The 115343-nt window shown below is 38.5% G+C and carries 83 protein-coding genes (2 of these 83 running past the window's edge); 55 read left to right on the top strand and 28 right to left on the bottom strand.

Features of this window, described 5'->3' with window-relative positions; genetic code table 11:
• Window positions 1-1907, bottom strand: partial view of a KUP/HAK/KT family potassium transporter gene (locus AC6CH7_RS09680; protein WP_498262501.1) — the 5' portion only. 31 nt of this gene lie to the left of the window's left edge; 1907 of the gene's 1938 nt are visible here — the first part of the coding sequence; it begins with the start codon at window positions 1905-1907; its stop codon lies off the left edge, out of view.
• Window positions 1908-2038: 131 nt separating this feature from the next.
• The gene (locus AC6CH7_RS09685; protein ID WP_498262502.1) at window positions 2039-3886 is read right to left on the bottom strand and encodes a glycoside hydrolase family 2 protein; all 1848 of its coding nucleotides are present in this window, start codon (window positions 3884-3886) and stop codon (window positions 2039-2041) included.
• A 196-nt stretch (window positions 3887-4082) separates the two neighbouring features.
• On the opposite strand from AC6CH7_RS09685, the gene AC6CH7_RS09690 reads away from it, so the two are divergent.
• From AC6CH7_RS09690 to AC6CH7_RS09790, 21 genes are all read left to right on the top strand, one after another.
• Window positions 4083-8087 (top strand): two-component regulator propeller domain-containing protein, encoded by a 4005-nt coding sequence (locus AC6CH7_RS09690; protein ID WP_498262503.1) that lies wholly within the window; start codon window positions 4083-4085, stop codon window positions 8085-8087.
• Between the two features lie 8 nt (window positions 8088-8095).
• A complete protein-coding gene (locus AC6CH7_RS09695) occupies window positions 8096-9133 on the top strand; it encodes an adenylate/guanylate cyclase domain-containing protein (RefSeq protein WP_498262504.1) in 1038 nt (345 codons plus the stop codon).
• Window positions 9134-9147: 14 nt separating this feature from the next.
• On the top strand, window positions 9148-10332 hold the full coding sequence (pncB, locus tag AC6CH7_RS09700) for a nicotinate phosphoribosyltransferase (protein ID WP_498262505.1): 1185 nt from the start codon (window positions 9148-9150) through the stop codon (window positions 10330-10332).
• Between the two features lie 89 nt (window positions 10333-10421).
• Window positions 10422-11213 (top strand): NIPSNAP family protein, encoded by a 792-nt coding sequence (locus AC6CH7_RS09705; RefSeq protein WP_498262506.1) that lies wholly within the window; start codon window positions 10422-10424, stop codon window positions 11211-11213.
• Window positions 11214-11218: 5 nt separating this feature from the next.
• Entirely contained in the window at window positions 11219-12487 is a 1269-nt protein-coding gene (locus tag AC6CH7_RS09710; RefSeq protein WP_498262507.1) for a glycoside hydrolase family 99 protein, read from the top strand.
• 39 nt (window positions 12488-12526) lie between these two features.
• Entirely contained in the window at window positions 12527-13771 is a 1245-nt protein-coding gene (locus AC6CH7_RS09715; protein WP_498262508.1) for a DUF2264 domain-containing protein, read from the top strand.
• A 66-nt stretch (window positions 13772-13837) separates the two neighbouring features.
• The gene (idi, locus tag AC6CH7_RS09720; RefSeq protein WP_498262509.1) at window positions 13838-14368 is read left to right on the top strand and encodes an isopentenyl-diphosphate Delta-isomerase; all 531 of its coding nucleotides are present in this window, start codon (window positions 13838-13840) and stop codon (window positions 14366-14368) included.
• The gene (gene fabV / locus AC6CH7_RS09725) at window positions 14365-15558 is read left to right on the top strand and encodes an enoyl-ACP reductase FabV (RefSeq protein ID WP_498262510.1); all 1194 of its coding nucleotides are present in this window, start codon (window positions 14365-14367) and stop codon (window positions 15556-15558) included. Before idi ends, fabV begins: the two co-directional genes overlap by 4 nt.
• 260 nt (window positions 15559-15818) lie before the next feature.
• Entirely contained in the window at window positions 15819-18053 is a 2235-nt protein-coding gene (locus AC6CH7_RS09730) for a beta-N-acetylhexosaminidase (protein ID WP_498262511.1), read from the top strand.
• 9 nt (window positions 18054-18062) lie between these two features.
• Window positions 18063-18860 carry a HipA family kinase gene (locus AC6CH7_RS09735; RefSeq protein ID WP_498262512.1) on the top strand — a complete coding sequence of 266 codons (798 nt, stop codon included), beginning with the start codon at window positions 18063-18065 and terminating at the stop codon, window positions 18858-18860.
• Window positions 18838-19224, top strand: a complete 387-nt coding sequence (locus AC6CH7_RS09740; protein ID WP_172663067.1) for a DUF3037 domain-containing protein — start codon at window positions 18838-18840, stop codon at window positions 19222-19224. The genes AC6CH7_RS09735 and AC6CH7_RS09740 overlap by 23 nt, the downstream gene beginning before the upstream one ends.
• Entirely contained in the window at window positions 19224-21131 is a 1908-nt protein-coding gene (locus AC6CH7_RS09745) for an AAA domain-containing protein (protein ID WP_498262513.1), read from the top strand. The genes AC6CH7_RS09740 and AC6CH7_RS09745 overlap by 1 nt, the downstream gene beginning before the upstream one ends.
• Window positions 21132-21206: 75 nt before the next feature.
• Window positions 21207-22016 (top strand): serine O-acetyltransferase EpsC, encoded by an 810-nt coding sequence (epsC, locus tag AC6CH7_RS09750; protein WP_498262514.1) that lies wholly within the window; start codon window positions 21207-21209, stop codon window positions 22014-22016.
• Window positions 22017-22066: 50 nt separating this feature from the next.
• The gene (cysM, locus tag AC6CH7_RS09755) at window positions 22067-22939 is read left to right on the top strand and encodes a cysteine synthase CysM (protein ID WP_498262515.1); all 873 of its coding nucleotides are present in this window, start codon (window positions 22067-22069) and stop codon (window positions 22937-22939) included.
• 133 nt (window positions 22940-23072) lie between these two features.
• A complete protein-coding gene (locus AC6CH7_RS09760) occupies window positions 23073-24569 on the top strand; it encodes a tagaturonate reductase (protein WP_498262516.1) in 1497 nt (498 codons plus the stop codon).
• Window positions 24570-24604: 35 nt separating this feature from the next.
• The gene (locus AC6CH7_RS09765; protein ID WP_498262517.1) at window positions 24605-25978 is read left to right on the top strand and encodes an MFS transporter; all 1374 of its coding nucleotides are present in this window, start codon (window positions 24605-24607) and stop codon (window positions 25976-25978) included.
• A 34-nt stretch (window positions 25979-26012) separates the two neighbouring features.
• The gene (locus AC6CH7_RS09770) at window positions 26013-27638 is read left to right on the top strand and encodes an NADP-dependent glyceraldehyde-3-phosphate dehydrogenase (protein ID WP_498262518.1); all 1626 of its coding nucleotides are present in this window, start codon (window positions 26013-26015) and stop codon (window positions 27636-27638) included.
• Window positions 27639-27829: 191 nt separating this feature from the next.
• A complete protein-coding gene (locus AC6CH7_RS09775) occupies window positions 27830-29164 on the top strand; it encodes an alpha-L-fucosidase (RefSeq protein WP_498262519.1) in 1335 nt (444 codons plus the stop codon).
• 8 nt (window positions 29165-29172) lie between these two features.
• A complete protein-coding gene (locus AC6CH7_RS09780; protein WP_498262520.1) occupies window positions 29173-30357 on the top strand; it encodes an SGNH/GDSL hydrolase family protein in 1185 nt (394 codons plus the stop codon).
• 8 nt (window positions 30358-30365) lie between these two features.
• Entirely contained in the window at window positions 30366-32414 is a 2049-nt protein-coding gene (locus AC6CH7_RS09785) for an alpha-amylase family protein (RefSeq protein ID WP_498262521.1), read from the top strand.
• Window positions 32415-32472: 58 nt separating this feature from the next.
• Window positions 32473-35118 carry an outer membrane beta-barrel protein gene (locus tag AC6CH7_RS09790; protein WP_498262522.1) on the top strand — a complete coding sequence of 882 codons (2646 nt, stop codon included), beginning with the start codon at window positions 32473-32475 and terminating at the stop codon, window positions 35116-35118.
• A 14-nt stretch (window positions 35119-35132) separates the two neighbouring features.
• Here AC6CH7_RS09790 and AC6CH7_RS09795 read toward each other — a convergent pair whose 3' ends face one another.
• Together AC6CH7_RS09795 and AC6CH7_RS09800 are read right to left on the bottom strand one after the other, a co-directional pair.
• The gene (locus AC6CH7_RS09795) at window positions 35133-36161 is read right to left on the bottom strand and encodes a phosphotransferase enzyme family protein (RefSeq protein ID WP_498262523.1); all 1029 of its coding nucleotides are present in this window, start codon (window positions 36159-36161) and stop codon (window positions 35133-35135) included.
• A gap of 81 nt (window positions 36162-36242) precedes the next feature.
• Window positions 36243-37262 carry a LacI family DNA-binding transcriptional regulator gene (locus tag AC6CH7_RS09800; protein ID WP_172663055.1) on the bottom strand — a complete coding sequence of 340 codons (1020 nt, stop codon included), beginning with the start codon at window positions 37260-37262 and terminating at the stop codon, window positions 36243-36245.
• Between the two features lie 445 nt (window positions 37263-37707).
• Between AC6CH7_RS09800 and AC6CH7_RS09805 the strand changes: the two genes are divergently transcribed.
• The 3 genes from AC6CH7_RS09805 to AC6CH7_RS09815 all read left to right on the top strand — a co-directional run bounded on the left by AC6CH7_RS09805 (window position 37708) and on the right by AC6CH7_RS09815 (window position 39980).
• Window positions 37708-39060 (top strand): Gfo/Idh/MocA family protein, encoded by a 1353-nt coding sequence (locus tag AC6CH7_RS09805; RefSeq protein WP_498262524.1) that lies wholly within the window; start codon window positions 37708-37710, stop codon window positions 39058-39060.
• Between the two features lie 130 nt (window positions 39061-39190).
• A complete protein-coding gene (locus tag AC6CH7_RS09810) occupies window positions 39191-39400 on the top strand; it encodes a hypothetical protein (protein WP_048905274.1) in 210 nt (69 codons plus the stop codon).
• A 250-nt stretch (window positions 39401-39650) separates the two neighbouring features.
• Complete coding sequence (locus AC6CH7_RS09815; RefSeq protein ID WP_048905275.1) at window positions 39651-39980, top strand: helix-turn-helix domain-containing protein; 330 nt, start codon at window positions 39651-39653, stop codon at window positions 39978-39980.
• 41 nt (window positions 39981-40021) lie between these two features.
• Here the strand turns inward: AC6CH7_RS09815 and AC6CH7_RS09820 are convergent, their stop codons facing one another.
• The 3 genes from AC6CH7_RS09820 to AC6CH7_RS09830 all read right to left on the bottom strand — a co-directional run bounded on the left by AC6CH7_RS09820 (window position 40022) and on the right by AC6CH7_RS09830 (window position 42813).
• On the bottom strand, window positions 40022-40675 hold the full coding sequence (locus AC6CH7_RS09820) for a beta/alpha barrel domain-containing protein (RefSeq protein ID WP_498262525.1): 654 nt from the start codon (window positions 40673-40675) through the stop codon (window positions 40022-40024).
• Window positions 40676-40687: 12 nt separating this feature from the next.
• Window positions 40688-41683: a PfkB family carbohydrate kinase gene (locus tag AC6CH7_RS09825; protein WP_498262526.1), complete on the bottom strand. Its 996-nt coding sequence runs from the start codon at window positions 41681-41683 to the stop codon at window positions 40688-40690.
• A gap of 92 nt (window positions 41684-41775) precedes the next feature.
• Window positions 41776-42813, bottom strand: coding sequence for a LacI family DNA-binding transcriptional regulator (locus AC6CH7_RS09830; RefSeq protein WP_498262527.1), 1038 nt, complete (start codon window positions 42811-42813; stop codon window positions 41776-41778).
• A 185-nt stretch (window positions 42814-42998) separates the two neighbouring features.
• Here AC6CH7_RS09830 and AC6CH7_RS09835 point away from each other — a divergent pair, with 185 nt between their 5' ends.
• From AC6CH7_RS09835 to AC6CH7_RS09850, 4 genes are all read left to right on the top strand, one after another.
• Window positions 42999-43598 carry a TetR/AcrR family transcriptional regulator gene (locus AC6CH7_RS09835; protein ID WP_498262528.1) on the top strand — a complete coding sequence of 200 codons (600 nt, stop codon included), beginning with the start codon at window positions 42999-43001 and terminating at the stop codon, window positions 43596-43598.
• Window positions 43599-43767: 169 nt separating this feature from the next.
• Window positions 43768-44892, top strand: coding sequence for an efflux RND transporter periplasmic adaptor subunit (locus AC6CH7_RS09840; RefSeq protein WP_498262529.1), 1125 nt, complete (start codon window positions 43768-43770; stop codon window positions 44890-44892).
• A gap of 24 nt (window positions 44893-44916) precedes the next feature.
• Complete coding sequence (locus AC6CH7_RS09845) at window positions 44917-48114, top strand: efflux RND transporter permease subunit (RefSeq protein ID WP_498262530.1); 3198 nt, start codon at window positions 44917-44919, stop codon at window positions 48112-48114.
• Window positions 48115-48146: 32 nt separating this feature from the next.
• Window positions 48147-49556 (top strand): TolC family protein, encoded by a 1410-nt coding sequence (locus AC6CH7_RS09850; RefSeq protein ID WP_498262531.1) that lies wholly within the window; start codon window positions 48147-48149, stop codon window positions 49554-49556.
• A 127-nt stretch (window positions 49557-49683) separates the two neighbouring features.
• On the opposite strand, the gene AC6CH7_RS09855 is transcribed toward AC6CH7_RS09850, so the two are convergent.
• A complete protein-coding gene (locus AC6CH7_RS09855) occupies window positions 49684-50484 on the bottom strand; it encodes a murein L,D-transpeptidase catalytic domain family protein (protein WP_498262532.1) in 801 nt (266 codons plus the stop codon).
• Between the two features lie 235 nt (window positions 50485-50719).
• Here AC6CH7_RS09855 and AC6CH7_RS09860 point away from each other — a divergent pair, with 235 nt between their 5' ends.
• Together AC6CH7_RS09860 and AC6CH7_RS09865 are read left to right on the top strand one after the other, a co-directional pair.
• Window positions 50720-51055 (top strand): cupin domain-containing protein, encoded by a 336-nt coding sequence (locus AC6CH7_RS09860; protein ID WP_294873944.1) that lies wholly within the window; start codon window positions 50720-50722, stop codon window positions 51053-51055.
• A 93-nt stretch (window positions 51056-51148) separates the two neighbouring features.
• Window positions 51149-51718: a porin family protein gene (locus AC6CH7_RS09865; protein ID WP_498262533.1), complete on the top strand. Its 570-nt coding sequence runs from the start codon at window positions 51149-51151 to the stop codon at window positions 51716-51718.
• A 217-nt stretch (window positions 51719-51935) separates the two neighbouring features.
• Here AC6CH7_RS09865 and AC6CH7_RS09870 read toward each other — a convergent pair whose 3' ends face one another.
• On the bottom strand, window positions 51936-52904 hold the full coding sequence (locus AC6CH7_RS09870; protein WP_498262534.1) for a phosphatidylinositol-specific phospholipase C: 969 nt from the start codon (window positions 52902-52904) through the stop codon (window positions 51936-51938).
• A gap of 138 nt (window positions 52905-53042) precedes the next feature.
• Between AC6CH7_RS09870 and AC6CH7_RS09875 the strand changes: the two genes are divergently transcribed.
• Both AC6CH7_RS09875 and AC6CH7_RS09880 read left to right on the top strand, forming a co-directional pair.
• Window positions 53043-54404 (top strand): M16 family metallopeptidase, encoded by a 1362-nt coding sequence (locus AC6CH7_RS09875; RefSeq protein ID WP_498262535.1) that lies wholly within the window; start codon window positions 53043-53045, stop codon window positions 54402-54404.
• A 13-nt stretch (window positions 54405-54417) separates the two neighbouring features.
• Window positions 54418-55701: a M16 family metallopeptidase gene (locus AC6CH7_RS09880; protein WP_498262536.1), complete on the top strand. Its 1284-nt coding sequence runs from the start codon at window positions 54418-54420 to the stop codon at window positions 55699-55701.
• On the opposite strand, the gene AC6CH7_RS09885 is transcribed toward AC6CH7_RS09880, so the two are convergent.
• Window positions 55695-56318 (bottom strand): phosphatase PAP2-related protein, encoded by a 624-nt coding sequence (locus tag AC6CH7_RS09885; RefSeq protein ID WP_498262537.1) that lies wholly within the window; start codon window positions 56316-56318, stop codon window positions 55695-55697. The two genes, AC6CH7_RS09880 and AC6CH7_RS09885, sit on opposite strands and share 7 nt — an antisense overlap.
• A gap of 191 nt (window positions 56319-56509) precedes the next feature.
• Here AC6CH7_RS09885 and AC6CH7_RS09890 point away from each other — a divergent pair, with 191 nt between their 5' ends.
• The 4 genes from AC6CH7_RS09890 to AC6CH7_RS09905 all read left to right on the top strand — a co-directional run bounded on the left by AC6CH7_RS09890 (window position 56510) and on the right by AC6CH7_RS09905 (window position 59632).
• Window positions 56510-57004 carry a DinB family protein gene (locus tag AC6CH7_RS09890; protein WP_498262538.1) on the top strand — a complete coding sequence of 165 codons (495 nt, stop codon included), beginning with the start codon at window positions 56510-56512 and terminating at the stop codon, window positions 57002-57004.
• Between the two features lie 72 nt (window positions 57005-57076).
• A complete protein-coding gene (locus AC6CH7_RS09895) occupies window positions 57077-57499 on the top strand; it encodes a VOC family protein (RefSeq protein WP_498262539.1) in 423 nt (140 codons plus the stop codon).
• On the top strand, window positions 57486-58289 hold the full coding sequence (locus AC6CH7_RS09900) for a helix-turn-helix domain-containing protein (protein WP_498262540.1): 804 nt from the start codon (window positions 57486-57488) through the stop codon (window positions 58287-58289). Before AC6CH7_RS09895 ends, AC6CH7_RS09900 begins: the two co-directional genes overlap by 14 nt.
• A 287-nt stretch (window positions 58290-58576) precedes the next feature.
• Window positions 58577-59632, top strand: coding sequence for a patatin-like phospholipase family protein (locus AC6CH7_RS09905; RefSeq protein WP_498262541.1), 1056 nt, complete (start codon window positions 58577-58579; stop codon window positions 59630-59632).
• Window positions 59633-59920: 288 nt separating this feature from the next.
• Here AC6CH7_RS09905 and AC6CH7_RS09910 read toward each other — a convergent pair whose 3' ends face one another.
• From AC6CH7_RS09910 to dinB, 4 genes are all read right to left on the bottom strand, one after another.
• Window positions 59921-60154, bottom strand: a complete 234-nt coding sequence (locus tag AC6CH7_RS09910) for a hypothetical protein (RefSeq protein WP_498262542.1) — start codon at window positions 60152-60154, stop codon at window positions 59921-59923.
• 192 nt (window positions 60155-60346) lie between these two features.
• Window positions 60347-60658 (bottom strand): hypothetical protein, encoded by a 312-nt coding sequence (locus tag AC6CH7_RS09915; RefSeq protein WP_498262543.1) that lies wholly within the window; start codon window positions 60656-60658, stop codon window positions 60347-60349.
• A gap of 225 nt (window positions 60659-60883) precedes the next feature.
• Window positions 60884-61462 (bottom strand): hypothetical protein, encoded by a 579-nt coding sequence (locus tag AC6CH7_RS09920; RefSeq protein ID WP_498262544.1) that lies wholly within the window; start codon window positions 61460-61462, stop codon window positions 60884-60886.
• Window positions 61463-61564: 102 nt separating this feature from the next.
• Window positions 61565-62644 (bottom strand): DNA polymerase IV, encoded by a 1080-nt coding sequence (gene dinB, locus AC6CH7_RS09925; RefSeq protein WP_498263092.1) that lies wholly within the window; start codon window positions 62642-62644, stop codon window positions 61565-61567.
• 95 nt (window positions 62645-62739) lie between these two features.
• On the opposite strand from dinB, the gene AC6CH7_RS09930 reads away from it, so the two are divergent.
• From AC6CH7_RS09930 to AC6CH7_RS09940, 3 genes are all read left to right on the top strand, one after another.
• Window positions 62740-62982, top strand: coding sequence for a hypothetical protein (locus AC6CH7_RS09930; RefSeq protein ID WP_498262545.1), 243 nt, complete (start codon window positions 62740-62742; stop codon window positions 62980-62982).
• A gap of 47 nt (window positions 62983-63029) precedes the next feature.
• Entirely contained in the window at window positions 63030-64010 is a 981-nt protein-coding gene (locus tag AC6CH7_RS09935; protein WP_498262546.1) for a Gfo/Idh/MocA family protein, read from the top strand.
• A 67-nt stretch (window positions 64011-64077) separates the two neighbouring features.
• The gene (locus AC6CH7_RS09940; protein WP_498262547.1) at window positions 64078-64929 is read left to right on the top strand and encodes an HD domain-containing protein; all 852 of its coding nucleotides are present in this window, start codon (window positions 64078-64080) and stop codon (window positions 64927-64929) included.
• A gap of 288 nt (window positions 64930-65217) precedes the next feature.
• Here AC6CH7_RS09940 and AC6CH7_RS09945 read toward each other — a convergent pair whose 3' ends face one another.
• The 7 genes from AC6CH7_RS09945 to AC6CH7_RS09975 form a co-directional block, all read right to left on the bottom strand.
• The gene (locus tag AC6CH7_RS09945; protein WP_498262548.1) at window positions 65218-65634 is read right to left on the bottom strand and encodes a hypothetical protein; all 417 of its coding nucleotides are present in this window, start codon (window positions 65632-65634) and stop codon (window positions 65218-65220) included.
• 20 nt (window positions 65635-65654) lie between these two features.
• Window positions 65655-68699, bottom strand: coding sequence for a beta strand repeat-containing protein (locus AC6CH7_RS09950; protein ID WP_498262549.1), 3045 nt, complete (start codon window positions 68697-68699; stop codon window positions 65655-65657).
• 69 nt (window positions 68700-68768) lie between these two features.
• Window positions 68769-69935, bottom strand: coding sequence for a type IX secretion system outer membrane channel protein PorV (gene porV / locus AC6CH7_RS09955; RefSeq protein ID WP_498262550.1), 1167 nt, complete (start codon window positions 69933-69935; stop codon window positions 68769-68771).
• Between the two features lie 4 nt (window positions 69936-69939).
• The gene (locus AC6CH7_RS09960) at window positions 69940-70440 is read right to left on the bottom strand and encodes a T9SS type A sorting domain-containing protein (RefSeq protein ID WP_498262551.1); all 501 of its coding nucleotides are present in this window, start codon (window positions 70438-70440) and stop codon (window positions 69940-69942) included.
• A 181-nt stretch (window positions 70441-70621) separates the two neighbouring features.
• Window positions 70622-73000, bottom strand: a complete 2379-nt coding sequence (locus AC6CH7_RS09965; RefSeq protein ID WP_498262552.1) for an ABC transporter permease — start codon at window positions 72998-73000, stop codon at window positions 70622-70624.
• Window positions 73001-73010: 10 nt separating this feature from the next.
• The gene (locus AC6CH7_RS09970) at window positions 73011-75386 is read right to left on the bottom strand and encodes an ABC transporter permease (RefSeq protein WP_498262553.1); all 2376 of its coding nucleotides are present in this window, start codon (window positions 75384-75386) and stop codon (window positions 73011-73013) included.
• Between the two features lie 158 nt (window positions 75387-75544).
• The gene (locus AC6CH7_RS09975) at window positions 75545-76318 is read right to left on the bottom strand and encodes an HAD-IIA family hydrolase (RefSeq protein ID WP_172663021.1); all 774 of its coding nucleotides are present in this window, start codon (window positions 76316-76318) and stop codon (window positions 75545-75547) included.
• Window positions 76319-76486: 168 nt separating this feature from the next.
• Here AC6CH7_RS09975 and AC6CH7_RS09980 point away from each other — a divergent pair, with 168 nt between their 5' ends.
• Window positions 76487-78271, top strand: coding sequence for a glycoside hydrolase family 15 protein (locus tag AC6CH7_RS09980; protein ID WP_498262554.1), 1785 nt, complete (start codon window positions 76487-76489; stop codon window positions 78269-78271).
• 4 nt (window positions 78272-78275) lie between these two features.
• On the opposite strand, the gene AC6CH7_RS09985 is transcribed toward AC6CH7_RS09980, so the two are convergent.
• Window positions 78276-80456 carry a bifunctional alpha,alpha-trehalose-phosphate synthase (UDP-forming)/trehalose-phosphatase gene (locus AC6CH7_RS09985; protein ID WP_498262555.1) on the bottom strand — a complete coding sequence of 727 codons (2181 nt, stop codon included), beginning with the start codon at window positions 80454-80456 and terminating at the stop codon, window positions 78276-78278.
• A gap of 44 nt (window positions 80457-80500) precedes the next feature.
• Window positions 80501-81205: a FadR/GntR family transcriptional regulator gene (locus tag AC6CH7_RS09990; RefSeq protein WP_498262556.1), complete on the bottom strand. Its 705-nt coding sequence runs from the start codon at window positions 81203-81205 to the stop codon at window positions 80501-80503.
• Window positions 81206-81378: 173 nt separating this feature from the next.
• Between AC6CH7_RS09990 and AC6CH7_RS09995 the strand changes: the two genes are divergently transcribed.
• From AC6CH7_RS09995 to AC6CH7_RS10040, 10 genes are all read left to right on the top strand, one after another.
• The gene (locus AC6CH7_RS09995) at window positions 81379-84786 is read left to right on the top strand and encodes a SusC/RagA family TonB-linked outer membrane protein (protein WP_498262557.1); all 3408 of its coding nucleotides are present in this window, start codon (window positions 81379-81381) and stop codon (window positions 84784-84786) included.
• A 21-nt stretch (window positions 84787-84807) separates the two neighbouring features.
• Window positions 84808-86373 carry a RagB/SusD family nutrient uptake outer membrane protein gene (locus tag AC6CH7_RS10000; protein ID WP_498262558.1) on the top strand — a complete coding sequence of 522 codons (1566 nt, stop codon included), beginning with the start codon at window positions 84808-84810 and terminating at the stop codon, window positions 86371-86373.
• Between the two features lie 80 nt (window positions 86374-86453).
• A complete protein-coding gene (locus AC6CH7_RS10005) occupies window positions 86454-87383 on the top strand; it encodes a dihydrodipicolinate synthase family protein (protein WP_498262559.1) in 930 nt (309 codons plus the stop codon).
• Window positions 87384-87400: 17 nt separating this feature from the next.
• Window positions 87401-88576, top strand: a complete 1176-nt coding sequence (locus AC6CH7_RS10010) for a galactose oxidase (protein WP_498262560.1) — start codon at window positions 87401-87403, stop codon at window positions 88574-88576.
• Window positions 88577-88580: 4 nt separating this feature from the next.
• Window positions 88581-89828: an MFS transporter gene (locus tag AC6CH7_RS10015; RefSeq protein ID WP_498262561.1), complete on the top strand. Its 1248-nt coding sequence runs from the start codon at window positions 88581-88583 to the stop codon at window positions 89826-89828.
• A 30-nt stretch (window positions 89829-89858) separates the two neighbouring features.
• Entirely contained in the window at window positions 89859-91433 is a 1575-nt protein-coding gene (locus tag AC6CH7_RS10020; protein ID WP_498262562.1) for an exo-alpha-sialidase, read from the top strand.
• A gap of 2 nt (window positions 91434-91435) precedes the next feature.
• Window positions 91436-93508: a GDSL-type esterase/lipase family protein gene (locus AC6CH7_RS10025; protein WP_498262563.1), complete on the top strand. Its 2073-nt coding sequence runs from the start codon at window positions 91436-91438 to the stop codon at window positions 93506-93508.
• Window positions 93509-93519: 11 nt separating this feature from the next.
• Complete coding sequence (locus AC6CH7_RS10030) at window positions 93520-94704, top strand: AGE family epimerase/isomerase (protein ID WP_498262564.1); 1185 nt, start codon at window positions 93520-93522, stop codon at window positions 94702-94704.
• Window positions 94705-94710: 6 nt separating this feature from the next.
• Window positions 94711-96681 (top strand): family 20 glycosylhydrolase, encoded by a 1971-nt coding sequence (locus AC6CH7_RS10035; protein ID WP_498262565.1) that lies wholly within the window; start codon window positions 94711-94713, stop codon window positions 96679-96681.
• Window positions 96682-96793: 112 nt separating this feature from the next.
• Window positions 96794-97474 (top strand): hypothetical protein, encoded by a 681-nt coding sequence (locus tag AC6CH7_RS10040; RefSeq protein ID WP_498263093.1) that lies wholly within the window; start codon window positions 96794-96796, stop codon window positions 97472-97474.
• A gap of 5 nt (window positions 97475-97479) precedes the next feature.
• Here AC6CH7_RS10040 and AC6CH7_RS10045 read toward each other — a convergent pair whose 3' ends face one another.
• Window positions 97480-100575, bottom strand: coding sequence for a PVC-type heme-binding CxxCH protein (locus tag AC6CH7_RS10045; RefSeq protein ID WP_498262566.1), 3096 nt, complete (start codon window positions 100573-100575; stop codon window positions 97480-97482).
• Window positions 100576-100839: 264 nt separating this feature from the next.
• On the bottom strand, window positions 100840-103563 hold the full coding sequence (locus AC6CH7_RS10050; RefSeq protein WP_498262567.1) for a PQQ-dependent sugar dehydrogenase: 2724 nt from the start codon (window positions 103561-103563) through the stop codon (window positions 100840-100842).
• A gap of 482 nt (window positions 103564-104045) precedes the next feature.
• Here AC6CH7_RS10050 and AC6CH7_RS10055 point away from each other — a divergent pair, with 482 nt between their 5' ends.
• The 3 genes from AC6CH7_RS10055 to AC6CH7_RS10065 all read left to right on the top strand — a co-directional run bounded on the left by AC6CH7_RS10055 (window position 104046) and on the right by AC6CH7_RS10065 (window position 109261).
• Window positions 104046-105482: a 3-keto-disaccharide hydrolase gene (locus AC6CH7_RS10055; protein ID WP_498262568.1), complete on the top strand. Its 1437-nt coding sequence runs from the start codon at window positions 104046-104048 to the stop codon at window positions 105480-105482.
• A 14-nt stretch (window positions 105483-105496) separates the two neighbouring features.
• Complete coding sequence (locus AC6CH7_RS10060) at window positions 105497-107461, top strand: hypothetical protein (protein ID WP_498262569.1); 1965 nt, start codon at window positions 105497-105499, stop codon at window positions 107459-107461.
• 114 nt (window positions 107462-107575) lie between these two features.
• Window positions 107576-109261, top strand: coding sequence for a sodium/sugar symporter (locus AC6CH7_RS10065; protein WP_498262570.1), 1686 nt, complete (start codon window positions 107576-107578; stop codon window positions 109259-109261).
• A gap of 102 nt (window positions 109262-109363) precedes the next feature.
• On the opposite strand, the gene AC6CH7_RS10070 is transcribed toward AC6CH7_RS10065, so the two are convergent.
• The 3 genes from AC6CH7_RS10070 to AC6CH7_RS10080 are packed head-to-tail and all read right to left on the bottom strand — an operon-like array spanning window position 109364 to window position 113155.
• Window positions 109364-110722, bottom strand: a complete 1359-nt coding sequence (locus AC6CH7_RS10070) for a Gfo/Idh/MocA family protein (RefSeq protein ID WP_498262571.1) — start codon at window positions 110720-110722, stop codon at window positions 109364-109366.
• A gap of 9 nt (window positions 110723-110731) precedes the next feature.
• Window positions 110732-112093: a 3-keto-disaccharide hydrolase gene (locus AC6CH7_RS10075; protein WP_498262572.1), complete on the bottom strand. Its 1362-nt coding sequence runs from the start codon at window positions 112091-112093 to the stop codon at window positions 110732-110734.
• 36 nt (window positions 112094-112129) lie between these two features.
• Window positions 112130-113155, bottom strand: coding sequence for a DUF6807 domain-containing protein (locus AC6CH7_RS10080; protein ID WP_498262573.1), 1026 nt, complete (start codon window positions 113153-113155; stop codon window positions 112130-112132).
• Window positions 113156-113326: 171 nt separating this feature from the next.
• On the opposite strand from AC6CH7_RS10080, the gene AC6CH7_RS10085 reads away from it, so the two are divergent.
• Window positions 113327-114367 carry a S66 peptidase family protein gene (locus AC6CH7_RS10085; protein ID WP_498262574.1) on the top strand — a complete coding sequence of 347 codons (1041 nt, stop codon included), beginning with the start codon at window positions 113327-113329 and terminating at the stop codon, window positions 114365-114367.
• On the top strand, window positions 114342-115343 hold the 5' portion of the coding sequence (gene xseA / locus AC6CH7_RS10090) for an exodeoxyribonuclease VII large subunit (protein ID WP_498262575.1). 390 nt of this gene lie beyond the right edge of the window; only the first 1002 of its 1392 coding nucleotides appear in the window; the start codon lies at window positions 114342-114344; the stop codon falls past the right edge of the window. Before AC6CH7_RS10085 ends, xseA begins: the two co-directional genes overlap by 26 nt.

Here is a 115343-nt window from a genome sequence, read left to right on the forward strand (position 1 = left end):
GGGATATCTACTATTAAAGGCACCTTTTCTACCGTAACAAAACTAGAGTCTAATCCAAAGCCTCTCTTCTCCGAGATGCTCAAAAGTTTCAATATTCTATGGTACGACATGGTAACCCGCTCAATAAACTTCAAACTGTTAGAGTTTGAAATGATCTTCTCTAGCACAACAAATCTAAAGTCGCCGGGAATTTTTTGGGCTTTTAACGATTCATACTTGCTCGTAATGTCAATTTCACCGCTCTGCACCAATTCTTCCACCACTTTTCTGAACAATACATTAACCCTTTGTTCAACCCTAAAACCTAGTCTAAAATCGATTCTAATCAATTTTCCCGGTATCATTTGGTCTACTTCATATTCTAAGGTGTATGGCTCGTCAGTAACATCTACGTGCAGCAACCAGTAAACATCTGCTCTTTTAGGATGTTTCTGAATAATAGAGTAAATAACCGAGGATTCAATCTCGCTGTTAAAGTTGGCGCTGGTAAGATAAACCAGGTTCGAGGAGTATTTGGCAATAGAAGCATCCGCACTTATATTTTTAATCAGCTGATAGAAATCCTGAATGTCTACAAACTTCATATACCTGTTTCTAATTCTACGGCCGTTGTGCCATGTCCACATAACCGAGAACAATGCAATACCCAGAATTAACGTAAACCATCCGCCATGAAGAATTTTTGCTGCATTTCCTGCCAAAAAAGTCAGCTCAATAACACCATAGATCAATAAAAATATTACTATTAAATACCTTGGAACCTTTTTTCTGATAAGGAATACAGAAACCAAAATAGTAGTCATTAGCATGGCAACTGTAATAGATAAACCATAAGCTGCCTCCATATTAACAGATTTCTGGAAAATCAGTACCACAATGATACAACCCACCATTAATATCCAGTTCATAGAAGGAACATACAATTGGCCTTTCTGCTCACTCGGATAATTAATTTTAACCTTTGGCCAAAGATTTAGCCTAACGGCTTCGGCAATCAATGTAAATGAACCTGAAATAAGGGCCTGACTGGCAATAGCCGCCGCAACAGTTGCAATAGCGATACCATATATCAGGAACCAATCCGGCATTAAATGATAGAACGGATTTACATCACCCAGATGTTTGCCTTGTAAATTCCATAACCAAACACCCTGGCCCATATAGTTTAATATCAAACATATCTTTACATAGATCCAGCTAATCCTGATGTTAGAGCGACCGCAGTGACCCAAATCTGAATACAAAGCCTCAGCTCCCGTAGTACATAAAAATACCGCCCCGATGATTAAAAAAGCCTCAGGATTGGTAGTAAGAATATGATAAGCGTAGTAAGGATTAATTGCCTTTAGTATCACAGGCAGCTCCATAACATGCACAAAACCTAAAACGGCAATCATGGTAAACCAAAGCCACATAATAGGGCCAAAGGCTTTACCAACAAGAGAGGTTCCAAATTGCTGCAAGCCAAACAGAAAAATAATGATGGCCAGCACAATAGGAACAGTAGGCAGGTCATGATAAATAAGTCCCAAACCCTCAATGGCAGCCGAAACAGTAACCGCAGGGGTCATTATCCCATCGGCAAGCAAGGCTGCCCCACCAACCATGGCCGGTATGATCAGCCATTTGGCTTTTCGCTTAACTAAAGAAAAAAGAGAGAAAATCCCACCTTCACCTTTATTATCAGCCTGTAAAGTAATAATAACGTATTTGATGGTGGTTTGTAAGGTAAGTGTCCACACTATACAGGATAAACCTCCTAAAATAAGATCTTGTGTAATCAGTCGATCTCCAATAATTGCTTTAAATACATATAGGGGAGAAGTACCAATGTCTCCATAGATAATACCTAAACTGATTAGTAATCCTGCAGCACTTAGCTTTTGAATGTGTTTATGATGGCCCATGGCTTTTAAAAAATATTGCGGCAAATGTATGAATAATCTATAACGAAAAAACCCCGGAAGAAAATTAGCCGTAAAGCCAAGATTCTTACCGGGGTTAGGTGAAATAATCACCTCTCCGTACAAATCGTTTTTTATGGATTCATCTTAACAAGATCAGCATTGTAAAGTTTGTCTGTAACCCCTTTTAATTTGGCTGCAGGCACTTTAATTACTTTTCTGTCGTAAGTCATTAATCCATTAGTTTCTTGCTCAACATCAGTAGTTTGGGTATATACAGCTGCCGAAAGTCCTTTTTTAATTAATCCTTCCATCTCAGTCATAAATGAAGCGTATTTATCAAATAGTTCATCTGCGGTCTTAAATGTCTGATATCCCCAGTTATCTTTTTCTTTCCAGGTATGTCCCGGTACAGGTAAGCCTAAGCCACCATATTCACCTAAAACAATTGCGTGAGTGGGGCCAAAAAGGTCAGGTCTAGGTATTCTGGGATTAGGATAATGGTGTAAATCAACAATATCTCCAGTGACAACATGGTTACCACCACTTGCGCTGTTTACCAGACGAGAAGGATCTTTTTCTTTAGTCCATTCCGCAATTTCTTTGGTCTTAAACTGACCCCACGCTTCGTTAAACGGAGTCCAAACAACAATACTAGGGAAGTTATGCAAGTCATCCATGATCTTGTTCCATTCCTTGCGGTATATCGCTTCAGATTCTGCAGAGCGGTCTTTATCTGTACCACCCATTGTGCCTAAATTAGGTTCCCATTGGTTACCCAAATCCCCACTTGGCATATCCTGCCATACCAAAATACCTTGCTTGTCACATTCATAATACCAGCGTGCAGGCTCCACTTTAATGTGCTTACGGATCATATTAAAGCCCATTTCTTTGGTTTTAATAATATCGAATTTCAAAGCCTCATCAGTAGGGGCGGTATATAAGCCATCTGGCCACCATCCCTGATCTAACGGTCCGTATTGAAATACAAACTTATCATTCAGCAACATTCTTTGGATGCCATTAGCATCCGGGGCCATTGATGATTTGCGCATAGCGAAATAACTCTTAACCTCATCAACTGGTTTTCCATTACGCACCAGCGCAACTTTTAAGTCGTATAAAAATGGACTTGCAGGCGACCATAGTTTCGGATTCGCAATAACCAATGTAGCTGCCTCAGTAGCATCTACCTCTTGCTCAGAAACCTTAGATGCACCATCAAAAGCGGTGATTCTTAACTTATCACCAGCTTGCGCTGCTTGCACATCAGCAGAAACAGTTAAAGATTTAGCATCAATATCTGGCGTTTGTTTGGTCGAAGCGATATAGCTTTTGGCAACGCTTTCTAACCATACTGTTTGCCATATTCCGGTAACTGGTGTATACCAGATGCCTTCTGGTTTTATTTGTTGTTTACCTCTAGGTTGTGGCCCATTATCCGTTGGATCCCAAACACTAACAGTTAATTCTTGTTTGCCGCCTTTTTTTAAGAAAGGAGTGATGTCAAAAGAAAATGGATCAAATCCGCCTTCATGTGTGCCAACTTTTTTCCCGTTTAAATAGATTTCCGATTTCCAATCTATCGCACCAAAATGCAATAAAATGGTGTTTTTCATATTAGAAGGGACAGCAAAGCTGGTTTGGTACCATAGCAGGCTATCTTTACCAACAGTTTTACCTACACCAGATAAAGATGATTCAACTGCAAAAGGAACTAATATTTTACCTTGATAGGCTTTAGGCTCGCTTTCATTTTTGTGGTTGATAGCGTAGTTCCATAAACCATTTAAATTTTTCCAGTTATTGGTGCGTACCAACTGTGGTCGTGGGTACTCAGGAAGTGGGTTTGCAGGATTTAATTTTTCCGCCCATGGCGTAGAGATCTTTCCGGGCACCGGTTTCCAGTTTTGTGATTGTGCTGATGCGATCAGCGACTGGGAAAGGCATAACCCGATTAAGTAAGAGAATAATTTCATAAATGAATACTTGGTTTAATGATTTGTGTGTTCCTCCCTGCTTAACAGGCCGAACGAATATCCAAATAAAGCAAATATGTTTTGATAAATCGGCTCAAAAATTATTCAAATCGTCGCAATTTGATTTGAAAATAATTAATTTGGCCCGTTCAACACCCCCCTGGTAATTGTAACGTTAACCATTTACAAACTAAACTTGAAGAAGCTAACCACAACTGCTCTTTTCCTATTTGTTTTTTTAAACCTACTAAAGGCACAGCCTTATTATTTCAGGCATTATCAGGTAGAGCAGGGTTTGTCCTACAACTCCGTATTTAGCATTCTGCAAGATTCAAAAGGCTTTTTATGGTTTGGTACAAAAGATGGCTTAAACAGGTTTGACGGATATAGCTTTAAAGTATTCCGTAGCAAGCCAGGTGACACTACCAGCCTCAGAAATAATGTGATCAGGGCAATTTTTGAAGATGCAAGAAAGCAACTTTGGGTAGGCACCTCAAACGGATTATATTGCTATAACGATACCACACAGCAATTTAAGCTGGTGCCAATAACCCTTAATAAAGGCGTTTGGGATATGAAAAGCCATGGTAATGGCGATATATGTTTTATTACCGATCGTAAACTCTATAAGTATAGCAGGAGTAAGCGCACCTTCGAAGAGTTTAGTAAACACCAGGACTTTGAAGCTACAGCAACTACATTTTCAAGTGATGGAACCCTATGGGTATCATCACCGGATGGGTTAATCAGGAAGTACAATAAAGCAAACGATAGCTTTACGTCGTTCAACCTTTTTAAAAATTCACCACCGGTTATCTCTCATTGGATAAGCAAAATATATGCTACAGCCTCAAATTCCATTTTAGTGGCAACCTCACATCAGGGGGTAAAGCTGTTTGATCTCGCTACTTTGAGCTATAAAGATATTTTAACCTTTAATAAGGATAAAACAAGCATTTATGCCAAGAACTTTATTCACAATAATGGAGATGAATATTGGGTAGCAACAGAATCAGGCGTATTTGTCTACAACTTAAAAACAGGGAAATATACCAACCTGCGTAAAAATCCAAACGACCGGTATGCCATATCAGATAATGCGGTTTATGCTTTTGCTAAAGATAAAGAAGGCGGTATTTGGGTAGGTACTTATTTTGGTGGTGTTAACTATTATCCTAAGCCGTTTACCTTTTTCGATAAGTTTTTCCCACAAAATAATAAGCGCTCACTTAGCGGGAGTGCCATACGCGAGATCTGTAACGATAAATTCGGAAACTTTTGGGTGGGTACAGAAGATGCCGGGGTAAACAAAATTTCGCCCAATGGCGATTTTACGGCCTTTATACCTGATGGCTCTAAAGCCAGTATCGCTCATACAAATATTCATGGTTTAAAAGCCATGGGCGATGAATTATGGATAGGGACGTATGAACAGGGGCTGGATATAATAGATATAAAATCGGGCAAAGTAATCAGGCATTACGACAAAGGAGATGCCCCAAACGCACTTAAAAGTAACTTTATTGATTGCTTTTATCAGACCCGTTCCGGAGATATTCTGGTTGGTACTGCCGATGGATTGCACCGATATAATAAAACCACACACGATTTTACCCTGATTAAACAGGTTCCGCAAAATTTCCATTATACAGCAATAACAGAAGATGCTGATGGCACTATCTGGACGGCAACAATAGGCGGTGGTCTTTTGTATTATAACCCTAAAACGAATAAACAAGGTTTCTATAGAAATGATGCTCAAAACGAAAATAGCTTAAGCGATAACTTTGTAAACGGGGTGTTCATCTCTACCGATAAAACACTGTGGGTGACCACAGAAAATGGTTTAAACCAATTCAATCCTATAGATAAAACTTTTAAAAGATACGGCACTAAGGATGACTTTCCCAGCGATGTTTTCTATAAAACTGAAGAGGATAAGGCAGGTAATTTATGGATCAGTTCCTCTAAAGGACTAATTTGCTATAACCCCAAAACAAAGAAAATAAGGGTATACACTACAGCAAACGGATTATTGAGCGACCAGTTCAATTATAACTCATCCTTTCAGGATGCCAGCGGTCAGATCTATTTTGGCAGTGTAAATGGTTTGGTAAGCTTTAATCCTTCGCAATTTAAACAAAACACCATTTTGCCACAGGTTTACATTACAGGCTTCCAGGTATTTAATCAGGAACTGTTGATCAATACTGAAGGTTCTCCGCTTAAAAAATCAATATCCTATACAGATCAGATCAAACTTAAATACGATCAGTCTACCTTTAGTATTGATTTTGCTGCCCTTGCATATACCGATCATGAAACTGCAGAATATGCTTATAAGCTAGAAGGGGTTGATAAAGATTTCACCTACCTTAAAAAGAACAGGAGGGTGTTCTATACCAAGCTTAGCCCAGGTAAATATACCTTTCTCGTTAAGGGCGCTAACAGTAGTGGCGTATGGAATGAAACACCAAGGGAACTGATCATAGAAATATCTCCTCCGTTTTGGTTAAGTGGTTGGGCTTATTTGTTTTACCTATTATTATCTATTGCTGCAGTTTATGCTCTGGTGGTATACACTAACAACAAAATTAAGCTTAGAAACAAGAGGAGGATAGAGCAGTTGGAGAACCAAAAAGAAAGGGAAATTTACGAAGCTAAAATTGAATTCTTTACGCAGATCACACATGAGATAAGAACACCACTTACTTTAATAAAAGGTCCGTTAGAAACAGTCATAAAAAAATATGCTCCGGCTCCAGAGGTACTTAACTATTTGCTTACGATGGAAAAGAATGCCGACAGGCTGTTACATTTAACAAACCAGCTGCTCGATTTCAGAAAGATTGAGTCCAGGGAATATAGCCTTAACCTGATGAAAAGTAACATCAGCGAAATCTTAAGAGAGCATCATCTAAGGTTCAAAAATGCAGCTGAAGAAAAGCAGATCCACTTTCAACTCAATTTACCACAAATGGAGTTTTATAGCAAAGCCGATGCCGAAGCACTTAATAAGATTTTAAGCAATTTACTAAGCAATGCCATTAAATACGCTGACAAAAGAGTTGATGTCTTGCTGCATAATCCCGATACAGAGTCTAATCAATACGCTATAGTAGTTAAAAACGATGGTTTTTTAATCCCGGAAGAAATGAGGGAAAGAATCTTTGAATCGTTTGTCAGGTTAAAGGAAACATCCAATCAAATAGGCACAGGTATAGGTTTGGCACTTGCGCGTTCTTTATCCAGGCTACATGGTGGTACTTTAACATTTCATGCCGATGAAAATGAAATGAATGTGTTCGAAGTAAAATTGCCTTATTATCCTTCTAACGAGGCCATTCAAGAAAAATCAGATCAACAGGAAATTGTAACCTCCGCGGTTTATCAGGAAATACCACCTGAAATTGAAAACACAAAGCACGATGCTAAGCCACTGATCTTGTTGGTAGATGACAATGCCGATATCCTGCAGTTCATTTCAAAAGAACTTAGTTCTACGTACAATTGCATTACCGCCTCTAATGGTCAGATAGCGCTTGATATGATAAAAGAGCGCACAGTACAACTGATCGTTAGCGATGTAATGATGCCGGTTATGGATGGCTATGAACTATGCAGACAAATAAAAACCAATCTGGATTATAGCCATATTCCCCTTATTCTGTTAACAGCAAAAAGTGCATTTCAATCAAAAATAGAAGGCTTGGAAATAGGGGCCGACGCATATATAGAGAAACCCTTTTCACCGCAGCACTTACAGGTGCAAATTCAAAACCTGCTGTTCAACAGAAATCAGTTAAAAGATTACTTCGTTAGGTCGCCTTTAATTCATATAAAAAGCATTGCTCATACTAAGCCTGATGAGATCCTTTTAGAAAAACTGAATGATTTTATCCTTAAAAATATTGCAAACCGTGATTTGGATGTAGATAAACTGGCCGAAACATTAAACATGAGTCGGGCCACGTTCTATCGTAAAATAAAATCCATTTCTAACCTGTCGCCCAACGAGCTCATCAATATCACACGACTTAAAAAAGCAGCAGAACTACTTGTAGGAACAAATTATAAAATTCAGCAAATAGCTGATTTAACAGGTTTTACCTCTCAATCTCAATTAGGTAGGGCATTTACAAAACAGTTTGGGGTAACGCCGTCAGAGTATGCTAATAATTTCATCAGGAAAAATGAATAAATTAGAGCATGAACCGCAGAACACAATATAAGTTAAGACAACTTGGAGTAATTATAATTGCATGGCTCATTATTGGCTTTATAATGGCCGTTTATGATCATATGATAATATATACCAATAATTCATTGGGCCCGTCTACCGATTACACTTTCCTTTCATCGGTCATTAGAAACATGTTTGCGGCACTTGTTGGCGCCCTTTTAGGCGGAAGTTTGCTCGTATTCTTTGTGAACGTAAAGTACCAGGACAAGTCTTACGGCTATACCGTACTTGCTGTAATGATATCTTTTGTGCTTATTATTTTGTTCATCAACGTCTTGTTTCGTATTTTTTCCGTGCAGGATACGCACCGGCTTTTTAAAAATGGTCTTGCCTGGGGTATAGTAGTGGCTGTTACCCAATTGCTTTTGCAAATCAATTGCAAGTTTGGCCAAGGCACGTTCTGGAATATTGCATGTGGAAAATACAATACCCCTAGAGAAGAACAGCGTATTTTTATGTTTCTCGACATCAATTCATCCACAACAATAGCTGAACAGTTGGGCGATCAAAAGTACCATGAATTTCTTAAGGACTTCTTTACAGACATTACCAACCCCATACTGGATAACAAAGGAGAAATATACCAGTATGCCGGCGACGAAGTTATTGTGGCCTGGAAGTATCAGGACGGAATTGAAAATAGCATGTGTGTACGGTGTTTTTTCGATATTAAGACCTACATTAACAGTATAAAAAATAAATACCTGAAGCGTTACGGTGTGGTACCTACCTTTAAAGCCGGAATCCACTGTGGCAAAGTTGTTGCAGGTGAAGTTGGAATAATTAAGCGGGATATAACCTACTCAGGTGATGTATTAAACACAACTTCCAGGATACAGGGGATGTGCAAGCAGTACGATGAGGAAGTAATTGCCTCTGCAGAACTTATAAATAAGCTTCAGTTAACCAGCAGTTATATAGTAGAGGCCCTTGGGTCAATAAAATTAAAAGGCAAAGAGCGCGAAATGTTATTGAGCTCGGTTAAGCCAATTGTTTATTCATAAAAATATCTCTTAATATGTCATTACATGCGTTGCCAATACTATCGTCAATATTAGATAACGATTTTTATAAAATTACCATGCAGCAGGGGGTAATACGTTTATTCCCGGCTGCAAAAGCAAGGTATGCATTTATAAATAGGGGTAAACATTCATTTCCTGATGGTTTTGCAAAAGCATTAAGAGAGGCCGTAAATGAAATGGCCACATTAAAACTAAGCCGAGAAGAAAAACACTTTTTGCAGGTAAACTGCCCATATCTCGATCCTGTATATCTTGATTTTCTGGAAGGATACCGGTACAATCCGGAAGAAGTACATATTACGCAGACCGGAGATCAGCTCGAGGTACATGTAGAAGGCCTATGGTACCGAACCATTTTATGGGAAGTACCATTAATGTCGCTTATTTGTGAGCTATTCTACGTCCTTAATGATTCCCAAAGGATCTCTAATGACGAGGTAATTAACCGCACTAAAGAAAAGATCGAAAACTACCGCCGTTTAGGTGTTACAGTAGCAGAATTTGGTACCCGTCGCAGGTACTCTTATCAGGTACATCGATTGGTACTTCAGGCGCTTAGCCAATACGGCGATGGTTCATTTATAGGTACCAGTAATGTACATATGGCCATGATCCATAAAACAAAACCTATTGGAACTCATGCCCACGAATGGTTTATGTTTCATGCTGCACGTTATGGTTTTAAAATGGCCAATGCAATAGGGTTGGAGCATTGGGTAGCCGTTTACCGTGGCGATTTGGGTATTGCATTATCTGATACCTATACTACAGAAGTGTTCTTTAAGCAGTTCGATAAAATGTTTTCTAAGCTGTTTGATGGCGTCAGGCACGATAGCAGTGATGCACTGCTTTTTGCCGATAAAGTAATTTCACATTACAACAGCATGGGCATTGATCCCAGAACCAAAACCATAATTTTTTCCGATGGATTGAACTATGAAAAAGTAGCCCGCATTGCTGATCATTGTCGTGATAAAATCGGAATGTCATTTGGAATAGGTACGAACCTTACCAATGATGCCGGACCTGCAGCAATGAATATTGTGATAAAAATGACCGAGGCACAGCCAAAGGACGGGGAGTGGACGGAGGTTGTAAAGCTTTCTGACGAACATGGAAAGTACACGGGAACCGAACGCATGATCAATCTGGCTAAAACCATTCTGGAGATAGATTAGAAAAGAACAGTTTTACGCAACGAATTTGTTGTTATTTCTTTAAGTCGCAGGAAATTATCTAGTTTTAGTATTTAAAATAAACTAAACACATGAAATCAAAAACTTTGTTTAACTGCTGTATGGCCGTTATTATCTTTATCATTGGCAGCACATTGCAATCGATTGCCGCTGCCCCTCCAAAACAATTTTATCAAATAACAGTATATCATCTTAAAAGCAAAGCTCAGGAAGAGAGGGTAGATAAATACCTTTCAGAAGCTTATGTGCCAGCTGCACACCGACTAGGTGTTAAAACCGTAGGGGTATTTAAAGCCGCGGATATAGACACTGCTACCGACAAAAAGATCTATGTATTTCTTGCTTTTCAATCACTAAAACAGTTTAGTGAGGTATCCCAATTGCTTTTAAAGGATAAAGAACTGGCAATTAACGGAGCTGATTATGTAAACGCAGCGTACAACGATGCCGCTTTTGTAAGAAAAGAAAACATCATTTTAGAGGCATTTACAGGAATGCCAACATTAAAGAAACCAATATTCAGTAATGCCAAAAGCGAGCGTATCTATGAATTACGTAGCTACGAAAGCGCCTCTGAAAAGCAGCATGTTAATAAAGTTCAAATGTTTAACAATGAGGAAGTTGAGATATTTGATCGTATAGGTAGCCAGGCCGTATTCTACGGTGAAGTGTTAGCCGGGAGCCGTATGCCAAACCTAATGTATTTAACCACTTACAGCGATAAAAAATCAAGAGATGAACATTGGAAAGTTTTTGGTGCCGATCCAAAATGGAAACGTGTATCGGCTTTGCCTGAATATCAGAATAATGTTTCAAGAAACGATACTCAATTCGTCGTTCCAACTGAATATTCTGATTTTTAAATTTTATGAATATAAGACATACAGTTTTACTGTGTTTACTTTGTGCAAATACACTATTTGCACAAAGTAAACACAGTAAAACATCACGGTTTAAAAGTTATAAGGGTTTAATTATGGCTGGCTATCAGGGCTGGCATAATGCTGCCGAAGATGGCGCTGACCGAGGTTGGTATCATTATCAATCTAAAGGAAAATTTGAACCCGGAAGTACAAATATTGACTTATGGCCCGAAACAAATGACCTAAAAAAGGTATACCAAACATCTTTCGTACATGCTGATGGCAGTCCGGCCTACCTGCCAAGCGCCCACGATGCGTCGACCGTCGAAACTCATTTTAAATGGATGAAAGATTATGGGCTAGACGGCGTTTTTATGCAGCGTTTTGTAGCAGAGATCAGGGGAAAGTCTGGTCGCAATCATTTCAATACAGTGCTTGGAAATGCCCTAAAGTCCTCACAAAAATATGGAAGAGCTATTTCTGTAATGTACGATTTGTCGGGTACAAGAGATAGTGTTGACGTGCCGGTGCTCATCAACGATTGGAAAAATCTGGTCGACAGTATGAAAATAACCAGCCGGGGAAACAATCAAACCTATTTATACCACAACGGAAAACCTCTTGTGGTTTTGTGGGGAGTTGGATTTGGAGATAACAGGAAGTACACCCTAAAGGATGTAGCAAAAATGGTCGATTTTTTAAAGAATGATCCAGTTTACGGTGGCTGTTCGGTAATGTTAGGCGTACCCACTTACTGGCGTGAATTTGGAAACGACACAGAGAAGAACCCATTGCTTCATGAAGTCATAAAAAAAGCGGATATCATTCATCCCTGGACCATTGGCCGATATGGCAATGAAACTGCATATAATAAATATGCAGAGGTTCAAAAAGGAGATATCGCCTGGTGTAAGCAAAATAAGCTCGATTATGTTGGAGTTGTTTTTCCGGGCTTTAGCTGGCACAATATGAATCCAAAATCGCCATCTAACCAAATTCCAAGAAACAAAGGCAAATTCTTTTGGAAACAACTCTCTAGTGCTATAAAAAACGGCGCAGAGATGCTTTACGTAGCCATGTTTGATGAAGTAGACGAAGGAACAGCTATTTTTAAAATATCTAAAAATCCGCCGGTTGGCGCAAGTACATTTGTAACCTTCGAGGAAGATATTCCTTCTGATTACTACTTATACCTTTCGGGATATGCCGGTAAAATGCTTAGGAAGCAGGTTCCTTTTAGAGAAGATGTTCCTTTACCGCCAAAGCAAAAATAATTTCCCTAATTTTCCACGGATAATTAATCAGATCATTAAATGAAGGTTGCGTTAAATAGAAAAGGTTTAGCATTGTGTTGTCTGTTGCTGGCTACAAGCGTATGTTTTGCTCAGAAAAAGGTTAAAAAGCAGATGGTCAGCGATAGGGTTTTTTGGCTGCAACAAATGGATGAGATGGTAAGGCCGGTGCTATATGATCTCTCTAATGATAGTCTGAGGATAAGAATGCCACAGGTAACCTCTAATACCACAGATAATAAAGCGCAAAGAATACAGGTTCAGTATCTTGAAGTTTTAGGCAGGGTTTTGAGTGGTATAGCCCCTTGGTTGCAATTAGAGGATGGTGATGTTGCGGAAAAGGATTTGCGCCAGCAGTACCGCAATATGGTGTTGAAAGGACTTGCTAATGCGCTCGATTCCAATAAAAAGGATTTTATGCGCTTTGATTTGGCTGGTCAGCAATTGGTAGATGCCTCATTTTTGTCGTTTGCTTTTGTAAGGGCTCCCTGGCTTTGGGAAAATCTTGATAAACAGGAAAAAGACCGACTGGTGAGCTCCATAAAAACCACCAGGAAATTTAAACCAGGCTTTTCAAACTGGTTGCTTTTTTCTGCAATGAACGAGGCGTTTTTGTGTAAGTATGGGTTCGAATGGGATCCAATGAGGGTCGATTATGCCATGCAGCAGTTAGAACAATGGTATGTTGGAGATGGGCTTTATTCTGATGGACCCGTATTCGCATTCGACTACTATAATAGCTTTGTAATTCACCCTTATTTGGCAGCAATAACAGAAATTGTCAATAAAAAGACCAATGGGTATAACGCATTATCCGAAAAAATAAAGAAACGTAATGAACGTTTTGCAGTAATTCAGGAAAGGATGATTAATGCCGACGGAACCTATCCCGCAACCGGGCGCTCTCTCATTTATCGTGGAGCAGCATTTCACCACCTGGCTGATATGGCATGGCGTAAAGCACTGCCAAAGCAATTAACAGCTGCCCAGGTACGTTGTGCACTTACCGCTGTAATCAGAAAAACACTAGAAAGTCCATCCACTTATAAAAATGGCTGGCTTTCTCTTGGGGTTTATGGCCAGCAACCAGCAATAGCAGACACTTACAACAATCAGGGAAGTCCTTATTTAAGCACCAGTATATTCCTGCCACTTGGCTTGCCCTCAACAGATCCTTTCTGGGCAAACCCACCTGAAAAATGGAGCGCTCAAAAAATTTGGAGTGGCGAAGATTTTCCAAACGACCATAGTGTTGATATCAAATGATAAAATGATTAAACTTTAGTATGTTTGCCCAAAATCTATCAGCTTCTTGGTTTTAGTTTAAGGAAAATGACGGAAAGAGTAATACTTGTAGATAAAGACGATAATGAAATCGGAACAATGCCCAAGATGGAAGCCCATCTGTTAGGTAAGCTTCATCGTGCATTTTCGGTTTTTATTTTTAATAATAAAGGAGAGTTGCTTTTACAGCAGCGTGCGGTAGAGAAATACCACTCAGGTGGCAAATGGACAAATACCTGTTGCAGCCATCCAAGATATGGCGAAGAAACCCTTGATGCTGCGAACAGAAGGTTGCAAGAGGAGATGGGAATGGAATGTAAGTTAGATTATGCATTTAACTTTACCTATCATGCAGAGATGGCCGATGGCTTATCTGAGAATGAATTTGATCATGTTTTTTTTGGTGTAAGTGATAAAACTCCTCTGCCTGATCCTGCCGAAGTTTCGGCTTTCAGGTATGTAGATATGAAAACTTTAACGCAGGATATCAAAATAAATCCTGAAATTTATACAGAGTGGTTAAAGATCTGCTTTGACCGTATATTAGAATATTATAACAAACGAAAAATATATTTATGATTATAGAACCTAGAATGCGCGGGTTTATTTGCCTTACGGCACATCCAAAAGGATGCGAGCAAAATGTAATAAACCAGATCAACTATGTAAAGTCAAAAGGTGAAATTGAAGGCCCTAAAAAGGTTCTTGTAATTGGTGCCTCAACAGGATTTGGCTTAGCATCAAGAATAACAAGCGCGTTTGGATCTGGCGCTGCCACCGTTGGTGTTTATTTTGAAAAACCACCTGCACCGGGCAAAACGGCTTCGCCGGGCTGGTATAACACTGCTGCATTTGAAGAACAGGCTCAAAAAGCCGGTTTATATGCTAAAAGCGTAAATGGTGATGCTTTTTCTACTGAAATAAAACAAAAAGTAATTGACCTGATTAAAGCTGACCTAGGGCAAATTGATCTTGTAGTTTATAGCCTGGCATCTCCTAAAAGAGTTCATCCAATAACTGGTGTAACTCATAATTCGGTTTTAAAACCAATTGGTGAGACCACATTTACCAACAAAACTGTCGATTTTCATACCGGAGTAGTTTCTGACGTTTCTATTGCACCGGCAAATGAAGAGGAAATAGAAAATACTGTTGCCGTTATGGGAGGAGAAGATTGGGGTATGTGGATTGATGAATTAAAAGCTGCAAATTTATTGGCTCCAGAGGCCATCACAGTTGCTTATTCATACATCGGCCCTGCGGTTACTGAAGCGGTTTACCGTAAAGGAACTATTGGCAGAGCGAAAGATCATTTGGAGGCTACTGCTTTTGCTATATCCGACAAGCTGAAAGACATTAATGGAAAAGCATTTGTTTCTGTAAACAAAGCCCTTGTTACTCAGGCAAGTTCTGCTATACCGGTTATTCCTTTATACATTTCGTTGCTTTATAAAATCATGAAAGAGAACGGTACTCATGAAGGATGTATTGAGCAGATGCAGCGTTTATTTGCTGAGCGTTTATATAATAAAGATGGTATTGCTACCGATGAGCAGGGCAGAATCCGTGTAGATGATTTAGAAATGGATAGCGATGTACAAGCCAAAGTTGCTGCACTTTGGGCTGAAGCAACTGAAGAAACACTTCCTAAAATAGGCGACCTGGCTGGTTATAAGAGAGATTTCTTAAACCTGTTTGGCTTTGATGTTGATGGTATCAATTATACAAAAGATACTGACGAGATGGTTGCTGTTCCCGGATTGGTTTAAAGTTTAAACTAAAGCGATCGCCGGTTTCATCTTGAAGAGACGGAAAAGTTCAAAAAAGAGGATGTTTTTACATCCTTTTTTTTATTTGTTTTTTACGCAAACGTTTGCATTAACTCATGCAAACGTTTGTTTGCCTTTTCGCTAAAATCCTCATTATTTTCTCTTAAAATAATTGATTAACATTGTGTTAAGGGGACTAATTGCTTTCAATATCAAGCTAGTTCCTGAACCTAAACACACAACCTAAACTAAATATTACCATGAAGACCAGACTAACCAAATGGGTGATGCTCGGCGTACTGCTAATCAGTTCATTATCCATGTATGCTCAGTTCAATATTATCCCTCTTCCATCAAGTATCAAAGAAAACGGAGCCTCATTTACACTTAACGGTCAAACAAAAATATATTACGAGAAAGGCTTAAAACAACAGGCAGAACTACTTTATGCAGCACTATCGCCTGCAACAGGTTTTGATTTTGAAGTTTCAGATCAGAAGAAAGCTGCAAAAAATATAATCGTGCTAAAGGTTAGCAAAGGAGGTACTCCACTAGCCAAAACCGATGCGCTAAATAAAGAAAGCTATAAATTAAGCGTTAAAAACGATGTAATAACTATTGAGGGTACTAGTCCTGTTGGTGTTTTTTACGGTACACAAACCCTGTTACAGATGCTGCCTGCAGAGATTTATAACAAACAACTTCAAAGAAAAACCATTTGGAAAATTAAAGGAGCAGAGATTGCAGATGCACCCTCTTACGAATGGAGGGGAATGATGCTTGATGTTGCCCGTTATTTCTTCGGAAAGCATTTCGTGCTTAAGTTTATCGACATGATGGCGATGTATAAAATGAACGTTTTGCATTTCCACCTTACAGACGATGCCGGATGGCGCTTAGAAATTAAAAAATATCCAAAGCTGACTTCTGTAGGTGCATGGCGAAGTGAGGGTGCAGAACGTACTGGCGGCTATTACACCCAGGAAGATATTAAAGAAATAGTAGCCTATGCTACTGCCAGAAACGTAGATGTTATCCCGGAGATCGAAGTACCGGCCCATGCTTTAGCTTCGATAGCTGCTTATCCAGATTTGTGCTGTACTGGTGAACAATATACGGTTCAAACCCAGCATTCTATTAGCAAAGAGATTTACTGCGTTGGTAAAGAATCTACTTTTGATTTTCTGGCCGATGTGTTTAAAGAAACCTTTGCGTTGTTCCCTTCTAAATACATCCATATAGGTGGCGATGAAGCTCAATATGACCGTTGGAAAACCTGCCCGCATTGCCAAAAAAGAAAGAAAGAACTTGGTGTTCAAACAGAAAAAGAGATGCAGGTTTATTTTAACCAACGCATCCAGAAAATGGTAAAAGGATATGGCAAGACCATTGTTGGCTGGGACGAGATCATTGAAGATGGTCTAAAAGATAAAGCTGTTGGCATGATCTGGCACGATCAGAAAAAAGCCTTTAAAGCCTCAGAAGCCGGTCACTACTCTGTAATGGCATTAACCGGATATTGTTATTTCGACGTTGCAGAAAGCAACATCCCGGGCGAGGTAAAAGCGGCAACATGGTTGCAGCCAATTTCTTTAGAAAAAGCTTACCAATTAAACCCAATGCTCGAAGGTTTAGATCCTAAATACCGTCCGCAGATATTAGGAGCAGAGGCTACATTATGGTCAGATCAGTTCATTCACGGTACGGTGCTTCAGGAAATTGCTGCGATAAACGAAGATCGTTCAGAAAAATATTTTGAATACTTAACCTTCCCAAGAATGTCGGCCTTAGCAGAAGTTTGCTGGACACCATATGAAAAGCAATCATGGCCTGATTTCGAAAAAAGAATAAGAACTCATTACAAATGTTACGACAACGCAGGCTTTGGGTATCGTGTGCCTGTGCCTAAATTGATCAGCAATGAAAAAGGCGCAAACGGCTTTACCATAGAACTGGAAAGTGATGTTCAAGGTGCAGAGATCAGGTATACTACAGATGGTACCCGTGCAAATGTATATTCTCCGGTTTATACACAGGCAGTTACTGTACCTAAATTATCTGATTTTAGTGCCATTACTGTGGTAAACCGCAATCAATACTCGCTTCCGCTTTATTTCCCTGAGAAATACGACAAGTTTAAAAAGTATGGTCAACTGGTTGCAGAATGGAAACCATCATCAGTAAAAGGAAAAGATTTTGGAACTTTTGAAATCAATGCAACCGGAAAGATCAATGAAAACGGCGAGTATGTACTTTCATTTTGGTATACAGAAGGTCATTCGCGTTTAGAGATCAAATCCGTTGAGCTTTATAAAAACGGTGTTAAGATAGCAGAGGATGTTCATGATGGCTACACCGGATCTAGCCAGGAAAATAATCAATATAAATTTAAGGTTGATGCTTACGAAACAGGAGCGGCCTTTAGTATAAAAGCTGTGGTAAGGGGCGATGTTGACAATGATTCGAATGGTGCTGTTTTTATTAAAAAACAGTAATTTCGTGGCATGAATAAAATCCATCCTCAATTGAGGACTGTTAATGTAATTCGATATGTAACGCCTTTGCGCGAAGGAGGCTCCATGCCTGCCATTGCAGAGGCCGACGACGAATTTCTATATGTATTAAAGTTTCGGGGTGCCGGGCAGGGTATAAAAGCCCTTATTGCAGAAATTATTGGAGGCGAAATTGCCAGGGCACTTGGATTTAAAGTGCCCGAAATAGTTTTTGCAAATTTAGACGAGGCCTTTGGTCGTACCGAACCTGATGAAGAGATTCAAGACTTGCTTAAAGCCAGTATCGGCTTAAATTTAGCTTTGCACTATCTTTCGGGAGCAATAACATTCGATCCAACGGTTACTACTGTTGATGCCAGATTAGCATCACAAATTGTATGGTTAGATTGTTTATTAACCAATATGGATCGTACTGCGCGCAACACCAATATGCTGATCTGGCATAAAGAGTTGTGGCTGATAGACCACGGCGCATCTTTATACTTCCATCATTCGATGCAAAACTGGGAAGAACAGGCTGTAAGGCCGTTTGCATTAGTTAAGGATCATGTATTGTTGCCGCACGCAAGTGAGCTAGAGGAAGTAGATGCAGCGTTTAAGGCAATCCTAACTAACGGACTGATTAGCTCGGTTGTATCATTGATTCCGGATCAGTGGCTGATAGATGAATCTGGTCAGGAAACTACAGAAGAACGCAGACAGGTTTATAGTCAGTTCTTGATTTCAAGGGTTGCTAATTCAGAGGTTTTTGTAAAAGAAGCACAAAATGCAAGAGAGTCACTTATTTGAGTACGCCGTTATTCGTGTGGTTCCAAGGGTTGAACGCGAAGAATTCATTAATGTGGGTGTGGTGCTGTATTGTGCAAAACAAAAATTTTTAAAAGCGCTGATTTCTTTAGATGAAAGCAGGCTAGAAGTGTTTAAGGCTGATCTGGACTGTGATGTGCTAAAAGCCAATCTTATCGCTTTTGAGCGCATTTGTGCAGGAGAAAAGGATAGTGGCCCAATTGGTAAATTGGATGCCGCCTCGCGCTTTAGATGGCTTACTGCTACACGAAGTACTGTTGTGCAGGCATCAAAAGTACATCCCGGATTTTGTAAGGATGCAATGGAAACGCTTAATAAGCTACACGAACAGCTTGTGCTTTTATAATGGAGTATTTTAAAAAGCTCCTCGATTTACTTAAAATTGAGCGACAGGAAGATCTTGATTCTTACCTGCGATTGACAGCATCGGCCTCAGTAGCTGACCGTCGTGAAAATGGATTAACATGGTATCCCATTGCTATTCGTGGTTCTGAAACGAGTAGGGGCGATTACCTTACTGTTGAGGTTGAACGTACTACCCATCATGATATTTCACACCAGCTTAGGTTTGGTGCGTCGGCAGTTTTGTTCTCTAATCACGATCCTAAAAATGACAGGGTCGAAGGAACAATTAGCCACCAGAGCGGAAACAAGTTAAAAATAACACTACTAACAGAAGAACTACCTGATTGGGCCAGCGATGGTAAATTGGGTATAGATCTGCTGTTTGACGACAATAGCTATAATGAAATGCAAAATGCGCTTAAACAAGCGCAGAAACCCAAAGAGAAAGCTGCAGATTCAGTTTTAACGGATGTATTAACAGGGCAAAAGGCACCTACGTTTGATACCAGTTTAACAAACATCGTTATCCCCAAGTTAAACCCTGTTCAGCAAAAAGCAGTTAACAAGATCTTACAGGCACAGGAGCTGGCTATAGTTCATGGTCCGCCGGGAACCGGTAAAACAACCACGCTTGTACAGGCCATTAAAACTTTAATTGCTAAAGATGGTCAGAAAGTACTGGTTGTTGCACCAAGCAACACGGCGGTGGATTTGCTAAGTGAAAAGCTTGCCGAGGAGGGACTGAATGTATTGCGTGTGGGTAATCCGGCAAGGGTTTCTGAACGTCTGGCATCCTTAACCATGGATAGTAAAGTTGCTGAACATAGTGCAACCAAAGACCTGCGATCGCTTAAAAAACAGGCCAATGAGTACAAGAATATGGCTCATAAGTATAAGCGCAATTTCGGGCGTGCAGAGCAGCAGCAACGCAAAGCGCTGTTTAATGAGGCGCACAAAATTATGAAAGAGGTGAACAATGCAGAGCAATACATTATTGATGATGTTGTGGCAAAAGCCCAGGTCATTACTGCTACCTTAATTGGCGCCAACCATTATACCGTTAGAGAGGTTAAATATAAAACTGTTGTGATTGATGAAGCCGGACAAGCTTTGGAACCTGCTTGCTGGGTACCAATATTAAAGGCAGAAAAGGTGGTGTTGGCCGGCGATCATTGTCAGCTGCCACCAACCATTAAATCTACACAGGCGGCAAAAGATGGTCTAAGCAATACCCTAATGGAAAAATGCACGGTAATGCATCCCGAAGCGGTTGTTTTGCTAGAGGAACAGTACAGAATGAATACACAGATCATGGGCTACCCGTCTTCAGTATTCTATAACAATAAATTAACCGCACATCCCAACGTTGCAAACAGGTTGTTGTTTGCAGAAGAATCTCCCTTAGAATTTGTGGATACTGCAGGTTGCGGTTTTGACGAGAAACCGGAAGGAACCAGTACCACCAACTCCGAGGAGGCAGTGTTTTTATTGAAACATTTAACACAACTGGTTGCCAAACTTAATGACCATTATACGGTTGCTAACTTTCCCACAATAGCCATTATTTCTCCATATAAACAACAGATTGCTATACTTAATAACCTGATCACAGGATCTGAAGAATTAATGGTGTACAGAAGTAAAATCAGTATTAATACCATTGATAGTTTCCAGGGGCAGGAGCGAGACATCGTTTACATTGGCTTAACCAGAAGCAATACAGATGGTGCAATAGGATTTTTGGCCGATACCAGAAGGATGAACGTGGCCATGACAAGGGCCAGAAAGAAGCTGGTAGTTATTGGTGATAGTGCTACACTCTCCAGATCAGCATTTTATTCTGATTTTATCAGCTATGCTGAACAATGTAACGCCTATATAAGCGCATGGGAGTTTGTCGGTTTTTAATCACTTAAATAATGAAATTAGCAGGATTGTGATTAATTTCATTTCTTTACACTAAAATCAAACATCACTCTTAAAATGAACGAGGAATTTTATCTTCATATATATAACAAACAGCTTCAAATTGAGGCTGTGCCATCCAATCAGGAAGTTGCTGAATGGGCAATGAATTTAATGAATTTGTTGTATCCAGAGCGTTTAACCTCGCCGGATTATTCAATTAATGAGATTAAGCGTTTCTTCTTAAAGCAAGAAAAAGAGCTGGTAAGAATATTAAATGCCACTAAAGCTTGTGAGCATAGCGATAATGAAGCAATAGCCAGAAAGATTTTTGAGAGTGTACCGGAGTTGTACAGAAGAATGAATACAGATATTTCTGCAATTCTGGAGGGCGATCCGGCTGCTAAGAGTGAGTTTGAAATCATCAGGAGTTATCCTGGTTTCCTTGCAATTGCATTGTATAGAATTGCGCATGCGTTGTTACAAGCCGAAATTCCTATTGTACCCAGAATCCTTACCGAATATGCACATTCCATTACCGGTATAGATATTCACCCCGGTGCGGTAATAGGCGAGTATCTTTATATTGACCACGGAACAGGCCTGGTTATTGGAGAAACTACCGTTATCGGGAATTACGTAAAGCTATATCAGGGCGTAACCCTTGGGGCGCTTAGTGTAGAGAAATATATGGTGGGTATTAAAAGGCATCCAACAATAGAAGATCATGTAATTATTTATTCGGGCGCAACCATTTTAGGTGGCGATACGGTTATCGGGCACGATTGTATTATAGGTGGAAACGTTTGGTTAACTAAAAGCGTGCCTCCACATTCAACCGTATATCATCAGTCGGCAGTTAAGGTTATCGAAACAAAGCAACCTTAAAAATTCAGTCTTTAATAAAATTGTAAATCAGAGTAAAGCGTAGTTTAATAATGGGAAATATTGTTGAGTTTGTTGGAAACACACCACTTGTAGAAATTCAGAGGTTACATACTAATCCGAACGTTAAAATTTTTGCCAAGCTGGAAGGGAACAATCCCGGAGGCAGTGTAAAAGATAGGGCAGCATTAAACATGATTCGTAGTGCAATGGATCGCGGAGACATTAAAAAAGGAATAAAACTGATTGAAGCCACAAGCGGAAACACAGGTATTGCTTTAGCCATGATTGCTTCTATTTATGATCTGGAAATTGAGTTGGTGATGCCTACTAATTCAACACGCGAACGTACCCTAACTATGGAAGCATACGGGGCAAAGGTTACTTTGCTTGAATCTATTGAAGTATGCAGGGATTATGCAGAGGAGAAAGGCGCACAGCCGGGTTATTTCTTATTAAACCAGTTTTCTAATCCAGATAACTACCTGGCTCATTATAAAACCACCGGTCCTGAGATCTGGAAAGATACCAATCAGCAGATTACCCACTTTGTAAGCTCAATGGGCACAACCGGCAGTATTATGGGGAATTCCATGTTCTTAAAAGAGAAGAACCCCGATATACAGATTGTAGGTTGCCAGCCAACTGAAGAATCGTCGATTCCCGGAATCAGAAGATGGCCAGAAGCTTATCTGCCAAAGATCTTTGATCCGAGCAGGGTAGATAGGGTAATGGATGTTTCTCAGCAGGAAGCCACAGAATTTGCACGTAAACTTGCCAAAGTAGAAGGTATATTTGCAGGTATGAGTACCGGCGGTGCACTTGCCTGTTCATTAAGATTGGCCGAAGAACTGGAATCGGGACTAATTGTTTTCATTGCATGCGATAGGGGCGACCGCTATTTGAGCAGTGATCTTTTTGGCTAGTGCATTTCTTACAGATTTAGCAGGCAATTGTAACAGATTGTAACGATAACGATTGCGTAAATAATTTCCTCTTAAAACATTCATTCTTTATAATATTTATGTAGAATTGTTTTAGACAGAGCGAAATTTCAACATGACTATTTCTAAAGATATTTTAAAGACCATAAAAAATGAAAACGTTATCATTCCTGATAACACATTACTAAATCTTCCTGAAAAGGTATTACAGTTTGGAACCGGTGTTTTATTACGCGGGCTTCCAGATTATTTTATTGATAAAGCCAATCGCAAAGGCGTATTTAATGGCAGGGTAGCTGTTGTTAAATCGACCAGTAAAGGCGACCTTAAAGATTTTAATGAGCAAAATGGCTTGTATACAATCAGCGTAAGGGGGCTGGAGAACGGACAAACCGTTAAAGAGAATATCATATCCTCATCTATCAGCAGGGTTTTATCGGCCGATAAGGAATGGAGCGAGATATTAAAAATCGGACAAGATCCTGTTTTACAGGTTGTTGTTTCCAATACAACTGAGGTTGGTATTACCTTGCTAAAAGAAAGTATTGATTTAGCTCCTCCGGTTTCTTTTCCTGCAAAGTTATTAGCAGTCTTGTATGCACGATATAAAGCGCTTGGCGATACCAACGCTGCTGATATTGTGATTATAGCTACAGAACTAATTCCTGAAAATGGAAAGAAATTAGAGTCAATTGTATTTGAACTGGCAGATTTTAATAAGCTTGAACCTGAATTTGTAAGCTGGCTTAAAGCGCATGCTCATTTCTGCAATTCTCTGGTTGATAGGATTGTTCCCGGTAAGCCTGATGTTGCAACTTTAGAAAAGCTAGAGGAACAGTTAGGTTACAGTGACAACTTGCTGATCATGGCCGAACCTTACCGTTTATGGGCTATTGAAGGTGATGAAAAGGTAGCTAAGTTACTGAGCTTTAAAGAAGTTGATAAAGGCGTAATTGTAAAACCTGATATAGAAATATACAGAGAATTAAAAGTGAGATTATTGAACGGTTCGCATACCCTATCATCCGGAATCGCCTTTTTATCTGGCATTGATACGGTAACAAATGCTATGAATGATCAGGCCATAAAAAGCTATATCACAAAGGTAATGCAATCAGAAATTGTTCCTGCAATACCTTACGAGGTTCCCGGCGATGAAGCCATGGTTTTTTCAGCCGCCGTTCTGGATAGGTTTGCAAATCCTTACATTAAACATTTATGGATCAATATTACTTTTCAGTATACCATGAAAATGAAAATCAGGATTTTACCTGTTTTAAACCAGTATTATAAGCTATTTAATAAGGTTCCATCAAGTATCGCTTTCGGCTTTGCTGCATTCTTATGTTTCATGAGAACTCAAAAAAAGGAAGAAAATCAGTACTTTGGGCAACACGATAGTAAAGAATACCCGATTACTGATGATCAGGCTGCTTATTTCTATGAAAAAAGCAAGTTAAATGAAGCTGAGTACGTAAGCTCAGTACTGTCAGATCAGCAGTTATGGGAAACCGACCTATCGAGCCTTAAAGATTTTATTAAAACAGTAGAAGAAAATTATAACAACATAAAAACCTTTGGCATTACAGAAGCACTAGCCAAAACCAAATAAAAAAAACAACCCAACCGAATACTAAACCAAATATAATGAACGAAAAAAAAGTAGGTAATTACAGGTGGACTATCTGTGCATTATTATTTTTCGCAACTACTGTGAATTATCTTGATCGACAGGTGTTAAGCTTACTTAAACCACATCTAGAAGAGATTTTTGGCTGGAGCAACAGCGATTATGCAAACATTGCTTCTGTTTTTCAATTTGTTTACGCTATATCGATGCTTTTTGCAGGGCGGATAATCGACAAACTTGGAACTAAAAAAGGATATGCCTGGGCCATCATTATTTGGTCGGTAGGTGCAGTTATACACGCCTTTGCTATTCCAATAGGTCAAAGCGTCTCTACAGTACTTGGCTTTATGGGTATTGGCGTTGCCTCTGTTTCTATTGTAGGTTTTATGGTTGCCAGAGCAGTATTAGGATTTGGCGAGGCTGGGAATTTTCCGGCTGCAATTAAAGCTACTGCAGAGTATTTTCCTAAAAAGGAAAGATCTTTTGCTACCGGATTTTTTAACGGAGGTACCAATATTGGTGCCGTATTAGCGCCTTTAAGTGTTCCGTTTATTGCAGCAAAATGGGGCTGGGAAGCCGCCTTTTTATTTATAGGTGCAATAGGCTTCTTGTGGCTTATATTTTGGTATAAATATTATGAAAAACCGGAAGAACAAAAAAGACTTTCGGCCGAAGAGCTTGCTTATATCAAAGCAGATGATGTTGATACCAGAGTTATCAATAGTGAAGGTGTAGCTGAAGAAACAAAAGTATCGTGGTTTAAACTACTTACATACAGACAAACCTGGGCTTTTGCTGTAGGTAAATTCATGACTGATGGTGTTTGGTGGTTCTTCCTGTTCTGGTTGCCTGCTTATTTGAAAGATCAGTATGGCATGATGGATACTCAGATTATGCTCCCTCTAGCGGTACTATATAGTATGACAATGGTTGGAAGTATTGGCGGTGGCTGGTTCCCAATGTATTTTATTAAGAAGGGATATGAGCCATATGACGGCCGTATGAAAGCAATGTTAATGATTGCAGTAATTCCGCTTGTGGTGCTTGCTGCACAGCCTTTGGGCCATATATCTTTCTGGATGCCTGTATTGTTAATTGGTGTTGGTGCATCTGCACACCAGGCATGGTCGGCAAACTTGTTTACTACAGTTTCCGATATGTTTCCTAAAAAAGCAATTGGTTCAGTTGTAGGTATAGGTGGTATGCTGGGCGGTCTTGGCGGTGTGGTTATGACCAAACTAGGCGGTGGGTTATTTGACCATTATAAGGCTTTAGGACATATTGACACAGGTTATACAATTATGTTTACGATATGTGCTGTTGCATACCTTGTGGCCTGGGTAATAATGAAAGCATTAGTTCCAAAATACAAAGTAATTAGTGATCTTTAACATATAATCTATTTTAATCTCTAACTATATATTAATGACTTTTAAAGATCATCTTGACTCGATTTTTGTTGAGGAACGCGACATCCCAGAAGAATTCAGGTTAACCGCAGAGGTTCATCAACGAGAATATTTAAGTAACGGAAAAATGCATTCCTGGAACGGAGAAGTACATGAGGTACTTTCGCCAATTTGCATTAAAACTTCAACAGGACTAAAGCGCAAAGTAATTGGCACTTATCCTTTATGCAATGAAGCCGAAGCTTCGGAAGCTTTAAAGGCTGCAGTTAATGCTTATAACAATGGAAGAGGCGAATGGCCGACCATGAGCGTTGCTGATCGGATTATCTGCGTAGAGAAGTTTACGCACAAAATTATTGAAAAGAAAGACGAAGTAGTTAAACTATTGATGTGGGAGATTGGTAAATCTCATGCAGACTCGCTTAAAGAGTTTGACCGTACGGTAGAGTATATTTATGCAACAATTGATGCACTGAAAGACCTTGATCGTCAGTCGTCTAAGTTTAGTATTGAACAGGGTATTGTTGCACAGATCAGACGCTCTCCTTTGGGTGTGGTTTTATGTATGGGGCCATTCAATTATCCATTGAATGAGACCTTTACTACTTTAATTCCGGCCCTTATAATGGGCAATACTTTATTGTTTAAACCACCAAAACATGGTACTTTATTACATTATCCTTTGTTGGAGGCATTTAGAGACAGTTTCCCCAAAGGCGTAGTAAACACCATATACGGTCGCGGTAATAAGATCATTCCTAACCTGATGAAATCGGGTGATATAAATGTGTTAACCCTTATTGGCTCAAGTAAGGTAGCCAATGAACTTAAAAAGTTGCATCCTAAAGTAAACCGTTTACGCGCAATACTTGGTTTGGATGCTAAAAATGCAGCCATTATAACTGCAAATGCTGATGTGAAGTTGGCAGTTCAGGAAACTGTACTTGGATCTTTATCGTTTAACGGACAAAGATGTACTGCGTTAAAAATTGTATTTATACATCGCAGCCTTGCTGATGTGTTTTTAAAGGAGCTTTCTGAAGCTGTTGCGCAGCTTAAATTTGGAATGCCATGGGAGCATGGTGTATCATTAACTCCTTTACCTGAACCTCATAAACCAGCTTATATACAGGAGTGTATTGCTGATGCAATAGCCAATGGTGCCCATGTGATAAATGAAAACGGTGGTGCTACAAATGAATCGTTTGTGTTCCCTGCAATTGTTTATCCGGTTAAAAAAGGTATGAAATTATATACCGAAGAGCAGTTTGGCCCGGTTATTCCGGTTGTCCCTTTTGACGATCTGGAAGAAACTATTGAGTACCTTATCGAATCTACGCACGGCCAACAGGTAAGTATTTTTAGTAACGATGATGAAGAAATAGCGGAACTTATTGATCCTTTGGTGAATCAGGTGAGCAGGGTAAATGTGAATTGCCAGTGTCAGCGTGGTCCGGATGTATTTCCGTTTACCGGCAGAAAAGATAGTGCCGAGGGTACGCTTTCTGTAGTAGATGCTTTAAGATCGTTTTCTATAAGATCACTAGTCGCCACCAAGCTAAATGAAAACAACAAGCATTTGATAAATGCAATTGTTGATAGTAACAGCTCTAACTTTTTGAGCACAAAGTATTTGTTTTAAAGACGGTCTAATTGTTATCTAGACCATTCCGTCCATCTCGACCGAGGGGACGGAATAGTCAGATGACGGAGTAGTCGAATGACAGAATGGTCCAATAACGGAGTGTGCTAAAATTGCTTAATGAATTGACATAATAATAGAATTATTAATATCTAATATCCTTTTCTTTGCTATAACCAAATTACTAATGTATGAAAAAGTTAAATTTGCTTATTATCGGATTGGTTATGTCAGTTTCGGTATTTGCACAAAAAGGTTATTTAAAAGAGTCTGAAGCCGCTAAAACCCAGCGTATGCAATGGTGGCAGGATGCTACTTTCGGTATGTTTATTCACTGGGGTTTATATGCAGTTCCGGCCGGAGAATATAATGGTAAAAGCGGAGGAGCAGAGTGGATTATGGAAACACATAACATTCCAACTGCCGAATATGAAAAATATGCTGCTCAATTTGATCCACAGAAGTTTGATGCTAAAAAATGGGTAGAGATTGCTAAATCTGCAGGTGCTAAATATATCGTTATCACTTCTAAACACCACGACGGTTTTAGTCTTTGGGACAGTAAAGTGACCAAGTATGATATCATGGATGCTACTCCCTTTAAAAGAGATATTTTAAAAGAACTTTCTGATGCATGTAAAGCTGCCGGAATTAAGTTCGGATTGTATCATTCTATTATGGACTGGCATCAGCCAAATGCTAACCCTAAGCAAAAACCAGACGTAAAACCAGATTTTAATAAATACAGAGAAGAGTATTTAAAGCCTCAACTGGCTGAATTGATCAAGAAATACGATCCAACTATTTTATGGTTTGATGGAGAATGGATTCCTGAATGGACAGAAGAGCAGGGAAAAGACCTTTACAATTATCTGCGTAACCTTAAACCTTCTTTGGTGATAAACAACCGCATCGGTAAAGCGCGCGGAGGCATGGAAGGTATGAATAAGTACCAGGATGCTGCCGGTGATTTCGGAACTCCAGAACAAGAGATTTTAAAAACCAATTCTCAAGACTATTGGGAAAGCTGCATGACAATTAACAACAACTGGGGCTTTGCTAAGTACGATCAAAACTGGAAATCGGCACAAGTGCTTATCGATAACCTTGTTGATGTAGCAGCTAAAGGGGGTAATTACTTATTAAATGTTGGCCCTACCGCCGAAGGTGAGATTCCTGCACCAAGCATAGAGCGTCTGGGAGAAATGGGCAAGTGGTTGGATATTAACAAACAAGCCATTTACGCTACCAAAGGTATAGAAAACTACAAGCAAGGCGATAACATCAGATTTACTCAAAGTAAGGATGGTAAAAGCACTTATGTGATCTTTAACAAGGCCGAAAATAACGAACTGATTTTAACGGCGGTTCAGCCAAAAGAAGGTTCAAAAGTTTATATGCTTGGAGTAAATAAGCCTCTGGAATGGACTAAAAACAACGATTCTGTTGTTGTAAAACTACCAACTGGGTTGCCTGGTAAATATGCGTGGACTTTAAAAATTCAAAGTTCTTCTAATTCAAAATAGATTTTTAAATGAGAAAGTTTGTACTGTGTTTTTTAGTGGGTTTAGCTTGTAGTGTTTCAGTTATTGCACAGGTTAAAACCTTACCATTTAGCAAGTATATTACAGAAAGAAAAGGTCTCCCGAATGCTTATAATGCTATTTCTGTAAAGAAAAATGCTACTGTAGCTTTTCTGGGAGGTTCTATAACTTATAATAGTGGCTGGCGAGATAAGGTATGCGCTTATTTAAAAGAGCGTTTTCCGGCTACAAAATTTCATTTTATTGCGGCTGGCATCCCTTCGTTGGGAAGCTTGCCGCATACCTTCAGAATAAGCAGGGAGCTGCTGGATTCAGGTAAAATAGATCTTCTGTTTCTAGAGGCGGCAGTGAACGATCAGGTTAACGGAACGGATAGTGTTACACAAGTTCAGTCGCTTGAAGGCATTGTTAGGCACGCCAAAACCAGTAACCCGTTAATGGATATTGTGATGATGTCGTTTGCTGATCCTGATAAGACAAAATTGTACGATTCGGGAGTTGCGCCTACCTCGGTAGCCAACCATGAGCTAATTGCCGGTCATTATCAATTGCCTTCTATTAACCTGGCTAAGGCAATACGAGATAAGCTGGCAAATAATGAGTTTAGCTGGGAAAAGGATTTTAAAGACCTGCATCCATCGCCATTTGGTCAGGAATTGTATTTTGAAGCCATAAAAGACCTGTTGTCATCCAGCCTAAGTAAAGCTAAGCAGCAAAAGGCTACAAAATTGCCTGCTTTATTAAATAAAGGAAGTTTTACCCGCGGAAGGTATCTTAGTATAGAAACTGCCGAAAATAAAAGCGGCTGGGAACTGGTAAAGAGTTGGACACCAGAAGATGGCTTGGGTACCCGCCCGGGTTTTGTAAAAGTGCCTATGCTAGTTAGTACAGTGGCCAGATCATCTTTTACATTAAAATTTAAAGGCACTGCAATTGGAATGGCCATAGTATCAGGCGCTGATGCCGGTATTGTTAGCTATTCAATTGATAATGGTGCCGAAAAACAACTTGATTTGTTTACACAATGGAGCAAATCTTTACATTTGCCCTGGTATGTTTTATTTGGGAGCAATTTAGTCGATACTGATCACGTATTAAAAGTTACTGTCAGCGCAGAAAAGAACCAGAATAGTAAAGGAACTGCCTGTAGAATAGTGAACTTTTTAATTAATTAGTCCCAATCATGCTCAAACGCATCTTTATTTTCTCTCTCGTATTGCTTGTATCCTCTGTTAAAGGTTTCTATTTTGATAGAAAAGGTAATGATCCTCAGACTGTTAATATTCCTTACGGAGCGGAATCGGGTATTGTATATAACCTAAGTTCAGGTACTTATGAGGTGTTTGCAAACAAGAAAAAAATAATAGCTGATGCGTATGCCCTTGTTAAAAATAAGGAGCAATCTATAAGCAGTAAAGATTATGAGCTGATTAAGTACTCGGAAACGGCTGTTAAAGACAAGTTCGGAGTTGGTAAGAAATACACCATAATCTTGACTAAAAGTGGCTTGCCGCAGATGGAACAGATATTTTATGTTTATCCCGGTCACGATTACTTTTTTACTGAAGTTTCTTTAAAAGGCAGTAATGTTAAGAGCAATTATATGGCCCCGCTGATTTCCAACAGCGCAAGTATTCAGGCCAAAGGCGATAACCGAACGCTTTTTGTTCCTTTTGATAACGATACTTTTATCCGTTATAATGCAAAATCTATGGGTACTGCCGTAGTAGAAAACACAAGTGCAGAAGTGGGCGCGGTGTATGAAAACCATAGCAGAAAAGGGTTGATATTAGGCTCCGTAGAGCATTTAATTTGGAAAACAGGGGTGCTGACCAAAGGAATTGGTGATGACCTATCTGAACTGCGCATTTGGGGCGGATATACAGACGAGAAAGTGACTAGGGATAAAACAATCCATGGTTCTATTTCCGGTTCCGTTGTAAAGTCGCCAAAGATATTTGTAGGTTACTTTACTGATTGGAGAATCGGATTGGAAGCTTACGGCAAGGCAAACAGAATTGCAGAGCCTCCTTTTGTTTTTAACTGGACAAAGCCGGTTCCTTTTGGATGGAACAGCTGGGGCGTTATTCAGGAAAAATTGACCTATGAAAAGGCGGTAAAAAACGTTGATTTTTTTGCAAATGAGCTTCCAAAGTTTAGAAATGGTGAAACTGCATATATAGATCTTGATTCATTTTGGGACAATTTTACCGGCGGTATGCGTGGCAGTTATAGCAAATTGGAAGAATTTGCTGATTACTGCAAACAAAAAGGTTTACAGCCTGGGGTGTATTGGGCACCGTTTACCGACTGGGGTTTTAAATCTGGGGGCGATAGAGAGGCTGAGGGCAGTAAATATAAATTCAGTGAGATGTGGACTAAGATTGGCGGCAATTATCATGATTTTGATGGCGCCAGAGCACTTGATCCTACACATCCGGGAACCAAGAAAAGAATCGATTATATTATTGATAAGCTAAAGGCATGTGGTTTTAAAATGATCAAGATTGACTTTTTAGGCCATGCTGCCGCTGAGTCGGATGTTTTCTATGATAATTCTGTTACCACAGGGATGCAGGCTTATAAAGTTGGTATGGAGTACCTTATCGATAGGATGGATGGGCAGATGCTTGTTTATGCTGCTATATCTCCAAACTTGGCTACGGGAAGGTATGCACACATTAAAAGGATTGCTTGTGATGCCTGGAAGTCCATTAAAGATACTGAGTATACTTTAAATAGTGTTAATTACGGATGGTGGCAAACTTATGTTTACAATTTTGTAGATGCAGATCATATTGTATTTGCCAGTGAGAAAGAGGGGGTAAACAGAGCAAGGTTAACATCGGGCTTAATTAGCGGAACATTGATATTGGGTGATGATTTTTCGTCGTCAGGGATATGGAATGAAACGGCTAAGAAATTGTTGCAGAACGAGGAATTATTGGCCATACCAAGAGCAGGCGTTGCTTTTATGCCTGTAAACGGAAATACAGGTGAGCAATCTAACGAGTTGTTTGTTAGAAAGATAGGGGGGAGTTTGTATCTGGCAATTTTAAACTTTGAGGGTAAAAAAAAGATTTTTACGGTTCCTCTGGATAGATTGGGTATTAAAAAGTCAGGTTACAAGGCAAAAGAACTCTTTTCTGGTAAGGGTTTTGAGATTAATAGAACGCTTAAGTACGAGCTGAATGGAGCTGATGCTACAATTATTAAAATGGAATTACAATAGTTTAATAATTGATGTAAAGTGCTATATTTAGCCTGAATAGGTATAATAAGTAAGTAATTTGAACGCTCAGAGAATTATCCTTTTACTTGTATTTATTTGTACGCTCTCCAGTCAAGAATTAACAGCGCAAATAAAACGTACAATTAAAGGTAGTGTAAAAGACAGTACCAACCAGGGAATACCCGGATCCTATATTAGGGTAATTACAGGCAAAGATACGGTGACTGTAATTGCAGATAAGGAGGGTTATTTTTCTATTTCCAATATATCAACTCAGAGTTCAGACCTGTTGGTCCGCAGTATTGGCTATAAGCCGTATGCTTCAATCGTTACCTTTCTTGACAAACAAAAACAGGTTGACCTTGGCAGCCTCATACTCAAAACAGAGTCTAATATGCTTGATGAGGTGGTTATTAAAGGCAAAATCCCTCCCATAAGGGTAATGAAAGATACCATTGAGTACAATACAGAAGCGTTTGTGGTAAGAGAAGGCGATTATGTAGAAGATCTGTTAAAGCAATTTCCCGGTATGGTGGTAAAGGACGATGGAAAGGTTACCTCAATGGGTAAGGAACTTACCCGACTTAGGCTGAATGGCAAGGATTTTTTTACCAGTAATGTTGCTGAGTTTATTAAAAAGTTGCCATCGAGCATATTTTCTCATGTTCAGGTAATTGATGACTATGGTGATGAAGCTAATTTTACCGGGATAAAAGTGGGACAGCCCAGAAAGGTATTAAATCTGGTTACTAAACCGGGGAGAGATAAGGGGACATTTGCAAACGTTAGTACAAGCGCTGGAACAAGTAATAGCTATATATTAAACGGAACTGGCAATATCTGGAAGGGACGTAAGCAAATGAGTGGCGGTGGTTCTTTTAATAATACAAGTAATGATGCTCAAATCAATAACAACACTAATGGCGCAGTTAGCTTTTCTGATAAAATCGGCAAAAAACTTTATTTAAGATCTAACTATAACACGGGAAATGGCACTTATGAAAACACGAATTTTAGTAATATTGAAAGTGTTAATAGTTTGGGAACCATTAACAGTATTAATGAGAACAAGAGTAATACTAAAAATGGTAACCATAGTTTAAGTATGGGGCTTTCTAGCGAGGAATCAGGTAAGTTTTTTGCTAGTAGTTTAGATGCAAATTTGTCAAAAGATAATTCAGAGAATACTTCATCATCTTTGCAGACTGGAGTAATCCGTCAGGATTTATTTACCAGCAGTACTTCAAAGCAGAATAGTCCAAATGTAAATATAAATATGAGTTTGGGCCTGGGGGGTAAAGATAAGAAGGGGAGAGCATCACTTAGCTTTTCGGGCAGGGCAAGTGGTGGCAAAGGGAATCAGGATATTCTTACTGATATCGATTACTATAATAAGGATACAAATGAAAAGGTTAAGGACTCTTTATTAAACCGGTTGGTTGAAACCAGAAATGGAGATAGGGCAATAAATGCTGGTTTTAACTATTCAAGGACATTGGGTAATCCGAAAGATACTATACGGAAAAGTATAGAGTTTTCTTATTCATTTAGTGTGAGTTCTAACAATAATGAATTAGAAACACGGGTTAAAGATATAAATGGTAAAATAAGCTTTATTGATTCCTTAAGTAGTGTTTATACCTCAACGTTTATCAATCAGAACATTAGAGGAGGTTATAGGTATAATTCAAATAAGATTAACTATGGTATTGGTTTTACATTGCAGCCAAGTATTTTGATGGGTAGTTATGAGGGCAGAACCGATAAGATTAATCAAAAAACTTTCAATTCATCTCCATCTGCAAACTTTAGCTATATTATTTCTAAGACACAGTCGGTAGATATGAATTATAGCGGAAGTAGTAATGCCCCCAGGTTTGATCAGCTTCAGCCTGTGCCCGATACCAGGAACTTACAGAATGTAATTATTGGTAATCCGGAATTGAAAACATCATTTAGCCATAATGCAAATGTTAGTTATAACTTATTTGGAATTACCAGTGGAAGGGCACTGCAGATAGGTATAAATGCCGGTGCAACACAAAATGAGGTGGCAAGCAATATTATCCTGATTAAGGATACTTTAAATAGCTTAAAACAGGAAACCCGTTTTGTAAATGTGAATGGCAATTATAACATTAATGGTAATTATAATGCTAGCGTGCCTTTTAATGAACGAAAATTTGTTGTCTCTTTAGGTGGTAGTGTTGGCTTGTCTAACGCGGTACTTTTTACTGATAATTTAAAAACGAATAACAAGGGACTTAATTTCTTTCAGAATATAGGGGTGAATATGGAATTGAAATCGTTATCTGGCAGTGCAGGCGCTTCTTATTCCTATAGTGAAAACAACTATACTATTGCCAATTTTAAACCACAAAATCTGGAAAGCTGGAGCTTTAATATGAATCTGGTATTTAAAATCCGTAAATCATTTAATACCTCAATTGATGCTTCTAAGAATTTTACCAGTGGATACTCTACAGGTGCTAATAATCCTTTTCTGATTAATGCAAGCGTTTTTAAATCGTTTTTTAAGAATAATAGGGCGTCAGTAAGTCTTAGAGCTTACGACCTCCTGAATCAGGGAAATAATTTGTTCAGGGCCGTGTCGGGTAATATGATAATTGAGAATCGGAGCAAGCAAATTACCAGATATTTTATGGTAACATTTTCTATGAATTTAGAGAACTTTGCTAAGTAACTAGAAGGAGAGCTTTATAGCTCTCCTTCTAGTTTTATGTATTCTTTTAAGAGTTGAATCTGATTAAGCGCCCTGTTAAAGTTATGCCCTTCATATTTTGCGCCGTAGTAGACGTCATTTTGTAGGTAATCGGTTAAAAAGCGGATTGCCTGCATGTAAATAATGAACTTACCTGAATAAGTAAAGTACTGCTTTTCGGTTTCCGTTAATACATCTTTCATTTCTTCCATATAGCCATCATAGATAGCGGTATAGAATTCTTTCCTGATGCTGATTTTTGATAGATCTGTCTCTTCTTCGCTGGCTTCAGCTAGATAAGTTCTCATCATATCACCAACATCACTGATAAAGTAACCCGGCATCACAGTGTCAAGATCGATAACACATAAACCGTTGTTCTTTTTATCGAATAATACGTTGTTTATTTTGGTATCATGATGTATTACCCTTAATGGTATTTCATTGTTAGCAACGATATTGATATAGGTATCAACAATTCCTTTGTGTTCTGTAATAAAGGTAATGCTGTCTTTAGCTTTTTCCAATCTTTCTTCAGAAGCGTTTTTGCAGGCGATCTGGAACTGACTGTATCTCAATTTTAAGTTATGGAAATCGGGGATGGTAATTCCTAATTGCGTAGCGTCAAACCCGGCAAGGATTCTGGAGAACTTGCCAAATTGTTTTGCTGCCTCGTATGCCTCTTCCTTATTGGTTAACGAGTTAAGCGAGGTTGAACCCTCAATGAAAGGAAACAATCTAAAATAACCATTAGCAGTATCTAAAAGCGAATGCCCATTTAAATCGTTTACAGGCGAAACAAACAAATAGTTAGGATATTCGACATCTAAATATTGTTTAATCAATGAGATATTCCTGTCAATATCTTTAGGCATTTTAAATACCTCGTTATTTACTTTTTGTAATATATAGTTTTGGGTATCTGTAGTTACCTTCCAAGTATGGTTAATTAACCCATCGCCAAATAGTTTTACTGTAGCTTTATCAGAGTTGAGCCCATACAATGGTAAAATATTTTCGAACATGCGTTTAATAGAATTTTTGATTGTTTACCCAAACCTAACTAATTCAGTTTATTAAACTGGTGTGCAAACGGTTGCGCAAAATTACTTAGGGTCATTTACAACAAGAACTGACTCTACAACGACATTAAAGTAGGCTTGATCTGCTCCTGACTCGTTTTTAGGCTTGTTTATAAGGTCAATAAGAATGTCGGCTGCTTTTTTCCCTTGTTTGTATGGGAATTGCTCAACAGAGGCTATAGGGGTATAGTCCATGTAGTTGATGATAGGCAGGTTTGCATAACTAACAAAATCGATTCCGTTTAAGTTAAGCGAACGGGTGTATCTGATGGCAAAGAGTGCCACGTAGTCGTTAAATGTTACTATGGCAGTAGGTTTTCTGCGGTGATTGAGCATGTTGTCCATCACTTCAATTGTTCCTGCTTCTGTTAGATCTGAGTTTATGATTAGTGTTGGATCAAATTTTAAACGATTTGATAGCATTGCTTTGATGTAGCCTTCTTTTCTTTCGTGACTGGCTACTAGTGTATTAGGGCCGTTTATCATGCCAATGGTACGGTGGCCTTTTTTCAATAAGAAGTTGACTGCTTCGTATGTTCCTGTTTCTAAATTAGAGGCAACGTAATGTATGTCTTTAATAGGAGGAATACGGTCAAAAAATACTACTGGGATGTTTAATCTTTTAAAGATCTCAAAATGCTCATAGGTACTTGTAGTTTTTGAAACAGAAACAAGCAACCCATCAACTCTTTGGGTTTTCATTTTCTCAACAAGAAGCTTTTCTCTTTCGGCATCGTCATGCGACTGAGCCAATAATACGGTATAGTTTCTTTTGTAAGCGATATCTTCTATACCACTTATAGCGGTTGAAAAGAATGATTCTGATAGTTCGGGTAAAATAACTCCAATGATAAAGGATTTTCCATGTAAAAATTGGATTGCTTTCTGGTTGGGCTCATAGTTGAGCTCCGAAGCAAGCTTTTTAACACGCATTTTTGTGGTTAATCCAATGCTTGAATGATCGTTTAATGCTCTTGATACGGTTGATACCGAAATCTTGAGGATTTTAGCAATTTCTTTTATAGTTGTTGGTTTATCAGACATTAGGGCCAAATATTATAATAAACTTTGAATAACCTTACAATTTTAATAAAAAACTGTTTTATTAATTGATTTAGATCAATATACGCATAAATTCACGCAAACGTTTGCCTGTTAAATATTTAATATAATCACTGTTAAGTGATTGGTACATATGACTAAAACAAGGGCTAAAAGCATAAAAATGTGTTTAATTTTTTAAAAAGGATTAGAAATTAAGTGTTTTTGAGAAATCTGGTTCAATTAGATAGTCGCGGCCGGGTAATTTTTATTGGTTCCTTTTAAAAAAGCCGATAATGACAAAATATCAAACGTTTGCGTGTTTTTTTCCTGTTTTTGATTTAGTGATTGATGATATAGTCTATACCTTGTGTCATGATTCTCCAAGCTAGTTAAGGGAGATAAAATAAATTAGCTAACCAAAACGTAGAAAAGAACTAAATAAATTATGAACAGAAGAGAATTTGTTAGAAACTCGGGGCTAACTGCAGCAGCTGTTACTATTTTGCCAGAGAACCCATTGTTTGCCAGTTCAAAGGCCGACAAGGTTAAAATAGCAATAATTGGTGTGGGCTTACGTGGTCAAAATCACCTTGATTTACTATTAAAGAGAGATGATGTAGATTTAGTAGCCATTTGCGATGTGGAGCCAAGAATGCTTAATACGGCTAAGGCAATGATTGCAAAGAGTGGAAAACCAATGCCTAAGATTTTTACAGGTGACGACAATGCCTGGAAGAAAATGTTAGAAACTAAAGGGCTGCAGTCGGTATTAATTGCTACTCCATGGGAATTACATAAGGAAATGATTATCACTTCTATTGAAGCGGGTATTAAATATGTAGCTACTGAGGTTATTTTAGGAATAACGTTACAAGACCATTGGGATGTAGTCCATGCTGCAGAAAAAAACAATGCTCACGTAATGATGCTCGAAAACGTATGTTACAGAAGAGATGTTCTTGCGGCATTAAATATGGTTAGACAAGGTTTGTTTGGCGAAATTCTTCATCTTCAGGGTGGTTATCAGCATGATTTACGCGAAGTTAAATTCAATGATGGAGTAAAACCTTACGGTGGCGGTGTTGAGTTTAATGAGAAAGGCTTCTCTGAAGCAAAATGGAGAACAAATCACTCTGTACATAGAAATGGAGATTTATACCCAACTCACGGTATAGGCCCAATTGCTAATTATATAGATATAAACCGTGGAAACAGATTTTTGAAACTTAACTCTTTTTCTACCAAGTCGAGAGGTTTGCACAATTATATTGTAGAAAAGGGTGGAGCTGAGCATCCGAATGCAAAAGTAAATTTCCGTTTAGGTGATATTGTTACCACAACTATTGATTGTGCTAACGGCGAAACTTTAATTCTGCAGCACGATACTAACTTGCCAAGGCCATATTCATTGGGTTTTAGGGTTCAGGGTACTAAAGGTTTATGGATGGACGTAAACAAAGGTGTTTATGTTGAGGGTGTAAGTAAGCCTCATCAATGGGATCCGGCAGATCAATGGTTAGATAAATATGATCACCCACTTTGGAAAAAATACGGAAACGATGCGCAAGGTGCGGGCCATGGTGGTATGGATTTCTTTGTAATCCATGCTTTTATTGAGTCTATTAAGCGCAATACAGCTACTCCATTAGATGTTTATGATGCAGCAGCCTGGAGCGCAATTACGCCTTTAAGTGAACAATCTATAGAGCTTGGAAACGAAACTGTAGACTTTCCTGATTTTACAAGTGGCAAATGGATGAATAGAAAGCGTGTTTTTGCTTTAAATGATGAATATTAATTTTAGTTAGAATCAATAAATAGTTAGAGTGGAAGTCTCTATAAGCAATTATAGGGGCTTTTATTATTTTGAATATTTCAAAATTGAGTTTTGTTAACATTAAATTAACATTGAAAGCTCATCTTTGTATATGTTTTTAAATATTCTGGCTTTAGCCTTTCTAATCTTAGCTTTAATTGCAGCATTTAAAATGGATACTCCACTACAAGGCGTATTGTTTATGGTAGCAATTGCTGCAGTTTGTGGTCTTTTGTATTTATTTATTTTATTTCCCGGATTTTCTGGTTTAGCAGTTGCTGTAATGTTGGCAGCTTTTATTTTCAGACAAAACAAAAGATAATTAGCTATCTGTTTAGTTATCAGTTTGTTTTATTTGCTTTAAGCGTTTTAGCAAGTGTTTTTTGCGTATAATGCTGTACCCATTGATTTCAGCAGAGGAAATCTAACTCCATTAATTTATAAAATTTAATAACGAAAAATCTGGGCGAATAAATATTATAAAAATATTATATTAATATCATAATATTTTATTTAATAATTCTTAAATTTATTTCAATTAAAACTAGGGGGCGTTTTTAAAATTATTGATTATGAAAACATTAGGGGAGAAATTTAGAATTTTACGTCAGAAAAAAGGGGTCAACCAAAAAGCGATGGCCGACTTGTTAGAGATATCTATTCCGGCGTATTCAAAGCTTGAAACAAGTATCACAGATCCGAACTTCAGCCGAATTAATCAGATAGCTGAAGTACACAATTTAACTTTAAGGGAGTTACTTGATGTTGGAGAGGAAGGGATTAATGAGCAAACGCAGTTGATAAAGCAGTTAAAAGAAAAGGTGAGCGAGCTTGAAAATGCAGTAATTAGGTTGCAAAGTAAACTAATTGACTTGTATGACAAGGATGAACAAAAGAAATAAATCAACTAATAATATCTTTAAGCTTGTAAACAAGGATATTGCTATCCTTTGTTTACAAGCTTAAGTAATGATGCGCAGCGTTCGGTTAACCAGCAAAAATCTGTTGCATCCTGGGGAGCTTGAAATAGCTTGGAACCAAAGCCTAAAGCAGTAACCCCCGCATTTAACCAGCTATCAATATTTTCTTTATTTACATCAACACCGCCTGTAGGCATAAATTTTAAGCCAGGAAACAATGGTTTTATGGCCTTTAAAAAGCCTGGGCCAAGCGTGTCGCCCGGAAAAAGTTTAACTAATGAAGCGCCAAGTTCTTCGGCAAAGTTGATTTCTGTAGGTGTCATACAACCAGGTACCCAAAGCAACCCATTTGAAAATGCTAGTTTAGCGATATCCTCTTTAACAATTGGACTAACTATAAAATCGGCACCAATGCTAATGTACTGATCGGCCTGTGCTACAGTTTTTATGGTACCTATGCCTAATTTAAGATCCGGAAAATGAGCATTTCTATATTCCAGCATAGCTTTGAAATTTTCAGGAGCATGTTCGCCTCTGTTGGTAAATTCAAAAACCCTGATGCCTCCGGCGTAACTGGCTTTAAGCACATTTATACAAGTATCTTTATCTTCATGATAATATACAGGGATAACAGGGTATTTGCCGATAATTTCTAATGTATTGGTTATTGCATTCATTTTTAATGTTTTTTAAAGAGTTCCATCACCAAAATCTCCTTTAACAAAGAGCTTTTGATAACCAGCGTTTGTTGCCTTGTTGATGATTTCCTGTCCACCTTCATTGTTGGTTAGGCCATATATGAGCCCTGCCATAAAAGCATCTCCGCTTCCAATTCTATCTACAACCGCATTAGTTTCGCGGATTGGAGAGATGTAATTGCTTTCTGGCGTATGATAGGTTCCATAAAATAGATTATGTTTTGGATTATCCATAAAACGGAAGGTATTGGCGATGTGTTTGCACTGAGGGAATAGTTTGAAAATTTCTTTAGCTGATGCTTCAGAGTGACTAAAGTATTCCTGAGCTGTGGTTTGGCGGTTTAGATCGTCGCTAACACTTGCACCCAGCATTTTATTGGCCGCCCAAATGTTACCCATTATTACATCGCAATACTGAATTAGTTCTGGCATTACCTCTATAGGTTGTTTGCCATAGTCCCAAAGTCTGTTTCTATAATTTAAATCGACCGAAATGGTTATGCCTTTTTTCCTTGCTGCAACTAGGACTTCTTTACATACAGCTGCAGTATTTTCGTTTAAAGCAGGAGTAAGGGCAGTCCAGTGAAACCAGGTATATCCATCTAATACCTTTTCCCAGTCTATCACCCCAGGTTTAATTGAGCTGAATGAAGAGAACTTTCTGTCGTACACCACCTGGCCGCTGGTTAGTCCATTAGCTGATAGTAAAAAGTACAGGCCTAGTCTATTACCTTCCAGGATGGTTTTAGAAGTATCAACTCCTAATTCCGAAAGGTATTGCAAAGCATTTGCTGTTAATGCGTTGTCGGGGGCACAAGTTAAATAAGAGACCGGTAATTTCCATTGACCTAAGGATGCCGAAACATTTGCTTCGGAGCCTCCGGGAAATAAAGCAATGGTATGATTTTTAGAAATAAATTGATCTTCTGTGGAACTGAACCTTAAAAGCAGTTCGCCAAATACCAATATGTTTTCTTTATTCTGCATAGTTTTAGTTATTCAATATACAATTATACAGGTTAGCCAGTTAAAAATAACAGGGTGGTTAATATATAAAAACGCAAACGATTTCGTGAATTTTAATGTTTGCTTTGTGTGGACGCTCTTGCTTTAATATAGGTTTCGAGCATTACGGTTTCGTACTCAGGATCCTGATCTTTTCTTTCTATCAGGGAGATTAGCTTTTTTGCAGCTAATTGTCCCATTTCAAAAGCGGGCTGATGTACTGTACTTAAAGCTGGGCTTAATGCTTCGGCAAGATCAGTGTTGGTAAATCCAATTAAAGCGATATCATTAGGGATGTGATAACCTAGTTTGTTGAGCAGGGTAAGGCATCTGGTACTGATCTGATCTGTAGCGGTAAAAATGGCATCAGGCTTATCAGAAAGATTCATGAAATATAGTATCGCCTCTTCAAGATCTGAATTCAGCTTTTGAGTGTCGGAATAATCGCAGGACCTTAGTAATTCGGGTCGGTAGGCAATGCTGCTATCTTTTAATGCTTGTTTATAGCCATTTAAGCGTTCGGTAGCTATACTTAGCGTGGTATTGGTATTTAGATGGGCGATATTTTTGTAACCGCTCTCTATAAGATGCATTGTAGCATCATAGGCGCCCTGAAAATTATCAGCACCAACTTTATGTGTATTTATCTGATCGCTAAGCCTATCAAAAAGAACAATAGGCAAACCATCTTCCTGCAAGGAACGTAAGTAACTAAAATCAACGGTTTCGCAAGCAGGGGAGATTAATATACCATCAACCCCTCCGGAGTATAGTAATTCAATACATGCAGCTTCTTGCTTTTCAGATTCTTTGCTCTGCATGATAATGATCTGGTAAGAATTATCTGAGCTAACGGTATCGATACCATCCAACATCTGTGCAATTACATTGTTATCTAATGAACATACTACTACGCCAATAGATCTGCTTTTACCTTCTTTAAGTCCTTTAGCTAAACGATTTGGAGAATAGTGATGCTTTTGAGCATATTCCAATACCTTTTGTTTGGTATCTATACTAATCTCATAACTGTCGTTTAATGACTTAGATATTGTAGAAATAGATAAATTGAGCGCTTTTGCAATGTCTTTTAAGGTAACGCTATTGTTCATGCTGATCTCTATTTGGTGCAAGGGCGAATTTGCAATTATTATAGTTTAATAAGGTAAAGATACTTTTTTTTATTTTTTTTATGCCCTTAATTCGTATTTGACAAATGGATTACACTTATAATAATAACTGTTTATACATTTGCTTAACGGTGTTAAATTATTTACACGCCAATATAAATAATACGATGGGAAGTAAAGAGCGCATAGCAAGACTAAAAGAGGAGACACGACTCAATATCCTTGATGCTGCCTTAGACATAGTGAAAGATGAGGGATGGCAGGCTTTAAGTATGAGAAAGATTGCAGATAAGATTGAGTACACTGCCCCAATTATTTATGAATACTTTGCTAATAAAGACGGAATATTACTTGAACTGACCCGTAAAGGATACATTATCCTGGCAGGGGAGATTAGAACAGCAAGAGATAAACACGATACACCTGAGAGCCAGTTAGAGGCGATGTGGGTTGCGTACTGGAATTTTGCATTTAAGTATAAAGAGCTTTACCAGCTGATGTATGGTGTAGATATGAACTGTTGTGAGCTGAAGAAAAAGATGCCGGAGGCAGAACTTTCTGATGATCTGATCTATGATGTAATAGAAAAGGTAATCACATTAAAGAATCCGTCTGAGGATTTTGTTTGCAGAAAGTTCTATACTTTCTGGTCTATTATTCATGGTTTAATTTCTATTAACCTTGTAAACAAGGGCCGTGATGCAGAGATGAATCAGCGTATTCTAAAGGATGCCATCAGAGGAATAATAAAATATATAAACGAATAATACCCATTACCAATAAACTCAAAGGCTAAAAAGCCTCAATTTTTTAACAATTACTTAACGCTGTTAAACGGATTACACCCGTTATACGCCAAACCTTTTAATCTATCATGTTATGAAATACTACCTCCCTAATTTACAATTATTTAACACTGTTAAACAATCTTACGTTATGAAATCAATACTTATATTTTCCGCTATGTTTTTATTGGCTTGTTCCAATAAAGCCCCGCAGGCAGTAGCACCCGCACCGCCTGCTTTACCTGTTGCCAGTGTTGTTTCTGGCACAGAAACAACTTACCAAGAGTACCCTGCATCTATCGAAGGATCTGTTAATGTTGAAGTTAGACCACAAGTTAGTGGCACCTTAGAAAAAGTATATGTTGACGAAGGTGCTTTTGTAAAAGCTGGTCAGCCTATCTTTAAAATAAACGAACAGCCATACAGAGCCTCATTAAACAATGCCCTTGCAGCTCAGCATTCAGCAGAAGCAAGTTTAATAAATGCCCAGTTAGAGGTTGAGCGTTTAACACCGTTAGTACAAAACAAAGTAATCTCTGATTTTCAATTGAAATCTGCTAAAGCTACTGCTCTTGTTGCAAAAGCAAACATTGAACAAGCAAAAGCAAATGTTTCTACCGCTTCAATAAACTTAGGGTATACCTTAATTAAGGCACCTGTTAGCGGTTATATTGGCAGATTAGTTAAAAAGCAAGGAAGTCTTGTTGGTCCTACAGATGTAGATGCCTTAACTCAATTATCGGATGTGCATGATGTTCATGTTTATTTCGCCCTTGGCGAAAAAGACTTTGTAAATTTCAAAGATCAATATCCTGGCCAGACCTTAAGTGATAAACTTAAACAACTCCCTGCAGTAGCATTAATTTTAGCTGATGATAGCGAATATGGTACAAAAGGAAGAGTTGACGTGATTGATGGACAGTTTGATAAAAACACCGGAGCAATTACTGTTAGAGCAAAGTTTGCTAATCCTCAGGGCTTATTAAGATCAGGAAATACAGGTAGAATTCGCCTGAGTCTGCAACATACTAATACGCTTGTAGTTCCTCAATCGGCAACTATAGAGGTGCAGGATAAAATCTTTGTATTTGCACTTGCTGATAGCAATAAGGTTAAAAAACAAGCTATCAGTGTAATCGGTAAAACAGGTACTAACTATCTGGTAAAAGACGGAGTTAAAGCCGGCGATCAGATTGTGTTAAGCGGACTTGACCGCTTACAAGAAGGTGCGGTGATTGCACCACAAAAAGCAACCGATAAAGTCGCTAAAAACTAATTACCCAATTAAACATTAACTGTCATGTTCAAAATTTTTATACAAAGGCCCGTATTAGCTACAGTAATCTCCATATTATTGGTGATACTAGGTGTGCTAAGCCTTACCAAATTGCCGTTACAGCAGTTTCCAGACATTGCGCCACCATCAGTACTGGTAACTGCTAACTATCCTGGCGCCAATGCCGAAACTGTATTGCGTTCGGTTGCGCCATCGCTTGAAGAGTCTATCAACGGTGTCGAAAATATGAGCTATATGAGCTCAACAGCTAGTAATGATGGTACATTAGCTATCACGGTTTACTTTAAGCTTGGAACAGATCCGGATCAGGCTGCTGTAAACGTACAAAATCGTGTGGCGCAGGCGACCAGTCAGCTGCCAACTGAGGTCGTACAACAAGGTATCATTACTGCCAAACAACAAAATAGCTTTATCATGGCTATCGGTATGTATACCGAAGATGAATCTAAATACGATCAGACATTCGTAGCCAACTATGCACAAATCAATATTATTCCTGAGATCAAAAGGATTCCAGGTGTTGGTTCGGCAAGTATATTTGGCGGGGTAAAAGATTACTCTATGCGTATCTGGCTTAATCCTACTCAAATGGCTAGTTACCATATTACCCCTAATGAGGTAATGGCTGCAATACAAGATAAAAGTTTGGAAGCAGCACCAGGTCGTTTTGGTGAAAGAAGCAATGAGGTTTTTGAGTATGTTATTAAATATAAAGGCAAGCTTACAAAACCTGAAGAATATGAAAATATTGCTATCCGTGCAAATGAAGATGGTTCTACACTTCGTTTAAAAGATGTAGGAAGAGTAGAATTTGGTGCATATTCATACAACAGTTTAACCCGCTTAAACGGTAAAAAAGGAGTTGTTCTGGGTATTATCCAATTAGCAGGTTCAAATGCTAATGAAATCCAGATTCAGATAAACAAGTTAATGGAAAAAGCTGCTAAAGATTTTCCAAAAGGTGTTAAACACAATATTTTTTACAGTACAAAAGTTGCACTGGATCAGTCAATTGAACAGGTACAGCATACGCTTATTGAAGCGTTCATTTTGGTGTTTATCGTTGTGTTTATCTTCCTTCAGGACTTTAGATCAACGTTAATTCCTGCTATTGCGGTTCCCGTAGCTATTTTGGGTACTTTCTTCTTTATGCAACTGTTTGGGTTTTCCATTAACTTATTAACGCTGTTCGCTCTTGTATTGGCTATTGGTATTGTGGTGGATGATGCCATTGTGGTCGTCGAGGCTGTTCACGCCAAGATGGAACACAAGCGCATCGGCGCTAAACAGGCCACAGCCGAAGCGATGCACGAAATTAGTGGTGCCATTATATCAATTACGCTGGTGATGTCGGCTGTGTTTTTACCCGTAGGTTTCCTTGAAGGTTCAACCGGAGTATTTTACAGACAATTTGCCTTTACAATGGCTACCGCGATTATTATATCAGCTATTAATGCCTTAACATTGAGTCCGGCGTTGGCTGCATTGTTCTTGAAAGACAATCATGCAGGCCATCCTGATGAGCCTAAAAAAGGATTTAAAGAAAAATTCTTTGCCGGCTTTAACAGAAGCTTTAATGCTATGACAGACAGGTATGTTGGCGGTTTGAAATTCCTGATCAAAAATAAAGCAGTTAGTATTATTGGTTTGGCAATTATTATTTTGGCGACCGTGTGGATGGTACAAAGAACACCAACCGGGTTTATACCAACAGAAGATCAGGGGTTTGTGGCTATTGCCGTAAATACACCTTCTGGAACTTCGTTAGATGGTACTTCTAAAGTAATGAAACAAGCTGAGGCTGAATTGGGTGCTTTAGATGCTTCAAGGTTTGTTACCTCTATTACAGGTTTTAACTTGCTTACTTCATCAACAAGTCCATCTTCGGCAGTTGTGTTTGTGTTGTTAAAGCCAGCTAAAGAGAGAGGTAAGGTACAAGACATCAATGAAATTATGAACTTGATAAGAGGTAAATTAGGTGCCATAAGTGGCGGTAGTTTCTTCGTATTTAGTTTCCCTACCGTTCCTGGTTTTAGTAATGTGGAGGCATTGGATCTTGTACTACAAGATAAAACAGGTGGTAAGCTTGATAAATTCAGTGGTATAGCCAACGGTTTTATTGGTGAATTGATGAAACGTAAAGAAATTGCCGTTGCATTTACCACTTTTAAAGCGGATTATCCTCAATTACAACTCGAAGTAAACGACGAGAAAGCAAATCAGTTAGGTGTGAATGTTCGTGATATTTTACAAACTATGCAGGCTTATTTCGGTAGTGCTCAGGCATCAGATTTTAACCGCTTTGGTAAATATTACCGTGTGCTGGTTCAGGCTGACATTGCTGATAGGGCAGACCCAACTGCTATAGACAGAGTTTTTGTTAAAAATAAAACAGGAGAAATGGTGCCAATAAAAACGTTGGTTAAATTGACCCGTGTTTATGGCTCAGAAACTGCGTCACGTTATAACTTGTTTAATTCTATTCAGGTGAACGCCATCCCTAAACCAGGATTTAGTTCTGGTGATGCGATTAATGCAATACAGGAAGTAGCAAAAGAACAATTACCTGCGGGATATGGATTTGAGTTCTCTGGACAAACCAGGGAAGAGATTTCATCGAACGGACAGTCGACAGTTGTATTTATCCTTTGTTTAGTGTTTGTATATTTCTTGTTGGCAGCGCAGTATGAAAGCTATATTTTACCACTAGCAGTAATACTGTCTATTCCTACCGGAGTATTGGGTGTGTTTGTTGTAATAGGTTTAACCGGTATAGAAAACAACATCTATGTACAGGTAGCGCTGATCATGCTCATTGGTTTGCTCGCCAAGAATGCCATTCTGATTGTGGAGTTTGCGGTACAGCGAAGAAAGGCAGGGCTTACCTTGGTAAGTGCGGCAATAGAGGCGGCAAAACTAAGGTTACGTCCTATTCTAATGACTTCATTAGCTTTCGTTGTAGGTTTGTTCCCAATGAGTATTGCAACAGGACCATCTGCACAGGGTAACCACTCTATAAGTATTGGTGCTGCAGGGGGGATGCTTTCAGGAGTTATTCTTGGATTGTTCCTTATCCCAGTTCTATTTGTGATTTTCCAGCATCTGCAGGAAAAGATATCAAGTAAACCTGCTGTGCTTACTGATGCTCAGGATGCAAATGGTGTTAAGGTAAAACCAGAATCAGAAATCATCTATTCGTAAGGTAAATAACAAATTTTAAAAAATAGATACTAATGAAAAAGTATATAAATACACTGGCCCCACTATTAGTTTTAATAGTGCTGGCCGGATGTAAAGTTTCTAAAGATGTAGCTATACCGAAAGCTGCAATTCCTGAAAGCTTCAGGAATGCCAGTACTACAGATACCACTAGTATTGGAAATATTTCTGTAAAGAATTTCTTTACGGAAGAAGGGGTACAACGACTAATAGATACTGCGTTATTAAGAAATTACGATATGCAGATCGCTTTGAAAAATATTGAATCGGCAGAGGTGCTGTTTAAACAATCAAAGCTTGGCAATATCCCGGAGTTAACGTTACAGGTTACTGCTAATGCTAATCGTCCGTCTGATAATAGTTTGAATGGATTAAGTGCCGGTCAGTTTTTGAAAACCAAGGTTATTCAAGATTATAATGCAAACGTTGGTTTGGCATGGGAAGCCGATATCTGGGGTAAAATAAAAAGCCAGAAACAAGCAGCCCTTGCAACTTATCTTCAAACATCGGAAGCAAGGAAAGCCATCCAAACAAGGGTAGTGGCTAACGTTGCTCAAGGTTATTACAGGTTATTAATGATGGATGCTCAAATGGCTGTGGCTAAAAAGAATCTCTTATTAAACGACAGTACCTTACGCATTATACATATGCAGTTTGATGCCGGACAGGTAACTTCTTTAGCTATACAGCAGGCAGAAGCTCAGCAATTGGTAGCCGCACAATTGATTCCGGAACTGGAACAAAATATCACCATTCAGGAAAATGCACTACGTATTCTGACTGGTCAGCTGCCTGGCGCCGTTGAGCGTTTGGCAAGTCTTGAAAAAACAAATATACCAACACAATTGCCAGCAGGTATTCCTTCTTCTATGGTGAGCAGAAGACCGGACGTGAAAAGTGCCGAATTGTCTTTAAATATTGCTAATGCAAAGGTTGGGATTACTAAGGCAAGTATGTATCCTTCGTTAAGCATCACTGCAAGTGGAGGTCTTAACTCATTTAAAGCCAGTAACTGGTTTAATATTCCTGCATCATTATTTGGTGTAGTAGGAGGTGGACTTACTCAACCAATATTTCAACGCAGACAATTGAAAAGCCAATATGAGCTTGCTAAAATAGATCGCGAAAAAGTAGTACTTGAGTTTAGACAATCGGTACTGAATGCGGTAGGCGAGGTTTCTGATGAATTGGTTAAATTAGAGAAGTTAAAACTTCAATACGATATTTCTTCTAAAAGAGTAACTACTTTACAAGGAGCAGTAAAAAATGCCAACCTATTATTTAAAAATGGAATGGCGACTTATTTAGAGGTAATCACTGCTCAAAGTAATTCGTTGCAAAGTGAACTTGAATTGGCAGCTATAAAAACTGCACAATTAAATGCTTCGGTTGAGCTTTATCGTTCGCTGGGCGGCGGATTATAAGAGATCGTCGTAATTATATAACACCCGTCATCTCGACAACAGGAGAGATCTCTTGAACTAGCAGGGACAAGGGGTCTCTCGGTTCTCGGGTTGACGGGTGTTTCAAATAAAGTTGATATGTTATTTCCTAAATATTCAGCGTAGAATCCTGATAGCTGGTTGAATCTTTCTGATCAAAATTGCTGGCAAATGCAGCAGCCATATGCTGATCAAGATATCTAGATGTATACCTCTGATCTGTAACATTTATAAATAATACTGTTTTTCCTTCAATAGTATTGATCACCAAATCTGAAAGCTCACTAGGTACTGCAGGGCAACCCTGACTGCGTCCAAGCCTTCCTAAAGCATTTATAGTTCCCTGGCTAACATAATCTGCTCCATGTACTACAATAGATCTCCTACGGGCATTAGAATTGAAACCTTCATCCATACCATCCAAACGCAACGAACGACCATGTTGTCCACGATAAATCTCGGCAGTAAGGTAAAAACCTATGCTACTTTGAAAAGAATCATTAGAGTTTGAAAAGCGAGTTGCTTTATCAGCTCCGCTACGTTGTCCGTGAGCTACCCAGGTATTAAGAATCAGTTTCTTTTTATTAAGATCAATGATCCAAAGTCTTTTTTCAGTACTGTTTTTATCAAAATCAGCAATCGAAAGGATAGATTTATCCTCTGAAACTTGTCCGGATTTTTTTAGATTATAGAAACCAGTAAGTGCTTTTTCAAACACAGAACGACTTAAGCCCGTATATTCGAGGTTTACCTCGTTATAAAGGTTGTTTACATGGTCGTCATATAAACTGTCTTCAGATATTTTAGCAACAATTACCGGTTTTGATGGCTCCCTATGTGCCCCATTAAAAATTGATAAAGAAAGGCTGAGCGCTAACATCGATACTCCCCCCAAAATGCATTTCGTCATAAATTTTAACTCTCGTGTTATTATTAAACAATGCGCTAATTTGTTAGTGTTTTTTCAAATACAGTCCTTTAGATATTTCAAACATACTAAAAATATATTTTGTTTAACGTATTGAAAATGATTCTATTACCCTTGTGTGACTTAATGATTCAACTAAAATCAGTCGTCAAATTCATACATTTGTTAATATTTAGCCCATATAAAATGTAATTGAAGGGGTAGAAGAAGATAAATTATGATACAAAGTAACCTATTTCAGATAGAAGACGAAACCCCCTGGGAGGATTTGGGTAATGGAATTAAAAGACAAGTTTTTGGATATGATGATCGGATTATGCTTGTAAAAGCAAAATTTGAGGTGGGAGCTGTAGGCGATCTGCATGAGCATCATCATACTCAGGTAACTTATGTAGATAGTGGAGCTTTTGAGATGACCATTGGTGAGGAAGTGCGTGTAATAAGAAAAGGGGATGGTTATTACGTGCCACCACATGTAATTCATGGTTGTGTCTGTTTGGAGGCAGGAACTTTAATTGATGCGTTTACTCCCCATCGGGAAGATTTTCTTTAAAAATATTTTTTGAGGCTCGTGGGGGTAAACGTTACTTCTGTTGTCATACTTTCAAATCACAAATAATTAAACAATTATTCTAACACAGAAAGTATGAAAACAAACAAGTTCTATTTAATGATTGCAGTATTCATGGTAAGCATCGGTTCGGTAAAAGCGCAGCAATCAGGAGTTAATTTTGGGTTGAAAGCTGGTATCAATTATGCAACGCTCCCAACAAGTTTCAAAGAGGTAAAAGAAAAGGAAGGTAAAGCAGGTTATAATATTGGTGTTTTTGCAAGGGTTGGAGATGCATTGTATTTTCAGCCTGAGGTAAACTACACTGCATTTAAAAGTGAGTATACTTACAATTCAAAAATTTATAGCCCTAAATTTAAGCAGGTTAATATTCCTTTGATGGTAGGTTATAAGCTTATCAATACGGAAGCATTGAATTTTAGGATTTCTGCAGGACCGGATTTAAGCTATTCTTTAAACAAAGCTACAGGCCCAAGCGAGTTTGATTATAAGAAATTTACTGCCGGCGGTGTTGTTAATGCTGGTGTTGATATAGGTAGTTTAACTATTGATGCCAGATATAGCAGAGGGTTAACAAAGATTAATAAGGGCCTTGATGAAAAAACCGGGATATTTAATCTTTCGGTAGGATTTAAGATATTTTAAAAAGGAAGGGTCGTCATTCTGAGAGCCTAGCATTAGAAAAAACACAAAAAAGTATTAATGGCAGCTAGGTTAGTACATCGCTATCACCGCCGCGTCATCCTGAATTCATTTCAGGATCCGGGAATAGAAAGATGGAATAGCGCTTGCGGGATCCTGAAATGAATTCAGGATGACGATAACTTTAAACAGCCTGTTATTCAGAATGACGACTCTTCCATTAAAAATTAGTATTAACAATTAACTGACTTCTGGTTGCATCAACAAAATCCATTGGAATAATGCCATACTTTCCATGCGTATTATTTGTAAAGAAGGTATTGATTTTAGGATTTATCGAGTTAGATACGGTAGTTATACTTGGAATACCAAATATAAGTGCTTTATAACCACTGCTATAATTTAGGTATAACCTATTGGAAGTATCGTTATGGGCCTCATTTAAAAGCGTTTCAATGTTCGACCATTTTGTATTTACATCACTTACGTTATAATAATCTTGTATCTTAAGGTTCGCAGCCGAATTATTGATGCTAAAAGTAGTATTGTCTGCCCAATTGGTTGCATCAATACCCATTGTGCTACCAGCTCCAAATCTTCTTAATAACTTTATTTTACCACGAACAGCTCCTAAAGTAGGAACACCATCGCCCAAGTCCCATTTAGAAGGATTTTGATTTACATACGAATCAAAGGTCTGTTCAAAACTTCTGGTATTATTGCTAGGATCATATTCTTCCTTTACACTCATGATAATGGTTTCAGTTGGATTGCTGTTCAGGAAACTGATACAGGCATTTAGCACATCATTAAAGTTTAGGTTCTGATAGATTGAACCGTGATGGATAGCAAAGGCATCGCCAATGTGCCTGCATCTGATATCAAGATACCTAACACCAGCCGTTAACTGATCAGCAATGCTTAGATTTTGACATTTTGCCGTGCCGCCAACTGGTTCAGTTCTTGCTCCAGAATCATGTGTTCCGGGGATGGAGAGTTGGGCTACATTGGTTGCATCTGGTAGGGAACCCATCCAATTGCTCATGGTGTAAGTTAGCACGAGCGAGGAGGGAACCGACATTTCCTGTGTCGCTTCAGATTGTAATCTTACTTGTTCCTGCTTTTTACACGATGTAAACGCAACGATTCCCGCAACAATCAGGGGGAATTGAAGTTTAAAATTGTTCATACTTAGGGATTAATTTGGTTAACTGATTAACTACAATATAAGAAAAAATCAGATTGACAAAAAGGCATAAAATTATTTGTTAAATTAAAAGATTTACACGTATTTGTATAGATAATTAGGTATATCAATTTTAACTATATGCGCTCTAAACTTTTACTTACGGTGGTCCTCATAATGAACTGTATTTCTGTTTTTTCGCAACAGAAGATAGCAGGAAATATGTATTTCAAGAAGCTAGCAAACGGGCTTGAAATATTGGTAGTTGTAGACAATACTGTTCCCCTTGCAACCATTGAAATGGCTTGTAGAAATGGCTCATTTACTGAGTCTGATGATTACAATGGATTAAGCCATCTTTATGAACACCTGTTCTTTAAAGCGAATAAAGATTATCCAAATTTTGAGAGCTTTAATAAGAGGAGTAATGAATTGGAAATTACTTCAAATGCCAACACAAGAGAAGAGGTTGTAAATTATTATTTTACCCTTCCTTCGGTAAATTTAAAACCTGGTTTAAAATTCATGAATTCTGCCATTCGCTATCCTATATTTATTAAGGAAGATATGGCAATGGAAAATGAAATTGTAAATGCTGAGTTTACCAGACAAGAGTCGAGCCCGCTTTACCCATTGATTGATGCCGACAAGAAACATATGTGGGGTGCTAATTATTCCAGAAAGAACGTGATTGGAAATCATGATGTGATTTTATCGGCCACTCCATCAAAAATGGATTCTATAAAGAATAAGTATTACTGGCCCAACAATTCTGTATTGGTAATTGCAGGCGATGTAAAGGTAGATGAAGCTTTTAGCAGTGCTGAAGATATATTTGGAAGCTGGAAAGCATCGCCTTTTGATCCTTTTAAAAAGTGGCCCATTCCGGAATTTAAAACACTTATCAAAAATGATTATTACATCATAGAATCAACCAAGATGCCTGTTCCTTATATGCTTTTTAGCTGGCATGGACCAGACACACGCAATGATATCCCTGGAACTTATGCTGCAGATGTATTTTCATTTATTGTAAACCAAAATGGATCAAAGTTGAAGAAGGCTTTAATTAATTCAGGATTAGCGCAAGAAGCAAGTGTAAATTATTATACTCAGAAATATACAGGCCCTATTAGTTTTATGGTAAGCCCAAATCCTGCTAAAATTAAAGAATGCTATGAGGAGGTGCTAAAACAGATTGCTTTGTGGGATGAAGAGGATTATCTTTCGGAGGTTCAGATAGAACGTGCAAAACGATTACTTTCTATATCTCAGGTTGAACGTAGAGAAGTAACGTCAGATTATGCTCATTTGCTTTCTTTCTGGTGGGCATCGGCCTCGGTTGATTATTATACTCATTATGAGGAAAACCTGAATAAGATAACCCGAGCCGATTTATTTAATTACGTTCGAAAATACATTAAAGGTAAGCCGTTTTGTGCAGGAATGATTATTAATAAAAGCAGTGTTGACGCTGTAAAACCTCAAGAATTCTTCAAATAAAATATTGAAACTGATGAAACCATATATATTAACCTTCATTTTTATTTTATTCCTTTTTTCGGCTAGATCCCAAACCAAGGCTGTGTCTTTTGATGTGAATGGCTTAAAAGTAATTTTAAGGCCCACTCAAAAAGAAACCATTAGCATGAGCATGTATTTTAGAGGAGGGGTGATGAATTACAAATCTGAGCAGGCTGGAATAGAGAACCTTGCTTTGGCGGCAGCATCATCATGTGGTACAAAGAATTATAGTGTTGATGATTATAAGGAACTGGCGGATGAATATGGAATAAATATAGGAGGTTCTTCTGAAACTGATTATGGAACGATTAGTATGGACTGTATTTCCAAGTATTTTGAACAGGGTTGGAAGTTGTTTTCAGATGCTGTAGCGAATCCGATTTTTGATAAATCCGAATTCCAGTCTACCAAAGAAAAAATTATTTCTGGTATTTATCAGCTTCATGCATCTCCAGAGTCGCGGATTGAACAGATGTCGATGCAGGCGATATTTGATGGTAGTCAATACAGTACAGAGCCTAAGGGTAAAGATTTAACTGTTAGTGGATTTACAGCCGATAGTGTTTCTAATTATTACCATAATCAGCTTTTAAATAGAAGCAAAATGTTTTTAGTTGTTGCGGGTAAAATAACTAAAGAAGCACTTGAAAAAAAGATAAATGAGTCGTTTAAAGAGATTGCCGCTAAACCTTATACACCACCGGTATACCACCAAAAAACGATTGAAGGAGAACATCTGTTGACAGAACAGCGAGACCTGGCTACAAACTACATAAGTGGTGTAATGAATGCTCCGGTTATGAGCAGCCCTGATTATGCCCCCTTTATGCTTGCCATAAATGCTTTAAGTGGAAATTTACATTATGAACTACGTGTAAAACAAGGTCTTTCTTACGCACCCGGAGCTACCATTAAGATGCAGCAGATGCCTTACACATCTATGTATGTGAGTACAACGCAACCTAAAAAATCATTTCAGGCCATGGTAGCTGTTTATAATAGCATTAGAAGTGGCCGTTACAGTCAATCGTTTCTTGACGGAATTAAAAAAGACCATCGTTTAAGGTATTACAGACATCAGGAAAGTTCAAGTTCGATCGTTGATGATCTTGGAGAAGCTGAAGTGCTGGGAGGGTATAAGATGGAAGAAGATATGCTGGATAACATCAATAAAGTAACCCTTGAAGATATAGGTAAAGCATTTGAAAAATATGCAAAGGGTGCAATTTGGTTATATCTGGGCGACGAACAATTGGGTAAGCAGGCGTTTCAATAGGTTTTAGCTACAGTTTTTCCAAGATACCAACAAATCCAGCTAAAGAATGGCGCGGCTGCAACATCAGCAGTATAATGTACATGCTGAATAAGCAGAAGCACGCCAACAATTACCGCAGCAGCAAAGGATATGAGCTTATCTCTTTTGCTTTGCATACACAGGCCTCCTATGATTAAAGTAGCGGTATGCCCTGAAAAGAACAGGTCTTTTGTAATTACATTTGATCTGTAAAAAAGAATAGAACAAGGATCTGCCAGTTCAATAATGCCGGTAGGAGCGTTAAGCGGTACCAGTGTAATAGATAAAATGCGGGCGATGCATAAGAATATGAATGTCCATAGTGCTGTTAGGCAAATAGAGGTGTTTCTGGACATTCTTACCAGGAACAGGATAATTAATGCATAAAGTATTAGAAATATATATAAGGAAACATCAACTGCTGGTATTCTTTTTAAGAACCAGTCATTTAATACTGCACCTTCTCTGTTTTCTATATGATGAAAAAATTGCGGTATAAATAATAATATTCCGATAAGTATAATTGTTCCTAGTATAAGTTTGAGCCTAAATGGTGGATATTCCCATGCAATTTGCCAGGAGAATTGTCTAGAATGCATTATTTAATCTAAGTTTTGTTATTTCTAATCGTAAAAAAGTATGTCTCAATTACCCCCTAATATTGTCGTACACTGCCTCTCTAATAGTTAGATTATAGCAGTAAGTTAGTAGTGTTAAACATATTCAGTAAAAGTCAGAATTTATATTATGATTACACTAAATTAACATTAAAAATTAAAATATAAATACCATGGAAATCAAAACAACTAATGAAAGGATGTATGCGCTTCTTGTATTATTTGATATGCATACCAGTTTTTATTCGAAAGCTATTTTGGGAATTACCACCAGGGATGCACATAATAGGTTGAATACTAAGGCTAATCATGTTTCATGGCTTGCCGGAAGTCTTGTAGAGCAGCGTTACGAGTTGGCAAATATGCTGGGAATTCCGGGCAATCAGGCTGCACACAATTTATTTGAAAATCATCAGGGAATAATTGAGAATGCTACCTACCCGCCATTAAGTGAATTTAATGAAGATTGGGATAAGATAAGTCCGCTATTAAGAGATGCCCTAATGAATGTTACTGATGAAAAACTTAATGAACAGATTGATATGGGTTCTGAAAAAATGACTTCTTATGAATTGATCGCATTCATTATTTATCGTGAAGCAAATTGTATTGGGCAGATCGCGTTGTGGCGCAGGCTATTAGGTTATGAGGCAATTAAATACGACTAGATAAATATTATAAATTGAGTAATTTTATTTATAGCAAAATCATTTTAACCTACATTGCCTAAATGTTTGGAGATGGCAATTCTAAATTCATATTTAAACTTTGACGGAGATGCAGAAGAAGCATTTAACTTCTATAAATCGGTATTTGGAGGTGAATTTCTTGCATTGACCCGATTTAAAGAAATTCCGGAATGTGAGACGATGTCGATAGAAGATCAGGAAAAGATTATGCACATTTCATTGCCAATTGGCAAAACAAGTATCCTTATGGCTACAGATATTTTAAGTTCTTTAGGACAAACATTAACTCTTGGTAATAATTCGTATATTTCTATCAGTGCTGACACTGAAGAAGAGGCGATTAGGTTGTTTAACGGCTTATCGGCTGGCGGGGTAATTACGATGCCACTCGAAAGGTCGTTTTGGGGCTCTTTCTTTGGAATGTTTAATGATAAATATGGTATTCAATGGATGATAAATTATGAGTTTAAATAATCAGTTTTTTATTGCTCATCCGGCACTTCAGCCGTATATTGATGGTTACTTGTATTTAGATATGAATTTTTCTTGTGGTACAGGTTCGCCATTAAATATTTATCCGGTTGCCAGTACACAAATGTCCTTTGTGATTGATGAGCAACACACATTTCATGAGGTGGGAGAGGATAAGGTTTATCAGTATCCGCTTTGTTTTTTGGGATTACTTGACCATAGCCGAAGCTTCGATGTTTATCCAAAAGAACTTATAATGGTGATTTTTAAACCTTATGGTGCTTTTAAACTATTTGGTATTCCGCAGCGCTATTTCTCAAATGAAGCTACAGATGTGCAGCTTCTTTTTCCAGAAATTAAAAATTTAACTGAACAATTGAGGGAAGTAGCAAAGATACCCACAGCAGTTGTTGCCAGATTGGAACGGTGGCTGCTTAAGCGATTAATTAGTGCCGAAAACATTAATGTAAATGGTGTGGCGTATGCTTGTGAGCAAATACATAAAAGCAGAGGGCTTGTTCGTATTGCAGAACTTAGCCGACAGGTAGGTATGTCTGAAACTAATTTAGGTGTTCAGTTTAGAGAAAAAGTAGGATTTAGTGCAAAAGCTTTTAGCAGAATTGTACGATTCAATAACATCAATAGTTTTATTACAGAGAATAATGCTGTTAACTGGCAGGAATTGGTATATAAATTCGATTTTTTTGACCAAAATCATTTCATTAAAGAATTTAAGCGTTTTTATGGTTGTACACCGTCTCAATGGCATGCAGGTCTTTCGCTGGAATTTTAATTTTAAAAAATAAAAGCCGGAGTAGTATCCGGCTTTTGTTTTTTTCATAGGAGGTGATTTTGTAATTGACGTTGAGAGACGTGATTGATATCTTTATCTTAATTACATTTTAAATCTTATGTGCTGGTAACAAAGTACTAAAGAGGCCGGCACAATTAGCAGATTTGTTTAACCAAATAGCTATTACAAACATAGGCATGTGATATTTTTTTTACAACTGTGTAAATACACAGGTGAATTTTGCAATAAAATATAAGTAACTATATTTACGGTAACCCACATGTATTATGAAGAAGATCCTTTCTATAGATGGCGGCGGGATAAGAGGGATTATTCCCGGGATGCTTTTAGTGGCACTCGAGGAAAAATTAAAGAAAGAAAGTAAAAACCCAGATGCCGCTATTGTTGATTACTTTGACTTTTTTGCAGGAACAAGTACCGGCGGTATTTTAACCTGTCTGTTACTTTGTCCTTCGGATGAGCATCCAACCCGACCAAGATTTTCTGCTAAAGAAGCACTGGATCTTTATCTGGAGCATGGTAACGAGATTTTTAAAATGACTTTTTTTAAGCGTTTAAGAGCAAAATTTGGTTTGGCGGGAGAACGCTATAACAGTCAAATCTTTGAGGGGGTTTTGAAGAAATATTTTGGAAAAATAAAACTTAGCCAACTTATTAAGCCATGTATTATAAGTGCCTATAATATAGAATTACGCAAAACACATTTTTTTAGACAGCAGAACGCCATAGTTCGTGGCGATGTCAGGGATTTTTATTTAAAGGATGTTTGTAGGGCAACTTCGGCAGCGCCAACGTATTTTAGCGTAGCTGAAATACACTCTTTGGCTAATGTGAGGTATCCTTTGCTTGATGGTGGGGTGTTTGCTACTAATCCTGCATTAAGTGGCTTAATAGAAGTTACAAAGGCATTTAATCAAACCAGAATCAATGATATTTACTTACTCTCTTTAGGAACAGGGCGCTCTAAAAGATCTTATGACTATGATCACTTTAAAAAGAGCAGCGCAATGGCTATTGTGCCAGCTTTAATAGATATTATGATGAGTGGGGTTGCAGAAACGAGCGACTTTTTTTTACAACAGCTTTTTCATTCTGTAGGTAAAGAAAAGAACTATGTAAGAATAGAACCAGGTAGTTTGGAGAGTATAAAAGAAGGCTTAGATGCTGCCAGCCCGGCAAATATTGAGAAATTAGTGGCCCTGGGAGACAAAACTGTGAGTGAAAATGAGCATTTATTAAACCAGATCGCTAAATTCCTGGTAGAGGAACAAAAAAAATCTACTTCTAAAATGCCATGGGATTTTATAAAAGTTGCACGCTAGCCTTTAAATGAGAAATTTTAAGGGGTAGTTATTTTACAAGCCTGATAAAAACAGAATACAAATAAAATAAATGCTAAAACTTTTAATGCGCTAATGGCATAACGTGTTACAGACGATTTTTTTGGTGTTTTGAGATACATGATGTTAATTTTATTTATCCACTATTTAATTCAAATCAAAATTAACTAAGAAATGACCTGATATCAACTGTGAAAATACGCAGTTGTTGAATTTTAAAATGTAAAAACGCGCTTTTTTGTTAATCAAGCGCGTTTTTATTATTCAAAGTCAATTTTCTGATCCCTTATTCTGATTCTTTTTGTTTTCATTTTTAGTTTTGTACTTTTCCAATGAATTCTCATGTCTTTCAGGTGCAGTTATATCTTTATTATCAAGATTTTCAATATACCTATCAATAGGAATATCTCTTTGGTGCCCCGGTTTGGCATGTACAGCTGTACCAGTTAGATTAGAACCGATTTCTTTAGGGACTTGCTCCTCATTTCCATTTTGATTATTCATAGCCTTTGGATTTGATGTACAATGAAAACATTTTTAAAAGTGATGTTGTTTTGAAAAACATCACTTTTAAAAATGTGAGATCAGTAGGGTAGATGTAGGGGGAGTAAAATAAAAACTAAACTTTACCACAAAGCCAGATTGCTCTGGCTTTGTGGGTGTTAATTAAACTTTAGGGATTTGTGATTCTTTATATTATTGGATAATTTTTCCGTCTTTGTCAATTTTCAAAGAACCAGTTTCTGTTTCTTTTTTAACATCAACTTGGTAATATGTAGATTTGTCAGGATTAGTTACAAGGAATGCAGCTGTTGGAGTCCAAGCTTTAACCGGTTCCGATTGTAATGTTTTTTGAACTGGCTCAGGAAGGTCTTTTAATTCAACCGGTGCTTTTGTAACGCTATCTTGTTGCACAGCAACTCTAACTGGGTTTTTAATGTCGCTTGCTTTTACTGTAGTTAGTCCTGCTAATGCAAAAAATGCTGCTGATAAGATGATCTTTTTCATAATACTTATTTTAAAATTTCAGTTAAAAATTCTTGTTAGTTATGTTCAGACTATGCTACATAATGATGCCTAAATCATTTGCTTTTGGCATATGATTGATTTACAGTTAATTATGTGTTTTGTTGAATTTTAAAGTTGTAGAGAAACTCCACAGTTTGCTGAATTATGAAACAAAAGAGGAGCAACCTTAATTGGTTGCTCCTCTTTAAAGATTAAAAGTAATGATTACTGCATATCTCTTTGTACTTTACGTGCAGTACCTTTTCCTGGCAGATAAATCTGGAAGCCCACTGCAAGACCCAGATTATGTGCGTAAGCACTGCTTCCAAAGCCTACAACACCATTGTATTTAAGTAAAGCTTCTAAGCCAATACTAGGTGTTACGAAATAAGTCCAACCCGGACCAAAGCTAAATCCTAAACCATTTGTTGAACCACCAACAGAAGGATTTACACCTGAAATACCAACAGTAGCTTCACCAAAGAATCTGGAATTGTTAACAACTTCATTAGCTCCGGTAGCACCATAGTAGCGTCCAAGGGCTCCTATACCGTAACTAATATCAGTACCTGCATCTTTAGCTGTTGCAAGACCAAAAGAAACGTCGCCACCAAGTGCTAAACCATCTTGAACAAACCACGCGGCTTTTGGGTTAATTTTTAAACTAAATACATTTGGTTTGTCCAATCCGAAAGATATGTTTGATAGATTGGCTCCAATCATTACATTGCCCTTCTGTATCTGGGCAGTTGCTCCAAATAACACAGTGATACATAAAACAAGAGTTAAAGTTAATTTTTTCATAGCTCGATTTTTTAATTATATAATAAGTTAACAAATCATTAAGTTTTTTGTTTACGAAATGTATAATTAGGACTTAAATGGTTGATAGGTAGTTGAGTTATCTTAGTCAAATAGCTGAAGTTGATATGGATCAACTGAGCGGGAAGAAATCTGGATTTCATTGAAATTAGAAAGAGATATACCAAGCAATCTTACCTTTTTATCTACTAAATCTATATTTTCAAGAAGCAGTTTGGCGGTGTCTATTATGATCTGATAATCGGAAACGGGATTAGAAAAAGATTGATTTCTGGTGATCTGTTTAAAATCACTATATTTTAATTTAAGTGTAATGGTTCTTCCCTTAAGCTGATTTTTGTTTAAACGAAATGCCAGTTTATCTGCTAGTTTGCCTAGTTCAGTGTGCATTTCCTCAATCGTGATTAAGTCGTGCTCAAAAGTGTCTTCTACGGCAAGAGATTTTGTTTGCCTTTCTGACTGAACAGCACGTTGGTCAATGCCTCTTACAATTGCATAATAGAATTTACCTACCTTACCAAAGTATTTAATAAGATCTTGTTCAGAGAGTTTTTTAAGATCTGATCCTGTATGCAGCTGCATACTTTTCATTTTTTTTGCGGTGACTTTACCAACTCCAAAAAAACGCTCAACCGGAAGCTTTTCCATAAAGCTTTCGATTTTTGAAGGGCCAATGAACGTTAGCCCATCTGGTTTATTCATGTCAGATGCTATTTTTGCAACAAATTTACCAGATGATACTCCGGCAGAAGCTGTTAAGTTAAGCTCGTCTTTAATGGCCTGCTTAATTTGTTTAGCTATCTCTAATGCTGAACCTATATTTAACTTATCTTCGGTTACATCAAGGTATGCCTCGTCTAGCGATAGCGGTTCGATAAGATCAGTATATCGACTAAAAATCTCTCTGATGTGTGTAGAGACAGCTTTATAGGCATCAAATCTTGGTCTTATAAATATGATCTCAGGACAAAGCTGAAGGGCTTGTCGTGAAGGCATTGCCGACTTAACTCCAAATTTGCGTGCCTCGTAACTTGCCGTAGCCACAACTCCGCGTCCATCAGGTGAGCCGCCAACAGCAATTGGTTTTCCTTTGAGCTCAGGAAAATCACGCTGTTCAACTGATGCATAAAATGCATCCATATCAATATGTATTATTTTTCTGATCACAGGTTAAATTTAGGCATTCCTTTACAAAAGTATTTTAATGAGGAAACAATAACGCTGTTTATATGTTTTTAAACAAAACAAAGACATTAATTATGCAAAAAGACTTAAATCCATATGAATTTACCCTCGAAATTAAAGGCGATCCAAGTGCTATAAGAGTGGAAATACCAAAAGAAGGGGATTATATTGTATATGTTAATGGAGAAAGGACCGGGCACATCTATTGCATTAAGGGAAGTAATTCGGTACAGTGGAAAACAACAGATCACATTAGTCAGGAGCTTGTTGATGAAATAGGGGCGCATATTGAAGTTTTAGAAAGTAAAATAGGATAATTCTTATATTGCCGCAGAAACCAATTGTTATACTGAGGCAATAAACGATGAAAGAAATTAAATGGGGTATTATAGGTTGCGGAGACGTGACTGAAGTGAAAAGTGGTCCAGCTTTTAATAAAGTTCCTAATTCATCTCTTGTAGCAGTAATGCGAAGAGATGCAACAAAAGCCCAGGATTATGCATCCAGGCATAATGTGCCCAGATGGTATGATAATGCAAAAAAATTAATTAATGACCCTGAGGTAAATGCTATTTATATAGCAACTCCGCCCTTACAGCATGAGGAGTATACGTTGCTCTCTTTAGCCGCGGGAAAGCCTGTTTATGTAGAAAAACCGATGACATTAAACACAGAATCGGCTTTGAGAATGAAAAATGCTGCAATTAACTTTAATGTTAAATTATGTGTAGCACATTACCGCAGAGAACAACCTATGTTTTTAAAAGTAAAGCAGTTATTGTCGGATAAAGTGATTGGCGATATCAGGTTTGTTCAATTGCAAATGCTTCAATCTCCGGCGCATAATTTAATTGCCAGTACTGATACTAACTGGCGACTTGATCCATCTATTTCTGGAGGAGGTCTTTTTCATGATCTTGCACCTCATCAGTTAGATTTAATGATTTATTACTTTGGTAAAGCAAGTAGGTCAGCGGGCATTTCAATAAACCAATCAAAAGAATATTCTGCAGACGATCTTGTTGCCGGACAAATTTTATTTGAGAATGGAGTGGTATTTAATGGAACCTGGTGTTTTACCGTATCAGAAAATGACAAGAAAGATATTCTTGAAATAACAGGTTCAGCAGGCAAAATAAGTTTCCCGGTATTTGGAAATAGGGTTACTCTTAAAAAAGATGGATATGACGAAGAGTTTATTTTTGAGCCTTTGAAACATGTTCAAGAGCCAATGATTGAGCGGGTAACAGCCTATTTTCTGGGTAAAGGAGATAATCCATGTTCAGCAGAACAGGCAATATTATCTATGGAGTTAATGGATAGCTTTACTAAAATGGAAAGCTAAAATAATTATCATTTTATTTTAATAAAACTAATATTATTAGTATTATTGTGCATTAATAAAATGTATTATGGTACTAATTAATGATATCTTTTTTGACAAAGTTGAGGTTCCAGGAATATTTGACGATTTAATTAACTCCTCCTGGGTTAAAAGACTTGGCCGCATTCACCAGAGTGGAGCTATTTTTCTGGTTAATCCAAATATTTGCCATACCAGGCTTGAACATTCGATAGGAGTAATGCTGTTGATAAGACATCTTGGTGGCTCTGAACTTGAGCAAGTTGCCGGTTTATTACATGATATTTCACATACTGCATTTTCACATGTTGGAGATTATGTGTTTGATAATACTGAGGAAAACTATCATGAACAAGTTTTTGAAGAGGTATTACATTCGTCAGATATCCCTGAAATTTTATCGTGGCACGGATATCATATAGATGAGATTATTAATGGCACTTTTAACATTCTGGAGCAAGCGGCACCAGGACTGTGCGCAGATCGGCTCGATTATACTTTAAGAGATTCTTATCATGCAGGCCTTGTCTCAAGAAAGGATGTTAAAGCGTTTATTAAACACCTTAGTGTTGAAGATGGCATAATTGTTATTGAAAATGCTGAAAAAGCAGAGTGGATTAATAATTTATACAAGAAGCTAATTGAGGATGTATTTAATTTACCCTTACATATTTATGCGAACAGGAAACTTACTGAGCTAATTAAAGCCGGATTACAACGTAACGAACTTGTGCATAGTGATCTTTTAAAGGATGATACCTACTTACTTAATAAGATTAGAAGTACGGCCTCAGGATATGAAGGAGTTAAAGCAATTAAACAACAAAGAGGCTTTGATATGTTTGTTAAAAAGGGGATGGGTTTAAAGATGAAGAACCGTCAGCTAAATGCTTTAATTTAATTCCTTGCCAACCTTAATCCCCTATATGTTTTAATTGTGCCTAATGTCCTGAGTGGTGTGTATCTTTCTTTTTACGAAAAGTTAAATAGAATGCTGTAACCATAATTATTACTGCTAAAGTAACCAATACAATTGTGATTTCAAGACCGTGTGCTGACTGATGTTGTTCCATGATATTAAATTTTGGATGAAGTTAAAAATAATATAATAGATCAGGGAAAAAAAAATAAAAACCCGGCCGCAATATTTGCGGGCCGGGTATAACTAACCATTAATTTATAATATGAATTATTCTTTCTTTTTTTCTTCACCCTGTGTAGGAAGTTTAAATGTTTCAACCTTTTTATCTTTGTCATTCGGTTTTTGAACCTCGGCATCACTAGGTAACTTAGCAGAGCCAGAAGCTGATTTAGCTCTTTTAGCACTTATATTAGTAGTTGGGGCAGAAATAGACCGGCTACTCTGACTATAATTTTGGAATATCAACGACCTAAAATTTTCTTTTGTATACTGCTTCGGCTTATCGTCTTTCAGCTTATTGTTTTGTGGATTTACAGGTCCATACTTGAGACCTGCAACATTACCTTTCTTTAGTTGCTCTTTTATACTTTCGCCCGATTTAAATTCTTGCGCGCTTAAAGTTGAGTAACCAAACACTGTTAAGCCAATAACAGCTATACAACTTATTTTATATAATGTTTTCATGTTTTCGTTTTTTATTATGATTATTTTATGCTTACCAGAACTTTGATTTTATTTACGCCTTGATTATTGTAACCTTCAAGAGCTTTCCCTAATACCTGGCCAATTTTCACTTTATCCGGATCTGCCTTCATTGCAACACCCGGAATAGTAGAGGTAACCAATAGATCTCCTCTTGAAATCACACCCCCTTCTAAACATACTTTTGTTGGTAATACACCTATTACACCCATTGGTACCTGACCTTTTAAATCGCTGTCTATGTGTTCTTCGGTTAATAATACTCCTGGCTTTGTAGCATATACACCTGCTACCAGACTTGAGTAAGGAGTGCTGGATTTTTCGACCGCTCTGTCTTTAGTAGTAGAAATGATCAGGATGTCGCCCGGCTCATAACTAGAAGTTAAACCTATGGTTTCAAATGACTCAGCAATATCGGCACCGCCTGTTTGTGTACCACCATTAAAAAATCCTCTTCCGGCAGCATTGATGCGTGCTACATTAACTGTACCAGGGTTGCCACTTTTAAAAACTGCAATTGAACCATTACTATGTTGCTCAACAGTTAGCACAGGATTAGTGTTTCCGGTATTAAAATTAACAAGTCGGGCGGCTCTTCCACTGCTAAAATTAGGAGTCCATGCAAATAGCGCGTTTCCGCTACCATCGGCAGTGGTTTCAACTCCATCACCAGAATTGGATGCATTCGCTGTAACACCATTGCCATTTCCATCGGCAATAGCAATAAGTGCTGGTCCATTACCTGCAGGATTAGATGCGTGGAATAAACCTGCAAAACCGCCTGTTCCAGAAGAAATGCCATATATCCCGGCAGTGCCAAAGTTAGAAAATATAGAATTTACTTCGCCTTTAACCGCAGGCGAGGTACCGGTTGTACGATCTACTTTAAAGTTACCTGCAATACCGTTTCCGACAGTAGTAACTGTAATTGCGTCGCTTGTATTGTCCTCATTAAAGATACGGAACCTGCCTGCCCGGCCCATAGCAAATGTAGGAACCCAGGCATAAAGCGCATCACCTGTGCCGTTAACACTTGTTTCTACACCGTTACCTAGTTTTTCTGCGTTGGCTGTTATAGCATTGCCATTCCCATCAGCTAATGCTACCAATGCCGGACCATTTCCTGCCACATTTGATGCATGAAACAAGCCGGCAAAACCGCCTGTTCCGGAGGCAGTCCCATAAACGGCTGCAGCTCCAAAGTTTCCAAAAATGGTATTTACTTCTGATCTTACACCTGCTGCAACACTATTGGTGTTATTTACCAAAAAGGATGCCGCATTCCCTTGCGTATTATCCGGGATGTTTCCGTTACCATTGGTTTCCACCTCAAATGTATTTCCAGCGGTATTTGTTTGATTAACATTTTCAAATCTTCCACCCCGGCCTGTACTGCCATTTAACCCAACCTGTCCAAAAACCCCAATACCATTACCTGTTGTATTTGTTGCTATGAATCCCCGAACACCATATCCGCCCCCATCATTACGGCCTACCACCGCACCAGCTATATCACTGGTTGTACGGCCCACAACAGCTTCTCCGGCACCATTGTTCTCGCCTATTATTCCAGCAGATGTTTGCGCACTTGTCACGCCGTGTACAGCAAAGCCTGATCCTGTGCTGCTAAAAACGCCTTTTCCAGATCCTGAACTGGATACATTAATTACAGTTCCATTACCCAGTGTAGAGGCATTTAATGCACTGTTATTATTAGCGTTGTTAAAGATTGAAATATTTGCTGGAATACCATTATTACTAGTGGCAATGAGGCCCGTTCCTGTATTGCTATTGGCATATACACCTGTTCCAGCGTCTGATGAATTTCCATATACACCAAGACCGTTAGGTGTTACCCCGTATACACCCCATCCGCTACCGTTATGTGACCCCCATACTCCGATGCCTAAACCACCTGTTCCATTGTTAATACCACGCACTGCACTTGAGAAACCTCCGGGAGAAGTGCTAGAAACAATACCCCTTACTGCTGCTATACTGGAAGTTGTTGTTGCATTTGAACCTTCTATTGAAGTTCCATCTCCGTTATTATTAATAGAAAACAGGATACCTGGATTATTTTCATTTGCATTAAATGGCAATACAAAGCCTCCGCCACCTATAGCACCTGGAGCCCATGATACACCGTTGAATCTTAATACATCATTTAACACTGGTGCAATGGGATCAATAGGTTTGGTTTGCAATTTTGCTACAACCGGACCTGGATAGGTTCCCGATAAATCGCCACTAGCAGCTACACCATTTATGTCGCCTGCCACTCCCTGAGGACCTTGTGGCCCAACAGGGCCAATTGGGCCTACTGCACCGGGATTACCCATAGCGCCTGCAGGTCCCGGATCCCCTTGGTCTCCTTTGATACCTTGTGGGCCTTGGGCCCCAGCTGGGCCTAATGCACCGGCGTCTCCTTTATCTCCTTTGTCTCCCTTTATGCCTTGAGGTCCAATTGGCCCAGCAGGGCCAACAGCACCTGCCGGTCCCTGATTACCCTGATCTCCTTTGATACCTTGTGGGCCAGCAACACCTGCAGGTCCTGCCGGACCGGTATTACCAATATCTCCTTTGTCACCTTTTGGACCGGCTGTGCCCTGAGGGCCGGCAGGTCCTGAAGGTCCAGGATTACCTGATGCTGCGTACAATGCAAAAGGTACACTCATCAACTGAGTACTTCCAAGTGCATTATATGAACCACCGCCAACAGCAAGTTCAACCTTAGCGAACTGATTGGCATTTTGCCATGGAATTGCAGCAAATGTACCAGTGCCAGGAGTTCCTTTACCTATCTGCAGCGTAAAAAGTCCTAATTGATTCGTATTTGCAGAATGTTCTTCCATATACTGAACCGGGCCATTCGCGGAACCTCCAAGGATGGAAATTTTGACCTTTACCGCCTGATTTGACAGGACTGTACCGTTGGTGTTCCTGGCGACTGCCTGGTAATTTATCCCTTTAAAACCATCCTGAGCGCTGGCCCATTGCAGTCCTGCAAAAAGAATAAATACTAGAGTAAAAAATGTACTTCTCATAGTTTATGATTTTAAATGCGTTCTATTTTATTGGTTTGTTGATCAGTTTTTAAGGCTTCAAGACATTGATTAATTTCCTGATAGTTTGGAGGCTCCAGGGGTAAAGCATAATGTAAATCGCATAGAATTTCTCAGCACATAACGATCCTCTGTGGGGAATATATAGCTTATATCTATTCTTAGAGGATTCACATTAAGGCCTATGCCGGCTGCAAGGTGTTGCCTGTTGCCCTTTTCAGGATCTTCGTAGAAATAACCCGTTCTTATAAAAAACCGATTGTAGTAAGAAAACTCTAATCCACCTGCAATGGTGAACTCTGATAGTTCTTCTTTAAATCCTCCGGGTGCATCAAATAATGAAGTAAACAAAGCACTAGTAACACTTCTATTTGGGTCTTTGCCTTTTTCTATCTCGGTAGTAAAATTACCATCAACATCCTTTTTGTACCTTGGCGGGGTAGGCACCATTAATTTATTGATGTCGAGTAAAATGGTAAGTCTACTTTCCGGTGCTGCATAGAAATTGTAACCGGCGCCTACCCTTAGGTTCATGGGTAAAAAGCTGGTTTGGCTATCGGAATACTTAAGCTTAGTACCAATATTACTTAAATTTACACCCCAGCTAAAGCTTCTTGAATAACGGCCATTTTGTAGTTCCCGATTCGAGTAAATGGATACATCGGCAGCAAAAGCATCTGTTGGAGTGAGTTCTAAATTGTTGTACGTTCCTTTACCTATATCACTTCTAAAATATCGGGCGGTTAGCGCCATTCCAAAGGTCTCACCAAATTTGCGCGCATAGCTGGCATCTATGCTAAATTCGCTAGCCTTGTATTGCTCAATAAGGCCGCCCGTTTCATCTCTAAAAGCAATTGATCCCAAATCCAGGTATTTAACAGATAATCCAAGCGCTTCTCTATCGTTTAATTGCCTGAATGCGGTAAAGTATCCCAGATGAGAATCTTTGCTGAGCTGTTTCATCCATGGGGTATAGGAAGCACTAAAGCTCATTTTTTCGCCGAAGGTGATCTTCGCCGGATTGATGTATAATGAATTAGCATCCACATCTAACCCTGTGCCTGCCTCAGCTACTCCGGAGTTTCTGGCGTCGGCACTTAGTAATAAGAAAGCAGCTCCACTTTGAACTACTCTGTTGTCTTGTTGCGCAAAACTGCTCTGGTACCAACATACCAGGCAAGCCAATAGGCTTGTAGCAAGGTAAATGTTTGTTTTCATAAGTTTATTGTATTACCAGTTTCTCTGAATAGGTTCTTCTGCTAGCTTTGAGAACTACATAATATAAGCCCGAAGGATAACCTCCTAAGGGCAAAATATAGTTTGCTTTGCCAGCCAGCATTTTTAAAGAGATGTTTCTCACGGTTTGGCCGGCATTATTTACCAGCTGTATGTTCACCATGTCGTCCATTACCAAATCAAATTCAAGTTTGGTTTGGCTATTGGCCGGGTTTGGATAAACAATAAAACCCGTTATAAGAGGGGCCTGTGGTTCGGGGGTGCTCCCATTAACTTCTGGCTGTTGGAAACCTTGTGTTACCAACAGAGGAGAGTTTTCTATGGCTGTTACCAGAACCTCGCCTATAGTGTATTGAAAAATGGTATTATTGATCTCTGCCGAGCCTCCCGTGCTGGCTATAACGGATCGTTGGAGTTCTACTTGTTGCGCATTTGCGACAGCAGTAAAACTGAATATGCCAAATATTGGCAAATATCTTTTTTTCATCGAGAGAGGGATTAATTGTAGATATAACCCAAAATTACATATAAGTAATATTGGGTTGTCTTAAGATTAAGCAACGCGTAAAATCAGCTAAGTGTAATGCGACTATTAATTAGTAAACTGTACTCTCGAAGAAAATAATATATCAAATTTGCGTTATGTTGATTTATACAAGAGGTGGATGTTAATCGTATTTTAAGGCATCAACAGGATTTGCCCTTGCGACTTTAAAAGTTTGAAGGCTTACAGTTAATACAGCGATAAATATTGATAAAACAAATGCAATTATAAATGGCCACGTATTCAAGCCGATTTTGTAATCATATTTTTGAAGCCAGTTTGTCGTTATAACATACGCAGTGGGAATTGCTATCATGTTTGACAGAATAACAAGTTTGATAAAATCTTTGTTCAGTAAGATAAGGATGTCCTTTAAACTAGCCCCAATTACTTTTCGGATACTGATTTCTTTGCTTCTTTGCTCAGCAATATACAGCGCCAGACCTAACAGACCTAGACAGGATATAAAGATGGCAAAACCACCAAATACATTGGAAAATACACTCAGTAATTTTTCACTTTTTAATTTATTAGCAATCCTTTCACTAACAAAGTCTATTTGAAATGGATAATCGGGGTTTAGTTTTAGGCTTAGTTCTTTAATTTTTTGTATAGAGGTGGTTATGTTTTGCGATGGATTCAAACGCATAATGATAGTGCCTGGATTGGTTTCACTATAAAAGAAAAGCAAGGGATCTACTTTGGTTCCAAGTGATGAATAGTTATAATCTTTCATTACGCCAATAACTGTGAATGTTTCGTGCCAATCATCATTTTTTATCCTTGCACCAATTGGATCTTTAAGATGCATTGTTTTTGCAGCAGTTTCATTTAAAATTACTTTGGTTGTATCATTGCCAAATTCCTGGCTAAAATCTCTTCCCTCTAATATCTTTGCGCCAATTGTTTTGGTAAAATCATAACCTGAAAATCTAATTTGCATGGCTACCTGTTCATTTCTTAGCTGGCCAGGCCATTTTATCTTTTCTGTGCTTACATAGTTGTTTGTGAGTCCATTTGTAGTCTCTGTTGCAGAAACTATAGCTCCGGATTTAATTAATTCTGATTTGAAAAGCTGAAGCTTCCCTGGGTCTCTTAAAACGCCCAGACGTCCAAACTGAACAAGGTTGTCTTTATTGAAACCAAGGGGACGGTTGTTCATATAGCTGATTTGATTTCGCACCACTATAGCACAAATGATCATGCAGATTGAAAAACCGAATTGGATTACTACCAGTATTTTACGAATAGGCAACGAAGTTTTGCCAGCCCCTTTAATGCCTTTTAATATCTTAACGGGTATAAACGAAGATAAATATAGGGCAGGATAGCTGCCTGCTAGCAACCCTGTAATTAATGTTAAGCCAATAAGTATAGTCCATATTTTATACGAACCATAGTCTATTGTCAAATCAATTGCTAATAGATTGTTAAAATAGGGAAGTACAGTTTCTAATAAAATAAACGCGATAAGTAGCGCCATGAAAGATAAAAGGAGCGACTCTAATATGAACTGCCATGCAATGGATTGCCTGCTGGAGCCAAGGGTTTTTCGTATCCCTATTTCCTTTGCACGTTTTTCTGATCGTGCGGTAGAGAGATTCATATAGTTGATGCAGGCAATAAATAGCACGCAAACTGCAAGCAAAAGAAATAATTTTATTTGATCTATGCGACCACCTGCAAGTTCCCCATTCTCAAACTGATCGTATAAATGAGTCTTTTTAAAAGGGAAAAGAAAGAATTCTATATAGCTGTCATTTGTGTTCTGCTTAAAGATTTTTCTTACTTGCTGGTCTGCCGAGGCAAATTGTTGTCCGTCTTTAAGCATTACTATAGTGTTTAAAGCGCCATCAGTCCAACCCATTTTTTTATACCACGGACTTTCATTTTCTAAAAATGTCCAGGGTATTAATACATCAAAGCGATAGGTTTGATTTTGAGCATGATTGGTAATTACCGCCGTAACCATTAAGTCGTTACGATTATCGTACCTTATCACTTTGCCAATAGGATCTTCCTCTCCAAATAAGATTTTAGCAGTTTGTTCAGTTATTATAGCTGAATTAGGAGTTGATAGGGCGCTTAAAGAGTCTCCTTTAATAAACTTGTAATCAAATATTTTTAAGAAGGACGGATCAGCAAAGATGAGGTTTTTATTGAATGCGTTGTGTTTGTATCTTATTGGGCTTTCATCTCTTTCGGCCATTCTGCTTACCTGTTCTACACCGGGGACGGTTTGTGTAATGGTTGCAGCAAGCTGATTTGGAGTACAATAAGCACGATTAGTGATAATGCGGTCGCTCATGATATCATTATCATAAACAGAGTAGATACGATCGATATTTTTGAATTGCTTATCGTAACTCCATTCGTAATTTACGTAGAGCAGTAACACTAAGCAGCAGGCTAAGCCAATAGCTAATCCTCCGATATTAGTCAGAGAAAATCCCTTGTTTTTCCAAAGGTTTCGAAGCGCGATTTTTAATGCTAAAAGGTACATGCTATTAATATTATTCGGCTTTAATCGCCTCAATCGGGCTCATTTTTGCAGCTCTAAACGCCTGAAAAAAGACAGTTGCAAGAGAAATGAGAAAGGCTAAAAACCCGGAGACGATAAAGAACCAAAGTTTTAAATCAACTCGATATGCAAACGAGTCTAACCAGTTTTTGCCCAGTAAATATCCGATAGGTAAGGCAATTAGAATTGAAATAAGTACAGGTTTAGTAAAATCTTTAGACAGAATATAGACTACATTGAACTCTGAAGCACCTAAAATTTTTCTGATGCCAATTTCTTTAAATCGTTTTTCAGCAGTGAAGGTAGCTAGTCCAAATAGGCCTAAGCAGGAAATTACTATTGCCAACATAGCAAAGTATCTTGACAATACAGCTACCCGGGATTCTGCTACATACTGAGCTTGAAAATCCTGATCCAGGAACTTATAATCAAAAGCATATTCTTGGTTGTATTTGGTGTTGAATTTTTGAAGTTCTTCTATTACCGGCTTTATACTTCCTGCTTTTATTTTTACCATAACCCTGTTGGTGTGTGTGGGTTTGTACCTGATAAACATGGGGCCAACTTTTCGATGAAGAGATTCAAAATGGAAATCTTTTACAACACCAATGATCTGCATATCGTTACCCCATAGCTTAAAAATTTTACCCACAGGGTCTTTTAAGCGCATTACCTTAATGCCAGCTTCATTAATGATGACTTTAGAAGTATCAGAACCAAATTGGTCAGAAAAACTTCGCCCTGCGGCCATTTTTATTCCAAGGGTTTCTATCAAGCCTGCGTTGACATCTGCCCGTTGAAATTTAATAACTTCTTTAGGATCTCTTCCTTCCCATCCAAAGTCGCCAAGAGTATAGCTTAAATCACCAAGCAGTTCCCGATCTATACTTGATGCATTTACAACACCATCTATTTTCTTTACTTCATCGATCACAAAATTTATATTGTTTCTCAGTTTGCCGTTTGTTTCAAAATACAATACATTATCTTTTTTATAGCCCGGATTCGATTTCTGTACATATTCAATCTGTTTATAGATGATAAGAACGGCCACAATCAGGATCACTGAAAAAGCAAATTGAAAAACTACAAGTCCTTGCCTTGTTAGCAATGCTGCTGTGGTAAGCTGAAGCTTTCCTTTTAAAGCCACAGAAGGCTTAAGGCCTGAAAGATATAATGCCGGATAGCTGCCAGAAAGTAGACCTGTAAAAAGGGTTACGCCAAGTATTAACAATATGAGTGTACTGTTGAATTGTAAAGTTAAATGCTTTCCTGTGATCTGATTAAACTGTGGCAGCATTAGTTCTACTACCAATAGCGAAATAAATACCGCCATAATGGTTAGCAGCATAGACTCTAAAAGGTATTGTAAGATTAATGATCCTCTTGGTGCACCCATTACTTTTTTAACCCCAACTTCTTTTGATCTTCTGGATGCTTTTGCAGTAGAAAGGTTCATGAAATTGATACAGGCAATGATTAGAATAAAGACGGCAATAAGCGAAAATAGCCCTACATAGGCTATTCTTCCGCCAGCAACCTTACCATTTTCAAATTGATTGTACAGATAACTATCCGCAAATGGCCTGATAAACAAGGTATAGTCTTTTACACCTTTTCTTTTTAAATAATTCTTGATTTTGGCATTGAACAACTTGGGATCCGCATCTTTTTTAAGAACCACAAATGTACTTGGACCATAATTTGTCCACTTGCGGTAACCAGAATTTCCTTCAGGGCCTAGCAACACATCATAAGAAACTAAAAAATCAATTTTTTCTGAGGAATTTGTACCAATATCCTTAAAAACGCCAGAGACCATTGCGTGGTTTTCGGCTTGCATTTCAGTATTGCTCCAAACCATTTCTTTACCGACTACATCTGTGCTATTAAACAGTTTCATGGCCATGCTTTCTGAAATAGCAACAGTTTTTTTGCCAGAGAGTACTTCGTTTTTGTTGCCTGTTATCAGTGGGTAAGAAAATACTTTAAAGAAATCTGGACCCGCAAATTTACCAGCCGCTTTTATAGCGGGTTTATGATTAGCCGATACTTTACTCTGACCTAGCCAAAAACCCGGCGAGGTAGCAACTGCGGTTTCAACTTCGGCTATTTCCTTTGCCATGGTTTCGGCCAGAATTCCAGGTGTGCCCTCTACAGTTTGGACTCGATCTGTGAGGTGCTCATTCTGGATCACCTGATAAAGTCTTTCATGATGAAAGCGATCGATCTGCATTTCGTCGTTTACCCACAGGTAAATTAGTAAAGTACAGGAAAGCCCTGCACTAAGACCTATCAGATTGATAAAGAATGAGCTTTTATATCTTTTAAAGTTTCTGTAGATCAGCAGCAGGTGGTGTTTAAACATGGCCTTGTTATTTCGTGGGTTAATTCAATTGATATGCCAATACAAGGAAACCGAATTTAAGTGGGCCAGGGCTGCTTAAATATGTTTTGCTGTTCGGTTATGAACAGTTTATGTTCATATTTGGACAAAATAATTAGATGTACTAAAATACTCCTAAGTTACCACCACTTAAGAGGGAAAACAATTTTATCAACCGACCCGACGATCATATCTGGTTTAAAAGCATAACGGCCAAGCTGGTTCTGATCAGAAATTCCTGATAACACGAGGATGGTTTTATAACCCATTTGTATGCCCCCCTGTATATCAGTTTCCATAGTATCACCTATAACTGTTGTTTCTGCTGTTTCCAGACCAAGAAATTTTCGCGCTGAACGCATCATGACCGGGCTAGGTTTGCCGATTACAAATGCCTTTATTCCTGTCGCCTCTTCAATCATGGCTGTTGTGGCGGCAATACCTAAATTATTCCACCCCGGCTTTTTAGGGGAAGGATCTCTGTTTGTAGTAATAAATTTTGCTCCGGCCAGAATCATATCTACTGCCTTTTGAACCATTTCCAGGGTAAAGTTTCTTCCTTCACCTAATACCACAAATTCCGGATCAGTATCCACAAGAGTAATTCCATTTTCATGTAAACTGGTCAATAAACCACCTTCTCCCAGAACGTAAGCAGTCCCATTAGGACTTTGATCACCGAGAAATTTACCTGTGGCCATGGCACTAGTGTATACATGTTTTGCATCTACAGTAATCCCCAGCCGCTTTAGCTTTCTCACAGCATCCAGGCTTGTTCGCTGGCTGTTGTTGGTCATAAAAGCAAAGGGTATATCATTATCAAGAAGGTGCTTTATGAATTTATCGGCTCCAAAAATCATTTCTTCTCCACTGTAGATAACGCCATCCATGTCAATTAAAAGTCCTTGTTTCATCGGTGTTTTTTATTTATAAGAAAAATTGAAATCATTACTGCTTCAATTCTCTTACTCAAAATTAATAATAATTATCAGTCATAATGCGCTTCAATATTAATTTTAGGAACTAAAAAGAACAATATATAAGTTGCCGTGTTGTTATAATATACACCAATTGAATAATAGATGACAGAAAGACACACATATCAAACGGGAATTATTGGCAATTGCGCTTATCTGGCGCATATAAATAAAAACACTAATGTTGATTGGCTTTGCTGGCCAAGGTTTGACAGCTCTTTCGTTTTTGGCGGATTATTGGATGAAGATAAAGGAGGAGAGTTCTCAATTCAGCCAAGTGGCGAATTTACTTCCAGTCAGTTTTATCTGGAAAATACAAATGTGCTTTGCACAGAAATATCCAATACCGAAGGCAGGTACAGAATAACTGATTTTGCACCCAGATTTTATCAGCATGAGCGTTACTATAAACCTTTAATGCTGATCAGGAAGATAGAACCTATTGAAGGAAACCCCAGGGTTAGGGTAAAATGTAAACCAGTTTATAATTATGGCTCGATAAAACAAAAAGGGCATCGTGGAAGTAATCATATAGAGTTTAATGGAGCTGATGAAGACATGCAGCTAAGTACCAATATCTCTCTGAGTTATATTGAAGACGAGAAATTTTTTGCGTTAAACGAGCCTAAATACTTAATCTTAACCTATGGGCATGAGCTGGACGCTCCTATAATAAGCACCGCGGAACGATTTTTAAGAGAAACTATTAAATACTGGAGAACATGGATTAAGCATTCAACAATTGCCGGATTTTATCAGCATATGGTAATCCGCTCTGCACTTGTTTTAAAGATCCACCAATACGAGGATACGGGCGCAATAATCGCAGCCAGTACAACCAGTTTGCCGGAATCGCCGGGCAGTAAAAGGAACTGGGATTATCGATATTGCTGGATGAGGGATACGTATTACGTAATTACCTCTTTAAATCATATTGGCCATTTCGAAGAAATGGAAAAGTACTTTAATTACATAACAGATATATCTTTTAGAGATGATGTGAGGTATCAGCCATTGTTTGGTATTGCCGGCGAAAGGATACTTACAGAGCGGATTCTGAAGAATATTAAGGGATATAAAGGAAATAAACCTGTTAGAGTAGGTAACCAGGCCTATGAGCACATTCAAAATGATATTTACGGACAGGTATTGGTTTCTATGCTTCCCCTATATACAGATCACAGGTTTATTTTTAGAGAGCGACAGGATTCTACCCAATGGCTGGATTATCTGCTTGCTAAAATCGAGCGTACTATCGACGAAAAGGATGCAGGTTTGTGGGAGTTCAGGAATATAGCCAATATGCATTGCTATACCAATCTTTTTCAATGGGCGGGTGCCAACGCGGCTTTAAAAATGGCCAAAACGATAGGGAATAAAGAATATGAAGATAGGGCAACAGTACTGATCGAGAAAGCAGCAAAGCATATAGAGGATTGTTATGATCCTGTTCGTAAGGTATATACTCACGCGGTTAATAGTCCACATTTAGACGCAAGTACGCTGCAGCTTATTTTGATGAACTACCTTGATCCTCAATCTGAAAGAGCCAAAGATCATTTAATCGCATTGGAGAAGGAGCTGAAAGCCGAGCGCGGGTTGTTCTACAGATACTTGCATACAGACGATTTTGGAAAGCCCAAAAGTACTTTTCTGATTTGTGCCTTCTGGTATATAGAAGCGTTGGCTTGTGTGGGCAGGGTAGATGATGCAATAAAAGAATTTGAATCAATTATCAATTATGCCAACCATTTACTGCTTTTTAGTGAAGATGTGGATGAAAATGACGGAAGCCAGTGGGGGAATTTTCCGCAAGCTTATAGTCATGTTGGCTTAATGAATGCGGCCCATCGTATTGCAATAAAGCTAGACAGGCCGATATTCTTATAGTATGTTATTTAGTCAGAGACCGAAGCATTTCTCTTACTTCTTTATAATCTTTCAAATAAAAGCGGGCAGCAGATATATTGCCGCCCACTTTTATAGTATAGGCTTCTGGCGGCAATGCCTTAAATATATCTTCATCGGTATGATCATCGCCCAGGGCAATTATAAAATCAGGATTTTGATTGTATAGCCAGTTCTGTGCAGCTTTGCCCTTATTTACTTCTATGTTTTTGAATTCTATTACTTTATTACCCGGCATCATTTGCAAGCCTTTATCGGCAATGAACAGGCGTAAATGATTTATGATCTCGTTGGCACGTAGTTCGCCTAATCCTTTTTCTACTTTTCTGTAGTGCCATACTAACGAATAACTCTTCTCTTCTATAAAAGAACCTGGAGTTCTGTCTGTATAGGTATCTAAAACTGCCTTTACTTCTTGTTTCCACTTATCTGTTAATAACGGAAGTGCTTTCCATTCTTCGTTAAGCTGCTTTTGCCATGCGCCATGTTCCGCAATCATATCCAGATTTAAATGTCCGAACCATTGTTGTAGGGTTTGGTACCTGCGACCACTGATCAATACTACTCGATTTGCCGGATCAGAACTCAGTTTATTTAATATATCATAAAGTTCCTGATCTGGCGAAGCTTTGTCTATATCACCGTGAAAGCCCACCAAGGTGCCATCATAATCTAAAAATATGTATCGATCTTTTGATTTTTTATAATCTAATGCTATTTGATCTTTTACTGATTGTACTGCGTGTTTTGTTAATAGAGATTCTTGCAATTGCTTTACTTCTTTTAGTTTATCCATAAAATTTTTAACCCACAGGTGGATGTTGAACTTTTTAACAATATGCCTCATGCTTGACATACGAGCATTTTGCTCTTCAATAGGCATATCTATTGCCCGTACAATTGCCCGCATAATGTCGCCAATGTTATTAGGATTAACAATTAATGCATCATTTAATTCTTTTGATGCCCCAGCCATTTCGCTTAAAACTAAAACACCGTCGTTATTTGTGCGTGAGGCAACATATTCCTTGCTTACCAAATTCATCCCATCGCGCATAGGGGTTACCAGGCAGATGTCGGCGGTGCTATATAGCGCCGAAAGAAATTCAACAGAAAATGATCTGTAGAAATAATGGATAGGCACCCAATCTATTGTCCTGAACCTTGCATTAATGTTACCTACCAGTTGATCAATGTGATCTCTAAGCTCTTTATATTTCGGAACAGTATCTCTTGATGGCACTACAATCATATACAGCGCTATCTTTTCTTTGTATTCCGGATGGAGCTGAAGCAATAATTCTAAAGCTTGTAAACGTTGAATGATACCTTTGCTGTAATCTAATCTGTCAATTGTCAGGATTATTTTAAGGCCTTCCTGGCTTGCTTTAAACGAAGCAGAGTGCTTAGCTACTTTTGCATGCTTAGTTAGTTCTTCAAATTTATCAGCGTCAATTCCCATCGGAAAGGCCTCTACCACAACCTGTCGGTCTTTGTGGATGATCACATTATCTGATAGCATGCTGGTTGATAATCTGGAAGCTGCACTTAGAAAATGTCTTACATCATCAAAAGTATGGAAGCCAAGCAAATCTGCTCCAAGCATACCAGAAATAAGTTCTTCTCTCCATGGGATCAACCTGAAAATTTCGTAGGATGGAAAAGGTATATGCTGAAAGAAACCGATGGTAACCAAAGGTTTTTCTCTTCTAATCAGACAAGGTAAAAGAAGTAACTGATAATCGTGTATCCAGATGGTATCACCATCATTAACTGCTTCTATTGCTGCATCTTTAAACTTTTCATTTACAGATTTGTACGAATCCCAATAGTCCTGTTCAAAGTTTGCATATGTGGTTAGGTAGTGAAAAACAGGCCAGAGTATCTCGTTCGAAAACCCTTCGTAGTATAAATTAATCTCGTCTGTGGTTAAAAAAACAGGAATAAGATTAAGCGAGGCAAGTAGTTTTTTAACTTCTTCTTGCCGCTCTTTTGGAACCTCTATACCGGGCCAGCCAATCCAGACATTGTTTCCTTGTTTATAAACAGAACCCAGGCCTGTGGCCAGTCCGCCTTCACTAGATCGAAGTATGTATTCACCGTTTTGTTCTGTAATTTTAACTGGTAAACGGTTTGATAGGATGATTGTTTTGTTATTAGTTAGCATATTATACTAAAACAACCAAGTTAAAGCCTGATTGTTTTAATAAATTAACTAAAGATCCTTAAAAAATGATTTTCAAGGTGATTTCTCATGCCGTTTCTAAATAGTTCAGGAGAGCCATTCTCGAGAATATCGATCAGTCCTTTATGGGATACGAATTTTTGAATTTGAGCAGGTTTTTTCAATAAACCGCTGTTGTGTACATAATCAAAAACAGGTAACAGCATTTTTTGAAATCGTTTTAGTGTTTCATTACCTGCTATTTCGTAAAGCTTTCCATGAAATATGATCTCATGGTCTATATGAAAAATATGATCTTTTGCGGTATCAGGCTCAGTTTTCACAATCTCTTTTAACTCTTCTATATCTTTTGGGGTGATACGTTGAAAAAGAAGATCAGCCATTCCTATTTCCAGCACCAGCCTTAATTCAAATATCTCTCTTAGGGTATCCTGATCCAGAATATGAGGATTCATGCTTTTGCTCATAATGCCGAAGATATCGGGACTGGTAATTACTGAACCTTTTTTCTTCTTTGTATCTATAAGGCCCATCATTCGTAACCTTAAAAGCGCTTCGCGGACAACGGTACGACTTACCCCCAGACTTCTGGATAGGTCTAATTCTGTAGGTATAATATCACCAACTTTTAATTTCCTTTCTACAAGGAGCTTAACAAGGTTGGCTTCAACTTTATCAACCAGCGAACTGGTATCTAATTGAATGAGGGATTCAGTAGGGTTAGGCGTCATATTATGTTATACATATGTTTTTATCGGTAGAAATAGCTAAAAATAAAGATTAAGCTGTTATTTCAATACAATGTTAATAAAAATAATATAAATATTTCTTGCAATATAGAAATATAAGTCACACCTTAGTCTTATTATGTTATACATAATGCTAAAACCTAACCAAAAAAACAATGAAAAGACTTTACCAAAAGTACGTTAGTCAAGTCCTGCTAACGTTAATTTTAAGCATAGCAATGCTTACTGTATCAGGCCAAAACACTAAAATATCTGGACGGGTAGTAGATGCCAAAGGGCAGGGGATACCTATGGCTAGTGTTTTGATTAAAGGAACCAAAATTGGAACTGCAACCACCGATGCTGGTAATTTTTCAATCTCTGTAAAAAAAGGAGAGGTCCTTGTAATCAGTTATACAGGATATGTTACACAAGAAGTAGCCGTTGGAAGTCAGTCTTCACCCACTATTACACTCATTGAAGATATGCAAGGCTTGAATGAAGTTGTGGTAACCGGCTATGGCACCCAGAAAAGATCAAAACTAACTGCTTCTGTATCGAAACTCGATAATAAAGTGCTGGAAACGGGAATACGTTCTAATCCTGCGCAGGCCTTAGCGGGTACAATTCCGGGATTAAGGGTAACGACTTCAACAGGTAGACCGGGGTCAGTGGCTAGTGTGATTTTAAGAGGGGGAACTAATTTTGATGGTAGCGGAAGTCCGCTGATTCTTTTAGATGGTCAGGTTCGTGGTTCATTAAGTGATATTAATCCTGAAGACATTGCAAGCATGGAAGTATTGAAAGATGCAGCAGCAACTGCCATTTATGGTGCAAGAGCAAGTAATGGGGTAATTCTTATCACCTCTAAAAGAGGGAAAGCAGGCTCTTCTTCTATTAGTGTAAAGGCTAAAACAGGCTTCAATTATTTAAATATTCCTTATAAATTTTTAAACGCGGAAGATTATATCAAGTGGACACGCCTTGGGGTAGTAGAAGCCATGAGAAATGGAACACTAGGTACCTTAACTTCTAATACAGCACTATCTGCCGTTGGTCCACGAAGTACGGGTAACGTTTATAAGGATGCTGCAGGTAATTTAGTGGATGGAAATTATGACAATAGAGGCATTTGGAGTACCATGCGTTTAACGGATGTGAATAGAGAGTTGTTGGGGCAGCCTGGTTGGAAAACAATGAAAGATGCTGTTCCAACAAATGCTCTTGGAAATTACGATGCTAATGGAACCTATGCAGATTTAATCTACAAGGATTTCAATTATGGCGACATGGCTTTTAAATCCAAAGCATATACGCAGGATTATAACATTGCGATGGACGGTGGAAATGAAAATGGTAATTATTATGCCAATCTGGGTTATTATAATGAAGATGGATTGGCTTTAAATACTTTTTACCGCCGCTTGAACTTTACATTAAACGGTGACTATAAAATTAAACCCTGGTTAACTTCTGAAAGTGGTATTCAGTTTACCCGTGCTAATTGGAGGGATCAAACGCTAATTAATGGGGAATCGAACTATTGGGGCCGGATGCTTTCTGCACCTCCAACCATGCGCGGAACCAATGCAAAAGGCGAGTTGTTATTGGGGCGTGATGCTTCAGATGGAAATCCTCTATTTAATTTGGATAAATTCAAAGTGAATAACCAAAGCGATAAATTCACTTTGAATCAGGCTTTTAAAATTGACCTGGCCAAAAATCTGAATGTACGGGTTAAAGGTATTTTATTTTACGATGAAGAATTTGATGAAAGTTTTAATAAGGATTATCGTACAGGTGTAATGAGTTTAACCAATCCGGCAGTGGGCTGGAACAGAGATAGAAGCTCTGGTGCTTATTTTAGTCGCTCTATCAAACAAACTTATAATGCGGTTGCAAATTACAAGATAGATGTTGCAAGTAAACACCATGTAGATGCCATGGCAGGTTTTGAATATTATGAGGCTTACGATAAAGGTTTTAGTGCGAGTGGTAGATTGGCGCCGACTGATGATTTCTCAGATCTAGGCTTAACCATTAAAGATGTTGGTGGTATTGGCCAGAGAAATACTGATTCCTGGCATTCCAAAGAACGCATCCTTTCGTCTTTTGGAACATTGAATTACGATTTTGATAGTAAATATCTAGCTTCTTTCACTGTGAGGAGAGATGGATTTTCCAGATTAGCTGGCGATAACCAATATGGAATTTTCCCGGCAGCATCTGTGGGATGGCTTGTACACCAGGAAGACTTTATGGCTTCAACTAAAAGCTGGTTGTCTTATTTGAAAATCAGAGGAAGCTGGGGTAAAAATGGAAATATTGGTATAGGTACATCTAATGCTGTTGGTTTATATGAAGTTCAGGGTGCGTATTCTGCGCAACTACCTTATAATGGTGTTGTTGGTTTTCTAAACACACCTGCTAACCCTAATTTAAAGTGGGAAAAAACAACTACTGTTGAAGCAGGACTTGAAGTTGGATTATTTGATAACCGCGTAACTGCTCAGGCTGCTGTTTACAATAGAAATACAACAGATAAACTGGCCTATATTGAAGTGCCGCTATCATCAGGTGTGGGTAGTATCCGTACCAATAACGGAAGCATGCGCAACCGCGGTGTTGAGCTTGAAGCAAGTTACAAAATTTTAAGAGATGGTGCCGTAAAATGGCAGGTTGGTGCAAACGCAGCATGGAACAAAAATATTGTTACTAAGCTTCCTTACAATGGAAACGAAAATAACAGACAGGGTGGCCGGCAGGTTTATGATCCCGCAACAAAAGGACTGGTTTGGGTAGAAGGCTTACAGGAAGGCAGAGAGTGGGGAGAGATCTATGGTTTTGTAAGTGATGGTATTATTAGAAATGCAGAAGATCTGGCGGCTTATAATAAAATAGATTTGGCTGCCGGACAAGTATGGTATGGGGCTTCTGCCGGTAAAAAAGTGGCCAGTCAGGTGCTTATCAATGGCAAGAATTTAAATGCAGGCTCAACTACATTTATTGCTACGCAACTGGGTGACATGAAATGGAAAGACGTAGATGGTAATGATACAATTGATACCAGAGATATGGTTTCTCTGGGTCGTAGTTTACCTCGTTGGCAAGGTGGTTTCAATACCAGCGTTTCTTATAAAGGATTTAGCTTATACACCAGAATTGATTATGCTTTAGGACACACACAAATGGATTTCCAGCAGATGTGGACTTTAGGAAGTTTCCAGGGTGAATTTAATGCCACCGATGTGGTGAAAGATACCTGGACGCCACAAAACGTAAATGCACCTTATCCGCGCTATACCTGGGCAGATCAGTTAAATGCTAAAAACTTTGATCGCCCCAGTTCAATGTTCTTAGTCAATTCAGGGTATCTTGCTTTCAGGGAGGTTTCCTTAAGTTACAGCTTACCTGCAAAGTTGTTGGAGCGTGCAAAGCTAAGTGCGCTTACTTTTACAGTAACCGGGCAGGATTTAGGATATATCACCAACAAACAGTTGAATTTACCTGAACGTACAGGAGCACAGTCTAGTGCTTACACTATTCCAACGAAGTTGATCTTCGGAATGAACCTTACTTTTTAATATACACTTATTTTTAAACCGATGAAGACATTTAAATACATCATATGTGCAGTAATGATTGTCCTTGCTGGCACTTCATGCAAAAAGACCTTAGATCTTGTTCCTGAAGATTATTTTGGAGATAACAGTTTCTGGCAAAACGATGCGCAGGTCACCAATTTCATGGTCGGAATTCACAAACAATTCCGGGATAACCAATTCCAGTTTTTCAGACTGGGAGAGCTTAGAGGGGGAGGTTTTAGTAACGTTGACAGGCAAAACACTTCTTTATCTGAGTTGAATGTGATTCAACAGGATCTTTCTGAAGTTACAACCGGGGTGAGCAGCTGGGCGGGACTTTATAGTCCGATCCTACAGATCAATTTATTTATCCAGAGAGTAGAAGCGATTGGTTTTCTTGATCAAACAAAGAAAAATACATTGTTGGGACAAGCGTATGGTTTACGTGCGTATTATTATTTTCACTTGTTAAGAACTTATGGAGGTGTTCCTTTGGCTCTGGTGCCGGATGTTTCCAATGGTCAGCAAGATCCATTAACATTACGCAAAGCAAGAGCAACAGAGGCAGAAGTTTTGGCACAGATCAAAAGCGATGTCAATAAATCTGTTTCCTTATTCGGTGGAACAGGTTCCGGGGCTGACAGAAGCCAATGGTCTTTAAATGCCACTTTGATGTTAAAAGGTGAAGTATATTTATGGTCTGCAAAGGTTTACAATACCACTGCTGATTTAGCAGAAGCCAAGACTGCATTAAATGCGGTTACTGGAGCCAGCTTGTTAAGTAATTTCGCCGACGTGTTCAAAACGAAAAACAATAGCGAAATCATTTTTGCCATTCGCTATAATGTAGGTGAGGCCGAAATGCCGGTTGCTGCATTTACCTATTCAACCTTTAATTTCGACTCGCAGCACTACAAAGATTCTTTAGCGAGCGGCCCGTTATTAGTAGATCCTTTGAAATTACAAAGTACAAATTCCCTGCAAGTGATCCAGCGTTATGGTTATACCTTTGAGTTGTTCCAGTCCTACGGTGTTGCAGACACCCGCAGAAACGCTACTTTTTACGATTACTACAAAGTAAATGCAGCGGCTAACCCAAAAGTAGTAACCATTAGAAATACAGCACTAGTTAAATTTATTGGTCCTGATCCGGCAACGACAACGAATAAGAAATACTTTATCGACGATTATCCAATCTACAGGGAGGCCGACAGACAATTGCTATTAGCGGAAATTGCAAATGCAGAGGGCGCGGATCCATCACCATTTATTAAGCTGATCCGTGACCGCGCATTTGGCCCCGGTCTTGATCCTACACCTTTCGTAGCTGGTTCAAAAGACAAGAATGAATTGGCTATTTTTACAGAACGTACAAAAGAGTTTGTGTTCGAAGGCAAACGTTGGTATGATTTACGCCGTATGAAAATTGGTTCGGAACCTTTAGCGTTCAAAAGTATCAGTCATCCTTATGGTGTATTGAACAAAGGTACTGAAGCCTATAAAATCCTTTGGCCAATTGATAAGGGGGTATGGACAAACGACCCAACTGTGAATCAAACACCTGGTTACATTACTACAAAACCTTAATATTTCACTAATTATTGTTAATGTGTCGGATAAAAATCTCCGGCACATTAACGTAATATTTACAATAAACTAAGAACATCATGTCATTTCAAAAATTAGAGGGTTTAATCGCCGCTCCTTTTACTCCAATGGACAATAATGGAGCCATCAACTTAACTATTATTCCTGATTACTATAGATTTTTAAAACACAATAAAGTTACAGGCGCTTTCATCTGCGGATCAACCGGTGAAGGTGTTTCCATGTCTACAGATGAAAAAAAACAAGTAGCCAAAGCCTGGGCCGATTGCACCAATGATGATCCTGATTTTAAAGTGATGTTATTTTTAGGAGGTACAAGCATTACAGATTGTAAAGAACTTGCTTTGTATGCTAAACAGATTGGGCTTTACGCTGTCTCTTTTACTGCTCCTTTCTATTTCAAACCTGCAAATGTAGATATGCTGGCTAAAGCTTGCGCAGAAATTGCCGCGGTAGTGCCAGATATGCCTTTCTATTATTACCACATCCCTGTGCTAACTGGAGTAGGCTTTGCTATGTATGATTTGTTGCAGGCGGTTGATGGTAAAATTGAAAACTTTGCGGGAGTAAAATATACACACGAAGATTTTATGGATTTCTTATCTTGTATAAACTTTAAAGAAGGAAAGTACGACATGCTTTGGGGTCGCGATGAGAATATGCTCTCGGCACTAGTGCTGGGCACAAAAGGGGCAGTAGGCAGTACATTTAACTATGCAGCTCCTTTATATTATGATATGATCGATGCTTTTGAAAATAACGACTTAAAAAAAGCCAATTCACTGCAGCAGCAATCTATAGATATGATCAGATTGTTAGGTAAATACGGTGGTATAGCTACAGGAAAAGCTTATATGAAAGTGGTTGGAGTAGATTGTGGAGCGTTTAGGTTACCAGTTAAAAACATGGATAGCAATCAGTTTGAACAATTTAAATCTGATGTAGCAGCGCTTGATTTTAATACTTTTAAATCAAATGTGCCTCATTAGTTTTTAATAATAGGCTTATGAACAAATACTTATTTTCTTTATCAATCCCTTTTATGCTAATGTTAACTGATGTTTCTGCCCAAGAAACTGTAATAGAGCGAGTGCAATGGTGTGCAGCTGCAAAACTGCAAAATGCAGATGGTAGTACTTCATTGGGCTTTGCAGGTGCTGTAAATGCTGTTTATAATGACGCCCTTTTGGTTGCAGGAGGCGCTAATTTCCCTGATAAAATGCCATGGGAAGGAGGTAAGAAGTATTATTCTGACAAGATTCAGATATTGCTTAAGCAAAACGGACGCTATGTTTGGAGTACAAAAACATCAAAACTACCAGAGCCTGTAGCTTATTGCGGTAATACTTCAACTGATTTGGGAGTGGTTTATGCCGGTGGCGAAGGTCATAGCGGTTTATCTAACAAAGCGTTTCTCATTAACTGGGATACTCCGGAATTGAATATCATTGTAAAAAAATTACCCGATTTGCCAATTGCTGTTACTAATACCGGACTTACTCATATTGGTAACACGGTTTATCTGGTGGGAGGTGATAAAGAAAAAAGTTCATCTGATGCCTTTTATAAACTCGATCTAAATGTTAAAGATCCGATATGGCAAAAATTACCGAGCCTGCCGGTGCAATTAGCAAACGCCTTGGTTGTAGCCCAGGCTGACAAAATTTTTGTAATTGGCGGCCGTACTAAAACACCATCAGGAATTAGTGATTTACACCATACAACTTACGCTTATGATTTTGATGCAGGCAGCTGGCAAAAGCTGGCTGATATTTCTGATGGCAAACTAACAACTAATTTTTCTGCCGGAGCTGGAGTTGCCGTAGCTAATGATCTTATTTTGGTTACAGGTGGCGATAATGGAGCGGTTTTTCATAAAATAGAGAAATACATATCCCAAATAGCTAAGTCTGCGTCACAGGAGGAGAAAGATAAACTTACTTTAGAAAAGAATAAGTTAAGCATTAACCATAAGGGGTTTTATAAAATACAACTGGTGTATAATACTAATAAAAATACATGGACTAAATTAGGTCCGCTGCCTTTTCAGGCACATGTTACTACAACTGCTACTAAATGGGGCAAAGATGTTGTTCTATCTAACGGAGAAATAAAACCTGGTGTGCGGACCCCATTGGTAATGATAGGTAAGATAGAAACCCATTTAGCTTCAAAAAAATAATAATATGCTAAAGAAAAACACAAATAATTATGCCTGGGTGCTTGTTGGATTGCTGTGGGTGGTGGCATTATTAAATTATATGGACAGACAAATGCTGTCGACCATGAAGGCCGCAATGCAAATTGACATTGCAGAACTACAATCGGCCACCAACTTCGGTTATCTGATGGCAATCTTTCTATGGATATACGGTTTTATGAGCCCTGTTTCAGGGATTATAGCCGATAAATTCAATAGAAAATGGTTAATTATAGGTAGTCTATTTGTTTGGTCGGGTGTTACATTTTTAATGGGCAATGCCGAAACCTTTAATCAAATCTATTGGTTAAGGGCAATAATGGGTGTTAGCGAAGCCCTTTATATTCCCGCAGGATTGTCTTTAATAGCCGATTTCCACTCGCCTAAAACACGATCTTTAGCTATTGGGATTCATATGACTGGACTATACATGGGCCAGGCCTTAGGAGGTTTTGGAGCCACCATTGCCGATAAGTTCTCATGGCAATCTACCTTTCATTGGTTCGGAATAGCGGGTATTGTTTACTCGTTTATTTTAATCCTCTTTTTAAGAGAGAAAAAGGCAAGTGATGATGAAATGGTATCTGATAAAATTATAATAAGCGTCAAAACCTCACTTTTTAAAGGGTTGTGGTTGCTGCTTACAAATATTTCTTTTTGGATTATTCTGTTCTATTTTGCAGTTCCAAGTTTACCCGGCTGGGCGGCAAAGAACTGGTTGCCGACATTATTTGCGCAAAACCTAAATATTCCAATGGCAACTGCCGGACCACTGTCAACCATTACAATAGCGGCTTCTTCCTTTCTAGGGGTAATATTTGGGGGTATTTTGTCTGATAAATGGGTGCAGAAAAACATCAAAGGGCGTATTTATACTAGTGCGATTGGTTTGGCATTAACCATTCCATCGTTATTGTTACTGGGCTTTGGCCACTCACTCTTTCATGTTGTTGGGGCGGCTATTTGCTTTGGTATAGGCTTTGGAATGTTTGATGCCAACAATATGCCCATTCTTTGTCAATTTGTTTCGGCCAAATACAGGGCAACGGCATACGGATTAATGAATATGACCGGAGTATTCTTCGGCGCTTTTATAACCGATTTATTAGGCAAATCTTCTGATGCCGGCAGTCTTGGTAAAGATTTCGCAATGCTTGCCGGAATTGTGGTCATTGCATTGGTTGTTCAGCTTTATTTTTTGCGTCCACAACATAACGATTTTGTTGATGCGTAGTAGTTTGATAGTTAAATAGATTTATATAAGATGATGATACAGCGAAATATTATGAAAGCTATTCTGGTAATGATTATTGTATTAGGCATTACCTCATGTAGCAAAAAAATATATACAGAAACAGGTACTAACGCTATAAAAATTACCGCCGTTTCTACAGAGAATCCAATATTTAAAAGAATGGAGGCAAATGCTTACCTGCGTATTGAGGTAAACATACCTGCAGGAAATGCGGAAATTGCCTATAAAGCCATTTCCGGATCTGTAGATAAAGAAGCAATAAAAGATATAGCTAAGCTGGAAGTATATCAGGGTAATGAAAAACCTGACTTTAATGGCGCTAAATCAATCGGAAGCACTGTTCCTTCAGGCAATAAATTTATCATTCCTTTTGATGTAAAATTAAAACCAGGTATTCATTATTTCTGGCTTAGCGTTGGCTTAAAGAACGATGCCAATATAGATCACAAATTAGATCTGAAAACAGATTTCTTTACTGATTTATCTGGGCTCGCTTATAAAATTAATCAGAATAAGCATACAGCGAAACCACTTGGCATTGCATTGCGTAAGCCTAAAGATGAAAACGTGCATACCTATCGTATCCCGGGAATCGTTACTACTGACAAAGGTACCCTGATTTCAGTTTACGATATCCGTTATGATCACAGTGGTGATCTTCCGGCAAACATAGATGTAGGCATGAGCCGAAGTACTGATGGTGGTAAAACATGGGATTCAATGAAAACCATTATGGACATGGGGCGTGCAGATGAAAACAGTGGTGTAGGCGATCCTTCTGTTTTGTACGATCCGGTTACCAAAACCATATGGGTTTCAGCTTTATGGAGTAAAGGAAATCGCTCTATTGCCGGTTCTGGCCCAGGCCTTACACCCGAAGAAACAGGGCAATTTGTGGTAACCAGCAGTACTGATGATGGACTTACCTGGAGCAAACCTTATAGTATCACTTCACAGGTAAAGAATCCGGAATGGAGATTGTTTTTCCCTGGTCCAGGAAATGGTATTGCTATGGCTGGTGGCAAGATTGTTTTCCCTGCACAATATTGGGATGCTCAAAAAATGCCGCATTCTACATTAATATATAGCGATGACCATGGTAAAACATGGAAAAGCGGGATCGGTGCAAAATCTAATACCACGGAAAGCCAATTGGTAGAAACCGCTCCAGGAACCATCATGCTAAATATGAGAGATAACAGAGGAAGCTTTAGAAGCATCGCTACTACTACCGATATGGGTAAAAGCTGGACTGCACATTCAACCTCTTATAATGCACTTGCAGATCCTGTTTGCATGGGAAGTTTTATTAAAGCAAAAGTTAAGGTTAAAGGGGTATTAAAAGACGTGTTGTTCTTTAGTAATCCAAATGTTTCCAAGGCACCAAGAAGGGATATCACCATCAAAGCTAGCTTGGATATGGGCGAAACCTGGATGCCCGCCAATCAATTACTAATAGATGAACGTGATTCTTTTGGCTATTCTTCGCTTACAAAAATCGACGACTATACCATTGGTATTTTGTACGAAGGCATAAGTAGTTTATTATTTGTAAGGGTTCCAGTAAGCGATATCATTAAATAATTATGTTCAGGAAAAGGTCAATATTGCTATTTGTAATGCTATGGTCACTTGAATTAACCTCGTACAGTCAGGAGGTACGGGTTGCCTGTATTGGTAATTCAGTAACTTTTGGCGCCGGTCTCAAAAATCCTGCAAAAGAATCTTACCCTTCAGTATTACAGGATTTACTTGGGCAAAAATATGAGGTTAAAAACTTTGGCCTAAGTGGAGCTACACTTTTAAAAAAGGGACACAGGCCTTATTATAAAACAAAGCAGTTTCAGGATGCTATGTCTTTTAAGCCTGACATTGCGATTGTACACCTTGGTTTGAACGATACTGATCCCAGAGATTGGCCTGAATTTAAAGGCGATTTCAAATCAGACTATTCATGGCTATTGGATACACTTAAAAAACAAAATCCCAATGTAAAGCTATTCATATGTAAACTTACACCCATATTTAATGGCCATCCAAGGTTTAAATCTGGCACACGCGATTGGTATTGGCAAATTCAGGAACAAATAATTGAAATTGCCCAGGCTAACAATACCGGCTTAATTGATCTAACATCGACTTTATATAACAGGCCCGATTTGTTTGCCGATAACCTGCATCCCGATAAGGAAGGAGCAGCCATCATCGCAAAAACTGTTTACGGATACCTTACCGGCAATTATGGCGGACTTGAGCTTCCAGAAATCTTTACAGATCATATGGTGCTTCAGCGCAATAAACCTATAAGTATATATGGCACAGCAAATAGCAATGAACAAATTAAAGTTTTATTTAATCATAAACACCTTACTGCAGTTGCTGATAATGATGGTAAATGGAGGGTTCTGTTTCCCGAAATGTCACATGGCGGGCCATATGAGTTAAGTGTGCAATCAGGCAATAAAACCATTTCTTTGACAGACATTCTTATCGGCGATGTTTGGCTATGTTCAGGGCAGTCAAATATGTCATTTACTTTAAGTGCTGCTAAAACAGGGAAAGCAGAACTAGCTCAAATCAAAGCGAATAGGATAAGGTTGTTTAAGTTTAATCAGTACGCGGAAACAAATGATACCCCATGGGATGCCAAAACTCTAGAACAAGTTAATGCGCTTAAATACTTTTCGGGAAGCTGGACGCCAACCACTTCAGAAACAGCTGCAGGCTTTTCTGCAGTAGGATACTATTTCGGTAAAAAAGTGGCAGAAGAATCAGGAGTGCCCATTGGTTTAATACAACTTGCCGTTGGCGGTTCAACTATAGAATCCTGGATCGACAGGTATACTATGGAACACGATGAGCAACTTGTTGATGTGCTTACGGATTGGCGAAAATCTGATTTTATACAGGAGTGGGCCAGAGGTCGTGCCGATGTTAATCTTAAAGAAGCATCAAATCCTAAACAGCGCCATCCATACGAGCCAATTTACAATTACGAGGCAGGCGTAGCCAAACTAACTCAATTTCCTATAAAGGGTGTAATATGGTATCAGGGCGAGAGCAATGCGCAAAACCTAGATTTATATAAACATACATTTCCAGTATTGGTACATAGCTGGCGCAAAAAGTGGGGATACGATTTTCCCTTTTATTACGTGCAACTTTCAAGTATAGATCGCCCGTCATGGCCTTATTTCAGAGATGCCCAGCGTAAATTATTAAAAGCCATACCTAATACCGGTATGGCTGTAAGTTCTGATGTAGGTGATTCTTTAAACGTCCACCCCAGCAGAAAAATGGAAGTTGGGCAACGATTAGCACTTTTGGCCCTTAAAAACACTTATCACAGGTCTATCGCCGCTAATGGCCCTAGCATTTCAAGCTTTAAACAAGAGAAGAACAATATCATACTTTCATTTACTGAGGCTAAAAAACTTTCTACACGAAACGGAGAACCCCTAATGGGTTTTCAATTCACAAACCCAAAAGGATATCGCATCACCGCAAAAGCCACTATAATTAATAATAAGGTGATTTTAAAGATTCCACAGGGTGAAATCATAAAAGAAGTGCTATATGCATGGGAGCCCTTTACCAGGGCCAACCTGGTTAATGAGGCAGGTCTGCCGGCTTCAACTTTTTCAATTCCATTAAATTAAAATATTTCAAAATGAGTTATACTGTACAAGATTTACAGAACCTTAAAACATTCTACCGTAATCAGTTATTGAACGACACCGTCCCCTTTTGGTTTCCCAGATCTATAGATACTGAATACGGTGGTTATCTGTTAATGCGCGATAAGGATGGTAGTTTGATTGATGATGATAAAGCCGTTTGGATACAGGGCAGGGCAGCCTGGTTACTCTCTACCTTATACAATACCGTAGAACAAAAACAGGAATGGCTTGATGGGGCTAAGTCGGGGATAGATTTTTTAAATAATTATTGTTTTGATACGGATGGGCAAATGTTTTTTCATGTAACGCGCGATGGGCAACCTATTCGTAAGCGCCGTTATTATTTTTCAGAAACCTTTGCTGTAATTGCTAATGCTGCCTATGCTAAAGCCAGTGGAGATGAAGCCGCTGCAGCCAAAGCCAGGTATTTATTTGGTAAATGTATAGAGTATTCAACTACACCTGGTTTATTACCAGCAAAGTTTGCCGGTACAAGACCAACAAAAGGAATCGGTGTTCCAATGATTATGATGAACACTGCACAGCAATTGCGCGAAACAATTGGTGATCCGCGCTGTAATGAGTGGATTGACAAATGGATTGCCGAAATAGAACAGTTCTTTGTTAAAGATGATATTCAGTGCGTTATGGAGCAGGTAGCTCCTGATGGTAGTATTGTTGATCATATTGATGGAAGAACCTTAAATCCAGGTCACGCAATTGAAGGTGCATGGTTCATATTACATGAGGCTAAATACAGAAATAATGATCCGCATTTAATAAAGCTAGGCTGTAAAATGCTCGATTACATGTGGGAACGTGGATGGGATAAGGAGCATGGGGGTATCTTGTATTTTAGGGATGTATACAACAAACCCGTTCAGGAGTACTGGCAGGACATGAAATTTTGGTGGCCTCATAATGAAGTGATTATAGCTACATTGCTGGCATACACCATTACCGGCGATGAGAAATATGCAAAATGGCATAAAATGGTTAACGATTATGCATATCAGCATTTCCATGATCCTAAAAATGGCGAATGGTTTGGGTATTTGCATCGCGATGGCAGCTTGGCCCAAACAGCCAAAGGAAACTTATTTAAAGGGCCATTTCATTTACCCAGACAGGAATGGTATTGTCTATCTTTATTAAGCGAACACTTAAAATCATAAACCAATATGATTAAAACATTGTTAATATTTCTGCTGGCTTTAAACATCAGTGCAGCTGCACAAACAGCTGCAAAACCTTTAAATGAGAAGTCGGCATTAATTCCAATGCCTCAGCAAATTGAATGGAAAAAGGAGCGGTTTGCACTTAAAAATTATAAAGGAATAGTTGTTAAAAGTACTTCTTTACAAAAAGAAGCAGAGCTATTACAGCGCCAACTGAAAGAACTCGGCCTAATAATTCCTATTAAAGAAGGTGTTACTGCAAATGAACCCAGCATTGTTTTGGAATTGGGAAAGGTTAGTACAACAGATTCTAGCTCAGAAGAAGCATATAAACTCAACATCACTGTCAGTGCAATAACAATCATCGGCGCGGGTAAGGCGGGGTTGTTTTATGGTCTGCAAACATTAAAGCAGCTAATAGATGGCGCCAAAAACGTAACGGCTTGCAGCATTACAGATTGGCCTTCTTTTTCGTGGCGGGGCTATATGATTGATGCAGGCAGGAATTATCAACCTATGGATTTGCTTAAGCAGCAAATTGATGTCATTGCCGCATATAAGCTCAATATATTCCATTTTCATTTCACAGAAGATATTGCATGGAGGTTAGAAAGCAAGCTATACCCACAGCTAACTGCTCCCGAAACCATGCTTCGCAATAAAGGCAAGTTCTACACTCAAAACGACCTCAAGGAATTGATAAGTTACTGCAAAGCGCGTCATATTACACTAGTTCCCGAAATAGATATGCCAGGGCACAGTGCGGCATTTAAAAGAGCCATGAAAACAGATATGCAAAGCGATAGCGGGTTGGTTATTGTAAAGAACATCTTAAAGGAATTTTGCGATACTTTTGATGTTCCCTACCTGCATATTGGAGCAGATGAAGTAAAGATCACCAATAAAAATTTTCTGCCAGAAGTGATTTCCTTAGTTGAAAAACAGGGAAAAAAAGTAATAGGATGGGAGCCGGGGGGTGAGTTTACCGAAAGTACCATCAGACAGTTATGGATGGAAGACGCTACAAAAGTTAGCGCCAATCCTAAGGTAAAATATATCGACTCGCGCCATTTATACATTAATCACATGGACCCTCTGGAAAGTGTGGTGTCTATATTTAAGGGGAAGATTGCCAATCTGGACAAAGGAAATGATGCAGCTTTGGGTGGTACCCTTTGCGTATGGCCAGACCGAAGGGTAAGCAAACCAGAAGATGTCTTTATGCAAACGGCCGTATATCCTGCGGTGCTGGCTTTTGCCGAAAGGAGCTGGCGCGGTGGAGGACAACCTGATTGGTTAACTTATGTAGGTTTAGATGGTTCCGAAGAAATTAATGTATTCAAAGAATTTGAGCATCGTTTAATAAAACATAAAAATCGCTACTTCTCGAAACTGCCTTTTCCATATCAGCCACAGGCGCATTTGAAATGGAAATTTTATGGGCCTTTCAATAATCAGGGTGATCTTACTAAAAAGTTCTATCCAGAAGAAACAAAAGATATTGACACCAGTAAAGCAGCATTAACTGCCGTGGGGGGGACTTTTATTCTACGGCACTGGTGGGGACCTTTAGTGAAAGGTCTTATAGATAAACCCGAAGAAAACAGTACCTGGTATGCTACCACTAAAATTTGGAGTGAAAAAGACCAATTACAGAACTTCTGGATAGGCTTTAATAATATCTCTAGATCTTACGGTTCAGATTCACCCAATGAAGGAACCTGGGACAATAGAAAAAGCCAGGTATTGGTAAATGGTAAACTCATCCCACCACCACTATGGAAACAGGCAGGAGCAAAAGGCAATCTTGAATTGCCTCTTATTGATGAAGGATATGAATACCGCGAACCCACAAAAGTTCAATTAAAAAAAGGCTGGAATACCATACTCATTAAATTACCTGTAAGCTCTTTTAAAGGTAAAGATTGGCAAAATCCAGAAAAATGGATGTTTACAGTTGTACCTTGGCTTTAAATTTGATAGTCTCAGCAGTATTACATAAAAGGTGATTCTCTGTATGATTAAAAACTACAAACTTCTATTATATCTATCCCTAATATTTTTTAGTTCTTGTTCTTCTGTTTACATGCCAAATGTGCCCAATACACCAATGTTAAGCCAAAAAGGAGAGTTTAGCGGTGGTGGTCACATCTCTTTTCGCGGCAATGCAAGTTTAAACGGCGCGTATGCAGTTTCAGCTCATTTTGGTGTACTGTTTAGCGGGGCATATATGAACAGTGAAAAGCACAGCAAAGATTTTAGACACAAATTAGTAGAAGTTGGTGGCGGATATTTTAACACCTTTGGCCCCGATAATAACAGGATTCTAGAAATATATGCCGGTTATGGTGGTGGAAAAACAAACAGAGCATTCAGAACATTTGACGATAATGATATTTTAACAAACACTGATCTCGAAGAAATCACCTACAACAAAACTTTTATCCAGGTAAATTACAGTTCTAAGAAAAACAATAACCTGCGTTTATTCGGTACCGACTTTCCTATAAATTACGGAACAGCACTACGCATCAGCAGTGTGCAAATGAAAACATTTATGCGCAATTCAATAGGCCAGGTCAGAGAGGGTAATACTTTTTTAGAGCCAATTTTCTTTACCAGAATGCGCTTAAGTGATGCTGTACAATTGCAGTATACATCAAGCGGTAACTTTGGACTCAACAGCCGCAAATTTATAAGCGCCGGTAATTCAATATTTACCATTGGCGCTGTTATAAATGTTGGCGGCAAAAAGTCCAAAGAATAGCTATGCTATTGCTCTTTTTTCTTTAACGTCGAAAGATATTCAAGCAAATCAGAAAACTCCTGCTTTGTCATGCTTTCATGTAATCCGTCGGGCATCATCGAACCTGGAACCTCTTTTATGGAAGTCACATTAGCCGATTTTAATTTCTGACTAGCGCCGCCAGGGTATTTCAATTGAATATCAGATTCGGTTCTGCTAGAAACGATACCGACAAGACTGGAACCATCTTTCATATCCAACTGAGAAGTTTCATAACCAAAACTTACACCTGCAGATGGCCTTACAATAGCATCAAAGAGACCTTCTTTTGGTAGTTTGGCGCCAATTTCAGATAAGTTTGGCCCAAACTCTAACCCTTCCCCGTTCGCTTTGTGACATATGAAACAAGCTTTGTTAAAAACAGCTTTTCCCTTTAATACATTTCCTTTAAAAGCAATGATCTCATTGAAACTAATCATTGTGCCTTTTGTCGCTTCATCAGCATTAGAACCCGGCAAATAGGTTTTTGCTTCTTCGTATAATCCTTTAACACCAGATCCGCTTACACCTTTTACTGCAAACGGAATTAAATCGGCAGGCAATGCCTTGGTTTTTAGCATTTCCAAAACTTTAGTTTCCCCAATCCGGCTTTTGCCCATCATTTCAACAGCTTTTTGGCGCATCGATTTATCATTAGATGTACTTGCTACTGCGCCAGAAAGTATAGCCATAGATTCTTTATTCCCGACAGCACCAAGCGCTTCAAAAATAGGGGCCGTTTTATTGATGTCTTTAGTTTTAATTACGTCTTTAATGCGCTCAGTATCTTTAAAATCAATTAAAAGTCTTGCCGCATCAACTCCAACAGAATTATTTCCATTGGCAATTACCATCTCTAACAATTTAGCACCTTCTGTTTTAATTTGATATTTCGTAAGCAAATTAAGGTATTCGGAGGTTCCCGATTTTGAATCGAGGACTTTCTTTAAGACATTTAATGATGAAGCAGAACTTGTTACTTCTTTAGCATTTATTAAGCTAAGAATAATGGAAGACGTTGAAAGGTCAGTGTTTTTATCCAGCATCGACAGTAGTGTCTTAGTCTTTTCAGGTGCAGCAATAAAATCAAATGCGCGGAAATACCTAAGTCTTTTATCTAAAGGGGTACTTTGATCGGATGCTAATTTTTCAAGAAAGGGCAGGGCTAATGCCGTTCTCGATCGCCAAATAATATCTTTCCCTCCTGCGCTCGATAATGGATCTTTTGTTTCTTTTAAATATGCTGCTAAATAAGCGCCCCATTGCTTATCTGCGCCAATACCTAAGGCTTCCAGATACCATCTGTCGGTTCCGTTATGTTTCGTTGCCAGCTTAGCCCAAAGTTCAGCTGCCTCGGCTGCGTTGTTATGTCTAAGCGTTATCGCACACTCCCTTAAAACCTCTATATTGGTGTCATTTACCAATTGCCTTACATAATCAATTGGATTTAACTTCGTTTGTCTGATGGCTCTTAAAGCAGTAATACGGATGTCGGGGTTTTTATCATGAATGGCCTCATCTAAATATTTCTTTGAATCAGATGATTTAGATAAAATCCATAATGCTCTGGCCCTCATGCGTTGATTGGCTGTTAAGTGCCATAGTTTATTCAATACCGGGATGGCTTTTTTATCCATTGCAACCAAGGCCAGATAAGCATGCCTGCGGACTGCTAAATTCGGATTCTGTAATGCCTCAATAGCGCCTTTAGGGGTGTCGAAATTAAATTTAGGAACAACATACTTTGATGCCAGAGCTGAAGGAGCAACCCTATAAATGCGTCCGCGTTCCAGGTCGCCAACTCTGTGCCCGCCAACTCCAGGATCATACCAGTCGGCAACTATTAATGAGCCATCAGGAGCGATACAAACATCTGCCGGGCGAAACCACTGATCCCCATCATTACTTAATATGTTAATGATATCTGCCGAATAGCCGGCTCCGTTTTTCCTTACGGGATATGATCTTACAACATTATGTCCGGGTTCTGAATGAATCATTTGATTGTGAAACTGAGCCGGTAATAATGAACCTTCGTAAATGAGTATTCCAGTAGGAGATCCTGAGCCTGTTTGCAAAAGGTTTGGAATCACTCCAGGATCATTTAAATGCCAGTGACGTAGCGGAATAGAGTCCTCCATGTTAATTCTTTCTGAAGGCCAGTATGCGCCAGTCATTTCGTCCTTAAAACCGAAATTACCATGCTCCATTACATAATTAATCCGAACACCTTTATTGCCATCATCATCGTTATCACTTTGCCAAACCGTACCGTAACTATCAACTGCAACCTCAAAAGGATTTCTAAAATTGTGTCCAATAACCTCCACGTTAGATCCATCCGGGTCGCATCTAAATACCATACCTTCTTTATACTTTTTAGGACCAATCTCGTCACCATCCTGGTCAAGCACTGTTTTGTTGTTTTTATCCTTTAGTGTTTGCCCCATATTTCCAAAATTGAAATACAGCTTTCCATCCGGACCAAAAGTAAAGGTATGGATGCCGTGATCATGTTGCTCGCCGCCAATTCCCTGAAACAGGATTTCTTTGCGATCGGCCTTATCATCACCATCATCATCATAAAAGGCCCACACATAAGGACTTTGCGAAACAATAACCCTGTTCCCCAGTACGCAGATACCTAATGGTGCATTAATTTCAGCTCCCTGATAAAATGTTTTGCTTGTTTCCAGATGCCCGTCACCATCCTTATCCTCTAATATTAAAATCCTGTCGCCTTCTGGTTTGGGCTTATTGTTGTTTATTTCGAACCTGTAATTATAAGCCTCGGTTACCCAAACCCTGCCTTTTTCATCTACATCAATATTAGTTGGGTTTATTAATGTGGGCTCAGTTGCCATGGTTTGAACATGTAAACCCGGAAATGTACGCAGACCAGCCAGACTATTGCCGGGTAGGTGTTTTGCTGATTCCGTTAAAGGAGAATCAATTTGCACCTTTAATCCTGATCTCTGCTCACTAACAGCAGGAGTACATGTTTTTAAAAGCAATACAGGTTGAAATAGAACAAAAATAATCTTAGTAGCGAACAGTGATGTTTTGGTGAAATTAATGGCCATTTTTTTACAGTTTAAAGCGATTTACTTTTTAAAAGCAGTTAACTTATTTAAATACATCGCAGCATATTTGGTAAACGAATTTATAAAAAAGATCTAATAAAGCAATCGATTGCTTTGATTTTATTTAATTGGCAGAATAGCGAAGTTTTTTAACTAAAAAGAGCTGTATCTATTATGATACAGCTCTTTTTAGTTTGCTACCCGGGATCCTGAAATAAATTCAGGACGACGGGTGCATCAAAACGGGTACTTTAATTAAATTCCTTAAATAGGCTTCACTGTTATCGATTTTAAAAGAGGTCTGTCTTTCACGCCTTCACGAGCAGCTTTAACCACTATATAAACATCATGGAATTTACCATCTGTTACAGGGCTTATAGATACACCCGTCGAAGCAGAGCCTTGTTTTCCAATTACTTCACCATCTTTACCACCCAATCTGATCTCGACACTGTAATCAGCGTCTGCATTAGCCAATCCAAAATTAAACGCGGCAATATTAGTTAAATCGATACCTTTAAACTTAACCCAGCCAGTTTTTTCAGGGAATATCAACGATTGAACTCCATCAGCATCTTTGCGTCCGAAATCTGATATATCCTTAATATCATTAGCATATATAACATTGCTTCTTAGATTAATCACTTTAGTATTCGCTAAAGGTTTCAAACCAGCAGCACCTAAATCAGAGTAAGTCGCTTTAAGATTTAAAATAGATTTATCTTTATTGGTTTCTGCCGGAGGTACGATCTTACCTGTTGCAGGTAAAGAAGGACCAGTTGTCGACTTAGCACTTAAAGTCAAAATCCATTCTGCAATTTCCTTAACATCAGAAGCCTTCATGGTAGGGTGGGCAGGCATTGGAACTTCGCCCCAAACACCTTTACTACCATTAATTACTTTAGAAGTAAGGTAATCAGCCGCTTTAGCTTTTGTTTGATATTTAGAAGACACCGCTGTAAATGCCGGTCCAATTGATTTTGTAGAGATTTTATGGCAGGTACTACAATCAGCTTTAAGCATTATGGCTTTACCAACAAGCGTCTGGGCAGCTTGTTGATGACCTAATTTAGCTCCAGCCATATCCAATCCTTCAGTATAAGTATTTGATACATAGATTCTGCTTTTATTTACAGCAGCGCCTTTGTCTGAAACCAATACCTGATAATTGATTGGTTTTCCAGGGAAATAAAAGCTCTTATTTCCGGTTAATGTGATATCAACTTTAGGTTCTTCGTTTCCTGCATATACCGTTACAGTGTTACTTTTTGAAGAAGCTTTATCTTTATCAATTACCTGAACGCTAATTGCATATTCACCTGCTTTTGCAAATGTATATTGTAATTCTGGAGAGGTAGTAGTTTTTTTAATCCCCTTTCCTAAGTTCCATACGTATGTTAACGCATCGCCATCAGGATCTGTTGCATCTACTTTAGCTACAAGTTTATATGGCAATAAACCACTTGTTTTCTCAATTTCAAGATTCTTTACAATAGGAGGTCTGTTACCAGCCATGTAATCAATTCTTACAATACCAGCGTCAGGATTTTTTGTGAACCATCCTTTACCATATTCAAGAATATATAATTTATTATCAGGGCCAAGTTCCATATCAATAGGGGCAGCTAAAGAAATTTCACCTAACATTGGCTCCATGCTTAAATAATCTCCTTCTGGCGACATAGTTACCGCTTTTACCCATCCTCGGATCCATTCATAGATAATCAATTTACCATCATAATAAGAGGGATATGGCGAAGCGCCTGGTCTTGAATAATAAACCGGACCAGCCATTGCCGTACGGCCACCGGCACCAACCTGAGGAAACTCTTTAGATTCTCCGTAAGGATACCATATAAAGGCTGGCTGAGCAGGAGGAAGACTAGATAAACCAGTATTGTTTGGTGAATTATTTAAACCAGCTTTAGGGTCAAATGCTTCTCCGTTTTTACCGTCTGTATAATCATACGCTTTATAAGGATAGTTGTTGCCTATAAATAAAGGCCATCCAAAGAACCCTGCTTTTCGTGCCTGGTTTACCTCATCATAGCCTCTTGGGCCTCTTAAAGCGTCATCGTTAGACGCATCTGGTCCGACTTCGCCCCAATATAAAAAGCCCGTTTTCTGATCCACCGATATTCTATAAGGATTTCTGTTTCCCATTACAAAGATCTCAGGCTTAGTTTTTTCCTGACCTTTAGGGAACAAGTTACCATCAGGGATATCGTAAGTGCCATCCTCTTTAATCTTAATTCTAAGTACTTTACCTCTTAAATCATTGGTGTTACCCGCCGATCTTCTGGCGTCATACTGCTGAAAACCCTGACGGTTGTCTAATGGTGCATATCCGTTGTTTACATATTTAGATTTTGGTGCATCAAAAGGAGTGGAGTTATCACCTGTTGATACATACAATAAGCCACCAGGTCCAAAAGCAATGGATCCACCTGTGTGGCAGCAGATTTCGCGTTGCGAGTAAAACTCAAGGATAATCTTTTCAGAAGCGGTGCTTATTTTGTCGTTTACCAGTTTAAAGCGCGACAATCTGTTTACTGAAGGCTTTACCGGGCTATAAAAAGCATACACGTATTGGTTCTTTGCAAAGTTAGGGTCAAGTGCTATACCTAGTAATCCTTCTTCAGCATTTACATCAGGTGTATTTAATGTTTTAGAATACACCTCTAGTTTACCAGCTTCTTTGAGTGTTTTAGTGCTATTCTTATAAAGCATGATTTCACCGCGACGCTGCGACACTAAAATATCATAGTTAGGCAATACTGCCAATTCAGTAGGCTCTGTAAGTTGTCCCTTAAGCAGGCTTACTTTAACAAACCTGTTCTGATCGGGGGTGTCAATTCTAAGTTTTGATTTGAACTTACTCTGCTTAAGGTCATTTAGTAGCAAAGTATCTGTTTTTTTTGTTCCGGTTAACGGCGGCAGTAAACTGATCGCAATACCAGAAATTAACAATGCAAAAGAAGTTTTCATTAAAAGTTATAATTATTGTGTGTTGTTTCGAGGACTAAATATAAATGAATATTTCATAAAACAAATATATTTTACGCAATCGATTTCCAAACTATTTTGAAAACACACATTCTACACACCAAACCACAATCAGTACCTTTTGTGAAGAATGTGTGAACTATGTGAGGAGCAATGTTAGTGTTAGAAATACACACGGCTGTTAGTGTTATTAATACACATGTGAAAGATCTCCGTTATTTTTTCAATAAAACACCCAGGAAAATTGTTTTGGCTATATCCCGAAAAAAATGATGTTTTTCTAAAAACTGTACTTTTTTTACGACTTCTAATAAATGTTGATAAATAGTTTTAGCAAAACTTTAAGGGCTTATTTATTGATTTTAAGGGGTTATTGTTTATTGTAACAAAATCATTATTTTGCAATCCTTTTAAACAAACGCGAAATTATATACTTTTAATTTTTTTTAACCAAAAAACACAACATGAAGCTTAATTATTTAAGGTTTGGAACAACCGCTTTTCTCTGGTTGTTAGGAACTGCACTTGTGTCTGGTCAGCAACTAGCGGATCAGTCAGAAATTGATCTGAAAGATCTTTCTTCATTTAAGACTCCGGGAAAGACCTGGACACTTGCTGGTGGTGTTACCGCCAATTTAAATGAAGTTAACGTATTAAACGTTGCAAAAGGTACTGGGATTCTGGTAAACGTACCTACCAAGAAAGATCACGGATCAGATCTTTTAACTATCGGTGAACATGGCGACATTGTTCTTGAACTAGATTATTTGCTTGCAAAAGGAGCAAATTCAGGAATTTATCTTCAGGGAGTTTATGAGATTCAATTAGAAGATTCATGGGGTATCATAAAACCAACCTCATCTAACAACGGTGGAATTTATCAACGTTGGGATGATTCAAAACCAGAAGGTCAGCAAGGATACCAGGGATATGCACCACGTCAAAATGTAAGTAAAGCACCAGGCTTGTGGCAACATATTAAAATTGCATTCCAGGCCCCTCGTTTCGATGCATCAGGAACCAAAACAGCTAATGCAAGAATTTTAGGAATAGAATTGAATGGAGTACTTATACACGATAACATCGAATTATTTGGTGCAACAAGAGGAGCAAATGATAAAGAAAAAGCTTTAGGCGCTTTACGTTTGCAAGGAGATCATGGTGCTGTTGCCTTCAAAAACATCAAAACATCAAAATTGCCTACCGAAACGCCAAATGGCAGAAAAAGAGGTGACGATACTGACCCTATATATATAGATGTAACTACTACACCAAACATCCGCAGTTTTGTTGATGTTCCGAATGGTGGTCCTAAAGTAGTTCACGCGATTTCTGTAGGTAGCCCTGCTCAGGTTCACTTTAGCTACGACTTGGACAACGGTGCGTTGTTTCAGGCTTGGCACGGTGAGTTTGTTGATGCAACACCAATGTGGCATGATAGAGGTAACGGTACATCAAGACCTCGTGGAAGTGTAACTGCCTTCACTAAAAAACCGGTTCCTACTTTAGCTAAACTTACCGATGCTCAGGGAGCATGGTTGGTCGATACTACTGGTACAGGATTTAAAACCAAAGGTTATACATTAGATGCTCAGGAACGTCCTACATTTAACTATAACATTTATGGCACTAAAGTTACTGACGCCATCAAAGCAATTGAAAAAGGCCAGGGATTAAGCAGAGAGATTATTCTTGAAACACCGGGTGATAACATTTACGCATTAATAGCTGATGCTTCAAGTGTTGAGGAAGTTTCTAAGGGACTTTACCTTGTAGACGGACAGTCTTTTTATTTAAAATTTGACGATACCAAAGACAAACCTGTTATCAGGGATGTAGACGGCAGAAAACAACTTGTTGTTCTGGTTCGTGGTAAGTTAAATTATTCTATTTTATTCTAAAAAGGGGTTATATAATGAAATACACTTTTAAGACGCTGGCAATGCTGGCTTTAAGCTTTAGTTTTGCAACGGTGTTTGCCCAGGAAACACCAAAAGAAGAAGATTTCTTCAAAATAAATAAGGTAAAAGTACCCGAAGGACCAATTTTAGAGGTTGGTGGATTGGTTACTTTGCCAAACGGAGATCTTGGTATCTCAACCAGAAGAGGAGAGGTTTACATCGTAGAAAATCCTACAAGCAAAAACCCTTACTTCCGCAGATTTGCATCTGGTTTACATGAAATATTAGGTCTTGCTTATAAAGATGGTGCATTATATTGCGCACAAAGAGGTGAGTTGACCAAATTGATCGATAAAGATCAGGATGGTAAGGCTGATGTTTATGAAACTGTTTATGCATGGCCATTAAGCGGTCATTACCATGAGTACAGTTTCGGACCAAAAATTGCTAAAGACGGTACTTTCTTTGTTACCGGTAACGTAGCTTTTGGTGATGAAATGTGGTATCGTGGCGAAAGTCGCGTACCTATGCGTGGCTGGACAATGAACATTACTGAAGACGGAAAAATGCAGCCTTGGGCTACTGGTCAGCGTTCTCCAGCAGGTCCAAACGTAATAGACGGACAACTTTACTACACAGATAACCAAGGCGACTGGTTCGGTTCTGGTGCAATCTGGAAAGTAGAAAAAGGTGATTTCTTAGGTCACCCGGCCGGATTAAGATGGACTGGAAGAGCTGATTCTCCAGTTAAACTTACAGAAGAATACTTCAGATCTAAAATCGACGAAAGAAGAGATAAAGATGCACTAGGAAGAGCTATCAAACCTGAAAACAGGGTGAACGAAAACTTCAAAATGTTATGGGAAATGAAAAAAGACTTCCCTGAATTAAGATTACCATCTGTATGGTTGCCTTATGGTATCCTTGGTATCTCTACTTCAGAGCCTGTTAAAATTCCTCAGGGAGCTTTTGGTCCTTTCGAAGGTCAGATTTTAGTCGGTGATCAAGGTATGAGTATCATTTCAAGGGTATTCTTCGAAACGGTAAACGGTGTTGAACAAGGTGCTTCATTTATGTTCAGAAGCGGTTTCCGTTCAGGAGTATTAAGAATGGCATGGGGTACTGATAATTCATTGTTTGTTGGAGAAACTAACCGTGGTTGGGGATCTGCAGGTGATGCAAACGAAGGTCTTGAGCGTTTAGTTTACAACGAAAAAATGCCTTTCGAAATGAAAGCTGTTAGAGCAATGCCTGATGGTTTTGAAATCGAATTTACTAAACCAGTTGATTTAAAATCAGCAGAAGATATAGCTTCTTACGATGTACAAAGCTATTTATATAAATACCACCCGGTTTATGGCTCACCTCCAATCAACAACGAAAAGTTAAAAATTAAAGGTGTTAAAGTATCGGCTGACGGTTTAAAAGCAAGACTTATTGTTGATAATCTTCGTCAGTATTATATCCATACCATCACTGTTGAAGGTGTTCGTTCACAAGAGAACTCTTATCATTTAATTCACCCAATTGCTTACTATACTTTAAATAGCATTCCAAACGGAGAGAAATTATCTATGAGCGGTGTAAGCACCAGAAACTCTGCAAATGACCCGGTAGCTAATGCAGTTCCAGGAAAAGCAACTGGTAAAAAAACAGCAGCTGGTGCTAAAACAACTGCTGCACAGAAAGCAGTTGAGGGTGGTGCAAAAACTACTTCGGCTCCAACTTATGCTCAGGTTAAAGGTTTATTAACAAGCTATACTTGTACTGCTTGCCATAACCCTACAAAAAAACAAATTGGACCTGCATTTGTTGACGTTGCAAAACGTAAGTACACGGCAGAAAAGATTCTTTCATTGATTCACAATCCTCAGCCTCAAAACTGGCCGGGTTATGCAACAGAAATGCCGCCGATGCCTCAGGTTACTAAAGAGGATGGTATTAAAATAGCGAACTGGATCAACTCTTTGAATAAATAAATGTCTGGAGTTCTATTGTCCAATTAATTTAATCGGCATATCCCTTGAATATCTGTGGGGAATGCCGATTAATTTTATATTTTAGTCCCTCATTTCAAAAAACCAATATAAACAATGAATAAACTAGACTACCGCGATTATATTGTATTCTTTATATACTTTATAATCGTATCAGCTTATGGATTTTGGATCTACTATAAAAAGAAAACCAAAACCGCCGATTCAAAAGATTATTTTCTTGCAGAAGGCTCTTTAACATGGTGGGCAATTGGTGCTTCTCTTATAGCCTCAAATATATCTGCTGAACAGATGATAGGTATGAGCGGATCAGGATTTAAGCTCGGCCTTGCAATTTCTGCTTATGAGTGGATGGCAGCAGCAACGCTAATTATTGTAGCTGTATTCTTTATGCCGGTTTATCTTAAGAACAAGATATTTACCATGCCACAGTTTTTAAGTCAGCGCTATAATGAAAAGGTAGCAATGATTATGGCTGTATTCTGGTTAATGCTTTACATCGTGGTAAACTTAATGTCTATCCTTTATCTTGGTGCCCTGGCCATTAGTGGTATATCCGATCTTCCAATTACCTTCTGTATCCTTGGTTTAGCCGTATTCGCTATTATCATCACTTTGGGTGGTATGAAAGTTATTGGTTATACAGATGTTATACAGGTATTTTTCTTAGTACTTGGTGGACTGGTAGCTTCTTACATTGCTTTAAACATTATTTCTGGTCAACAAGGTATTGTAAAAGGTTTTGCCATTTTAACTGACGGCGCATCAGAGCATTTCCACCTGATCTTTAAGAAGGATAATCCTAACTATATGGATCTTCCTGGTTTAAGCGTGTTAATAGGGGGTATGTGGATCGCTAACTTAAGTTATTGGGGATGTAACCAATACATCACTCAAAGGGCACTGGGTGCTTCCTTGCCAGTTGCAAGGGCCGGTCTGTTATTTGCAGCATTCTTAAAAATGCTGATGCCTGTAATTGTAGTTATACCTGGTATCGCTGTTTATTATATTATTAAAGAAAAGATCCCTGCAATTAGTCCTGATAGTTTATTGACTTCATCGGGTGTCCAGGATCCAAATAAGGCATATCCTGCATTATTGGGCTTATTGCCTGTTGGTTTAAAGGGGCTTTCGTTTGCTGCGCTTACGGCCGCTATTGTAGCTTCTTTAGCGGGTAAAGCAAATAGTATTGCCACTATTTTTACATTAGATATTTACAAGAAAGCTTTTAATCCGGGTGCGGGCGAAGGAAGATTGGTAAACGTTGGTAAAATTACAGTAGTTGTTTCCATGTTACTTGCTGTAGTGTTGTCTCTAATAGTAGGAGATGCATTAATGGGCGAAGGAAAACAAGGATTCCAGTACATTCAGGAATACACTGGTTTTGTATCTCCGGGTATCTTTGCCATGTTTATCTTAGGTTTCTTCTGGAAAAAAACGACCTCAAATGCAGCATTATTTGCTACTGTGGGTGGTTTTATTACCTCAGTAATCTTAAAATTCTTACCAGGATGGATAGATTTAGCTCCGTTACATGATTATGGATGGTCTGTAGCCAACTCAGCTGGTGTATTTGAAATGCCATTTATGGATAGAATGCTGGTTGTATTTGCAGTCTGTGTAATCGGAATGTATTTCATCAGTATCTATGAAAACAAAAAAGGTGTTGTAACGAAAGGATTAGAAGTTGATGCGAAAATGTTTAAGGTGTCTACATCTTTTGCAGTTGGTGCATTAATTATTGTAGCAATGTTAGTTGCGTTGTATACTGCTTTTTGGTAGCATATAGGAAAATATAAATGGCAAAAAAAAGCAGCCTTGAATTTTCAAGGCTGCTTTTTTTTGCCATTTACGTCATCTCGACGATAGGAGAGATGATGGTGGCTAGTATTTAAACACTTTACCACCAACCATTACTTCCTGTGTTGCTTCATCAAACGTAGCCTTTTGACCAGTTCTTGCTGATGCATTAGTCATAATGTTTGCAATTGAATGATAATAACCAGCTTCAACAGGAGCATTTGTTTCTTTTCTGCTGCGTACACATTCCATCCAGTTGCGCATGTGAGCTGAAGTTAGTTTATCACCACCAGTGTTAGCAGAAGCCGCTACCTTTTCGGCAATCTCAGTAAGCTTAAGTTCAGGCAACAAATTAGCTTTCATATTCATTTCAGCAGCAGCTTTAGCAGTAAGACCACCTTTAGGAGATACAGTATTGGTATTCAGGTTCATTTCTCCTCCATTTGAGTAATAAATCTCAGCAGGGTTTTCATCTCCATTGTGCATTCTTGAAGTAAATACCACCTGGAATCCATTATCAGGATCATTTGGCTTGCCATAATCAAATACAGCAGTAGTAGTATCCCAGTTTCTGCGACCATCTTTCCACTGGTAAATACCACCATTAGCTACCACGCTTCTTGGGTGTTTTAAGTCTGTAAACCAGTGTACCGTATCAATTTGGTGCGACATCCATTGGCCAGCCATTCCAGAAGAAAACGGCCAGAATAAACGATACTCTAAATATTTACGTGGATCCCATTCCTCAAACGGACGGTTTAATAAGAAACGTTTCCAATCAGTATCTTCTTGTTTTAGTTTAGCTACAAGGTCAGGCCTGCGCCAGCGTCCGGGCTGGTTTACATTCCAGCTCAGTTCTACCATTGTAACGTCACCAAACTTGCCATCTTTTATAAATTGAGAAGCTGCCTTATAATTTGCACCACTTCTGCGTTGCGAGCCGATCTGCAAAATCTGTTTCGAAGCTTTTACGGCTTTTAAGGTTGCTCTTGCATCTTCCATAGTTTCAGCAAAAGGCTTTTCGCAATACACATCACACTTGGCGTTTACGGCCTCAATTGCGTGAGAAGCATGAGCAAAATCCGGTGAACTGATAATAACTGCATCAATATCTTTTAAACTATATAATTCATCGTTATTGCGGCATGCAGTTATGTCGTGGCCAAGCTTTTCCTTTAAATGATCAACACCCAAACCGCGACGATAATTCCATAAATCTGATACAGCAACCATATCAAAATTCAGTTCCTTGTGGTGATTTAGGAAACTAGGCAGCAGGGAACTTTTAAAGCGGTCGGAAAATCCCACCACACCGACTCTTACCCGATCATTTGCACCAATAATATTTCCATAACTTTTTGCACTTAAACCCATAGTACCTAAATAGGTTCCAGCAGCTGCGATGGCAGATTGCTTAATAAATTTTCTTCTTGAATCTAACATGATTTATGATTAAAGTTGTTTAATTTTTATACTTCTATATGAAACGTTATCACCATGGTCCTGAAGCAAAATATGCCCTTTAGGAGCCATTCCGAAGTTTTTCCAGTCTTTATACTTACTGCCTGCAACTAAGGCAAGAAATTCCGGAGTTCCTCTGGTAAATTCTACAACCTTAAAGCCATTTAACCAGTACTCAATTCTGTTGTCAGGGAATACCCTGATCAATCCTTTGTTCCACTCGCCAATTTTTCTTTGCGCATTAGGGATTTTTTTACTTGTAATAAGGTCGTATAGAGAACCAAGTGTACGGTTGCCGTTTTTACCTAGCTTAGCATCCGGATGTCTTTCATCATCAAGAATTTGATACTCCATGCCAATTGCTGAGCCTGTGTTTTTCTCAGATAGTGTTACAAAATATTTAACACCACTATTGGCTCCTTCAGTAAGTTTAAAATCAAACTTCAACTGAAAAGCACCATATTCTTTAACAGTAACAATATCACCACCATTAGTAGATTCTGCGCCGTTAGATTTTACAACGCTTAGTACGCCATCTTTAATTTCCCATCCTTTTTCAGGGAATTTAGTTTTGTATGCACCAACCCAGCCATTAGTAGTTTTTCCGTCCCATAATAAAGAAAAACCTTCTGCTTTTTCCTGCTTAGATAAATCATTAGGAACCATGTTTACTACATATATGTCATCAATTTTAGATGGTTTAAGGTTTTCTGTCTGGATACGTACGTTACGCCAGCGGATCTGTTTACCTGGTGAGTCATTTTTTCCAATAGCGTGTACCTGTAAAGCGATGAAACCGAAAGGAGTCATTGCATCCACAACATTTGCGGTAGGAACACCATTAACCCAGGTTCTTATAGAGTTACCTATACACTCGATATGGTATTTATTCCATTGATCCTTTTTAAAAGCCGCCTGACCTTTGGGGTTAATGTCTAAAGGATATAACCATCCGCGACGTGCTTCATCGTATAATCCTCCGCTCCATTTTCTGTCAGACGGGTCAACTTCTACCTGATAACCGTGGACCCTGCCATTATTATAATCTTCTTTACTTTCACTTCTGATTTGTATACCCGAATTCATAGAATTATCAACCAATAACTCTACTTCAAGTATAAAATCACCATAATTTTTTTCTGTTGTTAAAAATGAGTTAGGAGTGTTTGAAACCGTGGTTCCAACAATCTCTCCATTTACGACTTCATATTTTGCTTTGCCGTTTAATTGTTTCCATCCCTGTAAATCTTTTCCGTTAAAAAGATTTTGCCATTTCCCTGTTTGCGCCTGCAATGTAAACGGAGTGGTTCCAAACATTAGGGCAGCAACAATCAGTAACTTTGTTTTTTTCATTAGTGTGTATTATTTGTTTTAATCTATGTTTAAAGGTTATTTTCCAAAATTGGCAGCTTGCTTGTTCAATGCATCAGCAGAAATTTCTGTGCCAGAACCCACAAGGATTCTGTAACGAAAAGTCACAGATGCTCCAGGTTTTAGGGTTAGATTTAAAGATTCTTTTCCTTCGCTGAATATGGCCTGCCCAAGTGGATTGGCGGCAAACAAACCATAATCACGTGCATGCCAGTAAGTAGGATAGCCGGGGTTTTTAGGATGATCTATGATTGCGACAGAAAGCGGTTTGCCTTCTTTAACGCCATATAAAACACACCAGTTACCTCTGGTGCCCCAGGCATCATTACCTTTTTTACCGGCACTGGTTAAATAGGTGCCGTTTGCACCGTTACCTGATGCTGAAACTTTTGTTATATTCCCTTGACTATCAGTAAATTCTTCTACCTTATTTGAAGGGAATTCCAACTCTTTGGTAACACGGATGCCGAGCATGCCATCTTTAATGTCTTTAAATTTTACAGTGTCTTTTTGAGCAGTAAGTGTAGTTATTCTGTCAATAATTCTGGCATTATCTGTTCCAGAGAAAACAAATGTAGTTTGCTCTTTTAACAGTATATCTTTGGCCTGGTTTTCCCAGTTTGCGGTGTAACTTAATTTACCACTGGCTTTGCCATTTTCAACTTTGTTAACCTTCACATTCCTGATCCATCCATATTTTACTTTCTTTTCGGCAGAAATAGCAAAAGAGTTGTTCCAGAAGTCGAGCCCATTTACACTTTCATAGTTAAGCCACAAGCCTACATGATGCGGATGATCCACACGTTCGCCCTCGCGTTTATTTAGAGGAAAGCCCCTGGTTAGAATAGCCCCATCGGCAGCAAGTATCGGATAGAGTATGGGCTTTTCCATATTCTCGGGATAGATAAAACTGGTAAAAGGCTTGCCATCTATCAGCACATCAACTTTGCGCTCCTGATCATTTCTTACAAGAGAAACATTTTTATTTTGCGCATTAGCACTTAAGCTAAAGCAACAACAGGCAATAATCAAGTATTTTTTCATTCAGATTGTCCAGGTTTTAAACATATTTGGTTAACTAATATACCGCTCTTGGAATTGAATTTCCCCAGAAAAATGCATTTTGATATTGAAATATTACGAAAACGATTGCGAAGAATGCCTTCAGATTTCAGCAATTAGCCTTATAATTGTATATAGAAAAAGCCACCCAAAATGAACCGTAAACATTTTCTTTCCTTTGTTGTTACAGCCGGAGTATCTGCTTCAACCTCAAAGGTATGGAGTAATACCGGGGCGGTAAATAAAGGGTTAGCCCCAGAGCTGGCCAAATCAAAAATACCGCCGTACCTTAAGCCGGGCGACACAATAGGAATAACAAGTCCGGCTAGCTATATCTCCGTGTTAGACATCCAGCCATCGGTACAATTGATGCAAAGCTGGGGCTTTAAGATCGAAACCGGGAAAACGATAGGGGCCAAAGACTTTTCACTTGGCGGTACCGATCGGGAAAGGGCAGCAGATCTGCAACGCATGCTGGATGATCCCAATATCAAAGCAATTATGTGTGCCAGAGGGGGCTATGGGCTGGTACGGATAATTGATAAGCTGGATTTTACAAAATTCAAAGCCAACCCGAAGTGGATAATAGGATTTAGTGATATTACCGTTCTACATACGCATATTAATAGCAATTATGGTATTGCAACCATACATTCAAAAATGTGTAACAGTTTTCCAAAAGATTGGCTGCTGGCAAAACCTATTCAAATAGAAACTATACTCTCGATAAGACAGGTGCTAACCGGCGAGGATGTTAAATACACTGCGCCACCGGTAAGTTATAACCGACCGGGCAAAATAGAAGGTGTTTTAGTAGGCGGCAACCTTAGCCTGATTGAAACCCTGTCGGGAAGCAATTCCGATCTTAAAATCGATGATGCCATCTTATTTGTTGAGGACACACATGAAGAACTGTACAGTATCGACAGAATGTTCTGGAACCTTAAACGCAGCGGAAAATTGGATAAGCTTAAAGGATTAATAATAGGTGGCTTTAGCTTAAAAGAAGAAACTCCGGGCGAAGAATTTGGCAGAACAGTTTACGAGATCGTAACAGAAAAAATAAAGGAATATGATTATCCTGTATGTTTTGATTTTCCTGTGGGTCATCAAATCAATAACTTTGCACTCAAATGCGGTGTTAAGCATATTCTTAATGTAGATGAAAATGGCAGTTCCCTTGTATCCATCTAATCCTGCTTCCATAAAACTCTCTGAGCTTACCGGTCAAATCCAGCAGGCAATAGATGGGGTATTCGGACAAAGAACCTTTTGGGTAATTGCCGATGTTACCAATTATACCTACAAGCCAAAAAGCAACTATCATTATTTTGAACTGGTAGAGAAAGAAAAATCATCTAACAGGATTTTCGCTAAAATTGCCGGAAGAGCTTGGGGAAACGCCTCTGTAAACATCGCCAACTTTGAACAGGCAACCGGACAAAAGTTTAAAAACGATATTAATGTATTGGTACAGGTTACTGTTCAATATAACCCTGCTTTTGGTCTTCAGCTAAATCTGATAGATATAGATACCAACTTTACCCTGGGCTTATTTGAACAGCAGCGAAAAGATACCCTAGAAAGGCTGGTCAGGGAAAACCCTGAATTCATTAAAAAAAGGGGAGAGCAATACTTTACTAAAAACAGTGGCCTGCAATTAAATAAGGTGTTACAGCATATTGCTGTTATATCCTCAGATACCTCTGCAGGTTATATGGATTTTAAGCATACGCTGGAAAACAACTCATTCCGTTACAGTTTTATAATTGATAGCTATTTTACCTTGGTGCAGGGCGATGTAAACGCCAAACAGATTCTTAACAAGATTATAGAAGTATACCAATCTGCTAAATCATACGATGCTGTGGTAATCATTAGAGGTGGTGGCTCGCAAACCGATTTTCTCATATTTGATAACTACGACCTGAGCAGGGCAATCGCTAAATTTCCCATTCCGGTAATTACAGGGATAGGACACCAGAAGAATGAAACTATTGCCGATCTTATGGCACATACTTCGACCAAAACACCAACAAAGGCAGCTGAGCTAATTATTGCGCACAACAGGGCATTTGAGGAATTGGTATTAAGTATTCAAAAAATGATGCTTATTAAAACCTACCAAATGATCAATCATCATAAAGACAGGCTTAATCATTTGAATCAG

The sequence above is a fragment of the Pedobacter sp. GQ55 genome, assembly GCF_059758925.1.

Excerpts from the sequence above, each read along its gene's own strand:
- AC6CH7_RS09685 (WP_498262502.1), bottom strand. The coding sequence starts at position 3,886 with ATGAAATTATTCTCTTACTTAATCGGGTTATGCCTTTCCCAGTCGCTG.
- AC6CH7_RS09695 (WP_498262504.1), top strand. The coding sequence starts at position 8,096 with ATGAACCGCAGAACACAATATAAGTTAAGACAACTTGGAGTAATTATA.
- pncB (WP_498262505.1), top strand. The coding sequence starts at position 9,148 with ATGTCATTACATGCGTTGCCAATACTATCGTCAATATTAGATAACGAT.
- AC6CH7_RS09705 (WP_498262506.1), top strand. The coding sequence starts at position 10,422 with ATGAAATCAAAAACTTTGTTTAACTGCTGTATGGCCGTTATTATCTTT.
- AC6CH7_RS09710 (WP_498262507.1), top strand. The coding sequence starts at position 11,219 with ATGAATATAAGACATACAGTTTTACTGTGTTTACTTTGTGCAAATACA.
- AC6CH7_RS09715 (WP_498262508.1), top strand. The coding sequence starts at position 12,527 with ATGAAGGTTGCGTTAAATAGAAAAGGTTTAGCATTGTGTTGTCTGTTG.
- idi (WP_498262509.1), top strand. The coding sequence starts at position 13,838 with ATGACGGAAAGAGTAATACTTGTAGATAAAGACGATAATGAAATCGGA.
- fabV (WP_498262510.1), top strand. The coding sequence starts at position 14,365 with ATGATTATAGAACCTAGAATGCGCGGGTTTATTTGCCTTACGGCACAT.
- AC6CH7_RS09730 (WP_498262511.1), top strand. The coding sequence starts at position 15,819 with ATGAAGACCAGACTAACCAAATGGGTGATGCTCGGCGTACTGCTAATC.
- AC6CH7_RS09735 (WP_498262512.1), top strand. The coding sequence starts at position 18,063 with ATGAATAAAATCCATCCTCAATTGAGGACTGTTAATGTAATTCGATAT.
- AC6CH7_RS09740 (WP_172663067.1), top strand. The coding sequence starts at position 18,838 with ATGCAAGAGAGTCACTTATTTGAGTACGCCGTTATTCGTGTGGTTCCA.
- AC6CH7_RS09745 (WP_498262513.1), top strand. The coding sequence starts at position 19,224 with ATGGAGTATTTTAAAAAGCTCCTCGATTTACTTAAAATTGAGCGACAG.
- epsC (WP_498262514.1), top strand. The coding sequence starts at position 21,207 with ATGAACGAGGAATTTTATCTTCATATATATAACAAACAGCTTCAAATT.
- cysM (WP_498262515.1), top strand. The coding sequence starts at position 22,067 with ATGGGAAATATTGTTGAGTTTGTTGGAAACACACCACTTGTAGAAATT.
- AC6CH7_RS09760 (WP_498262516.1), top strand. The coding sequence starts at position 23,073 with ATGACTATTTCTAAAGATATTTTAAAGACCATAAAAAATGAAAACGTT.
- AC6CH7_RS09765 (WP_498262517.1), top strand. The coding sequence starts at position 24,605 with ATGAACGAAAAAAAAGTAGGTAATTACAGGTGGACTATCTGTGCATTA.
- AC6CH7_RS09770 (WP_498262518.1), top strand. The coding sequence starts at position 26,013 with ATGACTTTTAAAGATCATCTTGACTCGATTTTTGTTGAGGAACGCGAC.
- AC6CH7_RS09775 (WP_498262519.1), top strand. The coding sequence starts at position 27,830 with ATGAAAAAGTTAAATTTGCTTATTATCGGATTGGTTATGTCAGTTTCG.
- AC6CH7_RS09780 (WP_498262520.1), top strand. The coding sequence starts at position 29,173 with ATGAGAAAGTTTGTACTGTGTTTTTTAGTGGGTTTAGCTTGTAGTGTT.
- AC6CH7_RS09785 (WP_498262521.1), top strand. The coding sequence starts at position 30,366 with ATGCTCAAACGCATCTTTATTTTCTCTCTCGTATTGCTTGTATCCTCT.
- AC6CH7_RS09795 (WP_498262523.1), bottom strand. The coding sequence starts at position 36,161 with ATGTTCGAAAATATTTTACCATTGTATGGGCTCAACTCTGATAAAGCT.
- AC6CH7_RS09800 (WP_172663055.1), bottom strand. The coding sequence starts at position 37,262 with ATGTCTGATAAACCAACAACTATAAAAGAAATTGCTAAAATCCTCAAG.
- AC6CH7_RS09805 (WP_498262524.1), top strand. The coding sequence starts at position 37,708 with ATGAACAGAAGAGAATTTGTTAGAAACTCGGGGCTAACTGCAGCAGCT.
- AC6CH7_RS09810 (WP_048905274.1), top strand. The coding sequence starts at position 39,191 with ATGTTTTTAAATATTCTGGCTTTAGCCTTTCTAATCTTAGCTTTAATT.
- AC6CH7_RS09815 (WP_048905275.1), top strand. The coding sequence starts at position 39,651 with ATGAAAACATTAGGGGAGAAATTTAGAATTTTACGTCAGAAAAAAGGG.
- AC6CH7_RS09820 (WP_498262525.1), bottom strand. The coding sequence starts at position 40,675 with ATGAATGCAATAACCAATACATTAGAAATTATCGGCAAATACCCTGTT.
- AC6CH7_RS09825 (WP_498262526.1), bottom strand. The coding sequence starts at position 41,683 with ATGCAGAATAAAGAAAACATATTGGTATTTGGCGAACTGCTTTTAAGG.
- AC6CH7_RS09830 (WP_498262527.1), bottom strand. The coding sequence starts at position 42,813 with ATGAACAATAGCGTTACCTTAAAAGACATTGCAAAAGCGCTCAATTTA.
- AC6CH7_RS09835 (WP_498262528.1), top strand. The coding sequence starts at position 42,999 with ATGGGAAGTAAAGAGCGCATAGCAAGACTAAAAGAGGAGACACGACTC.
- AC6CH7_RS09840 (WP_498262529.1), top strand. The coding sequence starts at position 43,768 with ATGAAATCAATACTTATATTTTCCGCTATGTTTTTATTGGCTTGTTCC.
- AC6CH7_RS09845 (WP_498262530.1), top strand. The coding sequence starts at position 44,917 with ATGTTCAAAATTTTTATACAAAGGCCCGTATTAGCTACAGTAATCTCC.
- AC6CH7_RS09850 (WP_498262531.1), top strand. The coding sequence starts at position 48,147 with ATGAAAAAGTATATAAATACACTGGCCCCACTATTAGTTTTAATAGTG.
- AC6CH7_RS09855 (WP_498262532.1), bottom strand. The coding sequence starts at position 50,484 with ATGACGAAATGCATTTTGGGGGGAGTATCGATGTTAGCGCTCAGCCTT.
- AC6CH7_RS09860 (WP_294873944.1), top strand. The coding sequence starts at position 50,720 with ATGATACAAAGTAACCTATTTCAGATAGAAGACGAAACCCCCTGGGAG.
- AC6CH7_RS09865 (WP_498262533.1), top strand. The coding sequence starts at position 51,149 with ATGAAAACAAACAAGTTCTATTTAATGATTGCAGTATTCATGGTAAGC.
- AC6CH7_RS09870 (WP_498262534.1), bottom strand. The coding sequence starts at position 52,904 with ATGAACAATTTTAAACTTCAATTCCCCCTGATTGTTGCGGGAATCGTT.
- AC6CH7_RS09875 (WP_498262535.1), top strand. The coding sequence starts at position 53,043 with ATGCGCTCTAAACTTTTACTTACGGTGGTCCTCATAATGAACTGTATT.
- AC6CH7_RS09880 (WP_498262536.1), top strand. The coding sequence starts at position 54,418 with ATGAAACCATATATATTAACCTTCATTTTTATTTTATTCCTTTTTTCG.
- AC6CH7_RS09885 (WP_498262537.1), bottom strand. The coding sequence starts at position 56,318 with ATGCATTCTAGACAATTCTCCTGGCAAATTGCATGGGAATATCCACCA.
- AC6CH7_RS09890 (WP_498262538.1), top strand. The coding sequence starts at position 56,510 with ATGGAAATCAAAACAACTAATGAAAGGATGTATGCGCTTCTTGTATTA.
- AC6CH7_RS09895 (WP_498262539.1), top strand. The coding sequence starts at position 57,077 with ATGGCAATTCTAAATTCATATTTAAACTTTGACGGAGATGCAGAAGAA.
- AC6CH7_RS09900 (WP_498262540.1), top strand. The coding sequence starts at position 57,486 with ATGAGTTTAAATAATCAGTTTTTTATTGCTCATCCGGCACTTCAGCCG.
- AC6CH7_RS09905 (WP_498262541.1), top strand. The coding sequence starts at position 58,577 with ATGAAGAAGATCCTTTCTATAGATGGCGGCGGGATAAGAGGGATTATT.
- AC6CH7_RS09910 (WP_498262542.1), bottom strand. The coding sequence starts at position 60,154 with ATGAATAATCAAAATGGAAATGAGGAGCAAGTCCCTAAAGAAATCGGT.
- AC6CH7_RS09915 (WP_498262543.1), bottom strand. The coding sequence starts at position 60,658 with ATGAAAAAGATCATCTTATCAGCAGCATTTTTTGCATTAGCAGGACTA.
- AC6CH7_RS09920 (WP_498262544.1), bottom strand. The coding sequence starts at position 61,462 with ATGAAAAAATTAACTTTAACTCTTGTTTTATGTATCACTGTGTTATTT.
- AC6CH7_RS09930 (WP_498262545.1), top strand. The coding sequence starts at position 62,740 with ATGCAAAAAGACTTAAATCCATATGAATTTACCCTCGAAATTAAAGGC.
- AC6CH7_RS09935 (WP_498262546.1), top strand. The coding sequence starts at position 63,030 with ATGAAAGAAATTAAATGGGGTATTATAGGTTGCGGAGACGTGACTGAA.
- AC6CH7_RS09940 (WP_498262547.1), top strand. The coding sequence starts at position 64,078 with ATGGTACTAATTAATGATATCTTTTTTGACAAAGTTGAGGTTCCAGGA.
- AC6CH7_RS09945 (WP_498262548.1), bottom strand. The coding sequence starts at position 65,634 with ATGAAAACATTATATAAAATAAGTTGTATAGCTGTTATTGGCTTAACA.
- AC6CH7_RS09950 (WP_498262549.1), bottom strand. The coding sequence starts at position 68,699 with ATGAGAAGTACATTTTTTACTCTAGTATTTATTCTTTTTGCAGGACTG.
- porV (WP_498262550.1), bottom strand. The coding sequence starts at position 69,935 with ATGAAAACAAACATTTACCTTGCTACAAGCCTATTGGCTTGCCTGGTA.
- AC6CH7_RS09960 (WP_498262551.1), bottom strand. The coding sequence starts at position 70,440 with ATGAAAAAAAGATATTTGCCAATATTTGGCATATTCAGTTTTACTGCT.
- AC6CH7_RS09965 (WP_498262552.1), bottom strand. The coding sequence starts at position 73,000 with ATGTACCTTTTAGCATTAAAAATCGCGCTTCGAAACCTTTGGAAAAAC.
- AC6CH7_RS09970 (WP_498262553.1), bottom strand. The coding sequence starts at position 75,386 with ATGTTTAAACACCACCTGCTGCTGATCTACAGAAACTTTAAAAGATAT.
- AC6CH7_RS09975 (WP_172663021.1), bottom strand. The coding sequence starts at position 76,318 with ATGAAACAAGGACTTTTAATTGACATGGATGGCGTTATCTACAGTGGA.
- AC6CH7_RS09980 (WP_498262554.1), top strand. The coding sequence starts at position 76,487 with ATGACAGAAAGACACACATATCAAACGGGAATTATTGGCAATTGCGCT.
- AC6CH7_RS09985 (WP_498262555.1), bottom strand. The coding sequence starts at position 80,456 with ATGCTAACTAATAACAAAACAATCATCCTATCAAACCGTTTACCAGTT.
- AC6CH7_RS09990 (WP_498262556.1), bottom strand. The coding sequence starts at position 81,205 with ATGACGCCTAACCCTACTGAATCCCTCATTCAATTAGATACCAGTTCG.
- AC6CH7_RS09995 (WP_498262557.1), top strand. The coding sequence starts at position 81,379 with ATGAAAAGACTTTACCAAAAGTACGTTAGTCAAGTCCTGCTAACGTTA.
- AC6CH7_RS10000 (WP_498262558.1), top strand. The coding sequence starts at position 84,808 with ATGAAGACATTTAAATACATCATATGTGCAGTAATGATTGTCCTTGCT.
- AC6CH7_RS10005 (WP_498262559.1), top strand. The coding sequence starts at position 86,454 with ATGTCATTTCAAAAATTAGAGGGTTTAATCGCCGCTCCTTTTACTCCA.
- AC6CH7_RS10010 (WP_498262560.1), top strand. The coding sequence starts at position 87,401 with ATGAACAAATACTTATTTTCTTTATCAATCCCTTTTATGCTAATGTTA.
- AC6CH7_RS10015 (WP_498262561.1), top strand. The coding sequence starts at position 88,581 with ATGCTAAAGAAAAACACAAATAATTATGCCTGGGTGCTTGTTGGATTG.
- AC6CH7_RS10020 (WP_498262562.1), top strand. The coding sequence starts at position 89,859 with ATGATGATACAGCGAAATATTATGAAAGCTATTCTGGTAATGATTATT.
- AC6CH7_RS10025 (WP_498262563.1), top strand. The coding sequence starts at position 91,436 with ATGTTCAGGAAAAGGTCAATATTGCTATTTGTAATGCTATGGTCACTT.
- AC6CH7_RS10030 (WP_498262564.1), top strand. The coding sequence starts at position 93,520 with ATGAGTTATACTGTACAAGATTTACAGAACCTTAAAACATTCTACCGT.
- AC6CH7_RS10035 (WP_498262565.1), top strand. The coding sequence starts at position 94,711 with ATGATTAAAACATTGTTAATATTTCTGCTGGCTTTAAACATCAGTGCA.
- AC6CH7_RS10040 (WP_498263093.1), top strand. The coding sequence starts at position 96,794 with ATGCCAAATGTGCCCAATACACCAATGTTAAGCCAAAAAGGAGAGTTT.
- AC6CH7_RS10045 (WP_498262566.1), bottom strand. The coding sequence starts at position 100,575 with ATGGCCATTAATTTCACCAAAACATCACTGTTCGCTACTAAGATTATT.
- AC6CH7_RS10050 (WP_498262567.1), bottom strand. The coding sequence starts at position 103,563 with ATGAAAACTTCTTTTGCATTGTTAATTTCTGGTATTGCGATCAGTTTA.
- AC6CH7_RS10055 (WP_498262568.1), top strand. The coding sequence starts at position 104,046 with ATGAAGCTTAATTATTTAAGGTTTGGAACAACCGCTTTTCTCTGGTTG.
- AC6CH7_RS10060 (WP_498262569.1), top strand. The coding sequence starts at position 105,497 with ATGAAATACACTTTTAAGACGCTGGCAATGCTGGCTTTAAGCTTTAGT.
- AC6CH7_RS10065 (WP_498262570.1), top strand. The coding sequence starts at position 107,576 with ATGAATAAACTAGACTACCGCGATTATATTGTATTCTTTATATACTTT.
- AC6CH7_RS10070 (WP_498262571.1), bottom strand. The coding sequence starts at position 110,722 with ATGTTAGATTCAAGAAGAAAATTTATTAAGCAATCTGCCATCGCAGCT.
- AC6CH7_RS10075 (WP_498262572.1), bottom strand. The coding sequence starts at position 112,093 with ATGAAAAAAACAAAGTTACTGATTGTTGCTGCCCTAATGTTTGGAACC.
- AC6CH7_RS10080 (WP_498262573.1), bottom strand. The coding sequence starts at position 113,155 with ATGAAAAAATACTTGATTATTGCCTGTTGTTGCTTTAGCTTAAGTGCT.
- AC6CH7_RS10085 (WP_498262574.1), top strand. The coding sequence starts at position 113,327 with ATGAACCGTAAACATTTTCTTTCCTTTGTTGTTACAGCCGGAGTATCT.